Here is a 112,631-nt window from a genome sequence, read left to right on the forward strand (position 1 = left end):
CCTTGCGGTCTTTGAGTGCGTATTCTTCCGCCCAAGCCTTTTGAGCGGCGGAAATCTTGCCATCCTTCAGGGCCGTCATCACGAGCTCATCCGAATCCTTTTTATCCAGTCGCGCCTTCAGAGCATGGAACTCCGAAACAGGCACGAAGCCGGAAGGATTTTTCAATGCCATAATGGCCGCTGCTACGTCTTCCGTTTTCGCATCTTCCGCAACGCCGAGCAGCGTCGTAATCGTTTTGTTGGCAACGATTTCTTCTTCGTCGTCTTTCTTTTCTTTTTCCTTCTCTTCCGTCGAATTAGCTTGTAACGCCTGAAGCTTTTGCAGGACTTGCTCTTCGGTAGCTTCTTCGCCCAGACCAAGCAGGACGGCAAGTTGTTTCAAAAAATCCATGTCATTTCCTCCCTCGTATTGGGTAATGTCAAGCGAATTGATAATCGGGAACATTCCATCAATTGCTGGCGTGTTGGTTAGGGCAACCGAGTGTAGCACGACAGCTTTTTGATCCGATTTACGCACCAGCACAACCGGGGATAGGTAGCGGTATTCCTTGTTCTTCAGGTACTCTTCCGCCTTGGGTGTCCATTCCACCTTCCCAGCGATGGCATTATCCTGGATGATGAGTTCCTTAATCCAACCGCCAGCGGGGGCCTGCACATCCTCCAGCGTCTGATGCTCATAGTCGATGACGATATCAAGCGCCCGGCGGTGGAACGTTTCCTTCATAGCCCGAAAGGACTCCTCATCGACCACAAAGTTTCCTTTCTGGGACTTCACATGCCCAAGCGGCAGCAGCTTAATTACGGTCGGCACGCCTTGAACTTCGGTTACCGTACCTGAACATACAATCCATTTTTTCAGCGTGATCACCTCCTCGCCGATTCATGTCGACTGCAACGCCGTTATAACGCGTTATAACGCGGGTATATAAATCATCAGCATGATTCGGTCATCCAAATTCACAAACGCCTTAGAGGGCGTTCCAGGCCTTATTCCTTTGACTTGCGTTTTTCTCTGTTCTCAAAGGCTTTTTTCAAACTCTTTGGGTAGCTGCTAACGTCCGGATCAAAAGCGTGCTTTGCTGGATTGTTCGAGAAGCTTGGATCGGGCATTATGTTCACATGCTGACCATTTAATTGGGCAGATACTGGCGGTTCTGTTTCCACCTTGAGGCCGCGTTCCCGAACTTGACGCTCGGAGAGTGTTCGGACGGTACAGCGGCAGCGGAACCCATTCGGGGGATACCAGGTATTCCATATCGGGTCATCGGCCCGAAATACCCTGCCGTGCATCGCCAGATGCGATGGCCGCGTGCGCTTGTCCTGGACTGCATCATACTGCCAGTACGGACGTAAGCGCAGCGTCTCCGGTGCCGTCATCTGCTTCCAGTGCCCCACCTGATAGGCCGTCTGCACGTTCGTCCGGAAGATATTATCCGCCTGATAGTTTGTCACGCCTTCATATCCACGCTGCTCCAGCCAATCGTTCATCCGTTCACGGAACTTGCCCAGTGTCGTTCCTTCATCAATGGCCTTCAGCAATTCCCCGTGAAACTTGCGAAGGAGCTGAATCTTGCTGTATCCGGAAATCGTGAACGCCTGTGCCCGGTACTCCTCGGCAAGTTGGTAGAATTCACTTTCCTTCATTGGTAGTTTGTCGCCGAAGAAGGCAACCGCCTCCTCAAAGACGAATCCAGGCGTGGTAAGGAGCTCAATCCATTCTCGCATGCTCTTCGACTCTCCCCATTAGGTCAGCGTAAAACATAGCCTTGTGCAGCAGCTCGTCCAGGTCTTCGATATCCATCTGTTGATACAGCTCTCCCGCGAATCTTTCGTCTTCGAGCTTGGCTTTGACTTCTTCCAGGCTATTCGCCGTGTCAAGTATTTTGAGAACAGGAGCAAATATCTTGCCGAATATCCCCTTGGAATTCTGGATAGCTGCGTCGGCCAATTGATCCACGCTTCCCTGTGTAACTCCAGGCCGATTACCCTTGTTAGCTACAGCCACCAAAGTTTTGTCTTTAAAAGGCATTGGCGCCGAATGTGATAACGGGGCAGCTACCTCTTCGCCGTTCTCCGGCTTTGGCACGGAAAACTTCTTGTACAAGTGCGATGTTGGGATTTTCAATCCCATATCAATCAGCTTCCCGTAGATATCCGCCGTTTCTTTCAGGTCTCCGGCTTCTTCACAGTCGAAACGCAGATGGGGGATACGCCGGGATTCCCCATAGTTAAAGTAGACAAGTGGTCGAATTAGATCCCGGCGCAATGTGGCAGCTAGGGCCTTGCAATCCGCGACCGTCAGATCGTGGCGGACTTCGTTATGTGTCTTCGACTGGGCGAAACTTCCGCCCCCAGAATCGCTCGTAAGCGTCTGGCCGAGCACCGCCTTCGATATCTGTTCATCGCAGTACCTGGCGAGCGACTCATACACGTTAATTGATGTGGTCTTCGCAGCCTCTTTGAATTCAATCTCTGTTCCGTCCGGAATAATGCCCGCTGCATCTGTTCCTATCTGAACGAGAGCACGCATGAGAGCAGCCTTGTCATCATCCGAGGCGGATGGGTCATATTTGCCCAGCCGGAGCGGCATTCCGAACACTTCACAAAAACTGACCCAATCCTTTAGATCGTAATTTTTAAACAAATACATCCAGGCGACCACGCGCAGGACGCCTGCCCGTGATGGGTGCCCTGAACGCGCCTTGTAACGATGTATGACGAACTTATTCTCCGGAAGAGGTATTCCGGATGGATTATCGCGGGTGACCACTTTCAGAGTGTCTTGATTGTCCCAGAGGAGACGCTTGGGATGCCGCCACTTGATATCCTCTACGACCGTAAATCCATCGTCGTAGCCCCAAATAATTTCAGATACGGAGATACCCTTACCGATAGCATCAAGCAGATCCATCATGATGTCCTCGAAGTTCTCCAGCCCGTCGATCTGCTCTTTCACAAACTCGGCTATCTGTTTATCCCATTCGTCATCCGAAAACGGGATGACTTCGAAGTCCAGTCCGGTGACCGCGTTCTTGCGTGTCTGGAGCTGTGAAAATAGATGCGGATCTTTCTCTTCCATCTCCTCAAAGAGCTCCATCTGTCGCAGCACGTCGCCCGCGTCTGCCTCGCGAAAGATTTGCGCCAGTCGCACCGGAGTCAAGCCGTTCGATGGGTACGTGGAGTATTTATCCCATACCGGGGCGACTGCAATCTCGTTCAGCTCCGGGCGGCGGGGGCTTACCGTTTTGTTCTTCTGCTTGTTTTTCTTCGACATAGATTCACCACCTAATAACCGCCTCGCCGGAATTTCATCGCCCGGCTGATTACTGATTTATAGTCCGTCTTGTTTGATGTCTTGATGCCCAGGGCAAGTCGGACGGCCATCTCCAATCCATCCGGTCCATCGTCATTTTTGCCCATCGGGTATTCCCGCATTTGTTGTAACAGTGTCTTGTGGCGGCGACTGAACTTCAGATACCCATTCTTAACAAATGGCTGAAGCGACTCGATCCGCAGTTCCTTGCGCTGGAGACTTTGGATCTCCTCTATCGGCAGGTATTCGCCAGCCTCTGCGCTCTTCTGTGCCAGTACATCCTTGAAGAAGTGCTGGAATTGTACCGTCTCGACGCCAAATTTGCGGAATGGCCGCTTATAGTCGCGCCGGAATCGCTTGGACATCTCTATGGCGTCATCGATGATGACATCAGGGACGCGCCGCTCGATGGATGCCTCCACCACGTACATATAGCCGCTCTTGGTATCCTTGGCTATGGCAATGATGGAACTGGTATCGCTTTTCTTGTTTTTCCCAAGGGAAGGGTCGTTCGCGGCGACAAACACGAATCGCTTATCCCGGAAATCAATCGTCGGGTCGTCATCCCAGAAGTCGAACCATTCATCATTAAATGTGCAGGAATCCGGGTCAATCGGATCGTTTTGAATCTCGGAATTGAACGATGCTTCGCCTTCAGAAATCTTGATTACCATCAAGTCGTAGTAGGAGAGCTTTTCTTCCCACAAGACTTCTGTGCCTTCGAGCATGTCGGCCTTGTTGTCTTCGTAGAAGGCCCGCGCATCTTCTTGCCGATGCACGTTTTCCAGGTCGGTATAGATTGCTTCCCAAGCGTCCCAGAGCTCTTGATTCGTCGCGAAGCTGATAACCCCCCGATACTTTACAGAATGATATTCCGGGTTCTTCAACACCTTGGAAAGCAGAGAATCGTAATGCAGGATCGTTCCGATATAGACGATGTCAGTGTACGTGTCGCCTGCTTTACTAACCGCCTTGTAGAACCAGCTTTCCAGTTTCTTGCGTTGCTCCGGCGTGTAAACATTTTCGTCATTCTCGATGTCGTCCAGGACAATCAAGTCAGGACGCCAGTTGCGATGACGGCGGCCCCGAATCTTCTTGCCGCTGCCAATGGCCTCAACCTTGATATCTGTCGAGGTCACAAGGACGCTGCCTTTCCAGACTCTACCCTTGAGGCTCCCGAAGTCCTCAATGATGGCCGGGTTATCCTCTAGCTCGGTTTTAATATCCGTGAGGAATCCTTCTGCCTGGTCGGAACTATCAGAGAGGATGATCGGGTAATGTTTGTACTCATATACCACCGAGTGCAAAGTGTCCTTAAAGGTGAAGTTTGTCGACTTCGCATGCCCACGTGAGGCGGCTGTAGCACGGCGGCAGCCTTTCGCCCTTGATATCTTCTTCCCATCCGGCAAAGGGTTCAGGCCCTTCATGACTCCTTGAGTCCATATACTATCCAGCTCTTCGTGAAATTGCGGCGATTCCCTGACGAAGTAGTGGGGCAGATAAGCCCGCCCGAAATACCCCAGGTCAATGGCTCCTAGCTTCTTGCGCAAGCCATCCGGGCCTGTCAGTTCTGCGCCGCTTTGGTACTCCCTTAGCAACGTTTCCCGGTATTCGCGGTGCTGCTCATTACGCATGACGTAGTTTTCAAAGAGCTGCTTCTGATACTCCAGACTGAGTAGTTCTTCTTTGTCTGCCTCATCCTCCAGTTGCCGGAGGTACTCGTCCAGGTTAATCATCGGCCATCATCTTTTCCTTCGCTTTTTGCAGTACCGCCTTCAGTTCTCCGGCAAGTTGAGGATCGGCCTTGATGGCTGCCATGAGTTCTGCCTCCATCCCTTGGAATGCTAGTTCGATCTTCTTCTGCATGTCCTGGCGGACGCGGTCTTTATAGACCTTTGTTCTGGAGAGCGCGACCATAACGCGGGCCGCCTTATCCAGCGGCATGTAGTCCCATTCTTCCTGTGCTTGCGCCATCTTCTTCGTCAGCTCTCCGGCCATAATTTGTAGGCCGCCTTCGGTGTAATCGACGTCCGGATTTTTCCGGATCATCTCGACTAGCGCCTTTGTCTGTTCTTGCGCCTCCATAAGCCGCTGCGTCGCGTTCCCGACTCGGAGCGCATAGCGACCAATGGAACTCTTGGATACCTCGAATCCCTGGGCCTCCAGATACTCTGATATCTCCCAGTAGGTGTACCGTGTATCAAGAAGCATCGCGTCGACCTGATCCTTGATATGCAAAGGCAGGTCGTCAACTTTAGAGCGCGTGCGGTTTCTTCGTTTGCCGCTCATTAGATGGCGACTCCCGGATCATCCGGAGTTGAGCCCTCCAGTAAATCGATGCCCTTTACCGTTAGCCGGATTACGGCATCATTGGCATAAGCATTGTACGAATTCACACGCTCATTCGAATATTCGATGTAGCCCTTCTTGAATAAGTAATCCAGATGCTTGGAGATATCCGGGCTGATGATTACGCCATCGTTGACCATGACATTGACCAATTGCCTGCATAGGAGCGAATTGTTATGTCCTTTTGCGAGCGAGCGCATGATATAGCCCCGAACCGCTTTATTATGTTGCACACCGTGATAGGTTTGTTCATCCATCTACCTCTGTCCTCCAGCATGCTATCGTGTATTTTGTCGAGCTTCTTGTCGACGTTGTTCATCGTTCTAATGAAATCCTCCCGGGTCGTGTAGATGAACGGGAGATCGGAACGTAAGTCATCCAATTCTTTTTTCAATTCATCCACATCTTGAGCGTTTTTATTGATTTGCGTTTTGAGTTCTGCCATCGTCGTTTTTAAAAAGTAACCAATTGCTCCGATGCCTAGCATCGTCGCCGTCTGTATGATCCAATTCCACTCCACTAGCCAGCACGCTCCTTGAGCTCCAGCACCTTGGATTCAATCGTGCTCATGATGTACCCCTCTGCGTCGCCCAGGGTGTCATGTAGGGCCCGCATGTATTCGGGCTTGAGCTGGCGGACAATTTCCGAATACGCTTGAGGGGCAAGTTCCATTAATTCTTCTCTGGGTGACCATCCTTCCTTGACAGACTCCCGTAAATGACTGGCGACGGTCTGTTCAATTTGGTGGACGGTCTTGGTCGCAACATCATCCAATCGTTCAATAGCTGCCTGAACCAGCGCACGTTGCGCATCCGCATCAATTTTCGCCGTCTCTGCCGACAGCTTGGCGCTAGCCCGGCGTATGTAGTAAATCGCAAATGAAGACAGTAGAGTCAGGCCCGCCAGCGCCACATTCAATAACATCTCGTTAATTGCATCTTGCATCATGTAAGAGCCTCCTTTTTAGGCAATAAAAAAACCAGTAGGGCATAAGCCTCTACTGGTAGATTACCAAGTGTTTTCTTGCATGTCTGGAAGGGATTCCCCGATTTTTCGCCCCTCATTTTAGCTCGTCATCATCGAAAAGTTGGAGTTGATTCTCATCCCTCCGTGGAGAAACTGGAAGGATGCCGTCACAAATTTCTCTCACTCTACGTTCACTCAGTTCATACTTCTGTGCGATCTCTCGATGGTTATATCCATCATACTCTTGAATGATCCGCCTGTCACGTACCCGCGGAAGAAGAAATCCAATGTGGGGATGTACACATGATCCCCTCCGGCCTTGCTGGCCAGCGTAATTAGGTTATCTAATCCTATCCATTCAGCATACTTACGGTATGGCATGGGCAGCATATCTGGCGTTAGCTCATCGAGCCATTCCATCCGGCGGATCACCTCCTCATATTATAGCAGGAGCTGAAAAAATCAATTTCTGCTCGTTGCGGCCTCCTTACGATACTGAATGGTCAGCATACGCCAGAAATCATAACTCCCGGTTTTCGTTTTCAGTTCATTCGCGTAATAGGCTGCCGCCTCTTTGGCCCATGAAGGAGGCTCGATGTCGCGCTTCTCCTCCAGCTCCTTCAGCCTCTTATCCTGCTTCTCTACGGTCTTGAGCAATTTGTCAAAGGCTTCTCTTTCTTCTTTGTTCATTCCTTGTTCATCCTTTCTGAGAAATGAGTTCACAAGTTCTTTAAACTGATGCCATCCAGTCCACTTGCCATTGTCATACATCAATCTGGGACATATTTTTCCGCTCCAATCGTAATGACGTCGCAGCCGTTCAACTCCCCAGCCCCTTTCAAGGAGCATCTTAGCGACAAGTTCAGCAGCATTCCGTAATGTTTGCTGATAGTTCCCAGATTCGCATATTTCAATTGCGATAGATGTACGATTGCCGCTTGCAGCGTTGCTGCCATCACCAGCATGCCATGCATTCTCAACGAGTGGGATACATTCTATAGCTTCGTGCTCGTCCACCACAATATGGTAGGATGCCGTTCGATCATTGTCTGGATTCGTCAGCCAACCACGTTCGTTCTTGGCGCTGCTCCCAGAATTACCTGTGTTATGAATAGTGATGGTGGTCGCATTCATCGGGTAACCAGGGCGACGATTCTTCATTGTATTTTTTCGGGATATGATCTTGACGATAAATCACGTTTAACTCTCCCTTCCTTTGCCAACTATTTTGATAATGGATTGAAGCGAATCTCCATTTTTCCGGACTATTTATCCAAGTTGATAGACGAGACGGGACGCTCCCCCGGTTGTTTTTGTAATTGGTGGAGAAGGCTCTCCAGGCTGACCGCTGCTGATCTGGCCGTCAGGGCAGCGGTCGAGAAAAGTACAAAACATCGATCCGGATCGGGCGGTACGGCGACAAGGCTCGGCTTCTGGACGGGCTTTCTTGCCATCAGTTTACCGCCCGTTGCACAATCGATTTAATCATGTGGCCGTTCCCGATCTGGATTTCGTTATCGAGTAGTCGGCGAACGCGATAACGCAAGGTTGAAGACAGGCGATGCTTCTCAATTACTTCGGCCTCCACGAGCTTCCGTCCGTCCCGCTGGTACCCGCCGAATCGATTGGGCACAAGTTTTGGAACGCGCACAATGTCGCCAACATTTGCCGAATCTCGCATAATGTTGATTTCTTTGACCCGTATCATAACATCCCGTTTGAGGGCTGCCAGTTGTTTGTTCGTGATTTTTGATGCATATAAACTATAGTCACGAAGCCGGACAACGCGAAGCGCATAATCAAATTTTGTGCCCTCGGCACATTCTAGGGCCAAGGCTTCCACACAAGCGAGACGATTTGTCCACTCAAACTTTTTAGGCTGCTGCACGGTCATTCCTCCCATTAAAATTTTTAGCAGTACCATTCGCCGCCTTTTCGCAGGTATTTACCGTTATGGCCCAGTTGTGGGGCAAGGATAGCCGTTTTTCCTTTGTAATCCCTGGCCCTGGGCTTCAGCGCATCGAGCCGTTTACGCTCCGCTTCAAGTTGCTGCGGCGTCAGTGTGTAAGTCGTTATTTTCTTATAGTCGTATTCGGTCATTGTACAGGCCTCCTACATCTTAAATCAGTCCATTAAATCGATAGTTCAAGGCCAGTGGGTCTTCGCCCACATCCAACAGCATTTTTCCGAGATACTTTTTCCCTTTCGGGCTCTTGGTTCGCTCGAACAAGCGGCCCGCCGTGGCTACGGATAAGAAACCAATCAATTCGGAAAAATACTCGCTTGTGTACACGATCGGCAATTGCTTTCGATACCGATAATCAACAATGCCGTAAAACTCCTTGATCCAAGTGTCTTTTTGGCTTTCTTTGCAAATATCATCGACGATAAGCAACTCGCAGTTGTAAATACGCTTTCGAATTTCCTCCACCTTATACGCCTCATCCGGGCTGTTGTAGTAGGAAAACCATTCCGTGAAGCTTTGTACCCAGTTGAAAAACAGAGGGTACACACCGTATTCAATCAACGGGGCGACAGCAGCCGTGACCAGATGCGTCTTGCCACTGCCGGATGTGCCCAAAAGCCCGAACCAAGGAACGCCTTTCAAGCTTTGGCCCTTCTTAATCCGGTAGACCAGTCCATCCGAATATTCCCGTGCCAACTCGTAGGCATCTATGACGCGTTGATCCAGGCCATCCAAGTTGAAATTGTCAAACGTCTTTAATTGCGCATCCTCGCTCATGTTGGTGGTTTGCATGATCCGCTTCAGCTTCTTGCGTTCCATGCAGGCGCATTGATAGGCCACGTTTCGAGCAGGGTCGTGGATGACGCCCTCGTCCCGGCATTTCGGGCACTCATAAGCCGAGCTTTCGGCGGAAGGCAGCTTCGGCGCTGATATCGCGTTTGCCTGCCTGGCTGCCCGGATACGTTCGAGCAAGTCCGGCATGACCTCTTTCAAACCTTGCATGAGTGGCACCGCCTTTCAAGAGATTGCGAAGGATGCCCCGCGTGTAGTTCTCCTTGATATTAGGGTACTTCTCCATGTGGATGGAGAGAGCCCGAATGACAAGAGTGGGCTCATACTTCGCCCAATACTCATATTCGCGTTGCTTGATTCCCTCAGAAATCTTGCCTGTGCTTCGGGTGAAGCGTATTGTGTCCCAATAGGCTCCGATGACTTGTCTTTGTGCTGGCGAATACCGTTCAAGAGCGTCCTGCATTAGGTTTTACTCCTTCCCGTCGTTTCATTGCTTTTAGAGCTTCGATTACCTTACTGGCCTGGACAGGTGAGAGGTAGCTCGTATGACTAACGCCTTGCTGCTTCTCCAAAAAACGACGCAAACGGCGAGGGTCAGATTTCCAGCCTAATTCCTCGGCCAGCTTGTTAATCTGCCATATTTGATTCGGCGTCGCCCGAGATGGCTTAACCTTGCCCAGCATCTGATTCAATCGGTCGATTACTTTGATGCCCTGGGCCTTGCTTAATGCCTTGATGCTGTCCGACCCGGTCGTAGTTAAGACCAGGTCATGGAGCTCGTCGTTATTCATTCGGGCCTGCCTGGCAAGCCCGAATATGTTCTTGATTTGTGGATAGGTGATTTTGTCCATAAGGGCCCTCCTCACTCAGAAAAAGCTTCTAGGCCGACACTAATGCTGTCCTCGACGTACACCGAATTGCGTATCGTATCGATTTCTTCCGGGGTGAGATGGCCGAAGAAGCGTTCAACCAATTCGCCATGCTTCGCCAGGCGAATGGCGTCGAACTCCTCTTCAAGCTCACCAGTTATGCCTACACTTCCGAGTAGCTGCTTGTCCTTCAGATAGTCGCCCTTTAGCTTCTTTTTTACTGCCTTTACTTTGTTGCTATCGAGCCCAAGGCCGCTCAGCACGTCATCAATAGAAGTGTCAAAGCAGTATTCGCCTTTGTAAAGGGCAATGAGCGCTTCCTTGAAACGTGCTTCTGTCTCGAATTTAACCTCATACTTCCGGCTGACTTTGGCTGCCACCACATCACCAAGCACTTCAACCAAGCGTTCATAATTATCAATTTCAAACTTTTCCTTGTATGTCAGGTTGAATCGGCCCTTGCTTCCAGGGATCTGATAGTGAGATAGGTTCTTATTGTCCATGACAAATATTCCAGCAGATGTAAAGGTGGCCTTCAGTTCATCCAGCCGCTTCTTGCTTCGCTTCATATCCTGTTCCAATCGGAGTGCTTCATCAACAAGGGGAACCAGTTCCGAATTCATCGCCCGTCCCCCCCTTCAAATGCATTGGCCGCTCTCCGTTCCGTAACATTGGCCTCCAGATTCTGAATGCACTGGGAGCACACAAACCGACCGGAATACACAACTAGCTCTTTATCGCTCCGGCAAAATAGGCAACTTCCTTGCGTCCGCTGTAACAGGATTGTGCCGTCTTCGCTATCGACGATAATATTGAACTTTTCGCCGCCTGATAGGCCATACTCCCGGCGTATTACGGCCGGGAGTGTTACGGAACCACTCTTGCTTAATTTTTTGTTATACGACTTCATTCAAGCATCCTCCTCAATAATTGCTTCTACTGGTATTCCGTCCTCACACGGGAATGCAATTCGGAGCAGGTCATACAACCTATCTGCCTGCTCTGCCGTCAGCCTATCAATATTGCGTGATGTGCTAGACCGATTCTCCATGCTGCTCCTCCTTATCAAGGAATGTATTTACAAGCTTTCCAGCAGCCACAAAAAACGCATAGCGCCGTTCCGTATAGAGCCTGAAAGCTTCCAGCGCTGTCAGCTCCTGCCCCATCCGCTGCCGCATATCCAACAACGTCTTTTCATAAGGAGTCCTGCCACGGATGCCCTCATCGTCAACGATGTAATCAGGTGAATCCCTCAAGGCAATACGGACTTCGTCCTCTGTTAACCCCGACACGATAGCGGCTGGACGTACCGGGACGGGAAGCATCACATGCTGTAAGAAACGGAACAAGCGTGCCACTGAATGATTCGAGTATTCATATCTCCACATCGTCATCCCCCCTACAGCATCATCATGTTGCTGGCCTTAGCGATAATGTCGACGGTAATTAGGGGAGCCCCTTCAGCGGAGCCGTGCATGTTTAATATGCGCAAGATGTTGTTCAGCGTCCGGTCGAGTAAGCGGAAGCATCCGTTTTTGTTGTTAGTTGCACGGACAATCATCTCCTGAATGGCATTTTCTTCGAAGTTGAAGTTTTGTAGGTAGCTACGAACCTCGTTAGCGGATAGTCCCTTCAGTGACACATAGAAATCTACCCGGTTCGCAAAACGGCTGATATAGCCCTTGATTTGCGCTTCAAGCTTCGGTTCCCCGGCGATAATCATTCCCACATCTGACTGGTCGAAGATGGCACGCAGGATCTCCATTTTTTTCTGTGAATACTTGCTAACAAGCTTGTCCGCTTCGTCGATAATGAGCAAGTAGCCCGGATTGCAGTTGAAAAATTCACGGATACCGTTCACCCGTTCCCATATCGTGCCATAGCCAACGGGTAGGCCGAGAGCTCTTTCGATGGCCTTAACCAGATCGCGTTGCGCCATCGTATCGTCGCATTCGATATATGCAACCTTGGGAGACCGCGCATAATACTTGAGCGTATGAGTCTTGCCGTATCCCGACTTCCCAACCACAATTCCAAGTCCAGTAAATGACTGGCAGGATTGACAGGCCCCGATGATTGCCGTTGCGTCACGGCTCTCAACGAATGCAGGCTTAGCAAGTCGCATCGTGCCTGTTTGCTCGATGGCTGCCGCCACTTCTTCGCCTTGTGCGGAGATAAAGTTCGTTATTGCCTGCTCGATGTCAGTAGGATCGGAAGAATATTTACCACTCAGATATTGTGAGAGGGCCGAGCGAGAATAATTGATTTCTCGCGCCAGCTCCGTAATTGTCATGCCGTTTTTGTCCATCATATTTTTAACCTGTGCTGCAAGGGCTGTTGGTGTGCCACCTTGAACCGGATAAAATGCCACTGCTTCCATGTTCGTTCCCTCCAATTATCCAAGTTTACGGAGCGCCGCGAGGGCTTTCTCCGCTTGCCGTTGGTAAAAGTCATCTGCATCGTCTTTTCCTGCTTTGGCTGTTTTTCTGGATCGCAGCTCTTCCCGGAATTGCTGATCGTCCGGCAATGCGACCAGCTTCGTGTTCTGCTTCGGTGCAGCCTCATTTTTGAAAATGAACCCGGCCACGTCGTTTCCATATCCTTGATACTGAGGATCGCGATCTTCTAATGGCGTCGTATAATACGCCAGGTCATCCATCGTCTGGCGGAGCTGGCGCTTCTGCATTTTGAGGTGATCTTCCAGCGCCTTTTGCGGCATCTTCGGGGCGATGAGTAGCAGTTCTTGACTGTACGCCTCGCATATTTTTTGCCCGCCAACTGTATACACATAGAGCTTTGTCACATCATTCGGGTCCCATTTGATGTCAACTTTGTCCCCGATATAATGGCAGAGTTCATCGGCGCGGTACTCATATCCAAACTTTTTGATCCCGATGTTCCGGACAAGGACGCGCTCCGCCTTCATCATCAATATCGTTGCGTAGGACTTTGGCGGCGGCGCTTTGACATAGCGGTCGGCGTTCCGGAACACTTCCAGAGGCGTATGCCACTTATCGCCTTGTCCCTTGAGTCCACTATGGAATGAACGATGGTACTCGTCTCGCCACTCGCACCATAGCGCATAAAATTCATCCAGTGTCAGCAATTCGTCACGTTGGAGCATCTTCTTGATGTCCTTGTCCACTTTCGCCGCTGTCTTCGAACCTGTTAGCGTACCCGTGTAGCTTCCCAACCATTTTTCAAATTTGCTAATTAGCGTGCCGAAGAACCGCTCGACTTGTGCCTTCGACCAGGGTTGGTATGGGAGGCTGCGCATGTCATCCTTGATGCCGATGCTGCGATAAAAGCCTTTGGTCTCGCTGTCGAAGCTGACGCGTTCATTTCTCTTACGCCCGGTCATCGTCTCGGCGGTGTAGTCTTTCCCGTTGTCGATCAGCAGCCATTCTGGCACGCCGCCAATGTCGGCGTATATCATGTTGAGCAGCGACTGCTTCAGCACTTGCGAATTTGCCTTGACACAAATTACATCGCCAACGATGCAGCGGCTGCGTGTATCTAGCCATGCGACGAGCTGCGGGCGGATGGCCTTGGTCTTGCCATTCGGGTATGTATATTTCACCCAAACATCGAATGTATGCTCGTCGCCTTGTACAAGCCCCATAACTGGCAACGCTTTTGTATTCCGAGACGCTTTGACCATTCGCTGATTCTTAAATTCACGCATGCCTTTTTCGGCAAGTAGACGCGCATTTTTGCCACGCTTTACATTCATCAGATATCCGATATAGCGGGCCACCGTTGGATATGATGGGATGTCCCAGCTATGCATTGATCCAATCTTCATAAGTTTGCTGTAGAGCATTTCAATCGTTCCGTTATTGCTCGCAAACGCGGGTTCAAACCATAAATTTTCGATGAAAGCTCTGACCTCCGGCGTAAGTGACGGAAATGTGTTTTTCTGCTTAGGCTTACGGCAGAGTGCCAGCACCTTGAAAAAGTCATAATTTTTCCCGTCCTGTTTGCTCATCTTCAGCGCCCAGGCACTTGCTTCCAAATAGCTTTGTGCATACCGATAGAGCGTGCGCTGACTCATTCCGTTTGCTTCCGCGATACTGACCGCAAATTCAGTCCGGTCACGGTCTCCATAGTTGAGAAACTCGCGGATGACCTTTGCCAACTCGACCGCTTCGTAATATGACTTACCGTGCTTCTCGATGTATTCAGCAGGATCAACATCGATGTACCACGGTATTTCCTTTTCATTGACATGTTCCTTGATAATGACATCTGCGCCTTCAATGCCTGTAACATGCTTATAAGCCTGTCTGGCCTTCTTGCTCAGCGTGGACATTGCAATAAGGACACGTTCCTTTCCACCACTTGCGGCAGCCTCTTTCTTTGCCTTGAAAGCCTCCGGGTTCCTTTGCACTTTCTTCTTTACTGACTCGTAGCTCACGCCCTCAAGCCCGGCGGCCACTTCCAGGGTAATGTATATTTCCGACAAGCTTGTTCCTCCTTTCCAAGTGAATCCGTTCATGCTACAATGGAGGAGATAAGTTTTTTGATGGGTTGCTTGGAGAGCGTCGACCTTGGAGGGGGGACGCTCTCTTCATTTATTGCACCCATCGATTTTAGCCTCCTGATGACCATGTTCCTCCACTTGTCCTTCTCTGTGATGTTCTAAGCCGTTCTGCTAAGCTCATGTAATTCTATGCCAAGGACTTGAGCTAGCTTAGGGATGAAGCTTTTTCCAGAACGTTCCCCAATCATAATCAGGTAGATATAGTTACTGTTCGTTCCTACCTGGGCCGCTAGTTCATATTGCGTCATATTCATTTCTGCGAGGCGCTTTTTGATGGTTACACCGATAGGTGATAGTTTGCGTTTTTTCATATATGCTCACCTGCTTTAATTCGTTCTTTGATGATTTCCCGTCTTTCAGCCTCTCGCCCTATCGCCCGTTGTAACTGGCGGTTTGCAGCGATTTTGGCGCTATACTCCAGCACCAGCCGTCGCAGTTCCTCAACGAGTTCACGCTCATGGGCTGCCAACATATCGCCATATGCATCAAGGGCGCTCCCTTGTGCAGTAGCTATTACTACCTCATTTCCAGCCGACGAAACATCTACACTTCCCACTAATTCACGAATAATCGTGTCAGTGGATTCGATTTGTTCCTTTAGTGTTTTACTCAAACTGGAACTCACATTTCATTCCTCCTTTCCAATTGAAGTGATTAATCTGTGAATCCCTTGCTTATTTAGTTTTCAAAGAGCAGGTAATTCGTCTGTTTTCGACTCAAGTTGTGTGCTAAGATTTTGATATGATTTACTATCTATCATCAGAATACACGTATATACGTGCAATGTCAATACAAAAAGCAATGTTTTTCGTGCATTTTGCTCAAATAATAGTGCAAAGGGTGAGCCAATAATGAGTATTGGGAGAAGAATTAAAGAACTGAGAAAGGAAAAAGGCGTGAGCCAAAAGGATCTAGCTGAAACGATAGGCGTTTCGCGTGGTAATGTGGGGGACTGGGAGCTCGATAAGGTGAAACCAGGGGCAGATGCTTTATTAGCCCTCTCAGAGTATTTTGAGGTAACAACGGATTGGCTGCTAAGTGGAAATGAGCCTAGTAATGCACGTAAATTAGTGCAAGGTTCGGCGTTAGGAATTTCTCCTTCTGACCTAGAATTGCTGGCAAAGTACCACCAATTAGAAGATAGGGATAAAATTAAAATCGAGGAACGCATCGAAGTATTACTGGAGCTGGCAGGCAAGGAGTCTGACAGTTCAAGTAAACATGCGAAATCGCATATCTCGACGAATGGAGGAAACGGAAAAGAAGAAGCAGCTACTAGACCGGCATAATTTTTTTGCCCAAAATGATAGGATTTCACATCATTTTTTGTCCCATTGCTGATGGTATATTTTTAATGCGCAAAATGAAGCGAAAAACCGCGCCACAAGTGCAATGGGACACACTTTCACAGTTTTGTCCGAAATGTCCCTTTGATTCAAAGGTGTTTTCATTATTTTTAGAGGTCTACTATGAATATCTTTAACGCGGTTTGAACGGAACCGTTAATCCGCTGAAGCCTTGATGTGGCCCGGTTTTTTTCGTTTTTTTATTCTCCTATAACGCACGGTAACGTTGAAATTGACACTCGTTACAACGAGATGCTTCTTTCTGACGTACTTCATCCATGGTACAATCGCAGTGAAGCACAAAAAAACGCCGATATCCCTGATACATCAAGGCCTCCGCGCATTTTTTTGAATTTTTATCCTTTGTCAACACGTTTGTTTTTTCTTTCATCATTTGTGTCTCAACTTTTTTTCTCTTAATCCCGCATAATCCCCGGTAGTATCGGTGTTTCCCTCGTTTTCCCGGTTCTTTTTTGTCCCTTTGTCTTTGTCATTTATTCTGAGAGAGTACATCTTCTTCCGGCGGGAGATCCTTGGTGAAGCGCGCTTCAATCTTCTTGCTGACCCAGAGCGAGGCGGCAAGGAATAACACCACGTACACAAGCTGAATCGGATGATGAACGAACCTCATCAAGTCGTGCCCGATGTACGAGACCGCGAACACCATAATCGCCTTGCCAAGCGTAACCGCAATGAAGAAGGAGCGGATGCGCATCCGGGCGATCGCGGCCGCCATATTGATAATGACGAACGGGCCTACCGGAAAAATACTGAGCAGAAAGACATAGCTGAACGCATTGCGCCGCACCCACAGCAAGCTTTTCTTCACCTTGGGCTTCTGCGCGTAGCGCTGAAAATATCGATGTCCGGCGATGGTACGGACGATGAGGAACGTGACCATGCATCCGGCAATCATGCCGAGCCAGGAATAGAAAAACCCGGGCCACAGCCCGTATACGGCGGCATTGACGCCGACGATCACAATCGTTGGCAGCGGGGGAATGAACGATTTCATGAAGGTCAGCAAAATGCCGGGCAGCGGGCCGAACGACCGGAACTGCTCCAGCAGATTCCTAAGGTTCTCCTCCGTCACGTAAGACATCATATTCGATAGCTCCATATCGTGTATGCACCAACTTTTTATTCAGCGTGATGGGACAGACCCAAGCTGCTCGCTTCGGCACTTATCCTCCGCCTTAGCATAGCATAAATATCGGGCCAGGAGATGACCGATCCGCGCTGCCATCAATTGTTCAAATAAAGGAAACAAAGCGGCTCGCCGTCATGCCGCAACAATCTCTCTTAGCCGGCCATCAGATTTTTGGCCCCTTGCGGATAGAACACCGAGATATGATCGACATGCGGATTCGGGTTCTTGTCGGTTGGCTTCGGCACAATGAATTTGAGCTCGTAATCCGCGCTGGCCTCGTATACATAGATCGCATCGCCGCCGTTCTCGCGCACATCCTTCGCTTTGCCCAGCGCCTTCTCCACATCCTCCAGCGTCAGCTTCCGCACTTCCGGATCGTCCGATCGGACGTCGAAAATCTGCATGCCCTTGTTATAGCCGAAGACGATATGCCTCGTCTCATAGGCGGCATACATGCCCTGTCCCGCGAACTCGTCCTTGTCCGGCTCGCCCCATTCCTTCTCCACGTCATCCATCAAGCCATGCTCGACGGCGAAGTCGCTGTGCGCCACCCGCCCTTCGGCAGCGAGCTTCATCATCTCTTCCACCTCTTGCTCCGCAGTCGGCTCGCCCTTCTCCGGCTCCGGCTTCGTCACGCCGGAACTCTCGGAGTCGCCGGAAGGCGCCGATGCGGGCGGCTTCTCCGAAGATGACGCATCCGGTGAAGGGGACGGTGTCCGGGACGCGGTATCGGTGGCAGTGGCGGGGGTATTGGCCGGCGCCTGCGCTGCCGGCTGCGTGCTGCAAGCGCTGAGCAGCAGTGCCAGCGACAGACTTAACGCCATCGTTATCATCGTATTGCGTTGCATGGCTGTCACTCCCTCGTATAGTATTTCCTAAAGGCAGTTTTGAGTCTTTTTCCAGTCCTTTATAGGAACATAGAATGCCTTCAAAATTTCCAGCTTGCACATTGAAAATTAATATGGGGACTGGACTTTCCGGAATGTCTCTGGACAATGGAACTTAGGGTTCCATTCGGGGAAATTCGTCTCCCTCCTGTAGTCCAATCTACTTTTTAAGTCTGTTTCTCCGGTACTCGCTTGCACTTCTTACCCGCTGGCTGTTCCCTTCGGCAACTCATGCCCGACTGTAGCAGCGTCGGGGCAGCTCGTGAACCGAAGCGTGTTCTCATATGCGAGGGTGATTGATCGGCGAGTGCGCCGGAGACAGTCCGGAGAGTCCGTTCCCTGAATCCCTTATAGAAAGGAGGAATTCTCTTGAAGCTTTTTGTCGGTATTGACGTCAGTTCCGAAGAACTGGAAGCCTGTTTGATGAAATCGGATGGCGACACCCTGGAGACCTTCAAGACCACCAACAATCTGCACGGCGCCTCTTACTTGCGGGATCGCATCATTTCTGCTGCGGTCAAGACAGCCTGCTCTGAGGTTCATATCGGGCTTGAAGCCACATCCGTCTACAGCTGGCATCCAGCCATGTACTTGCATGAGGATGAGGCCCTTCAACAATTGAATGCCAAGGTGTTCACCATTAATCCGAAGCTGATTAACAAATTCAAAGACGCTTATGCCGACCTGGACAAAACCGATCGCATCGATGCCTGGATCATTGCAGACCGCCTGCGTTTTGGCAGACTCACGACGACTATCGTGATGCAGGAACAGTACATCGCCTTGCAGCGGCTCACTCGCATGCGATTCCATCTCGTACACAACCTTACCCGCGAGAAGCAATACTTTTTGCAAAATCTGTTCTACAAGTGCAATGCTTTTCGCGCGGAGGTGGACAGTTCCGTGTTCGTCCATGCCATCATGGAAATGCTCTCGGAAAAGTATAGTCTGGATGAGATGGCGAATATGGATGTCGCCCGTTTGGCTGACTATCTCAAGGACAAGGGGAGAAATCGTTTCCCCGATCCCGAACACGTCGCCCGCTGTATTCAAAAGGCGGCTCGGGCCTCGTACCGTCTCTCGAAGGTTGTCGAGGATTCCATTGATTTGGTGCTGGGCACCTCAATTCAGTCGATCCGGAGCATCCAGAGTCAGCTTAAAGAGCTCGACAAGGCGATTGAGCGCATTTTAGACGGCATTTCCAGCAGCCAGTGCCTCCGTTCCATTCCGGGCATTGATCGGGTCTATGCCGCAGGCATCCTGGCCGAGATCGGCGACATCGACCGCTTCACGGATCAAGCCGCCTTGGCCAAGTATGCGGGTCTGACGTGGCGCAAGCACCAATCCGGCTCCTTCGAGGCGGAAGATACAAAGCGCATTCGTTCCGGCAACCGATTCCTTCGCTATTACCTTGTTGAAGCTGCCAACTCGGTAAAAAACCGCGACCCGGAATTCGGGGAGTATTACCGGAAGAAATTCAATGAAGTCCCTAAGCATCAACACAAACGTGCCCTCGTCTTAACGGCAAGAAAACTTGTGCGTCTGGTCGATGTGCTGCTACGCAACGACCAACTCTATACGCCCAGAAGGAAGGTGAAGCCGACAGAGCAATAATGCCCTGGCTCATGAATGTTCTTCTCTAATTACCAGTTAAATTATGGTATTTTACTTAATTTTCGACTGGGTCTAGTTTGGTGATGCCTTTTTTGGATTGATTCTGCTGCACGCCAAGGAAATTTTCCAATTCTCATCAATCAGGGACTTGACATCATACCGCTGGACTTAGGTTCGGAATATTTGCATTGCTGATATGTTAACATTGACGTATTCATTCCGCAAATAGACAACAAGCTTTCCTGCGCCGTTTTCCCTTTTCCGACACATAAAAGCGCTTCACCAAGGAATCGGACTCCATGGTCAACCTCCAATTCCGCCTCATCATCACCATCCGGTCACCTGGATAGGATTGCGCCCGTATACGGCAAAACAGCAGATAGCCGAAGCCATCTGCTGTAAGCTGCCATGCCGCCCGACCTCGGGCGAATGGCATATATATCAGGATTGAACTTGCAGAATGAGATGAATCCCGTTCGGATCCACCGTTCGTACCGTGCCCGCTTCCTCCTCAACCGGCGCATGAAGCTGGCGCAGCCGTTCCACGGTCTGCTTCCGCGCCTCCTCGTCGGGCAGCATGAGCGTGAACCATTTCAAGCCTGCGCTATGCTTGCCGGGTGCGGACGCCCCCGCGCTGTGCCATGTATTTAAGCCAATATGATGATGGTAGTTGCCCGTCGAGATGAACAACGCTTGCCGGCCATAACGGGCGACGGTCTCGAAGCCCAGCCCCCGTCCGTAAAATTCCTCCGTCTTCTCCAGCTCGGATACCTGCAAATGAATGTGGCCGATGATGGTGCCGTTTGGCATCGCCGTCCACGGGCGTCCGGTCGCTTCATGCAGCAGGCTGTCGGCCTGCAGCGCCACGGTCGCCATGCCGACCTGGCCGTCATTCCAGCTCCATGTATCCGGCGAGCGATCGGCATAAATCTCGATCCCGTTGCCTTCCGGATCGGCCAGATAGAGCGCTTCGCTCACATAGTGATCCGATGCTCCCTCGAGAGGGTATCCGATCTGGACGAAATATTGAAGAATATCGGCCAGATCGGATCGGCTCGGGAGCAGGAACGCAATATGGTACAGCCCGGTCTTGCGCGGGTTCCTAGGCTCGATCGTATCCGGCTGGTCCAGCGTGACGAGAGGCGTTACGCCATCCGCCGTCAGTACGGCGCTGGCGCCGGATTGTTCGAGCACCTTGAATCCGAGTATATCGCGGTAGAACAAGAGCGAGCGTTCCAAACTCTCGACGGCCAGTTGAACATGCCCGACATAAGTAGACGGGTAACGATGAAAATTCATAGGCTGGTTCCTCCTTCAGGCGCTAGGCCTGTTCATGCGCTCGGCTTGCTGCCGAAGAAAAGACGATCGAGCGACCACGTATTGCTTGGCGCCAGGACCAAATATACCGCCATAACAAGGTAGGCCAAATCCAGTTCATAGCCCGCCATTTCCGGACTGCCGGTAAAGCCTGCCGCGAACTTCACCTTCACCATCGCCCCAGCCATGATAATAATGAACAGGGCGGAGAAAAGGCGCGTTCCCAGGCCAAGAATAAGAGCGACGCCCCCGATAATCTCAATCAGGGCAACGGCATAAGCCGCAAATCCAGGCAGCCCCAGACTCTCGAAGAATCCCATCGTATTGCCAATGCCGCCCTGGAACTTCTGAAAGCCGTGAATAAGAAAAGCCGCTCCCAAAAAGATTCTTAACAACAGAGCACCTATTTCGTAAAGTTTTGTCATTTCCGAACACACATCCTTTAATTTTAGAATAGCTGCAACCTGGCGCTGCCATCACCTCGGTTACTAATTACAAGTAAATATAAATTAGTCAATTAATATTGTCAAGTAATTATATTTTTTTGAGAAAGGTGCTTATTTCCCGTCACCAGTGCTATAATAGTATAGTAGAGGTGATGGAACATGAACGGAACATCCAGTGAACGATGTCCCCGCTTCGACAAAGCGATGAGCATCTTGAGCCAGCGGTGGACAGGGCTTATCATCCATCAATTGCTGGCAGGCCCGCAGCGCTTCTGCACGATGGAATCGGCCATCGCGATTAGCGGCCGGGTCCTGTCCGAGCGATTGAAGGATCTCGAGCGCGAAGGCATCGTGCGCCGAGAAGTATATCCCGACACGCCGGTGCGCATCGAATATTCTTTGACGGAGAAGGGACACGCTCTCGAACCGATCATTCGAGACATTGAAGCTTGGGCCGCGCAATGGATCGAGCTATAACCCGCCGCTGCGCAGCGCCTCGCCGCCGATAACATCAAAGCCGGATCTCCTTCGCGGGAGACTCCGGCTTTGTTCGCTTTCCTTCACCTATAAATAGCTACTGCGTCGGCTTCTTCGTGAGCTGCTCCTGCGCGAGACGAATCATCTCCCGGACCATCGTGCCGCCAATCCGGCCCCCGACGCGCCCCGCCGACTCCGTCGACAGTTCTCCGTTGTCTCCCGGCTGCAGCGGCACGCCCAATGTCTTGGCGACCTCATACTTGACGTCGTCCGGCCGGTTCGGATCTACGGCGAAGCCTTCCTGCCGCATCACTTCCGCCTTGAACGCATTAACGCCCTGCTCTGCTCCGTTCACGAGCAGCCTTCTTCGGTTCCTGCGGGCCATCATCCTGCCTCCTTGCCAGCATAAAGTATGAATCCTTCATACAATGGCCCGGAAGCGGTCAAATTATGTGCCTCGCGCGTGATCGCCTTCTTCAGTGCATATCTTTTCCGTTTCCGTACGTTTTTAATTGTGCAAAAACAGGCCTGAGTTTCGGCGCGCCGTTCCTATCCTTCACAAAATTTCCGGATGCCGAGGAGACGAATATGAGTTACGCTCTCAAGAAATGATAAGTCCGACAGATCCCTTTGATTCAAACAACGGATTCAACTTAAATTTGTAATCTGAAGCCAGATTCAAGCATTCACAATATGGATTTATATGGGTGAGGATGTGTCCTGCGTTCATCTGTGTGGTAGTATGGGAAAAGGGAGTACATACCATTGTTTGAGGTGAAATATCGTGAAAAATGAAATTATTCAACGATTTACTGCCTACGCCAAAGTAAATACCCAATCGAATGATGACAGCCAGACCTGCCCGTCGACACCAGGACAATTGGACCTGGCCCGCTTGCTCGTGGAAGAGCTGCAAGCGATCGGCATGCAGGAGGTGACCCTGGATGAGAACGGCTATGTCATGGCCACACTGCCGGCCAATACGGACAAGGATGTCCCGACGATCGGGTTCCTCTCCCATCTGGATACGGCGACGGATTTCACCGGAGCCAACGTCAATCCGCAGATCGTCGACAATTACGACGGGAATGCAATCGTCTTGAACGAAGCGCTCCATGTCGTCCTGTCGCCGGCCGAATTCCCGGAACTGGCGAATTATAAGGGCCATACGCTGATTACGACGGACGGGACGACGCTGCTCGGCGCGGATGACAAGGCAGGCATTGCCGAGATTATGACCGCGATGGCCTATCTTCTCCAGCACCCGGAGATCAAGCATGGCAAGGTGCGTGTCGCCTTCACCCCGGACGAGGAGATCGGGCGGGGGCCCCACCGCTTCGATGTCGCCGCGTTCGGCGCGAAATACGCCTATACCGTTGACGGCGGCCCGCTCGGGGAACTCGAATATGAGAGCTTCAATGCGGCGCAGGCCAAGATTACGGTCAAGGGGACGAATGTCCACCCCGGTTCGGCGAAGGGCAAAATGATCAATTCGGCCAAAATCGCCATGGAGCTGCACAGCAAACTTCCTGCCGAGGAAGCTCCTGAATTCACCGAGGGCTATGACGGCTTCTATCATCTCATCTCTATCCAAGGCGATGTGGAGCGGACCGATCTGCGCTATATCATCCGCGACTTCGACAAGGCCAACTTCGAGGCCCGCAAAGCGAAGCTCGAGGCGATCGTGAAGGAGCTTCAGGGCACCTACGGAGAAAACAGCATTATCCTCGATATGAACGACCAATATTACAACATGAAAGACAAGATCGAGCCGGTCAAGCATATTGTCGATATCGCCTATCAAGCGATGAAGAACGTCGGCATCGAGCCGATCATTACCCCGATCCGGGGCGGCACGGACGGCTCGCAGCTATCCTATATGGGGCTGCCGACACCGAATATTTTCACCGGGGGAGAGAATTATCACGGCAAGTTCGAATACGTCTCCGCTGATAATATGGTGAAGGCGACGGAGGTTATTATCGAGATGATTAAGCTGTACGAGCAGCAAGCTGCGCAATAAAGCATGAAGGGGCTATCCCGTATTTGTCACGGTTCGTGACGATGGGATAGCCCCTTGCTATGACTGCCGGCCTCTCAGGCCGGTCAGGCTGCTGAACTGCCGTGCCTCAACAGTGCATATGACGCGCCGCCTCCTCCCAGGGCACGCTGTATCCCTGCCCCTTGGCGCAGAAGATGGAGGCCGAGGTGTAGAGCGGGTCCGCGTCTTTATTGTACGCCTTGGCCTTAATAATCTCCTCCGCGTTATGGCAGCGCTCATACCCGCCGAAGCGCAGCTGCAGCATCCCCTTGCCCTGGGTATAGGCCGCCAGCTCGGCGCTGTAGTTCATAAAGGTGGCCACCGGCGCCTTGCCCGTTATCACGACCTGATCTCCGGCGAACTGGGGCGGATCGAACCGGCCTGCCGCCTTCTGGATATCGGTCATGACGCGTCCCATATGCTCGGACGCGACCTTCACCTTCACCTCATAATACGGCTCCAGCAGCACATTGTCCGCTTGCTCCAGCCCTTGCCGAAGCGCCCGGCAGGCCGCCTCGCGGAAGTCGCCGCCGCTCGTGTGCTTATTGTGGGCCCGGCCCTTCGTCAGCGTCATGTTGACATCGGTGACGGGGGATCCGGTCAGCAGCCCGTGGTGATCCCGCTCCAGCAAGTACTGCTCAATGACATGCTGATAGTTGACCGTCAGCACGTCGGGATGGCACTCGTTCCGGAATACCATTCCGCTGCCTCTGGCGCCGGGCTCCAGCCGAAGATGCACCTCCGCGTAATGCCCGAGCGGTTCGAAATGCCCGCATCCCGTCACTGCCGAAGCAATCGTCTCCTTGTACAGAATGTCCGGTGTCCCGAAGGAGACATCCATGCCGAACCGCTCCTTGACCAGCCGCTCCAGCACCTCCAGTTGAATGACGCCCATCACATGGATATGAATCTCCTGCAGCGCCTCATCCCACTGAACCCGAAGCGACGGATCTTCGGCATCGAGCAGGCGGAAGCGCTGGAGCACCTCCTTCACATGGAGCGAAGGCGGAAAGATGACCTTCGACGTCAGCATCGGCACCATTTCGTATTCGGCCCGATCGTTCAGCGCGCCCAAGCCTTCCCCGGCCGCGGCCGCCGATAGTCCGGTAACGGCACAGAGCTGGCCTGCCTCCGCCTGTTCGGCATGGTCATATTTGCGGCCGTTGTATATCCGAATCGAGGTCACCTTCTCGGCGATCCGGTCCGGTCCGGGGCCATAGCGGACCTCGTCCCTGACATGCAGGGATCCGCCCAGCACCTTCAGATGGGTAACGCGGGCGCCGTTCGCGTCATGGCGGATCTTGTATACCCGGGCCGCGAACGGCTGATCCTTCAGCCAGCTCCCCGGCGTGAAGTCATCCACCAATTGCAGCAGCTCGGTTACGCCCACATCCTGCAGGGCGGATCCTGCGGCGCAGGGGAACAGACGATGCGTCCGAATCAAGCCGGCCGCCGCGTTCCGCCACACCTCCCGATCGTATTCGTCCTCCATATAACGGACGAGCAATTCCTCATCGCGTTCGGCCAGAAAAGTGATCAGCCCGTCCTCCCATTCCGCTTCGCCGCAGGCGGAGCTCATATCGACCGCGTCCGGCGTCAGTTGGACGCGAATATCGTCCAACACCCGCTCTGCATCCGCCCCGGTCCGATCCGTCTTGTTGATGAAAAAGAAGACCGGCACCCGGTGGCTGTTCAGCAGCTGCCAGACCGTCTCCGTATGGCCCTGCACGCCCTCCGCCGCGCTGACGACGACAATGGCGGCATCCATCACCTGGATGGCCCGCTCCATCTCGGCGGAGAAATCGACGTGCCCCGGCGTGTCGATCAACGTGTAGGTAGTGCCATTGTATGTCATCACCGCCTGATCGGCGAAGATCGTAATGCCCCGTTCCTTCTCGATCTCGTGACTGTCCATGCAGGCATCCCGGTTATCGACCCGCCCCCGGCTCCGAATGCTGCGGGTATGGTACAGCAGCTGCTCGGCCAGCGTCGTCTTCCCTGCGTCTACATGAGCGAATATGCCGATTGTTCTATGCATTCTGACACCTCTCGTAGCGGTTTCCATTGATTGTTATGATTTCAGTGCACGCATGTTCCATCGGTAAAGAGCTGTTCCCATCATAGCACAGAGATCGCGGAGGCATCACGGGCCGATATGGTAATGCTGTCATCCGCCCGTTCTTCCTTCAGCTGGATCAACAGCCGGACCGCAGCCTCCGGATCAAAGACAGGGAACTGGTGTCCGTATGGCACGCGGAATACGTGCCCATCGCCCGAAATGCTTCCGGCAGCGAATACATCCTGTCCCGCTCCCCCCATAGAAGCGTAACCGGCACATCCGGCAAGGCTGCCGGAGCCATATTGGGCAGAGCATGCTGCACCAGGCGCAGCATATCCGCATTCGCTGCCGCGATCCGGGGCGAGGATAACCCCCGTATCACCGATTCGACATATCCGTCCGGAATCTCCTCGTGCCGCTCGATGCCTTCTTCCCGCAGCAGCATTCGCCGGAGCATAGACGCGCTTAGCCGCTGCAGGCGATTCTGACCGATATCGGCAGCAGCAGCCCCAGCGCCTTCATTACCGTGCCGGGCGCCGAGCACAAAAGCAATGCCGCCATCGTTACCGCGCTCTCGCAGAGACTGACGGTCGAGATTCGCCGCGGCGGCAGCATATTCCGGCAGGACTTCAAGCATGGCATTCCCCAGACCGGATTATTGACGGTAGGGGCGACGCGGGAGACCGGCACAAGCATCACCTTCCTGCCGGATCGGGAGCTGTTCCGCCTTCCGCTCTCGGCGGAATCACTAAGCCGGTACACCCGGTCCGTCTCCGAGGCGAACCCCGGGCTGAGCATTCAATTGCATCGAAGCGACACACGTCCAGATTGATGGCCTCCCAGCCCCCTCTTTCCCGGAGGGGGCTTTCAGCGAGAAGGCACGTCCAACCGGAACAAATACTATACCGTTATCCTCCCCTGCAAATGGGACAATCTTGGGGTCCGGCCGGCAAGCCGGCACGCTTAAAGTTTCTGCAGAAGGATAGCTTCAAGGAGATCTCCCACACTGATATTATTGAGTTCCTCGGCAATCCGGTCCGCCCTTGTTTTTTTGCGAATCGAGCCTTCAAGCACAATTTCGATTCTTTGATTTTTGTCAATCAAGACAGAAGTAACCTCAAGCGCATTGGCTAATAGACCGACGACCACTGCAATCTGCTGCGGCGTCAGCTTCGATGGAGAGGATTTTTTCTTTCCGTTTTTCTTGTTGCCGCCGCCCGTTCCATTCCCGTTCCGTGCCATGGCCGTCACCATCCGATCAGACTATAATGATATCCAAGTCCCCCCCGCCTTCATTGGCTCCGATTCCGATGATGAAGGAAGTAGCGATCACGATGACTACGATTAAAGTAATAATTCTTGCGTTGTCCTCTTCGCTCATACTAACCCACCTATTCCCTAAATGCGTTTTACTTCATCATATGAAGCTAACGCTCCCGCGTACCGGATATCGAGCAATTTAGCGAGTTCGTCCGATAGCGCATCGCCCGCTCCTTGCAGGTACGCCAGGATCATCGTACAATTTCGGTAAAGAGGATACGAAAGGAAGGTTCGAGCGCCATGCCGAAGCTCAAAGTGCCCCGTTAATCCCGAGGCCCGCCGTCCAGCTTGTTCATACTCGCCTTGACCGCCAATAACAAAAAGGGAGATGCTGCCTATGAACAAGCTTGGACCTGTGCCGATATCGAAGGAAGCGCGGATGGAGACATGCCGCAAGATTGCGGACCGGCTGCATGAGAAATACGGAAAGCGAATCAAAGCGATTGGCGTATACGGATCGATCGCCCGCGGCATGGACGGCCCGTATTCTGACATCGAAATGTTCTGCGTGCTGCGGAAATCGAGCGAAGCCGCAGACGACTGCTATGAATGGTCTGCAGGGCCATGGAAGGCCGAGGTAGACGTGATGAGCGAGCATGTTCTGCTGTGCGAAGCGGCAGAGATCGAAGGACGATGGCCGCTTACGCATGGCCCGTTCTTCACGGCGCTGGCCTTGTATGATCCGGAAGAGTTCTTCCCGAAGCTCAAGGCCGCAGCCGAATCCCCGCCTGCGTCGGAATTCCGCCGGGCTATCTGCGAGGTGCTGGTCGGCGAAATGTATGAGTTCGCGGGTAAGCTTCGCAACGCGAGCCTGCACGGTCCAGACTCCTACCTGCCTTATCTGGCTATGCAGTTCGCCCACAACGGCGCGATGATACTGGGCCTGCATCATCGGACCTTGTTCACCACCGGCGCCCGCGTGCTGCCGGAGGCCCTGGCGCTGCCGGATCGCCCGCAAGGCTATGATGAGCTGGCAGGGCTGATCATGTCCGGGGAGCTGGCCGACCCGGAACGGATCGTCACCGCCTGCGAAGCGTACTGGCAAGGGCTGACCGCCTGGGCCGCCAAGCATCATTACGCGATTGTCTCGCCGCCGATTCCATTCTAGAAGAAGAGAGACCCGCGTTCCGCTGCGGGTCTCTCTGTCTGTCCGGCTCCCGCCGGGTTATCGGCCTTCGTTTCGGTTAACGGTTCAGCACAATGCCGTAATTCCGTTCCAGATACTTATGGATCCGTTGAAAATCGGCCTGGGTTAATTGCTTCAGCCGCTTATTCTTGAGCTCTTTCCCTAAAATAATCCCGATCGTCTCGGCGGCCAGCGCGGTGTTCGGCATAATTCGGGCCGTGCCGTACGCTTTGATCGTGGCCCCGACATTTTTGCCGGCGACGAGCACGTTCTCATAGTTTTTCAATTCGAAGGAGCGCAGCGGCATGCCGTACCGGTTCGGCTTGCCGAAGCCGATTCCTTTTGGAATGGCCCGCACAGCCTGCAGATCGACCGAGTAGCCGCCGATGCTGACATTATCCCAGAACATTTTGCCTGACATCACGTCCGGGTAGTCCAAAATATAGTCGGTCTCGAAGCGGTTGTAATCCCGAATATATAAATAATCGGGAAACCCGTCCAATTCGGCGTTTTTATATCCGGGAATATGCTTCTGCAAAAATTTTAGAATATGCGGCGCCTCGGCCTTCCCCTTCTCGACGGCGGATCGGACCGATTCCGGATTCGCCGGATCGACGTTGAAGATGAGCAGCGCATTCATAATCACTTGGCCATTCCGCTGAGAGGTGGAATTGATGCCGCGAAAAACGAGCTGATCATCCTTCGGCTTGTATTGGAAGGTCAGATTGCTGAAGCCCGTCGCCGTGTTCCAATCGACATATGTATTCGGACCATACTTCTTCTGCACATTGGTCAGCGGATAATCGAGCAGCACCTGCTCGTGCAGTTCATTCCAATCCACATTTTTGAACCTCAGCATGAGGGTGGCGGCCATATGATCCGGCTTTTTGCCGTTATAGATGCTTTCCATGCCGGGAATCCGCTTGACTTCCAGCTTGCTCGTCAAAGCGTTAAAATCGGTATTTTCCACGAAGTATTCCGCTTCCGCCCGATACGGCTTGCCGTCCTTCGTCCGGTACGTCAGCGACTGGATCGCCTTCTCTTTCCCCCGGGGAACGACCTCTACCTTTTCGATGCGGATGCTGTTTTGGATCGGGATATTTTTGATGATCGATTGGAAATAGCGGTTGAATTCTTCTTCCTTGCGAATGGTGCCTGCGTTATAGCCATTGAATAACCTCCGAATCTCGCCCTGCACGAGGCTCCGCTTCTGATTGTCATTCGGCTGGTCGAGCACAAGCATCTGACCTTGAATCAGTTCGCCTCCCGGCTTGCTTCGCGGATCGAGGATCATCACCTTCAGCCCGAGATCGCGGGCGGCCTTGGCCAGGAGCACCCCCTGAATCTCGCTGCCGATGACGACAACGTCGTAATGGGTGCAGCCGGTTCCGCAGGATGACTTCGCCGCGGCGGCAGCCATTCCCTCAGGAAGGATGGATGCGGCGACGAGGACGGCAGCGAACCACAGCATGATGCGCCGGATGATGATGGAACGGTTCTGTGACGGTTTCATTCTTGTGTACGTTACTCCTCCTGCTAAAATTTTTCCTAGTTCTATAACAACATATCTTTCCCTGGTAAAGGTTACAAAGAAACAAGTTCCGCTTGCAGCGAGATCAAGGCTTGACTTCCCGCTCCGCCCGGCCCGGCTCAATAGGGAGCCGATCGCCGCCAGCGATTCGCTGAAGCGGCTGCCTGCGCGGGGCATGCTCTATTCTTCATCGGCATCGATGAGCCTGCGTACGATATCGAGCACCGGGTCATCTATGCGGCATCCGCCGATGGCCTGGAACGGCGAGCGCGGCGGATCTACCGCGCTCGGCGAGGAATTCGGCTCCTTCGAGGCGCTTGTCCGCCCCACGCTGGAGTTCCCCAACTATGCATATGAAGATATGGTGTCCTTCGACGACGATTCATATGAACGGTATCTTGATTTCGTGATGGAGATGTCCTCAGAGGTGACGCCGAGCGGGCCCGGAACGAGGTGGATGATATCGTCATGCTGCTGGAGATCGGCAGCTCGGATGCCGTCGGCTTCCAATGGTGGGATTGCGGGGTTATTCATTTCTTCATCCGCGGGGAAGACTTGCGGAACGGCCGGTTCGACCGCACCTATTGCTCGTTGTATTCGAGCTGACGTTAACCTGACGGCAACGCTCAAGAAGCGGGCCGCGCGCAGGCCGGCGGCATGATCCGCCGGCTTGGCCTGTCTTTGAGCATGCCGCTCTTCTGTTCGCTCATTCCGCCGCCAGCGCGGCCTGCAGCCGATCGGCATGAAGCCACAGCCGCTTGCGGGGGCCTTCCTTGCGCACAATCCCCTCGGCCGCCAGTTCATTCATCATGGCCGTGACCGTCTCGCGGATGGATCCCGCCATACTGGCCAGCTCCTGATGCGTCAGCTCGACCTCCAGCCGCACCCAGGACGGGCCGGCATCTTCCTCCTGAACCGGGGTATTGCGTTTGAACTTCTCCGACAACTTGTAGAGCAGATAAAGCAGCCGCTGCCGCACGCTTCCATAGGTCATCCGCTCCAGCAGCTCCTCCACTTCCTTCAGGCGGGCGGAAATGATCTCAATGAACCGGAGAGCCAGTTCCGGCCGCTCCGTCATAACCTGCCGGAACTGGACATGATCAATCGAGCAGATGACCGCGTCCTCCACCGTGACCGCGTACGTATGCGGATCGCCGGCCGCAAAAGAAGCAATCTCCCCGAACAGATGCCCGGCACCCATCAGATCGATCGTCAGCTCCTTCCCTTCCCCGGTGATTTGATAGAGGCGGACAATGCCGGACTTGACTAAATAGAGCCTCTTCCGCTCGGCATGCGGGGTCGTAATGAGCGTTCCTTTTTTGACGAACTCGACCGGGGTGACCGACTCGATTCGCTTCAATTCTTCGCTGTCGAGGCCGTCGAACAGATTGATTCTCGATAAATACTTTGCCTTGTCCACAAGACTCCCTCCATTATTTTGCGGTGGCTGTAGGCTGGACTACATCCGATAACCACACGCTCCCCTATACTGAACGCACGAGCCATTGCTCGACATCCCATTCACAATGGAGTGTGAGATCTGTGACGATTGTCGTTATCATCATCCAATGCATTCTCATCGCCATGTTCACGGTGTCCGTCCTGCTCAAGTTCGGGCGCCCGCCCTCGATGGTCCGGCATTGGCAGGAATACCGGTATCCAAGCTGGTTCATGGATGTGACCGCGACGCTTGAGGCGGCGGGCATCGCCGGCCTGATTGCCGCCTTCTGGCTCCCCGCGGCGTTGAAGTACGCCGCCGTCCTGTACATCCTCCTGATGCTGGGCGCCATCCATGCGCATCTGTTCCGGGCCAAGCATCCGCCGAAGATGGCCATCAACGCGGCAGCGATGCTCCTGCTCTCGCTTATCCTGCTTGCCATCTAGCGCTGCCGGAACAGCAAGCCCCGGATCGATTCTCGATTCCATCCGGGGCCACGGTCCGCTTACGGCTTCGCTGCGGGAGCCGCTTCCTTCATCCGCTCATACTCGCTCTTCAGCATACCGTAGATAAGTTCATCATGGTGCCGGCCCTGGGCGAATATCATATGCCGCACCCGCCCCTCCAGCTTGAATCCCAACCGTTCATGGAGCCGGGCCGAGGCTTCATTGAACGAATATACCTGGACTGTCGCCTTCTCATAGCGCAGCTCCTCGAAAAAGTAGCGCAGCAGAATCCGCACCGCATCCGAAGCGTAGCCTCGGCGCCAATGCTGCCGGAAGATGGCGACTCCATACTTGAACGTACCGTTCCGCGGACCGCAGCTCTGGGAGATGATGGTGCCAACCAACTGCCCGTCCAGCGTCTCAATCGCCAGCCTCATGTTGTCGCCGTCGGGATGTCTGGCCGCCTCCCTTTCCGTCCATCCCCGGGTCCCTTCCTCGGAACGCGGCATTTAGATCGCGTCGCACAGCCGGGCCGCTTCCGAGTTCTGATCGTTGCGATGGAAGCATTCCCAATCGCCAGGGACGATGGCGCGCAGCCGCACGAACCGGCCTTCCCATACATTATGCGGGGATGTCATCGAAAACCCTCCTCATCGAATAGGTGAAAGTCCTGGTAGATCGACTTCCAGACTTGCCGACGGCAGCCTTGAGCGAGTCTATTTCTCTCCCCTGCCGCACCTGCCGCTCCGCCCCTTCCCGTTGCCGTCGTGTGCGGGCTCCCGGGAGATTACGATTATTTTACCATGGCTATTGAATCATTGGGATCGGTTACATGCATTCACTCCGGTTGAAGGCCCCCCATGGATTGACAATGGTAGTACAATAAAGATTGTTATCATGATTAATCTATTTCATAGACCGTAGATCAGAGATTTTATAAGTTTGAAGGGGTAGTACAGATGAAATCCAAGCTAGACAAAGTGTTCAACCAGTATTGGAGCCCTTATGCCGCCATGGGCATTGCCGGCATCCTCAGCGCGGCGTACTTCGGGATCACCGGAACCGTATGGGCGGTCACCGGCGAATTCACCCGTCTGGGCGGCCACATCTTGGAGATGTTCGGCGTCGATATTTCCGATTGGGCTTACTTTAATCTGATTCATATGGACGGTACGACATGGAGCCGGACGGACGGCTGGATTGTATGGGGCATGTTCATCGGCGCGCTGATGATGATTTTGTTCAGCAACAATTTCAAAATTCGCGCTCCGCGGCAGAAGCGCCGCTTCGTTCAAGGGCTGATCGGCGGCATCATCGCAGGGGCGGGGGCGCGGCTGGCGCTCGGCTGCAACCTGGCCGCCTTCTTCACCGGCGTTCCCCAATTCTCGCTCCATTCCTGGATCTTTATCGTGGCGACGGGAGCGGGGACGTATCTTGGCACGAAGGTCGTCAACACCGCCTGGTGGAAGGGCAAGCCTGCCCTGCAGCGCGGCGGAGCGGCGGCGCGTCCCGCGAAGGCCCGCAAGATTCAGCCGTATGTCGGCGGTCTGCTTGCGCTGCTGTATGCGGGATTGATCGTCTATTTCTTCCTCTCCGGCCGCACGATGCTGGGCGTGGCCGCCATATTCGGCGCCGCCTTCGGCATTCTGATTGAGAGAGGGCAGATCTGCTTCACGTCCGCCTTCCGCGATCTCTGGATTAGCGGCCGCGCGACGATGACGAAGGCGATCACGGCCGGGATGGCCGTCAGCTCCGCGGCGACCCTCATCATCATTCTCGTGTACGGCATGGAGCCGATCACGAAGATTGCGGCGCCGAGCACCTTCATCGGCGGTGTCCTGTTCGGCCTCGGCATCGTCATGGCCGGCGGCTGCGAGACCGGCATGATGTACCGCCTCATGGAAGGACAGGTCGTCTTCCTTCCGGTATTCATCGGCAACATTATCGGGGCGACCGGACTGGCCTATGCATGGGATCATCTCGGCGTATACAACTTGCTCGTGAAGAGCGGTTCGCCAATCAATCTAATTGACGTCATGGGGCCAGCCGGCGCGCTTATCGCGACGCTGCTTCTGCTGGGCATCGGCTTCCTTATCGCCGTGTATTGGCAGAAAAACTACCGCTTCGGCGTCGGATTCAATTACAAGAAAGGAGCATGACTTATGACTGTCGATTTCACGTTGGATCTGCGAGGAGAACCATGCCCGTATCCGGTGATTTACACGTTGGAGACGCTGCAAGGGATGAAGAAAGGCCAACTGCTGCAAGTCATCGCCGACTGTCCTGCCGCCTTCCGGAACGTGCCGGAGGAAGTCGTCAAGCACGGCTACACGATGGCGCAGGAGCCTGTGCGGAACGGTCAGGAGTTCACGTTCTATATTACCGCTTAATTGGCATCGGGAGAGCGCGGCCTGCAGAGAGTGCGATGACAGAAAGGGAATGTCTCACAGGCACTGCAAAATGATGGAGATGACGAGTGAACAGAGAGTGCGGATGCGGGAAAAACGGCGGCGCGCAAACCGGTCGAAGATGGATGAAGCAGTGAAATGCTGCGTGCATGCATCAATTTCTGCTCTTTAAGCCGCGATTTGATGAAATTCCTGCAAAAGTACATGATGTTCATCGATTTTTGTCTTTTATCGATTGGATAGTCAGAAATTGATGCCGTTTTGCAGGATTCCCTGTAACGGAGTACACGTCATAAAGGAAAAGTGTAATTTTGCAGTTTTCGGCGAGTCGAGCTTTGAGAATCAAGGGGGGCTGTCTCACTATAGTGAAATACTACTTTTGGGACACCCCCCTTTTTCACATTCCCGTATGGGTCTAGTTATTGATCATCTGCTTCACGAGCTCGCGATTGCGCTGCTTGAACAAGTCGTTGTGCGAAGAGACCATCCCATAGCTGTTCGCATCCGGCTGAATGAACTGCTTCGCCTTGTTCACCGCGTTGGCCGCATCCTGGAAGGCGCCCGCGATCAGATGCAGCTTCCCTTCATGGTGCAATATATCGCCTGCCGCATACAGGCCGGGAATGGAGGACTCGCTGTTCGCATTGCCTTTGACATAGAAATCGTCCACCATCTCAATCTTCAGTTCGCTGTTGCCGAGCAGGGAGCTGTCCCGCTCATAGCCATGGTTGATGATCACCTCATCGATAGCCAGGCTTGTCGTCTCTCCGGCCGCATGGTTGGTCAGCTCCACGCGCTCAATCACTTCATGATTGGCGCTCGCAATCAGCTTCGTAATCGTCATATTGAAGTAGCATTCGACGGAGCTGTTCTTCAGTTGGGTCACCTGCGCTTCATGGCCCGACAGCTCTTCCTTGCGGTAGGTCAAGTACACCTTCTTCGCGATAGGCTCCAATTCATTGGCCCAATCGATCGCCGCGTTCCCGCCGCCCGAGATGATGACCGTCTTATCCTTGAAATGCCGGAGCGACTTGACCGTATAGTTCAGATTCGATACCTCGAACCGTTCGGCGCCTTCGATCTCCAGCTTCTGCGGAGTGAGGATCCCGCCGCCGATCGCGGCGATGACCGTCTTGGAATAATGCTTCCTGCCGGAAGCCGCATCAAGCACGAAGAGGCCGTCTTCATTTTTGGAAATGGACACGATTTTCTCATTCAGCACCACTTCCGGATCGAAGGTTAAGCCCTGCTTCACCATCTGCTCAATTAATTGCGCCCCGGGAACCGGCGTTACCCCGCCGACATCCCAGATCATTTTCTCCGGGTAGACATGGACCTTGCCGCCCAGACGGGGCTGATACTCGATCAGCTTCGTCTTCATCTCCCGCAAGCCGCTATAGAAAGCCGAGAACAGCCCTGCCGGGCCTCCGCCAATTATCGTCACATCAAAGCATTCGTGCTGCGTCAATCCGATCACTCCCGCATCGTATTCTAATTGTAATTGATTATCATTATCAATTAGTATATATATCTTGCCTACCCTATACAAGCGAAAAACTATTGACAGTTGAAAAGGAGGCAAACTATAGTAAGATCATATTCGATACTGATAATCATTATCAATAATTATTCTATTTTACTCTATGGAGGTTGCATCATGGCTCGCCTATATACCGAAGCCTTAAATATTGGCTATGGTGAACGTCTCATCGTCAAGGATCTGAGCGTCACGATTCCCGACAAAAAAATCACCACGATTATCGGCTCGAATGGCTGCGGGAAATCGACCTTGCTGAAAGCGATCACCCGCATCATTTCCCATCAATCGGGCTCCGTCATTCTGGACGGCAAAAATATCGCAAGCGAGAATACGAAGCTGCTGGCGAAGAAGATGGCGATACTTCCCCAATCCCCGGAGAGCGCGAGCGGACTGACGGTCGGAGAGCTGGTCTCCTATGGCCGCTTCCCGTATCAGAAAGGGTTCGGGCGCCTGACCAAAAAGGATCTCGACGTCATCGACTGGGCGCTGGAGGTCACCGGCACGAAGGAGTTCAAGCACCGCACGGTCGACGCGCTCTCCGGCGGCCAGCGCCAACGCGTCTGGATTGCGATGGCCCTGGCGCAGGAGACCGATATCATTTTCCTTGATGAACCGACTACGTATCTCGATATGGCGCACCAGCTGGAGGTCCTGGAGCTGCTGCAAAAATTGAACCGCGAGCAAGAGCGCACCATCGTCATGGTGCTTCATGACTTGAACCAGGCGGCCCGCTTCGCCGACTATATGATAGCGATGAAGGACGGCCGCATCATCAAGGCTGGAGACTGCGAAGAGGTTATGCACCACGACGTGCTGAAGCAAGTGTTCCATATCGATGCCGAGATCGGCCGCGATCCGCGAACAGACAAGCCGATGTGCGTCACCTATAACCTGGCCACCGTGTAGAAGAAGGAGAACATTACGATGAAAAAAGCAATTATCCCGTTTATTCTGCTCTGCCTGCTGCTCGCAACGGCCTGCAGCAACGGCTCAAATAAGAGCGGCAGCCCCGCCCCTACGGACGCTCAACCGGAGACAAGCGGCTCAGGCACGATCACGTATCAATCGGAGAACGGACCCGTCGAGGTGCCGGCTCATCCGGAGCGCGTCGTCGTTCTGTCCTCCTTCGCGGGCAATCTGATGGCCCTGGACGTCAATCTCGTCGGCGTGGACTCCTGGTCGAAGATGAATCCGCGCTTCGAAGCGAAGCTGAAGGACGTCCAGGAAGTATCCGATGAAACTCTGGAGAAAATCATCGAGCTGCAGCCCGATCTCATCATCGGCCTGTCCACGATCAAAAATGTCGATAAGCTGAAGCAAATTGCCCCTACCGTCACCTTTACCTATGGCAAAGTGGATTATTTGACTCAGCATATCGAGATCGGCAAGCTGCTGAACAAGGAGAAGGAAGCCCAGGACTGGGTGGACGATTTCAAGAAGCGGACGCAGCAGGCGGGCGAAGAGATTCAGGCGAAGATCGGCAAGGATGCTACGGTCTCTGTCCTGGAGAAGTTCGACAAGCAGATCTACGTCTTCGGCGATAACTGGGGGCGCGGCACCGAGATCCTGTACCAGGCGATGCATCTGAATATGCCGGACAAGGTCAAGGAAATGGCGCTCAAGGACGGTTATTATGCCGTATCGCTGGAAGTGCTGCCCGAATTTGCGGGCGACTATGTCATTCTGAGCAAGAACAGCGATGCCGACAATTCGTTCCAGAACACGGACACGTATAAAAATATTCCTGCGGTGAAGAACAACCGGCTGTTCGAGGTCAATGCGAAGGAATTCTACTTCAACGACCCGTTGACGCTTGATTTCCAATTGGACTTCTTCCGCAAGAGCTTCCTTGGACAATAATGCGGAGAAGAGGGCTCTGCTCCGTGATCTCTTGCCATGAATCTACTACAGAAAAGATGAGAAACGATGATGAAGGAAACGAAACGCTCCCTCCCCTTTACGCACAAATGGCTGGCCGGATTGCTGTTCTTCGCCGCAATGTTCCTCGTCGCGATGCGGTTCGGCGCAGCCGACACGACACTTCAGGATGTCTGGCTGGCCTTGACGTCCCGCGCCGCGAATGAGCATATTGCGCTGATCCAGGAGATCCGGCTGCCGCGGGAGATCGCCGCGATCGCCGTCGGCGCGGCCCTGGCCGTGGCCGGCGCCATCATGCAGGGCATGACGAGGAATCCGCTGGCCGATCCCGGCCTGCTCGGGCTGACGGCCGGCGCCAATGCCGCCCTGGCCATCGCCATCGCGCTCCTCCCGGGAGCCGGATACTTGACAATGGTAGGGGCTTGCTTCCTCGGAGCGGCGGCAGGAGCCGGCCTGGTGTTCGGGATCGGCGCCCTGCGCCGGGGCGGCTTCTCCCCTCTGCGGATGGTGCTGGCCGGAGCGGCCGTCTCTGCGCTGCTGTACGCGATCGCCGAAGGCGTGGCTCTTTATTTTAAAATATCGAAGGATGTGTCGATGTGGACCGCCGGCGGCTTGAACGGCATGTCCTGGGTACAGCTGCAAGCGGTGGGGCCGTTCATTGTCCTCGGCCTTGTCATTGCGCTGCTATTGGCGAGACAGCTTACCATTCTCAGCCTGAATGAGGAGGTGGCGGTCGGACTCGGACAGAAGACGAACCGCATCAAGGCGCTTCTGTTCGCCGTCATCGTACTGCTCGCCGGGGCCTCCGTCGCTCTGGTCGGCAATCTGACCTTCATCGGCCTGATGATTCCTCATATCGTCCGCGCCATCGTCGGGACCGATTACCGCTATGTGCTGCCGATGTCGGCCATTCTAGGCGCATCCTTCATGCTGCTGGCCGACACGTTGGGACGAACCATCCATGCGCCGTATGAGACGCCGGTCGCGGCGATTGTCGCCATCATCGGCCTGCCGTTCTTCCTACTCATCGTGCATAAGGGAGGGAAGGCATTCTCATGATCGAACCCGCTCTGCGCCTTAGACAGCGCCTTATCGTCTCGAGCCTGCTGGCTCTTATCGTCATCACGATCGTGATCGGCATGGGGATGGGCTATGCCTCGCTGTCCTACGACAGATTGATCCCGACGATTCTCGGGCAGGGCAGCTTCAAGGAGGAGTTTGTCTTATTTTCCGTTCGTCTGCCGCGCATTCTCATCACGCTGCTGGCCGGGATGGGTCTGGCGCTGTCCGGGGCGATACTGCAAGGCATCACGCGCAATGATCTGGCCGATCCCGGCATCGTCGGCATCAACTCGGGAGCCGGCGTCGGTGTGGCGGCGTTCTTTTTGTTCTTTCCGGTGAATGCCGGATCGTTCGTATACATGCTCCCGCTGGTCGCCTTCGCGGGCGCGCTGCTTACCGCCTGCTGCATCTATCTGTTCTCATACAAGAGACAGCTAGGCTTGCAGCCGATTCGGCTCGTGCTGACCGGCGTCGGCTTCTCCATGGCGCTGTCCGGGGTCATGATCGTCCTGATCTCCTCGGCGGAGCGCGCCAAGGTCGACTTTATCGCCAAATGGCTCGCGGGAAACATCTGGGGAACGGACTGGCCGTTCATCGGGGCGCTTCTCCCCTGGCTGATCGTCCTGATTCCGTTCACGCTGTATAAGGCCAACCGCCTGAATGTGCTCGCCCTTAGCGAGCCTGTCGCCATCGGGCTCGGGATGCCGCTGAACAAGGAGCGGCTCGTCCTCCTGTTCGCCGCGGTCGCGCTGGCCGCGTCCGCCGTCTCCGTCACCGGGGGCATCGCCTTCATCGGTCTGATGGCGCCGCATATCGCCAAAGCGATGGTCGGCCCGCGGCATCAGCTCTTCCTCCCCGTCGCCATTCTGATGGGCGGCTGGCTGCTGCTGGTTGCCGACACGATCGGCCGCCAACTGACGGATCCCGACGGCATCGCCGCAGGCATTATGGTCGCCTTCATCGGCGCGCCGTACTTCATCTATTTGCTGCTGAAGAAATAAATGCTTATGCCACAAATCCCTTGAGTCCGTCCGGATGCTCAAGGGATTTGTGACATTGGAGGGCGAGATTATTCGTGCAGCAGCCGGGCCAACTGTATGTCCGTCCAGCGCAGCACCTCGCCAATCGAATCGCGGATGATCAGATTGGCTGCTCCATCCGCAGGGGTCGGCTCCCGGTTCACAATGACGAGCCGGGCGCCGCGCTCCTTGGCGAGCCGCGGGAATTGATTGGCCGGACTGACCTGCAGCGAGGAGCCGAGGACGAGAAGCAGCTCCACGCCGTCCAGCATCGCATCGGCCCGGGCGAGCTCCCGCTCCGGCAGCCATTCCCCGAACAGCACGATATTCGGGCGCACCCGCCCGCCGCAGCCATTCTTTACGCAGCGGGTCAGCCGCTTCGGCTCCACATAATCGGTGCAGGGATACTGCGTCTGGCAAGTCATGCACCGGAGGGTGCCCAGGTCGCCGTGCAGCTTCGCGATGGCCGACGTCCCGGCCTGCTCGTGATAATTTTCCACGTTCTGCGTGATGACGCCGTGGATCACGCCTCTTCGCTCCCAATCGGCCAATATCCGATGCCCGGGGTTCGGCCCATGCTTCCGCATCTCCCCGATTCGCCACCGGTAGAACCGGGCGAATTCGTCATGGTTCTCCTCCATCGCGTCCAGGCTGGCTAATGCCGCCGGGTCCCGATCGTTCCACATCCCTCTGTCCGCAGACCGGAAATCCTGCAGTCCGCTCTCGGTCGACATGCCCGCTCCCGAAAATACGACCGTCGACGCCGATTCGTTCAGCCATTTTGCAAGCATGAGATGCCTCCTTCCGATGATAACGTATTTTTTTACTATACAATACCCTTCAACTTATTGGAATACAATCCATACGATGGAAGCTACCACAAGGAGCCGGGGATTACGGGCAGCAAAAAACGGAGCCGCATCCACGGCCCCGCTTCTTGAAGTCGAAATATGAACCTTATTTGATCTCAGGCTCGGTTGGTTCTCCCCAGCATTCGACATTGCGAAGCGATGGGAAATGCGAGAGATGGAAGACCGGGTTGCGGCCCTGGCGCTTCTGCTCCCGGTAATCCTTCAGCGCGTCGAACGCGATTCGGCCCAGCATCACAATGGCAATCAGGTTCGTAATCGCCATGAACGCCATGAACAGGTCGGCCAAATCCCACACGATCGCGACCTTCGCAACGGACCCGAACAGCACCATGCCCACCACGGCAAGACGATACAGGAACAGCCATGTTTTACTGCTTTTGATAAACTCGATATTCGTCTCCCCGTAGTAATAGTTGCCCACGACCGAGCTGAAAGCGAGAAGGAACACGGCAATCGCGATGAAGCTGACTGCCCAACCGCCGATATGATTGGCCAACGCGGCCTGAACAAGCTCGATTCCCGTCAGATCTTCGGCGCCGTATGCGCTGGAGAACAGCACGATAAAAGCGGTCGCGCTGCACACCAGCAGCGTATCCACAAACACGCCCAAAGCCTGCACCAGGCCCTGCTTCGCCGGATGGGTGACGTCGGCCGCGGCCGCGGCATTCGGAGCGCTTCCCATACCCGCTTCATTGGAGAACAAGCCCCGCTTAATCCCCAACATAATCGCGGCGCCCAATCCGCCGCCGGCCACCTGCTCGAAGCCAAGCGCATTCCGGACAATGAGTCCAATCACCGCAGGAAGCTCCGACAGATTGGTCACTACAATGTAGAGGGCAAGGAGCACATAGCCGCCCGCCATGACGGGCACCAAGTATTCGGAAGCCTTCACGATGCGCTGCACGCCGCCAAAAATGACAAATGCGGTGAGGGCCGCCACAACGACGCCCACCCAGAAGCGATCCATGCCGTAGGCGCTCTCCAAGGCCAGGGAGAGCGTATTCGCTTGCACGGAGTTGAACACAAGCCCGTAGCAAATGGTGATAAGTACGGCGAACAGCACGCCCATCCAGCGTTTGTTCAGCCCTTTCTCCATATAGTAAGCCGGTCCGCCGCGGAAGCCGCGCTTGTCCTTCACCTTATAAATCTGCGCCAGCGTCGATTCAATGAAAGCAGTGGCTGACCCAATCAGGGCGATAAGCCACATCCAGAAGACGGCTCCCGGTCCGCCCGTGGCAATCGCGAGCGCTACCCCCGCCAGGTTCCCCGTGCCTACCCGGGAAGCCGTGCTGATGCAAAAAGCGCCAAACGAGGATACTCCGCCTTGGCCGTTTTTGGATCTGCTTGCGCCCTCTCCCAATAAGCGGACCATCTCGCCCACCATTCTAAATTGGACGAACTTCGTTCTGAACGTGAAGTACAAGCCTGCCGCTATCAAAATTACAATCAGTACATAAGACCAAAACGTATTGTTAAAAGCAATAATATCGTAGATAAACTCCAAAATTCTATCCACCTTCCTTGTATTCGTCATATGTCATCAACCGCTGCAGCTACTGGAAACGTAAAACATGGGCTCCTCAAATCGAGCTGTTCGGGTGGTAGAATCCTAGGGATTATCGGATGAAAATATTTTTACTTATTATACATTCACGAGAATTATATGTAAATAAAATCTATTAATTGGTATTCTATACCCCTTGATTCGTTAACCGAATCACATCCAGCAGCGCTATTTTTTGCTTCGTCTTCTCGTGATACAGCCATCTGTCCTTCACATGATCCACGAACAGCACGCCATTCAAATGATCGATTTCATGCTGAATGCAGCGCGCAAGATATCCTTCCTCCTTCAACGTGAAGGGCTTCCCTTCCCGGTCCAGACTCGTCACGGTGACCGCATTTGCCCTCTTCACATGCCCGTAATAGCCGGGAAAAGACAAACAGGCTTCCACTCCATCCTGCTCCCCGCTTAGCTCCACAATCTCGGGATTGATCAGCTCGATCAATCCTTCGCCGCAATCCATCACGATCACTCTCCGCAGCACCCCGACCTGCGGCGCGGCGAGGCCGGCGCGTCCGTCGCTGGCATACAGCGTCTCCACCATATCATCCAGCAGCTTGATGATTCGCGGCGTCACTTCATCCACCGGCTTGGCAACCTTGCGCAATATAGGGTCCCCAAAAGGCAATATCGCACGTTCTGCCATCATTTCACTCCTTTCTTATTCATTGGTGGCGTATGCACCCACAAATCATTGGGCGTGCAATCCAGCGCCGTGCACAAGGCGTCCAGCGTCTCGGCCTTCATTTGCCGCGGTTGCCCGTTCATCAATGCGCTTATCGATGGCGCGGACAAAATAAAATTCGCTCTCTCGCGCAGCAAGCGGGACAATGCCGCTCCCGACCATATTCCCCTCTCCGCCATCACCTTGCGAAGCATCCATACGAGCATATGAATGATCCTCCTGTTTCCGGAAATTTAGCTGGTGGCTTAAATTTATTAGGTATTACCTAATATATGCGATAGCTTGCAAGATGTCATCACAAATTGTCCTAAATATATGATAAAAATCATTTTTTGCCGTGATAAATCGGTATCTCCCGGCCCATGCGGATCGATGCTCCGCATATTATCATGAGGAATAACTTGACAATCCGGGGCGCGGATTGTTGTCGGGAGGGCGATGACCGAGTATGAAGCCGCTGTATTGCGATTATTTCTTCTGGAATCACCGGATCGATCACAGCTACCTCGATGCCATTGTCCCCAAGCATTATCTCTTGGCAGGCAATGTGCCGCCGAAGGTAACGGAGAAGCCCAACAGCTATGCCGGGGGCTGGAATGTCGGCGTCAGTGTGTACCGGCACCTGAAATGGATGGAAATCGCCGAGGAGCAGCGGAAACGCTTCAAAGAAGCAGCACAGGACGACACGATGATTGAAGTGGGCAGCCAGCCGGTTCGCCGTTCAACGAATGTCGCCGATGACAAGCTGCTGCGAAGCCTCTCCGACGTGTCCGAGCTGGACAAGCTGCCATGTCTGACGCGAATTATCGCCAGCCGTCCCGATGAGCCGCACCAAATACGGAACTTCTAATCCGGTTCGTTGGGGCCGGCCCTCAAGCGGGCCGCTGCCATCCCCATCCTCCCCCTCAGTGGGCGGAGAATGGGGATATTTTCGTGCCGAACGGTTATTTCGAGATATCGACGAACCCTTCCCCGAACACGTCGCGCACATCATGAATCGTAATGAAGGCGTCTTTATCAATCGCCTTTACGATCTTTTTGAGCGTGCTCACTTCCTGCTTGCTGATGACGATATACAGAATCTCCTTCGGCATTTTCGTATAATGCCCATGCCCGTATAAGACGGTAACCCCCCGATCCATGACGACATTGACTTGCTCCGCGATCTTGTCATGCTCCTTGGACACGATGGTCACGGCCTTCTTCGGATTGACGCCTTCAATGATGAAATCCATCACCTTCGTTCCGATATAGAGCATCACAATCGTGAACATGAGACTCTCCGCGCCAATAATGAAGTAAGAGGAAAAGGCGACGATCAGATCGAAGAACAACAGCGCATAGCTCACGTTCCAGTCCAAATACTTGTTCATGATGCGGGCTAAAATGGTCGTTCCCGCGGTCGTGCCGCCGACTCGGATAATCAAGCCGATCCCTACGCCCGTAAAGACTCCCCCGAATATCGTATTAATGATCAGCTCATTCGATTCAATGCGCCAATCCTGGGTCAAATGCAGGAACAACGAGTTAAAAACGACGGCGATGATCGTATAGACAGTCGTATTTTTGTCGAGAAATTTATACCCGACGATTAACAGAATGGAGTTCAGAATGAAGCTGACGAGCCCCGGAGACCACTGGAACAGGTAGTACAGAATGATCGTGATCCCCGTCACCCCGCCTTCGCCGAGCTCGTTCGGAATGACGAACAAATTGATGGCCAGCGCAAAAATCAACGCCCCCGCCATAATGACAAAAATGTCGATGCAACGTTTTTTCATAATCCGATCCTTTCCCATAACGCTTGTTGTGATCATGGCAGCTATTCCGATGTACGCGCGCAAGCCCGTATCCCCGTATATTTTATCAAAAAAAGGGATTCCGGTATGCGATCCGCAGCAAAAAAGCACCTGACTTAGCGCCGGTGCCTCTTGTTGTAACTCTATGCGGCAGTTCCCATCCTCATGATAGGATTCCACGGACTATGTATCCATCGGGATATGATCCCAATCTTCCTCGTCGCAGCCGACCATCCAGAACAATCCTCTGCGTCTTTCCATCACGATGCTTTCGCTCATGCCGGCCGGGGCTTCCTTTCCATGGATCCGGCTATCGACGCATGCCCAATGCAGCCGGTAGATTTTGTCGGCCTCATTCATGATTTCCTCCCGGCTGCGCAGGGCGGTCTTCCCATAGAATGCCTCGAACGAATCGCATCGGGACACCGCCTCAATCGCATACTCGCAGTCGCAAATCTGATCGGGGAAGTCGAGCGAATCCACCAGGCCGAGCGCCCAGATAAGCGGCCAGTACGCTTCGTACTGCCACACAATATTAACCGCCTCTTGCTCCACCGGTTCGGCCTCCTGCAGCAGCTTGCGCTCCTTCTCGGTCAGTTGGTCCTCCACATCGAATTTATGCAGCATGCGCATCACGAATTCCTTCGATTCTTCCAGATCTCCGCCTTGAGTGACATCGCAAGCATACTGGATCACGATTAATAGAGCGACCGCTCTTCTCGCGATGTCTTTTTGCGATTTCCACCCACACGCCGCCGCCGGCGGGAGCTGGGGCAAGGTCTCCAGAACCGGAATGCCGCGCCCCTGGATATAGGCGATGGACGCGCGCTTTCTTCGCTCGCCTTCCTCGGAAGTCATCTCCTGCCCTATCACTTTGTTGGTGCAGGCCCGGGGAGCGTAGTCGGCCGGTCCCGATGTTCCGTCGGGGTAGACAATCACTTGTCCGTCGCTGTCGAGCAGCGTCCCGTCCTGCAGGAACCCGATGCCATCAATGGCGGACATCAGCACCGTGCATAATTGAAGCTGGCCTTCGTTCAGCTCCTTCTCCGCTTGGATCGCAAGCAGCGTATTGAAGACGGAGATCTGCGTAAGGACCAGCTCCTTCCGTTTCTCATCGGCAAAAGAAATGCGATCATAAAAGCCCATCATCCCGGGTATAGTGGCTTCGAAATAATCGGGATTGGTCTCCTCGGTCAACACCCGAATCGTCAGCTTGTGCTTTTTGAACAGCGAGTTGGATTGGATGATATAGTCATTGCCCGCTTGTTCGATCTTGTGGCCTGTCGCGAACACGTCCGCTATCTTGCCCCCGATATCATCGATATCGTTCTTGGAAGCAAATATGCTGAAATATTTCAAGCTCCATGACCTCCCCGGAATGGATATATTGCTAGCCTACTTGACTTCCGAAGCGGCTGTCAAATGCACGAATGCATTTACCGTCCTTGGAGCGGTCCAGCACGGCGTATACAATTCGATCGAAAAACCTGCCGTAGCCTTCCTTCACGAGCAATTCCTGCCACCAGCCGGCGACCAGCTCCGGATCATTGCGGAACACGCCGCACCCGTAGGCGCCCAATATAAGATTGCGGTCCCCCCGGCCGGCGAAGATCGCCAGCGCGAGCCGCATGCGGTCTCGCATGACCCGCTGCGCCTGTTCCGGCTCCTCGCCCTTCAGCAGCACCTGCCCGTAATTAACGGCCGGCAGCGTCAACACGGAGGCGGTGACCGGCTGCTCCAGCAGCTCGAACCGCTTGTCGCGGAAAAACACCACATCCGGCGAGTAGATGGCATGGTCGGTATACATCATCGATTTGCAGGCGCGGTTGGCCCGATAATAGCCTTCATGGCGCAGCTGCGTGGCGTACAGGCCGCTTGATGCCGCGAGGCTCTCCTCCTGCGCCATCGCCCCGTTCAGGAAGCCGCCGCCCGGATTTTTGGCGCTGGCGAAGTTGAGCACGCCGACCCGTTCGGTGCCGGCCCGGGCGAAATCAAGAATCGCCTGTACCGTCGCCTCGTTGATCACCGTTTGCTCCGCCGGCTTCCCCGCGGAAGGCGGCGTACCGTTCCGCACCAGCTCGGCCCCCTATTTGAATTTCTGGCCGGCATTATGCGCCTTCCGCAGCGCCTCTATGTTGTAAATCATCATATCCTCTCCCAGTTTCTCCGGTACAGCCGCGACGGGCGGTGACCGGCCTTCTCCGTATAGTGATCCGTCTCCTCGACGAGATGGGCCACCTTCCGCCGGAATGCGGCCTTCAGAAGCTCGCGGTCGAGAATGACCTCGTATACTTGCTGCAATTCCGTCAACGTGAACAGCTTCGGCATCAGATGCAGCGCTATGTCCGTATACTCGACCTTGCCCCGCAGCCGCTCGATGGCGCAGGCGATAATCTTCGCGTGGTCGAAGGCCAGCCCCTCATTGGAGACGATAGCATAATCGGTGGCATAGGCCGTATCCGTCGACGTGATCTTCCGTTCCACGACGGCGGTCAATGCGCCGTCTCCGTTCACCAGCCTCAGCACGTACTGCCGCGTCTTGATGTATCCATCCTCCAGCAGCTCCTTCGACTCCCGAAGCAGCCGGTAAGAGACCTGGAACCAGGCGGCGTTATCAGCGTCGTCCCCCGCCTCGACCTGCACCTGGCTGCTGTCGATGAGCGCCATATACGAGCAGCTCATCACCCACGTCCGCGGGTCGCGGCCGGGCTCGCTGAACGTATACAACTGCTCCAGGTAGACGTTGTCCACGCCCGTCTCCTCCCGCAGCTCCCGCTGCGCCGCCTGCTCTGTCGTCTCCACGGGGCGGACGAACCCGCCCGGCAGCGCCCACTGCCCCAGATAAGGATGCCCGCCGCGCTGAATCAGCAGGATGCGCAGCTCCTTCTCCGGCAGCTTGCGGTAATTATCCTCCGCGGTATCCGTCACCGTGAAGATGACCATGTCCGTAGCGACCGACGGACGCTCATAATCTCCTGCGCGGTATTGCTCCAGGAACTCCCGTTCCGTCAGCCCATTGCGATCCCGCAGCTCCATTGTTCATCACCTGTTCTTAACTTTTTGATATTATCTAATTGATACTAACAACATACGCGATGGGGCGCGCTTTGTCAAGGTTGTCGTGGTCAGGGTTGAAAAAACAAACCGTCTTCCTGACAACAGTGAACAATGCGGGCATTCATATGAGCCTCAGGTAAGAAGGAAGGATTGCGTAAGCTATGATCTAGTGAAAGCATTCACTGCGCTTTCGAATCCAACGTTTCCAAAACATCTTTAATAATGCGATAGATCAGTTTCTTTTCTTCCAAAGTTCGGTTATAAAGTAATGAATTTACGATTTCGAGCAATTGCGCATCTTCCAAATTGGCAGATAACACATCAATCTCGTGCAATTGAAACATTTCCGTAGGCGTTACATTGAGACCATGGATCAGCTTCTCCAGCGTTTCTATGGAAATATTGCGATCTCCCCGCTCAACAGAGCCTATATAAGATGAATTGAGACCTGCTTTTTCCGCTAATTCTTCTTGCGTAAGGTTATTTCGCTTTCTCAAATATCGTAATCTCTCACCAATCAACTTCAACAACAACGGTTTACCACCTCTCTTTCAGGTTAGAGAAGCATCATACCTGAAAACAGAGTAATAAAGAAGTGATTTGTTTGATATCTGTTCATATATACACTAATATTAGGGATCAGTAATGTCTGTGCATACGAACCCATGATGACGAAGAAGGGTGAAAGGGAATGCATTATTTTAATGTCGTTTTATGCCCCGAAAAAAATAAGCTGCCTTATTTGCAAGGCAACTTTGTTCAACCGCATTTTTATTTATTTGATGAATGCCCGACAGGGAATGAGGATGATGCTTACGCTCTCTCCTATCATAAAATGCAGCAATTGATTGCCGCTACACCTTATCAGGCTCATATTAATCTATATGCTGCCCGCATGGACATGTTACTCAGAGGAGCGGTTGACGGCTTTATTCAATATCGCTCCCGTTCCAGCAGGAGATTGCTCGTATGGAAGATAGATTCCATACAAAAGGACAGCAGGGCCTGGAGTTATTATCAGCATGCCATCGAATAAAATATATCGGCCGCCTATCGTCTAGGAGATCAGGCCAGGCTCGCGAAACTCCTTCACGAAGCCGTTCAGCCAGTCATCCGTGAAATCGGGCGCGCGCTTGAGCCAAGTCATAGGACCGCCGCAACTGCGGTTCGCTCCTTCAACACGACGGCAAATTGACGGAGAAACGGTGCTCCTTCTAGGGCGTGTATGCAAACCTTAAGCCAACCAGATCATGGAAGAGGCCAGCTTTAAGAAGGCAACAAAAGTACAGGCCAATTTATCGTACCGAGTTGCCAGCCGACGATTATGTTTGAGTTTGTTGAACAGGCATTCGACCAGATGACGCTCTTTATACAACCACCAGTCGGTTGTACGTTGGATCGTGCGATTCTTCTTACTGGGAATGACGGAATGGGCCAGTTTCTCTTCCAAAAGCGCAATGATTTTATCGGTATCGTATCCGCGATCCGCCAAAACATGTTTACCTTGTATGTCTTGGGTTTGCAGGATCTCATAACCCGTTACACAATCATTGATGTTGCCTGCGGTTACTTCGAAGCGTAGCGGATTGCCAAGGCCGTCTACAACGGCATGAATCTTGCTGGTTAAGCCTCCGCGTGATCGTCCGATGGCTTGGAATTGCTGCCCCCTTTTGCCCCCGCGCCGTGTTGGTGAACACGAACGATGGAAGCATCGAGCATAACACTTTCGTCATCGGGATTGGCAGCCAGAACCTCTAGCATTCGATCAAAGATGCCTGCTTTCTCCCAGCGGCGGAAACGACTGTAGACACTGCTCCAGGAGCCATAATGCTCTGGCAAGTCTCGCCAAGGCGCACCAGAACGAATCACCCAAAGCATGGCATTGAACATTTTTCGGTTATCGATTGCCGGACGTCCACCCTGTGGTTTCCGTTCCGGTGGCAAGAGGTCTTTGAGTCGTTCCCATTGGTCATCTCGTATCTCATATCGTCTTCTCATAGGATAAGTTTACCAGATATTTGGCTATTTCGATAGTTTGCGTACACGCCCTAGATCTTTTTCACAAATTCAGATTTTAATTTCATCGCTCCAAAGCCATCGATTTTGCATTCGATGTCATGGTCCCCATCGACCAAGCGTATATTTTTGACTTTTGTTCCGATTTTCACAACGGATGAGCTTCCTTTGACTTTCAAGTCTTTAACCACGGTTACGGAATCCCCATCGTTAAGGACATTTCCATTGGCATCTCGGATGACTCGTCCATCCTCGTCAGCTTGCGCTTCTGCCCCTGGCGTCCACTCATGCGCACATTCCGGACATATCAACAGATGTCCATCCTCATAGGTATATTCAGAATTGCATTGCGGGCAGTTCGGCAAATTAGACATAATTACATTAGCTCCAATCGTTATGAATATGTTTATATACTGGCATAGATTTCTCATAATGGCAACTTGACTAGACCCGGCGATTAAGCAAGGAAAATAAAAAAGAGCGGGATAATCCGCCCTAACGTAAAGTGCTGCGGACATAAAGCGCTTGCTTAATGACATAAAAACATAGTAAAAAGATCTTTTGCTACATTGTTAGATTCACGGTGATTACCGTGTTCATCGAACTGATCCTCTTTTTTGTGCGTATGAAAAGGATCAAACCGGGCAATCTCCCCGCCAGAAGCAAGCCGAAATCGTGTATCTTCCGGAACACGAAGCTACTTACCAGGATGATACGTAATTCCTTCAAACCGGCCTTCTTTATGCCAATTGGTTATGGTGGTTTGACTTACTCTCCGCTGCCAGGCTGAAGGTGTGGAACTGTTCGGCATGGAGCATGAGCTGAAGCATCTTGACCTCGTCACCTCTTCTTTGTATTAACAATCGTAACATCGTGCTGCTGCAGGCCCCTAGTTCAAGCACGGCCGGCTGTATAGATGGCTGCGGTGCGCTCGTCCTGCCCGATCGTTCTGAGGCTGGAGGCAATCAGGAACTGGGCCGTGTAATACGTTATCATAATCAACGGTCCTGCGAAGACGACATCGGATACAAATCTATCCCACGCCAAAATGGAGTCCGATACCGCAAACAGCAAGCTGCCGGCCATCGCCAGCTTGTTCCCGGTCATGATCGCGGACCAAGCCATGAAGGAAATGACGATAATATAGAGCAGCACGGATGCAGCCAAGACGTAATTATCGGCGCGAAGCAGCGCTTGGATCAGATGCCAGCTCATGAACGAGGCATAGGCTAGGATGGGAATGAGCATGAAGAAGCGAATGGCGGAGAAGCGCCATCTGCTTATAAAGGCAGTGACATAGAACAAATGTCCGATGAGGAACGCAAACAGGCCAACCGTAAACCAGACCAACAGTCCGTCGCCCAGCATGCAGAAAAACAGCCCGATCCCTGTCATCCAATGGCAGCTCTGTCGATTGGAGGGCATGTGAAGATAGCCGTAAGCGATAATCAGCCACATCGGAATTAATTTGAACAGAATCTTGACGGCTTGCGGCTCGTCTGGAATCACGAAAATATAAAGGATACCCATGACGACGATAAGTGCGGGCAGTCCATATTTCACCAAAAGAACCTCTCCCTTCATGCCATATTCCATGGAAAAGCGATTCCGTATATCCTATTCTGCATGCCCGCGGCAAATGTCTTCATGGCAATCTTTATGGTAACCCTTGCTCCAAAGCCCCTCCGGGAACCATCTGCCCGTATCTTGGTACGCCAAAGCCCGAGGCCGGCCGCTCCATCCCCGCTATGTGCACAAAAAAACGGAGTGCCTCAACAAAGACACTCCGCAATTCGCTAACTATTCGATTAATCCCGGTTGGCCAGCTTGGCCAGGAGACGGACAATCTCCACGTACAGCCATACGAGGGTCACGAGCAATCCGAATGCCCCATACCACTCCATATATTTCGGCGCGCCCTGGTGCGCTCCCTCTTCGATGAAGTTGAAGTCCAGCACGAAGTTCAGGGCCGCGATTATGATGATGACGACCGAGATCCCGATGCCGATCGGGGTGCTATCATGCAAATAAGGCACCGACACGCCAAACATCCGAAGCACAAAGCTGAGCAGATAGACAATCGCGATTCCGGCCGTAGCGGCGAATACGCCGCGCTTGAAGCCTGCCGACGCCTTGATCATGCCCGTCTTGTAGGCAAGCAGCATGCCCATGAACACGCACATCGTCAGCAAAGCCGCCTGCAGGGTAATTCCGTAGTACAATGATTCATAATTGGCTGACAAAGCGCCAAGGAACAACCCTTCCGCAATGGCATAGACAGGCGTCAAATACGGCGCCGTCGAAGGCTTGAAGCTGATGATCAGCGCCAGAATCAAGCCGCCAATCGCTCCGCCTACCATATAAGGCAACATTTCGTACCCATTGAAGAACATAGTCCAAGAGATCACGGCCGCCGCCACGAGCAGCGCCAGCGTCATGAACGATTTGTTCACCGTCCCGCCGATCGTCATCGTCTCTTGTCCATTGTAATGTCCGCTATTCTCAAACGTATTTTCGTTGAGCGTCGGATTTCCGCTGCGACCAATCAAATGAAAGAACCTCCCACTATATATTTAGGGCTTGCTGAACAATCATTTTTCTAAGGTTTTACAAGGATTTCTGGACTCTAACTCGAAATAAAATGCAAGGAAAATGCGAATTTCTTGCAAAAAATCGTGCACGTGGAGTGAACCAACATGTATCGTAGAACCGAAAGCCAGCTTCAGTTGTTCGAAGATTTCTACTTGCCGTTTGGCGGTAAATTAAATAAGGAGAACCGTTGGGTTCAACTGGCCGCTATCATCCCGTGGTGGCGGGCAGAAGAATTCTACGCGAAGTCGTTCAAGAAATCAATGCGCGGCCAGATCCCCTTGTCTGTTCGTATGGCTTTGGGAGCGCTGTACATTCAGGAACGTATGCAGCTCGATGATCGAGAGACGGTCCAGCAGATCACCGAAAATCCGTACTACCAGTACTTCCTTGGGCTGCCGGCGTTCCAAGATAAGCCTCCGTTCCATCACTCGCTGTTGACCCATTTCCGCAAGCGATTGGGTGCGGATGTCATTGAACGAATCAACGATTGGATTTTGGAAGAGGACGCAGAGCGAAAGAAGCAGGAACAAAACAAGAGCGATCCTCAAGATCCTCCAGGCAGCGGCCATGGCTCTGATGGAACATCCGTTAATGAAGACGGCAAAAGCAAAGAGAAACCATGCAACAAAGGCACCTTGATGCTCGACGCGACCTGCGCACCGGCCGACATCTCGTATCCGACCGATTTGAAATTATTGAACGAGGCGCGGGAAAAACTCGAAGCGATCATCGATGTTCTGCACGAGCCTTTCGTCGGGAAGGCCAAGAAACCGAGAACGTATCGTCAAACCGCCCGCAAACGCTACCTCGAGATCGCCAAGAAACGGCGAACGGGTGCCAAAGCCATCCGGAAAGCGGTTGGCAAACAGCTTCGTTATGTTTCGCGTAATCTTGGCATCATCGAAATGCTGGCAGCGAAAAGCAGCTTGAATCAACTGGGTTCGCAGCAGTATCGGCAATTGCTCGTCATTTCCGAGCTGTATCGTCAACAGCAAGAGATGTACGACAAACGGACACACTCGGTGGAAGATCGAATCGTCAGTCTTTCCCAACCGCATGTACGGCCGATTGTCCGCGGGAAAGTGAATGCTCCCGTCGAGTTTGGAGCAAAGCTGGCGATCAGTCTGGTGGATGGTTACGCTCGGATGGAGAAGCTGTCCTGGGATAACTTCAACGAAAGCATGACACTGAAAGCTTCCGTGGAGTCGTTCGTCCAGCGATATGGGTGTTATCCGGAAGCCATTCTAGCCGACCAAATCTACCGAAACCGGGAGAACCTTCGCTATTGTAAGGAGCACGGCATCCGTCTGAGTGGTCCAAACTTAGGACGTCCGAAGAAAGAAGCGGAACCAGAACGGAACCAGGCCAGACAGGATGCTTCAACGCGTAACGCGATCGAAGGAAAATTCGGAGAAGGCAAACGCTCCTACGGACTGGGGCGTATTCGAGCACGCCTTCGAGAGACAAGCGAAACGGTCATTGCTCTGCAACTGCTTGTTATGAATCTCGAACGCAAGCTGCGCGTTCTCTTTTTGCCGATTTTCAGACTGTTGCTGAATCTGTGCCGTCAGCCTCTGTGGCCTAAAAGGCAATATGTTCAGCAAGCCCTATTTATACCTATATTAGCATATGTTAATATATTCCTCCACCTTTGATTGTGAAATAGGATGCAATGAATCCAGTGAAATTAACCCCCTCATTCGCGCAGAAATGACACCTGTCATAAAAATCTCTTTACAGTTGTGAATGTTTTGTCACCCTGTTCAGAACTACAATAAAGCCACACGAATGAATATGAGAAAAGGGGGAGTAATGTGGAGCAGCGCAAAGGGCGAATTCGCCTGCTTGATATTCTGCGAGGGTTCGCCATCCTGGGAACACTTGGGACGAACATCTGGATTTTCGCGCACTTAGGGGATTTATCTTATATTATGACGTACAATTATACCGGCTGGTGGAAGCCCGATGATCTGCTCAGGATGATCGTGTTATTCCTCGTGAACGGGAAGCTGCTTGGCTTATTGACGATTATGTTCGGCGTAGGAATGGAATTAAAGTATCAGCAAGCGAGGCGCACAGGAAAAGCCTGGCCAGGAGTTTATATGTGGGTCCTCATCATCCTGTTCATGGAAGGTCTGCTTCATTTCACCCTGGTCATGGAGTTTGACATCCTAATGAGCTTCGGCATCACCGGCATGATTGCAGCCTTCATCGTGCGAGGCGGTGACCGCCTCATCTCGATTGTGATGAAAGGGATTGGCAGCGTCCATGCGGTCATCATCTTGGCCATCCTGCTTCTTTCCTTGACGGCTCCCAAGATGCCGCTGGGCAGCTTCGATCAGATAGTCGCTCTCTATCAAGACGGTTCTTGGCTTCAGCAAATCCAATATCGGCTGGCTTATTTCCTCCCGCTTCGCTTGGAAGCCATTTTCGTTATTCCGATGAATGTCTTTTTGTTTTTGCTTGGCGTTCGTCTTATGCGCTCAGGGGTCTTTGCCCAGGATGAGAACGGCGAAAGACAGCGTAAAAAACTTTTGAAACTGGGGATCTTTCCCGGTATGCCGCTGAACCTGTTGATTTTTATCCCTGGAGGCGCCTTGGATCTGCCTGTGCGCTATTTATTTGCCCCCTTACTGTCACTTGGGTATATAGCACTCATTGGAAAAATGATACAATATACGAAGTGGAACTGGCTGTGGCGCCTGCTTGAACATGCCGGGAAAATGTCTTTAAGCTGTTATGTGATGCAAAATATAATCGCTTCCGTTCTTTTTTATGGTTGGGGCTTTGCTCTAGGCGGAAAGCTGAATTCCCTGGCAATTATAGCGGTCTGGATCGGCATTTCCATATTCCAGCTATGGTTTGCATCAACATGGCTTCGTGTGTTTAAGCTAGGGCCGATGGAATCGGTCCGCAGACGCGCAGTGGGCATCTTCGAATCCAGATAACCCGATAACCGAACTGGAGGTCATCCATGATATTCAAGATTTACCCGAGAGAACAAATCAAGAATTATTTGCTTATCGATGTGATCGCGATCGTGTATTTATTTTACATGGTTCTCAGCTCCAGTTCGAATCCGGGTCTCTTGGGAAGTCTCCTTCTTCTGCTTTCCTTTCTTGTTTCCTTTTATATCGGACTGTGGCATCGGAATGGGTATCTTCTGGCGGCAGTTCTGGCCGGTCTTGCCACGACGGCGCTGATCGGGATTTATATCGACCCGAATCTCTTAATCTTTGGTTTTATATTTGCCGACCTGATCGGAAGGTCGAGGTCCAAGTGGCATATTGGCATCGGGGTTGCAGCCATTGGCCTCATGTTTATCCTCGTGTATTGGAAGAGGACGGATGACAATTTTCTATTCCTGCCTATCATTATTGTTCAAATGGTTTTCCCTATCGTCATTTATATAATGGAAAAAGCCAAGCGCCTGCAGAGCAAGCTGGATGCGGCAAATCAACAGCTTGAAAAGTACATTCAACAGGAGGAAAGGCAGCGGATTGCGAGGGATCTCCATGATACGCTAGGGCAAACTCTAATGATGATCAAACTGAAATGCGAGCTGGCCTCCAAGTGGGTAGATAAGAACCCATTACAGGCCAAGGAAGAACTAAAGGATATCCTGTATACATCAAGAATTGCCTTAAAGCAGGTGAGAGAACTGGTATCCGATCTGAAGTTCATCTCTCTGGCGCATGAAATCGAGCATTCCCGCAAGCTCCTGCATACCGCAGGGATCGAACTAGAAATCGTGGAAGATGGAATGCCTCCCCTGTTAGCAAGCGTAGAAGAAACGATGATTGCGCTCGCTGTTCGGGAAGCGGCGACCAATATTATAAAACACAGTCAAGCAAAGCAATGTACAATCCGGCTGGAAACAGTGGATAATCTGTATTGTGTATCGATCACGGATGACGGAGTCGGCCTGTTGCCTTCAGCAACCGGAAATGGAATTCAGTCGATGAAGGAGCGGATGCAAGCCCTTCATGGAACCTTCACGGTGGACAGCTCGCCTGGCGGGGGAACGGCTATTTCTATGCAGCTTCCGCTTCGTCAGCACGGAAAGGAGAGTCCTGCCACATGATTCGAGTCGTCATTGCCGAAGATCCACTAGCGTTGCATCAATCTTTTTACGAAAATTTCTATCCCATAAGTCTCTATATTTGTAACTTATTGAACTATATTCATGGACAAAAATAAAGAAATCTCCTATTGTTGAGTTACCCTAACGTTATCCATAAAACGCCTCAACAAAGGAGATTTCTTATGGATAACGTACCGAATCATAACGTCATTTGTCAATGCCTAAAATGGTTACATGTCCATTCTACTCGACACGAGTCATTGGATTACCGGGCCCAAAAGCTGTTTGTCGGCTCTTCGACACTCTTATTTGTAGAGGCACAGCTTCAGCAACGAGACTCATACAAAGTCATGTCAGAGCATGTAGCGGCTAATCCTGAATTTCAAGATCTTCTGGGTCTCAAGAGCATAAGCGCTTCTCAACTATCGCGGAAGCTGAAACGGCTGCCTATGGAGTATCTTCAGACGCTCTTTTTCTCGCTCATTGATCGAATCAAGCAACTTACAAAAGGGAAACGCGGCATTACGCCTGGTATTGGGAAACTCAAGCTAATCGATTCATCGGGAATTACACTACCTCCCATTCTCGCGAAATGGTCCTATTGTTCCAAAAGTAGCCATGGCGTGAAGATGCACACCTCCTTGGTCGTTGCGGACTCCAAAACGATGTATCCAGACAAGATCGTCGCTTCAACCAAAGATGTAGCCGATCATGAAGTCGTGTTGGAATTTACAGTGGATAAAGATGCGACCTACGTGATGGACCGAGGATACCAGGTATACGACCATTTTCAGAAATGGGTAGAGGATAAGATTAAATTTGTTTGCCGCGTCAAGCAAAAGAGCCGGTTAACGATCATCAGAAAAAGAGACCTCCCCAAAAGGCAGAATGGGTTTATCCTTGATGCTGATGTGACGATGCCGGAGCTGCCAGCGGTTCTGCGTTTGATTGAGTTTAAGGATGACCAAGGGCGTACCTATCGAATTGTAACGAATCGATTTGACTTATCCGCACATCAAATTGCCGAGATTTATCGAAATCGCTGGCATATTGAGTTGTTTTTTAAATGGGTCAAGCAGCATATTCGATTGGTAAAACCCCACGGTTATACGGCCGAAGCGATTTGGAACCAAATGTATATTGCTTTAATCGCGTATGCTCTCTGTTTGCTGATTAAATTAACACTGGACTGTAAAAAGTCGACATGGGACCTCCTCCAGTTGATTCGCATCTATGCGGAAAAACCATGGGAAAATTTGATCGCTGCACTCAACCGCAAGCCGACTCGAACATCTAGAGGTCGACCAAAGCGAAATGGGAGACGTCCGAAAAAGGCAACAAAGTCGATGAAACCGAGACTGATTGTGACGTAATGACAAACGAAAACGATTTTTACATATAATGGATAACGCGTAGGGTCTGTTTCCAGCTCGACTTTTTTAGACTTAGCGCGGACATCGCAAATGTAAATATATATCATATATTGATGTTAATTGAAATTAGATTATGAACTAACCGCTCGATGCAACGCTAGTGCCGAAGATCAGCAGATGCTGCGCGGCGCCTTCGCTTCATTGCTGAAATTCGAACCCGATATTGAAGTGCTGGCTGAAGTGCCGGACGGGAAACAAGCCTGGGAGGCGATACAGCGGCATCAGCCTGATGTGTGCGTGCTGGACATTGAAATCCCTCTCATCAACGGCCTTGCATTGGCTGAGAAAATCAGAAATGCCGGCTTTCCCTGCAAAATCATGATCGTTACTACGTTTGCCCGTCCCGGCTATTTACAAAAAGCGATCGAGGCTCAGGTGACGGCTACTTGTTAAAAGATGAACCGATTGAATATCTGATTGAGTCGATTCGCCGCGTCATGGCGGGAGAACGGGTGATCAGCACCGATTTGGCGGCCGCGCTCTTTATGAAAGAAGAGAATCCGTTAAGCGACAGGGAGGCAGAGATGCTTCGCCTCACCAAGGCAGGCATGACAACAAGCGATATCAGCAAGGCCCTCTTCTTAACGAAGGGTACCGTGCGGAACTATTTGTCCTCGGCGATTCAGAAGCTGGAAACCGAATCGAGGCAGCAGGCGGTGAATATTGCCGATGAAAAAGGCTGGCTCTAATTATATGCGGCAAGGGCCAGACGGGACAACGGCGGATGCGGGAAGCGGGAAAGAAGAAGGGTAACGCGGAGGAAATTAGATGAGAAAGCGAAATCCTGCGTACACGCAGGAATTTTCGCTATTTTTACTGCCATTTGATGAAATTCCTGCAAAAGTACACCAATTTTGCCGATTTTTGATTCCGATCTATTAGCATGGCTGAAATTCCTGCAGTTTTGCAGGAATGCCTGTAATGGAATAAGCGTCATAAGGAAAAACTGCATTTTCACAGTTTTTTTGGCAAGCCGAGTTGAAGAAGCAAGGCGTGCCGAAGATCGGATCGGGATAGACCACTCAAGGACGAACACTCTTGCATGAACGAGGAAACCTGCAGCGCCTGCTCGACGGCTTCCTCGTCCTGTACCGACCATGTATGGTATGATAATCAATTATTCGGATTAAGGAACTTGTCCATGCCTGGCACTGCTCCAAGCTGATATTACTCGAACGCATATAATGGACAGAAAAGGATCATCGCAACTCCGTAATGCAAATAACGGATGGTTCCAGTAAGCTCCTGATAATTAACAGAGGCGGAAGAGTGCTGGTTGGCGGCGGGGGAGTCAGCCATTACAGCAAGCCGTACCGGGTTATCTCGAAATAGCCGACAATAAACGAAAGCCCTCTTGCCAGAGGAGATTTTCGCCGCGATCCTGCTACTGAATACCAGCGCCATCGATTATAATGAAAGAAGAGCAGCTCATCTTCTGCCCAGAACTGGAAAACATATAATCCAAGCCATAGACAACAGAGGAGAAGACAGACATGACAGAGACAGCAGATTGGAAAAACGGCGCCCGCGGACATAAATTTGTCGCTTCCTTCAGCGGGGGGAAAGACAGCACACTGGCGTTATATAAAGCGATGCAGGTTGGAGAAGCCACCGGCCTTATCGTCATGCTGGAGGAAGAAGGGCAGCGCTCACGCTCCCATGGCATGCCGCCGGAGCTGATACAAGCCCAAGCGGAATCTATCGGCTTGCCTGTATATACAGCCGCCACGAGTTGGACGGATTATGAGAAGAACTTTATGATCCTGTTGGCTAAAGCGAAGAGCGAAGGCGCAGAAGTGTTGGTCACCGGCGACCTGGATATGCCCGCGCATGGCTGCTGGCATGATAGAGTGACGCAAAATGCCGGCTTACAGCTGGGCATGCCTCTCTGGGAGATGGATCATCTGGAGGCGGTCCGGCAGTTCATCGATCTCGGCTTCGTTACGATGCTGGTAACCGTGAATTTGTCGTTAGGCATGCGGGAAGATGACTTGGGCCGAGTGCTGACCCACGAGTATGTAGAGGAGCTTCTCGCCCGCGGCATCGACCCCTGCGGTGAAGGCGGCGAGTTCCATACGACCGTCATTGACGGGCCAATATTCAGACACCCCATCCCCGTCCGTAAAGGTGAGATTGTTAGAAACGGAGAATATGCGTTTTTGCCTTTGGAGCTGGATAAGCCTTGAGACAGAAGTGACGAATGTGCCGGCAAGGCAAGCGGCTGCCCCTTGGAACCTACCGCGAGGCAGCCGCTTATTATACGCATGTGCGTGAGCTGGTTTTCCCTATTTGAGGCGATGGAAGCCGCCATACCATTCATCGGCCCCTATCATGTCTTCCTAGTTCGCTTCCCCGGTCAGAACTTGCTGCCCCAGATCGGTAAGGCGAGCCGCGTATTGGCGAAAGGACGGGACGGAATCATGATAGTCCGGAAATGCGGTCAGCCCTTCTATTTGCGGCAACGGAGAAGGCTCTTCTGACATTTTCTTCAATCGGTAACAGTACTCCAGCTCACCCATTCCGAGCACATGCAATCGGTCCCCAACCTGCATGAACAGCTCGTACGGTTGATGAGTCCCCGCAGACACAGATTCTAACGTGAACTGCTCAATGATCCCGATTCCATTACGCTCGGAAGGAATTCGGGCCAGATGAGCCTCGAATGCGTTCCGCACGAAGGGCAAGGCGGAAATACGATATACTCGCATGCGCTTTGCTCGCCCCGCTTCGCAGCCTCTATCCATTGAAGCACTTTGGTTGTCCCCTTTCATCCGTCTTCTCTTCATCTAAGTGCCTGTATCGACGAAAAAGGTTACCTGTGCATGCCGACTAACTTGTACCTACATCAGTCTGAGTTCAATTGGATAATATAATCCGCTCTTTCGTCAGCAGAAATGAAAAGCTCCAGACCAAGACCCACAGGAGGAATGCCACTCCTGCATAGAGAATAAGGAATTGCCAGGCCGCCAGATCGATTACCCCCATTCCAGAGCCGATGGGAACACTAAGCAGCAAGGCAAAGCCAAGCAAATACGATGGCAATATCGCCAGCTCGGGAGAGGTAATCATGGATAGCTGAATCGTGAGCGTCGTTAAGCTATAACAAAATACCGGCGTTACCACAAAAATAGCCAACAAGAGAGGCACAGGCAAGTAAAACGAACCTCCCTCCGGCACGATGCGTGCGAAATTGACCGCCAGCGCCACGAAGAGAGGCGAAATAACGGAAATCAGGTAACCGGGCAAAAACACGGCCCGGCTTTTCCCCTGTACAATTTCTCGCGGATGAAGCGGAGTGACCAACAGATTCGCAACGGTTCTGTTTTCTTTGTCCCTGGCCAAAGGCGCCGTTGTAAAAATGGGGATGTTCACGATAGGCGGAACCAAAGCAAGCAGAAAGAGGGTATTGCTTAATGTCAATTGAAGGGCCTGCCCCTCCTTACCGGACAACAACATGATTCCGCATACGGCCATCGTGGCGAGAATAAACAGAATCATGACGAGCTTGAACGGCTTCCAGCTTTGATATTCCGAAAAATCCCGACGGAACACGACATTCGCTCTGCTGCTTCCTATTTTCGGCATGATAAGACCACCCTTTCTGTCTGGAGCATGCCTCGACATATCTGGCTCACAACAAGAAGGACTCCGGCCAATGCCAGATTGACAACAAGAAACGGCCAGGAGCGCCCATCCGTTATATTGCGGGCCAACAGGTTGATCATCAGGATCGGCACGCCGGACACAAAAATGATGCCGATAACACCGCCGTCCATCGCTCGGCCGATAAGCCCGACAAGGTTCATCAACAAACTTAGGGCGAAAAAGACGATCGGCAATACAAGAAAGGTGCACGCGATAATCCATGGACTGAACATAAATTCATACTTAGGGCTTGCTGAACAATCATTTTTCAAAGGTTTTACAAGGATTTCTGGACTCTAACTCGAAATAAAATGCAAGGAGAATGCGAATTTCTTGCAAAAAATCGTGCACGTGGAGTGAGCCGACATGTATCGTAGAACCGAAAGCCAGCTTCAGTTGTTCGAAGATTTCTACTTGCCGTTTGGCGGTAAATTAAATAAGGAGAACCGTTGGGTTCAACTGGCCGCTATCATCCCGTGGTGGCGGGCAGAAGAACTCTACGCGAAGTCGTTCAAGAAATCAATGCGCGGTCAGATCCCTTTGTCTGTTCGTATGGCTTTGGGAGCGCTGTACATTCAGGAACGTATGCAGCTCGATGATCGAGAGACGGTCCAGCAGATCGCCGAAAATCCGTACTACCAGTACTTCCTTGGGCTGCCGGCGTTCCAAGATAAGCCTCCGTTCCATCACTCGCTGTTGACCCATTTCCGCAAGCGATTGGGTGCGGATGTCATTGAACGAATCAACGATTGGATTTTGGAAGAGGACGCAGAGCGAAAGAAGCAGGAACAAAACAAGAGCGATCCTCAAGATCCTCCAGGCAGCGGCCATGGCTCTGATGGAACATCCGTTAATGAAGACGGCAAAAGCAAAGAGAAACCATGCAACAAAGGCACCTTGATGCTCGACGCGACCTGCGCACCGGCCGACATCTCGTATCCGACCGATTTGAAATTATTGAACGAGGCGCGGGAAAAACTCGAAGCGATCATCGATGTTCTGCACGAGCCTTTCGTCGGGAAGGCCAAGAAACCGAGAACGTATCGTCAAACCGCCCGCAAACGCTACCTCGAGATCGCCAAGAAACGGCGAACGGGTGCCAAAGCCATCCGGAAAGCGGTTGGCAAACAGCTTCGTTATGTTTCGCGTAATCTTGGCATCATCGAAATGCTGGCAGCGAAAAGCAGCTTGAATCAACTGGGTTCGCAGCAGTATCGGCAATTGCTCGTCATTTCCGAGCTGTATCGTCAACAGCAAGAGATGTACGACAAACGGACACACTCGGTGGAAGATCGAATCGTCAGTCTTTCCCAACCGCATGTACGGCCGATTGTCCGCGGGAAAGTGAATGCTCCCGTCGAGTTTGGAGCAAAGCTGGCGATCAGTCTGGTGGATGGTTACGCTCGGATGGAGAAGCTGTCCTGGGATAACTTCAACGAAAGCATGACACTGAAAGCTTCCGTGGAGTCGTTCGTCCAGCGATATGGGTGTTATCCGGAAGCCATTCTAGCCGACCAAATCTACCGAAACCGGGAGAACCTTCGCTATTGTAAGGAGCACGGCATTCGTCTGAGTGGTCCAAACTTAGGACGTCCGAAGAAAGAAGCGGAACCCGATCGGAACCAGGCCAGACAGGATGCTTCAACGCGTAACGCGATCGAAGGAAAATTCGGAGAAGGCAAACGCTCCTACGGACTGGGGCGTATTCGAGCACGCCTTCGAGAGACAAGCGAAACGGTCATTGCTCTGCAACTGCTTGTTATGAATCTCGAACGCAAGCTGCGCGTTCTCTTTTTGCCGATTTTCAGACTGCTGCTGAATCTGTGCCGTCAGCCTCTGTGGCCTAAAAGGCAATATGTTCAGCAAGCCCTACTTAGGTGAAAGATATAGCACGTTGATGATCGTCATGAGTCCTAAGGAAAACGCAATCCCCATAACGAATCCCGGGATGAACAGGGCAACCGTTTTGGCGAGCCAAATCAATTTTACACTGGTGGGCGTTGCCAAGAGGGATTGAATGTTCCCGTGAATTTTGTCCCGCATCAATGGAGTAGAAAATAAAGTGCTATAGCAAATTCCCGTCCCAATAAAAGCCGTGCAGTACCCGATGACTCCAAGCGTATAGCTAAGCATTTCCGACGTCGCATAACCCGATTCGATCGCAGGCTGAATCACCGAGAAATATCCAATCAAGCCGATGACTATCGTCGAAAGCAGTGCGGTGCCGAAATAAACAATGACCAACGCCGGGGACTGAAGAAGGTTCTTCAGGTTGGCTCTGATCATCCAGCGCAGTTTTGTCATGACTATTATTCCTCACTTGGCCCGATCGGTTAAGCGAAAAGCCGCAAGCATTTCATCCGCTTTTTTCGCGGCTTCCCGCGCATTGTCCCCGTATATTCTCGCAATCAGCTCCAGATTTTCTTTTACCGATAATTTGGGGGCCACCGCCGTCTCCTGTGGAGACACATTAATGATTCGTTTGACCGCACTTGGGTTCTTGACCAGACTGTTCCCCATCATCAGCGCATCTCTCTTGTCGGCTCGAGCAGACAAGATAACATTTTGATCGTTGTCGTTTTTCCGGCGCCGTTGGTTCCCAGCAGCGCAAAAAATTCACCTTGCTGAATCGTCAGATTCAGCGAATCGACCGCTGTCCTTTCTTTAAATCGTTTCGTCAAGCCGGTTACGCGACTCCGCTCACTCCCCTTCCCCCTTCCCCTGGGCGCCGAAAATTTTGTTGGCCAGCTCCGTAAACTTGTCGCCCTTCACAATGGCTATGCCTTGTTCCTCATCACCAAGAAGCAGCAGCGTGTCGCCGGGTTGAATGCCAAAAATATCCCGCGCTTCCTTCGGAATGACGATTTGCCCTTTTTCTCCGACTTTTGCTGTCCAAGCATATTTGCCTTTTGGTCTTTTCATTGTTCCATTCCTCCAAAAAGTAATATTAGTTAGTTAAGTAGGTTTAGTTATACTTGGTATAATAAATCATACCACAATAAAAAATGGAAAGTCAATCGGGGGTTTTCAAAATCCAGGTCCTGTTTGGTTCGCGATCGGCCGATCCCCCGAGGACAAGTTTTTGGGCAATATTGTTAACATCCGCATAAAGACTTATAATCAAATGAATCAAGCCTGACGTTGGACTTTATCATATTGAACACTCGTATTTACATATATTGTCAATACGCACTTAACGGTTGGTCTGCAACAACTTTGGTAGAGGGCAGCAAATATCCGTTTTGCAGGTACCTTTATATGCAACCATCCAATAGACCATTTTCGTAAAGGAATAAGTGCTATATGCTCCCATTCATTGAGAATGTGCCCAAAATAAACATTCATGAACTCTCGTTCGCAAACCTAGCATGAAAATAGCGAGGGTTTAGTGGTCGGACCTATTTCCCATACTGCTACTACATGACGCGAAACACGTTCTTTTTAATGGTGGTGTAACCCCGACAAATAAACTGTTGAGGATGAGTTCTGTGTACAAACCTGTGCTGGCTCTGTATGCCCAATCAGAGAACCGCGAACAGAAAAATGCTCAAGCTCGAATTCATCCGCCGTCATGCATTTCAGTTATGGAGGGAAGCCAAGATGGAAGTATTGCTTGAACGCTGTGCTGGAATGGACGTTCACCAAGAGACAATCGTCGTTTGTGTGATGACCACAGATGCTGCGGGGGAGGCCCACAGCGAGATCCGAAGCTTTGGAACGATGACCAAACATCTTTTCGAACTGCTTAAGTACCTGGAGTCCCAAGGCGTTACACACATCGCAATGGAGAGCACGGGAATCTACTGGAAACCTGTCTACAACATACTTGAAGGCTACTTCACCGTCGTACTGGCGAATGCGCAGCGCATTAAGAATGTTCCTGGCCGCAAGACGGATGTTTGTGATGCCGAATGGATCGCGAAGCTGCTTCGAGTCGGTCTAATTGAGCCCAGCTTTGTGCCATCCGAGGACTTAAGGGAGCTACGGGACCTCTGCCGACTTCGAAAAAAACGAATCGGCTCCCTAACAGCGGAGAAAAACCGAATCCAGAAGTATCTTGAAGCAGGTAACGTCAAGCTAGGCAGTGTCATCTCAGACGTATTCGGTGTATCCGGGCGCAGTTTGCTGCAACGCTTAATCGAAAAAGGTTACGTTGACGCGGAAGATGTTGAAGCGAGCGTCAAGGGTTCGATCAAGAACAAAAAAAGTGAAGTTACTGACTCTCTTTTTGGCACGATGACCCCGCATCAAATTCGATTGATTAAAGATTGTTGGGAGCATATCGAATACTTAGAGAAGTCCATTGCTCGGTTGGAAGCCGAAATTAACGATCACTTGGAGCCCTATCGGACGGAGTACGAACTGCTTCAGACCATTCCAGGTGTTAGCGAACGAACAGCTGCAGCACTCCTTGCAGAAATCGGGGCCAATATGGAGCAATTTCCATCCGCAGATCACCTTGCCTCTTGGGCTGGCGTAGCACCCGGCAACCACGAGAGTGCAGGCAAAAAAAAAGTACAAAAAGCGTAAAAGGCAATCCTCATGCAAAAGTGACACTATGCGAAGCGTCTTGGGCAATCGCTCGCTCACGAAACACGGTCTTGGCAACAAAGTTCTGGAAGATTGCTTCACGACGAGGAAAGAAAAAAGCTTGCATTGCCATTTCACGTAAGATACTTATCATTGCTTACCACATGCTGAAGAACAAACAAATTTACATCGAAGGTGGACCACAAGCACCACTCATGCAGATCAACTAACCTTACAGCATTGACGAAACATAGCGATTTTAAACAAGGCCCCTTCAAAGAAGGTGGACCGGGCATCTTATGGTCATTTCTCAGAAAACTGCAGCTTTTTAAAGACGATAATCGTTCATGAGTGCGTTTGGATTTTCACAGAAAAAAAGTTTCCCCTACCTATCGAAATATAGCCTTGCTGATACTGATCTTCGGCGGTCTCCTCTGCCTGCGATGGGCGTGGTCCGAGCTCTTTCCTACATTGGGAGACCCTCGTGCAGTCAATGGCGTAATGGACTTGCGCGGTATTGATTTGGAGGCATCGTCCCCCTTCTATTTGGACGGTGAATGGCATTTCTACCCGAATCAATTCATCTATTTTCAGGATCTGCAATCGAAGGACAATCCCTATTCAGGTTCCGGGAGATTGGGGGAGCGCGGTGAACCCGGATTCCGGTTCTTCGTACGGGTACGGAACGTACCGGCCTCGCATTCTGATCGATCCGCTGGAGCAGCCTGTCGCGCTCTGGCTCCAAGGGATTCAGGCTTCATCGCAAGTGGAAATAAACGGAGTGGACAAATACGGCGGCGGCCGAGAAAGAATACTGGCCCAAAATCGTCTCGTACACCGCTTCCCACTCTGAGAAAGGGGCAAGGGAGCTTGAAGTGCTTATTCACGCGGCCAACTTCGACGAACCTTTTAACGGCGGTCTTGTCCGCTCGATTCGCTTCGGCTCTCAGGCCGCGCTCGTGAAAGAGGTTGCCACCGTCTACTATCTCATCGATATCCTGGTGGCCATTATCGGGTTTTCGACTTATTGGTTCAAAAAGTATATTCACAATGCCAAGGAGAACGCCAAGCTGAACGAACAGCTCAAGGAAGCCGATCAGCTGAGAGGCCAATTCCTTGCCAATACATCGCATGAACTGAGAATGCCCCTGCACGGGATTATGAATGTCATCGCCATGCTGAACTTTCTGCCCGAAGGCAAGCCCGTTCAACTGCAGATGGATATCGCCGATCGATGCCTCCCGTAATGGGGGATGAGAAAAGGCTTGTGCAAATTTTGTACAACTTATTGCATAACCCCCCTCAAATATACGACGGAGGGAACGATCACCGTTCCGACCGGACGAGGGGCAAGAATGCCATCAAGCACGGTCTCCTCAGCCGCAATGAAGGCGGCACGATTCAGCTTCGGATTACTCGCCAGGAAGGCTTCACGCGGATTGAAGTTACAGACAATGGCCATGGCATGGAACCAGATAGGGTGGCCCATCTGTTGAATCCGACCCTGAAGGGAAAGGGCGGAATCGGGCTCGCCAATACGAACCGAAGATTGCTTCAATTATACGGCCGCGGCTTGTCGATTGACAGTCAGCCGAATGAGGGAACAACCGTATCCTTTGTCATTCCGGATCAACATCATTAATAATCTATAAAGAGCCAGTTATGAACCGTCCCCGGCCTGCTGCAGGCCGGGGACTTCAAGGCGGGTTACTTGCGCGGCAAGATATGATAACGTAGGAGGTACTAGCGATCTGATGATCAAAAAAATGTTAAAATGGCTGGCCTGGGTCGTGCTCACCCCCATTGCTGCGCTTGCCATTTTTCTTATCTATATGACAGCGGTTGATTATAAGCCCCCTGCTCAAGTAGAACTTCACACCAACAATAACAACAGTGCTAAGCTTAAGCAGGGCCAGCCGTTCACCGTCACGACATTCAATCTCGGCTATGCCGGCCTCGACCAAGGGCAGGACTTCTTCATGGACGGCGGAACGGGATCCCGCTCCAGCAGCAAGGAACAGACGGAAGCGAACCTGAGGGCGATTGCCGATTTTCTAAAGGACACCCGATCCGATCTGTATATCCTGCAGGAAGTTGACGTTGATTCTTCGCGCAGCCATCATCTGAACCAGGTTCAGATGATTAGCGGCAGTCTGGCCGAATACAGCAGCACATTTGCCTATAACTATAAGGTGGGGTGGGTTCCCGTGCCGCTAACCCATCCGATGGGCGCAGTGCAGAGCGGCTTGCTGACGTTATCCACGTTCAACAGCACCTCTCATATCCGCTTCGATTTGCCGGGCAAAGAGAACTGGCCTGTGCAGCTATTTGAGCTGGATCGCGCATTTATCGAGAGCCGATTTCCCGTCGATAACGGGAAAGAACTTGTATTGGTTAACCTGCATTTATCGGCCTTCAACAAGGGCGGCACCATCCGCAAACAACAGCTTGATTTTCTGGGAGACTATATTCAACAAGAAATGGAGAAGGACAACTATCTCATCCTTGGCGGCGATTGGAACCACTCCTTGCCGGGAACCGACCATAACCGCTTTCCGTCGCAGCAGGAATGGCCGCAGTGGCTGCAGCCCTTCCCCGGCACCTTCGCTCCGGCTGGCTTCCAATGGGCGGTGGACCCGAGCACGCCCTCCGTCCGTACGCTGGACAGCGCGTATCGGCCAGGGATTAACTTCCTCGCGGTCATCGACGGCTTCCTCGTCTCTACGAATGTCAAAATCGCCGCTGTGACCGGACACGATCTGAACTTCGAGAACAGTGACCATAATCCGGTGACCGGGAAATTTATATTGAAATAAGCCGGACGCAAAGAAAGCCAGCACCGATCGGTTAGGGGCTTCCAGAACAAAATTCGTTTCAGCCGGAACGGGCGCCAGCCTCCTGCCCGAAATGATGCGAAAATACAGGAATTCCTTTGGGGCCGATCATTTGAAAAAGGAATCCTGCAACAATACAGGAATTTCACTCGGTTTCGCCTGAATATATCGCAGTTTGAGGAAATTGATGTAGGTGCGCAGCAATTTCGTGTAAGTCCCGCTGACTTAGCTTAAAATGCTGCACTTTTGCAGGAACTGGGAGGCTGGCGCTTGGTGCTACGCTGCTGCCTTGGCAACGTTATGCCGTTGCCCTGTTTAGCGCCGCTTCGTGGGGCTATGCTGCGATAGTGCGGCCAATCGAGCGTGTTTACGGTGCTGTTTCGATTCCCTTTGAGCTCGTTTATGCCTTGCATTCGCGCGGCAGCAATATTTTAGCCCGCCCCAAACCGCTGAATACAGTCCTGCAAGAACTGCGCGAGTACCGTGGATAAAAAGCGAGGCCACCGCTTCTCTTTCCAAGCAGTGGCCTTCATAACTGCCGAGGAACAAAAAACCGCATTCCCGCGGTCTTTTGTTCCTTCACTTATGTAAAGATAATTCGCTACTATATTCTTACCGTCTGAGCCATAATGCCTTTTGCCTGCAACGCAGCTTCCGTTTCCGCATTGGCTGGGCGATAGCCTTTCTCCATCAGTTCTCTAATGTACATCTTGTTGTAAATGAACGAAAAAATAATGCCCGGAATCCATGCTCCCAAACCAAGGGTAAAGAGACCAAAAAGAACTGCACAAATGAACATAATAGCAGCCCATTTCAGATCTCCACGGAATAACGCAGGAAAAAATCCGAAAAAGAACGTTGTCCAACTAAATCCCAGTTTCACATTCTTGGCAGCGCCTTGCGCATTAACTAACTGTACATGCATCGATTATCCCCCCACATTGAACATATCTGACAATCGCCACAATTATAGCTGTGAGCGCTAACTTTGTCGAGGAATTATTTCCCTTGTCACAAAATTATAAATGTTCTTATATTCTTCAACTCTATACGCGCGGAGATTGGAACCACTCCAGGCCGGGAGTCGATTATACCCGATTCCCCTTTCAGGAGAAGCCATGATCTGGCTTCTCCTGCGTGGGAACCTTGGCCGAATAATCTATATCCCCGCCCAGACATCTTTCGCATACCTTCCGGACGCCTGCAGATTTCCCAACCAATTTTCCGCTTCTTGTTCTTCCACCCCATGGATAACCTGATAAGCCTTCTTCAATTCGTTCTCTACATCTGGGGCCATTTTGCTGCCGTCTCCACATACGTAAAGCCGCCCTCCGCCGTCGAGAATGCGGATGACTTCTGGGGCATTCTTCGCCATAAGATGCTGCACATAGGTTTTGGGCACACCCTCCATGCGGGAAAAAGCCGTATGAAGCGTAACGACTCCGTCCCTTTCATATTGTTCAAGCTCGTCACGGTAAAGATAATCGGCTTCGTTCCTGCAGCCAAAGTAAAGATGGGCTTCGCCCAGTGCTTGTCCTTCCCGCTTCATCATAGTGCGGGCTTGCAGAAAACCGCGGAATGGCGCTACGCCCGTCCCCGGACCTACCATGATAATCGGAGTCTGCGGATCTTCGGGGAGTTGGAATCCGGAATCCGGCGTTCGGACGAACATGACAATATCGTCTCCCGGTCTGCGCTCCGCCAAGTAATTCGAGGCCACGCCAAGATATTCGCCTCGGCCGCTCCAAGCCTGGCCTCGGACGACCCCAACCGTAATGCTGGCGCGTTCCTGATCCATCCGCGGGGAGCTGGATATCGAATAATATCTCGGTTTAAGCGGAGGCAGGAGCTCCACGAACTTCTCGAACGGGATCTCGCACGCTTCATATTTTTCAACAAGATCCAGCATCATAACCTGCTTCTTCAAGATTTGCTCTTCATATGTTCCCTCCTCTAACAAAGCTTCCAATTCACGCTTATGAGGAGGACACACCGTGAAAGCGGCCACTTCGCGGATTTGGGCCCGAGTTGCGGCTTCTTGCACCTCTACGCTATGGCTAAGCAGGTCAAGGAGAGAGATTGGCCGATCTAAAGGCAGATGGGATGCACTGGCTCCGCTTGCTGTCAAAATCACTTGATCTTTTTCACGCAAACCAAACCGCCGCAAAATGCGATCGATATGGTCTTTGCGGTTGGTCGGAAAGACTCCAAGGTGATCGCCCTCCTGATAGGTCATCCCATCCGGCAATTCAATCTCGATATGGCGTGTGCTTCGTTCGCTGCCAGGCTGCTGCAGTTCCCGATTGGCCGCGATTGTCGCATGAACCGCTTCGTACGCTTGGGCGAGCGGAGTTTCCGTCAAGCCGCTTACATATTGAATGCTGAGTGTGCTCCGTTCTTTTTCTGCATTTTCATTCAATTTTAAATCGAATGTTTTCATCGCATCGGCCCACATTTGACTTTTCCATGCTTCCAGTTGCTTTTCAAAGTCACCGCTTGCATCGGCCTCCCCGCGAAGGGAAAATCTCGTCGCTCCTTTCTCGGCTAGCTGTTCGTCAATGAACCTCGGTACCGCTTGATACGTGGCCGCCCAATTGTGATCCCCGCAACCAAATACGGCATAGCGAACCCCGCGAAGCTCACCCGGCTCGACCTGTTCCAACCATTGCACAAACTGTTTTGCATTGTTGGGCGGCTTCCCGTTATACGAAGAGGTGATGATGATCAGGGCACCTTCCTCCGGCAGTTTGCCTAACCGGTCATCAAGGGGTGCCGCTTCGCTTCGGATTCCGTGCAACCGGGCAAGATCCGCCAGTTCTTTGGCAATCCGCTCGGCTGTTCCCATATCGGAACCGTAAAGAACGAGCAAGGGCCGATTATGGACGCCGATGATGGAGGCCGCCTCTCTTTTATTTTCCGGCCCAGGATCATCGTCAAGATTGTTCTCCGGTTGGATGGGATACGGATTGGCGAGTTTTTTATCCCGTAATTGCACACGGATTTTGAAGTCGGCCGGCTTCAGCGTCAGGGTTTGCTTTACTTTCAACTGATAGTTCAAATGATCCGTCAGTTCAAAGTGCCGAAGGATCAATCCGAGAACTAACGTCGCTTCGTGAAGCGCAAATTGCATCCCGATGCAAGCCCGTTGGCCATTCCCGAACGGTTTATAGGCATGGTTGGGAACTGTGGCGGGGTCTTCAAACCGTTCCGGCCGGAAGATCTCCGCATCCTCCCCCCATGCTCCCTTATCCCGATGAAGCTTGGGCAAAATAATGGAAACGGCTTCCCCCTTTTTGATGGGATATTTCCCTCCAATCACGGTGTCTTCCTTGGCGAAAAGACTAAATTGGGGGGCGGTCGGCCATAAGCGCAAAGATTCATTTAAAATCATTCGCACATATTTCAGCTTCAGAACCTGCTCATACGTAGGCAACGGGCCGGTTAATACTTCATCCACTTCTCTGCAGGCCTTTTTGAGAACCTCCGGGTTCTTCAATAAAAAGTAAATCGCGAACGACAGCAACCCGCTTGTCGTTTCATGACCCGCGATCAGGAACGTAATAATTTGAAACCGAATATTTTGATCATCCAGTGGTTGTCCCGTCTCGGGATCCTTGGCGGTCAGCATTCTGGCTAGTAAATCCGTTCCTCCCTGATCCCCGCTTGCTTTCCGCTCGGCGATGATTTTGTCGACTAAGGAGAACATCGACTGAATATCGCGCTCGTACTGACGTCTGGTTATTAACATCAGCTTGTTTTGAAGCGGCAAACGGCTGCTATAATGCATGGCCTCATCCAGAGCCCGAACCATACTGACGATAAAAGGATTAGGGGTTTCTCTATAGAAACTATTGAAACGATAGTCAAATCCGCATAAGCCAATGGTGTCCAGCGTGAGCCGCGTCATATCGTCCGGAACGTCGATACTTTCATCCGGATTCAAGCGCGCCCATTTTTGGACAAGCTGCAAAGCGATGTCCAGCATCCTGTCATGATACCCCTTCATGGCTTGCAGGCTGAAGGAAGGCACCAGAATGTTATGGGCTTTTTGCCAATTGGGTTCATCCGTCAGACTGGTGAATAGTCCGTCTCCCGCAAAATCACGTACTTTGAGCAAATGACCTATCGCTTTGTCAAAACGGGATTGATCACATACTTCGGCGACTAATTCAGGGCCGGAGACGATAATTACGGATCTTCCCATTAACTCGAATCTAAAAATCGGGCCGTATTCGTCAGCAAGTTTGCCGAAAGATAACGTCGGTGAATCTTTATCAATTAAGGGTAAATTTCCGAGAACCCCATAGGTTCTGGGCTGCGGTATCGGCATTAGTTGGTCCATATAGAAAGCTCCTCTGCAATAACGTTAACCAATGTAACGGCAGGCTAATACCGTTAGGGAAGAAAATCGGCGAATTGGCGATTTCCTCCCCCTAATCTCCCCAAAATTGGCGAATTAAATTATCGAAGCCCGGACGCGGGGGGATCCCAGCTTCGAATATGAAAGGCAGCTTGACATGTACTTGAATAATATTTGGACAGTTCGAGAATAATTCAACGTAAACGTCCAGCAAAACCCTTTATAACTATAAAAATAAATGAAGATATACAACGAAACTTTAAAAAAAACAAAAAAAATCATTTCATTGCAGTCCAATTTCGATTACACTATAAATGTCTTCATAAAATGGAATTGGGGTGTTTGAGATGGATCAATACAAGTTTAGTCCTGAACACAATAAAATGATTGTTGATGCAATTGTTGATGGTTATCGTGACTATATTGAACATCGGAAAGATCGCAAATCAAAAATGAAGATTAGCTCGGCTTTTTCCTGGACGAAAGGTAATTTCATTGAAAGCAAGCTCGCCGAAGAGTGCATTAGTCACGGCTTCACATATAAGAAATCAAAAGCGGGATTAACATGGGATTACCTGCAATTCATACATGGAGACTCCAAGATTCTTTTTCTTATAAAAAATGCGGCTTATTTCAATGAAGAATGCTTTTCACAAGCAAAACTGCCTGACAATAGTGGAAAGAAAGGACCGCGACGCACCTATCTCCATGAACTCTCGAAAATCAATAAGGACTTAGCATTCCCCTCAACACGGCAATCATCCAAAAGAGGGAAAGAAACGGAAGCGGTTGAACAGCTTTCCTTATTCATTCTGGAGAGCCGGGTGAGAGATGAGCTAGAAGATTTCACATCGTCCTATAATCAGTTCCATATCCTTACATACGCACTCGATGAGGCATATCAAATTTCTGAAATCAAACACTACTTGCCTAATCCAAATGATAACGTCGCTTACCTCGTAGAGGATCTCTCCGACTTTATTTCCGGAGCTGAGTTAACTGAAGAGGATCGCGATGTAGTGGCACCTGAAATGAACGATGATGTTCTGGATCCAGCCGCATTTGATATCGGGATTTATGAAGAGGAACAACAAAATTCATAAACAAACAGAATGGTGTTAGGTAAATAAGTCCAGCGGTATGATGTCAAGTCCCTGATTGATGAGAATTGGAAAATTTCCTTGGCGTGCAGCAGGATCAATCCCAAAAAAGGCATCACCAAACTAGACCCAGTCGAAAATTAAGTAAAATACCATAATTTAACTGGGAATTAGAGAAGAAAATTCATGAGCCAAGGCATTATTGCTCTGTCGGCTTCACCTTCCTTCTGGGCGTATAGAGTTGGTCGTTGCGTAGCAGCACATCGACCAGACGCACAAGTTTTCTTGCCGTTAAGACGAGGGCACGTTTGTGTTGATGCTTAGGGACTTCATTGAATTTCTTCCGGTAGTACTCCCCGAATTCCGGGTCGCGGTTTTTTACCGAGTTGGCAGCTTCAACAAGGTAGTAGCGAAGGAATCGGTTGCCGGAACGAATGCGCTTTGTATCTTCCGCCTCGAAGGAGCCGGATTGGTGCTTGCGCCACGTCAGACCCGCATACTTGGCCAAGGCGGCTTGATCCGTGAAGCGGTCGATGTCGCCGATCTCGGCCAGGATGCCTGCGGCATAGACCCGATCAATGCCCGGAATGGAACGGAGGCACTGGCTGCTGGAAATGCCGTCTAAAATGCGCTCAATCGCCTTGTCGAGCTCTTTAAGCTGACTCTGGATGCTCCGGATCGACTGAATTGAGGTGCCCAGCACCAAATCAATGGAATCCTCGACAACCTTCGAGAGACGGTACGAGGCCCGAGCCGCCTTTTGAATACAGCGGGCGACGTGTTCGGGATCGGGGAAACGATTTCTCCCCTTGTCCTTGAGATAGTCAGCCAAACGGGCGACATCCATATTCGCCATCTCATCCAGACTATACTTTTCCGAGAGCATTTCCATGATGGCATGGCCGAACACGGAACTGTCCACCTCCGCGCGAAAAGCATTGCACTTGTAGAACAGATTTTGCAAAAAGTATTGCTTCTCGCGGGTAAGGTTGTGTACGAGATGGAATCGCATGCGAGTGAGCCGCTGCAAGGCGATGTACTGTTCCTGCATCACGATAGTCGTCGTGAGTCTGCCAAAACGCAGGCGGTCTGCAATGATCCAGGCATCGATGCGATCGGTTTTGTCCAGGTCGGCATAAGCGTCTTTGAATTTGTTAATCAGCTTCGGATTAATGGTGAACACCTTGGCATTCAATTGTTGAAGGGCCTCATCCTCATGCAAGTACATGGCTGGATGCCAACTGTAGACGGATGTGGCTTCAAGCCCGATATGAACCTCAGAGCAGGCTGTCTTGACCGCAGCAGAAATGATGCGATCCCGCAAGTAAGAAGCGCCGTGCAGATTGTTGGTGGTCTTGAAGGTCTCCAGGGTGTCGCCATCCGATTTCATCAAACAGGCTTCCAGTTCTTCGGAACTGACGTCAATACCGACAAAAAGCTTCAAGAGAATTCCTCCTTTCTATAAGGGATTCAGGGAACGGACTCTCCGGACTGTCTCCGGCGCACTCGCCGATCAATCACCCTCGCATATGAGAACACGCTTCGGTTCACGAGCTGCCCCGACGCTGCTACAGTCGGGCATGAGTTGCCGAAGGGAACAGCCAGCGGGTAAGAAGTGCAAGCGAGTACCGGAGAAACAGACTTAAAAAGTAGATTGGACTACAGGAGGGAGACGAATTTCCCCGAATGGAACCCTAAGTTCCATTGTCCAGAGACATTCCGGAAAGTCCAGTCCCCATATTAATTTTCAATGTGCAAGCTGGAAATTTTGAAGGCATTCTATGTTTCTATAAAGGACTGGAAAAAGACTCAAAACTGCCTTCAGGAAATACTATACGAGGAGGGAGCAGGCATGTTCATTGGTAAAAATCTAGCCAATTTACGGATCATGCATGGATATTCGCGAAAGCAGCTCTCCGAAATGTTAGGTGTTACAGAACAAGCCGTCTGGCAGTACGAGAACGCTTATACATCTCCGAAAATGCAGATCGTGAACGAATTGAAACGAATTTTTAGCGTAAAAAGTAAATACTTTTATACGGAAGACATGCTTGCACGGTACATGACGCCTGCCAATGTCGACGTAATGAACATCGCATATCGTTCAAAAGTACTGAATGTCATTTCGAAGACGCAAGCAGAAGCGAAGCATATTGAATATTTAGATGCTTTTGTTAACTATGTAACGGCCAAAGTCAGCCTTCCTACCTTAAAAATCATTAAGTTAAGGAACGAGGTTATTGAGTATTTAAACCATACAGGTGACGACAGATCTACTCAAATATATCATGTCGCTCATTTGGCGCGAAAAAGGCTCGACTTACCGAATTCTAATAATGATGATCTCATGTTCCTGATCGAAAAGAGCGGAGTGTTCGTTTTTGAGAAGGCGATTGGCAAGGAGATTGATGCTTATAGCCTCTGGACCCAAAACGATCGACCCTATATCATTTTGGGTAATATGAAACGATCGGCTGTTCGGAGGAACTTCGATATCGCACATGAATTGGGTCATTTGTTGCTTCATTATCGCCTTGAATTCGCTAACTTAGACCGGAAAGAGCACAAAATGATTGAGAATGAAGCGAATCTATTTGCCGGAGCATTATTACTGCCGGAAGACGAATTCGCAATTGACATGAAGGATGTATCCCATATCACGAATCCAGATGATTATTTAGATTTGAAAAAGAAATGGAAAACTTCGTTGCAAGTGTTGGGATATAGGGCAGCTAATCTTGGGATTATCGAACCCAAAGATCATCGGAACTTTTACGCGGCAATGCACCGGAAAGGTTATTTAAAAGTTGAACCGCTTGATGATATCATTCCAATCCAGAAACCAATGAAAATCAAAACAATCATTGATCTGGTTTCAAAAAGGGGTCTCTTGGATATTGGTCATATGATTGAAAACGATTGGAAAGTAGAAGTATCCTTCTTTCATCATATGACAGGAATTGATCCAAGCTTTTTTAATAAGTACATGACGAGAAACTTGGATTTCGGCTTCGACAATGTTACCAAAATACCTGAACGTATTTCTGCAGATAAAATATAAGTGATCATCCCCTTCAAGCAGTCACTCAAAAGAGACCTCAATTCATCATGAGGAAACACGTGAAGGGGATATTTTTATTGATGGATTATATTATGAAGTCGCCATCATTTTGATCTTTTGCACGGTCTACATGACAGGCTGCAGTTCACTGTGCAGACCAAGCGTCCGCGCTTTTTCCGTACGAATATCATGGATAAGCTCCGGGTTTTCCACTAGGGACAAGCCATAAGAAGGAATCATTTCTTTGATTTTCGGCTCCCACTCTTTCAGATGCTGCGGGAAGCATTTCTCGATGACCTCCAGCATGACGGAGACGGCGGTTGAAGCCCCCGGAGAAGCGCCGAGCAAGGCGGCTATCGATCCATCGGCGGCACTGACGACTTCCGTACCGAATTGAAGCGTTCCTTTACCGCCGGCAACCGTATCTTTGATGACTTGCACGCGCTGGCCCGCCACCAATAGATCCCAATCCTCGCTTTTGGCATTCGGAATAAACTCTCGCAACTCTTCCATGCGCTTTTCCTTGGATAACAAAACTTGCTGGATTAAGTATTTTGTCAACGACAGGTTTTTTGCGCCAGCCGCCAACATCGTCAATACATTATTCGGTTTTACCGAACCTATCAAATCGAACATGGAACCGGTTTTTAAGAACTTTGGCGAGAAGCCGGCAAACGGTCCAAAGAGCAGCGATTTTTTATTGTCGATAAATCTGGTGTCAAGATGCGGAACCGACATTGGAGGCGCGCCAACCTTCGCTTTTCCGTATACTTTGGCATGATGCTGCGCTACCACTTCCGGATTATTGCACACCATAAATAACCCGCTTATCGGGAATCCCCCAATATGCTTTCCTTCAGGAATGCCGCACTTTTGAAGCAAAGGAAGACTTCCTCCCCCGCCGCCGATAAAGACAAATTTGGCGGTATGGCGATCAATTTCGCCTTTATCATTCCGTACTTTCAATTCCCACAAGCCATCGCTCGTACGCTTAATATCCTCAACCCGATACTTGTAATGGATATCGACGTTTTTATTCTGTAAGTGATCGAACAATATGCGCGTTAAAGCGCCAAAGTTGACATCTGTGCCGGATTCGATTCTTGTTGCCGCTATCGGTTCATTCAAGGCCCGGTCTTTCATAATAAGAGGAATCCATTCCATCAATTTTTCCGGGTCATCGGAGAATTCCATCCCTTGAAACAGAGGATTGTTTGATAGCGCTTCAAAACGTTTTTTCAAAAACGCTACATTTTGCTCCCCTTGCACTAAACTCATATGTGGCAATGGCATGATGAAGTCTTGCGGATTCCGAATCAGATTGCTGTTGACAAGATAAGACCAAAATTGCAGTGAAACTTGAAACTGTTCATTCACTTTGATCGCTTTGCTAATATCGATGGTCCCGTCCGGCTTTTCGGTTGTGTAGTTCAGTTCTCACAGCGCAGCATGCCCCGTTCCCGCGTTATTCCATTCGTTAGAGCTTTCCTCTCCTGCGCTTGCCAGCTTCTCAAACACTGTAACTTCCCAGTACGGCACTAGTTCCTTCAACAATGTCCCCAAAGTCGCACTCATGATTCCAGCACCAATTAAGATAACGTCTGTTTCGGTTTGTCTGCTGCTCATTTTTACCGCCCTTATACTCTGATATTTGAAGAAAAGATGTAATCGCTCCTGCCTGCTCCCCCTAACACAGCAAGCCGGAACGTGATCGGAATCATATACCTTTTCTATTATTGCCTGATCATAGTATACCACTATCATTGAAAGATTAAGTTAATTACTATTATATGACAGTTAGAAAGTAAATAAAAGCCAGGAAATTCTCTAACGCTGGCCCTCAAGAGATAACTTATCTAAAGTTTCCTCTTGCGGATGATTAATCTTGAGAGGTTAATCGATGAAATTCTAACAGATATTATCCGCACCAATATGTTGAAATTTTTCGCTTTCCCTTATGATAGCTTATCGGGTCTCTCAGCAAAAAAAGGCCGCCGAAGTAATCGGTGGCCTGATTGTCGTGATTAAACGTGTCTTCTTGATTGAATATATGTATGCGTTTATATGGCCGGCGTTGATCTTTCCTTCAACTTCTCCTTCAATGCTTTCAAATCCTCTACGAAGAACCTCAGTAAATTGGGTCTTCTTCTTACGGCAAGCGGGTGATAGGTAAAGCTGATCGGGATACCCTGAAACTCGTGCCAGTTCCCTCGCAATTCCTTGACACTCGCATTCTCCTTCTGTGGAAATATTGCTTCCGCCACGACATTCCCAAAGCCAAATAATACCGACGGCTGCTTCTGCAGGAGCTGTAACTGTAGATGAGGAAAACATGCTGCTCTGGCCTCAGGCTTATTATAAGCACGCATCGGTCGGCATTTAAGCAAATAAGTGACATAAACCGCGTTTGTCTCGATACCCGCTTCCCTCATGCCGAGTTGGAGTGTTTCCCGGGTGCCGCACAAAAACGAATTTCCTTGCCGATTCTCACGGGCTCCCGGATTATCCAGGATCAACATGATCTTGGCTTTCGGATTTCCTTCACCCCAGATAACACGAGTCCGTTGCTTGGATAGCTCGCAACATTCACAATGCTGAAGACCTTCGGGCGCTTGTTCTTCAGGCAAGATGACAAAGGGATGATCCATTTCCGTGTCATGCAACTCGTTCCTTTGTCTCGCACGCAATGTATTCATTATCCCCCACCCAAAGCAAAAACTTGCCTTTCTTTAGGATACGGTTCCCCTGACTTATCCTGAGCGACGGCAATTTACTTGAATCAGCATTCCTAGTGATCAACCGGCAACACTCCCGTATTTCCTGCATATTCATAAATTAGCGCAGTAAAAAGTCGCTTCACAAGAAACACGGAAACGTTGGCCCTAAGTAATGGCACGAAGGAGGCGTTTTGAATGATGACTAAATATATAAAAGAGTTTTTCCTTTTTCCCGATATATGCATCATGTGCGGAATCTTATTGGTCAGTTTTAGCCTGCTCATTCCAGGCCTGACAACCATCGGCCCATGGATTGCATTCGCCATAGGCATGGCCGCTTATGCAGCCGCCGAGTATTTTACGCACCGGTTCCTGTTTCACCTAAAAACTCCGAAGAACCCCTTCTTTTTAAAATTGCTTAAGCGTTTGCATTATGATCATCACTCCAATCCGAATGACCTGCATTTGTTGTTTCTGCCCTTCTGGTATACTCTGCCGAATCTCGCCATCGCGGGAACCATCGCCTACTTTTTTTCAGCAAGCCTCGTGATTGCGAATGCTTTTATCGCTGGCGTGATCCTGTTTCTCTTGTTCTATGAGTGGAAGCACTATATCGCCCATCGTCCGATTACCCCCGTCTCCCCCTGGGGCCGATGGATGAAAAAAGTCCATTTATGGCATCACTATAAAAATGAAAATTACTGGTACGGCGTGACAAACCCGGTTTTTGATCTCGCATTGGGAACCTTTGAGGATCAAAAAAATGTCGAGCTAAGCCAGACGGCCCGCAACCTTGAACAACGCGATAGTAAAAAGCTTGATCTGTAAAGAAAAACAACCCGTCAAACGCCAAAGTTTGCGGGTTGCTTTTATAACCACCGACTTGCGACCCGGACAGTACCGCTCCAAGCGGAGCTAGAACACGTTAGAAGCCAATTAGAACAGGCTGAGTCCAAAAAGCGCCTCTATCTCGATCTCATTGAGCAAAATAAACTCGATAACTCAACCGTCGCTGAGCGAATACAGGAGATACAGGCCAAATTAAATGAACTCCAAGCGAAGAAATCACGGCTGGAGCTTGAACTAACCGAAGGCAATACGTCTCCTGTCGCTTTCGAGCAGGTGCGCGAGTTGATTCATGAATTCCATCAGGTGATCACCGCCGCGCAGTTCGAACAGCGAAAAACGTTGCTTCACCTGTTCATCAAGCGAATCACGATGGACACAAGCAAGAAGATCGACACGATTGAACTGAGCTTCGATGAAAACGTGGTTTCCTACGTCTCCGATTCTCCTGTTGCAATAGCGGCGGGGGATTCCCTCCAGCGAAAACAAGCACGGAAGCGGGAGAAAATCGAAATCGCCATCTGAATTTATGAAAACACTTTCAACTGATCACCTTAACGATTATGGGGTGAGCAGTTGTTTTATGGAAGCAAGACCGTCCGTCCACAGCCTGTATGACGCATGCAGAGTTAAAGTTCAGTCACCTTTAATTCGTAGCCAAATCGTTATACTACGTTTATATAGGTTAACGATACGGGGTGAGCATGATGAGCAAAAAGCAAGATCGACTCAAAAACGGAACGAACAAATTCATGCCCGGCAAGGTAGCGGCACTGGTCAAATGGAATAACAAGCCATTCCTGGACAAGTGATTGATGACAGTACACCTGTGAAGGAGTTGGTGGCGTGGTGTAATGATAAAGGCTTCCCGATCAGCATTCCTACCATGTACTCATACATCAGTCAGCGCCGGGAAGCGCTTGTAAACGCGCTCACTATGGAGCTTCTACACGCGAAGGAAGACCCACTCAAGAAGGCGTTGGAAGATTCAGCGCGGGATAAGGCAAGAGAAAAGGGCAATACACAGTATAAGGAAAACCGCGCCGAAGAACGTGCCAAGGTCAAAGCCGCGCTGGAAAAGGAATTGGCAAACCAAGACAGCCCGAAACGCATCCGACACGATCTGGAGCTACTGGACGAAGTAATTCAAAAGGGCTTCGACACGTTGAGCAAAATGGAAGTGATCAGTCCATTCACCGATATCAAGGCGATGGAGATGAAGCACAAGCTCACCAATGGCTCAACCGGGGGCTATACGCACTGGGGACTGGAGGAAATCAAGCTACGTGAGGCTGCACGGGAACAGGCCATCACAGCGGCAATTCTACAGTTCGTCCCGGTAGAGCAGCATGTCGCTGTGATCTCGCTTATGGAAACTGTGACGCGGGAGTATTACGAATCCATCGGCTTGGGTGAAGCATATGCCCAGCAAGTAGCAAGAGGAAATGGAAGATCATGCGTGACGAAAAGGAGAACGTCCATCACAGGCGTTCTCCTTTTGGTTTTTACGAGGGGGTGCTTTACAGCCTAATCTCGGTTAATCAAGAAACTTTAATATGATCTTCCAACACTTTATGAGCTATGCTATTTAACCACTCTTTAATTGGAGAGATAAAATCATCCCAGTTCTCGTGATTTGAAACCAATTCAACCACCTTACTTAATCCAACCGCGCGATTTATGAACCCAATTCTATCCAATATTTCATCTACATACTTATGTTTATTATCCACCTTTTGTATTTCTATTGCACACCCAATAATTTGATTCTGAGCATAAATGTCTCTTAGCTCTTTTAATAAGGAATGTATATAACGTTCTGGAGAAAAACCTTCTGGTAGATTAAATTGGGTGATGCGAGACAATACTTCGCGTCTCATTTTATCACTATGCTCTGTATTACCAGTTAACACTGCCTTTATCCTATCTTTCTTACTATCATCAGTGTTATACTCATCTCCATCTAAAACAAATAAACAGTCAGCATTCAGCCTGTTAGAGAGAGCTAGACCTGCTGCAACAGAAAAGCAATTAATTGCTGCTCCATATCGAGTAGTATTAACATATTTTGATAAATTCAAGCTATCAGCAACATGTTCTACAATTGTTTGAGCCAAATCATCTTCTACAAAAATCTCCAAGGGTTTCTCTTGCTCACCTGTCATTCGATATATCGTATCTGGCTTTGTATCAGAGAAACATAGTGTCTTTTCAGGAGTATTGTATAGATGACGGATATTAATCATCTCGTGTTCAGATAAAATATTAGGCGAATGTGTCGTAAATACTATTTGTAAGTGTTTTTCTTTTGCACGTTCATATAGAACTTTGATCATTCTTTTTAATGCAAAGGAATGTAACAACAAATCAATTTCATCAATTAAGATTAGAGAATACTTTGGCGCATTATATACTTCTGTTAAGATTTTAAATATACGTTGTTCACCAGCGGACATACTTAGAGAAGAATAGCGTATGTCCCCTAATTCGACTCCAAGGTAATTTGTTATAGTAGACGTATGTAGGTTATAGTATGTAGGTTATAAGAACTATAATCGCGATTCATTATAACTCCGGCTTTTTCTTTAATTAACTGTGATAGATCATCTGAAAAAGGAGTTGTAGTATATCTTATAAAGCTGTTTTGGGACTCCTCTTCAATTTTAGGCACACATGACCTAATTCCTATGTATACAACATTTCTTTGTGGTCTGCGATCATACTTTGGAGCCCATCTATCAGAATTCTTTGAGAAAGTTGTTTGTTCGTTTTCAATAAAATTTTTGTCATAACGATATTCATGAGTTATCATCAGCGAGCTACCTTGCCAAATCGAATCAGATGTAGGGGTAAAAAAATAGCTAAATTTATAGTTAAAGAATTTACTTTCATCCTCTGGCTTAAAGCAACAAGCCAGTGCATGTAATACTGTTGATTTACCTGATCCATTAATCCCAACTATTGCTGTCAATGGAGAACCAGAAAAATCAATTTCAAGATTGTTTAAATTTTTTAACTGCACCACATGCAACTTTTTTAGCCTTTGCTGCGATACATTAGCCACAAACTTAACCTCCAGATTTTTTCTTTTATTTTCAAGTATATCATAAACCATGTATCAAAAAGGTTAGTTGTCGAATCTACCAATACCTTGTCTAGATAAAGCTTCGAAGTGTACAACCAACAACATTATTTTTCGCCGTCACTTATGGTACGGTTCCCCCCGATTAATCTTCACCGCCCGGTAAATCTGCTCCACGAGCACCAGGCGCATTAGTTGATGCGGCAGCGTCATGCGGCCGAAGGACAGCTTCGTCTGCGCGCGGCGCAGGACGGCGTCGGACAGGCCATTGGAGCCGCCGATGATAAAGACGACGTGGCTTGTTCCGTAGGTCGCCAGGCGATCGATGTGGAAGGCCAGGTCCTCGCTCGACCAGAGCTGTCCGTCGATGGCCAGCGCCACCACATGAGCGTCCGGCTTGATGTGGCCAAGGATGCGGTCGCCTTCCCGCTCCTTCACCTGCTCCACCTCGGCGTCGCTCATTTTCTCGGGCGCTTGCTCGTCAGGGACCTCGACCACCTGGAATTTCGCATAGGGCGCCAGCCGCTTGCTATATTCGGCAATCCCCTGCACCAAGTATTTCTCCTTCAGCTTCCCAACGCATACCAATTGAATGAACATTCGTCTCGCTTACCCCGTTTCGTTTTGTTTACTTTATCCAAAAGAGAACCATCGCCTCTTAAAGTACCATCATTGCTTCTAGTGTACCCGACATTTCCTCGATGCGTCTATTCAACGCCGCCAGATATCCCATCTTGCTCGCGTTGTGCTATCAGCAGCCCCCCATGAGCAGCTATAACTTTCACGTCGCTTCCGCAAAAACCACGCTCGTCTATGACCTAACCTCAAGCTCCATTCCCGTTATCCTGACCGAATGGGATACTGACGATAAGACCTTGAGCATACCCACGAACCCCCGACCTTCATTTATTCTGCATAAAAATACCACGCATTAAAAAGGCGCCCTCACATAGAGAGCGCCCATCCCAACAAATTCACTATCCTATTCTGCTGCTTAATAGCTCATTCCTGTTTCTGAACCAGCGCCAATACCCGGTTCAAGAAGACCGCGACTTCGGCCCGGGTCGCGTAACCGTCCGGACGCAGCTTGCTGCCGCTGCCTTGAATAAGCCCTTCGTCCAGCAAGGCGGCAAGCGCCTCCTTCGCATAGCCGGATATCTTCTCATGATCGGCGAATTGGGTCAACACGGCCGGATCGCTCGTCAGCTTCAGCTTGCCGACGTGCTCCAGTGCGCGGGCTGTCATCGTGAAGAAATCTTGGCGGGTAACCGCATATTGCGGCCCAAAGAAGCCATCCCGCTTGCCCCGTACCAATCCCAATTTCTTTGCGACCGCAATCGCGTCCGCATAGTAGACCCCGGCGCCCACATCAGCGAAGCCAGAGCCGCTCGCCCCTTCGCGGCCAGCCGCTTGAAGCTCCAGTGCCCGCACGAGCATCACCGTGTAGTCTGCCCGGGATATCTCCGACTGCGGCGCGAACCGTTTGCCGCCGATGCCGCTAATGATGCCTCTAGCCGCCAAGGCGTCTATCGATGTCTTCGCCCAGCCAAGCTGTCCGATATCGTTGAACTCATCCGCATAGAAGCTCACTGCCGCAACACCAAAGGTGTTCACCGTAAAAAACACCATACCGGACTTCGCATCATACCGCGCATTCGGAACCGTGATAACCCGGCCGTCCGCATCTACCGTCCGGACGACGATGCGATGCGGCTGCGCCAGCTCCCGCGCAGCCGGTTCATATGGAACGGCGACAAGCACGCGTTCCCCAAGCTTTCCGGCGGACAGCGGCTTCCCGTCCGCCAGCAGCGACAGCTCCACCGCAGGGCGGCCGCCTGCCTGCGCAGCCAGCCCCGCCGGCCATGCGCTGCGGTCGGCCTGGGCGATGACGATGCTCACCGTCTTCGCATCGTCCGCCAATGCCCCTTCCGGCACCAGTCCCGACGGTGCCGTCACGGTCGCCTGCGGCCTCACGATCTCGTATTCTTGCCGCAGGCTCGAATCCGACACCGCCGCCGCAGGCAGCGACAGCGCGACGCCGGTCGCGTCCTTGTCCGCATCCGTCTCAATGCGGACCCTCTTCACGCCAATCCGGCCCGGCTCCACCTTCGCGGCCGGCTCCGGCGGCTTCGGCGTCACGCTCGGCTCCGTCCGGGACCCGCCAGAGTCACTCGGCCGTTCCGGCTCTGGCTCTGGCTTCGGCGGCTCCACGGCCAGCGTCACCGTCAGCCAGAAGTCGGCGTACTTCGGCGCATCCGCCTGGCTCAGCGCGCGGATGACCGCCGTCCCCGGCTTCACAGCCGTAATCAGGCCGTGGTCGCTTACCGTCGCCACGCCCTCCGGCGCAGAGCGGTATACCGACCAGATGACCGACGGATCGGCCGTCTCCGGCAGCACGGACACGTTCAACTGCAAGGTCTCGCCCGCCTTCAAGGTGCCCTCCGTCCGGTCGAGCCGGACCTCGTCGACGATAACCTCGGGCAGACGGTCGACGGTAATGACGCTGTCGGCATAAACCGCTTCGACGACGCTTGTCGCCCGAACGACGGCCGTGCCGAGCGCATGGGCGGTTACGACGCCGTCCGCCGTGACCGAAGCGACGCCATCGGCGGAAGAGCGGTAGACGGACCACGTCACCGTCTTATCGCTCGCCTCGGCCGGCAGCACCGTCGCCTTCAGCTTCACGCTCTCCCCGACCGCCAGCTTCGCCTGCGGCGGATCCAGCACGACCTCGGCCGGAGGCACCGGCTCCGTCGTGCCCTTCCGCAGCGTGAACTGATCGACTAGCCGGTCGCCGAGCGTCTTCACCGTAAACGTCAGCTCGCCGCCGCGAATATCGACGGCGCCGTAGATCTGCGTCTGCTCGCCGTCCACCTTATACTGCCATTCGCGCGGCGTCACGGCATAGAACTTCGGCCCGGTCGAGCCGCCGACGACATACGTCGTGCCCTCGCCTTCACCGACCGGCTTCCCCCCGCGCATCGGATACGAACGGACATAGACATGGTCATGCCCGTTCATCGCCAGATCGACATGGAACTCGTCGAACGTCGACGTCCACGCCTCGCGGATATGGGCAGAGTCATAGACGCTGCCGTACGGACCGCGATGGAAGGTGACAATCTTCCAGGTCTTGTCCGTGGCGGCCAGGTCGCGGCGCAGCCATTCCTTTTGCTCCTGGAAATCATATTCGCTGTTCAGCACCACGATGTGGGCATTGTGATAATCGAAGGAATAATTGCTGCCTTTGAGACTGTCGATTCCATTTTGCGGGTTATTGAAATGCGCCAGGAAATCGTCATTTTTCCGGGTGCCCGTCACCTCGTGGTTGCCGACCACCGAGACGATCGTCGTCTTTGTCAAGATGTCCTGCGCTTCCTTGAACCACAGATTCCATTCATTTTCCTTGAAGCCGTCCTCCACCATATCCCCGGCCTGCAGGATGAAATCAAAGTCCGGATGATCGGCCGCGGCTTTGCGAAGAATATTGCCCCACAGCTTGAAGCCGGCGGCATTGGAGGCCTGCGAGTCGCCGAAGAACAAAAACTTGGTCGGCTCTTCCGGCATTCCCGCCGTCCGGAACGAGCCCTCGCTCACATGGCTGCCGCCATCGCCGACACGATAGACATAAGCGGTGCCAGGCTCCAGCCCGTCCACGACCGCTTTGTGCACGCGCACGGTACCGATATCCCAGGTATGATACAGGCTGCTCGTGCCGTTCACCTTGAGGACGCCGGCTCCGTCAAAGCCGGAAAATCCGTCCCGCTTCGCCACCTCGACCACCGTCGCTTCCACGTTCGCATGCGTATGCCAGGCGAATCCGCGCGACACGGCCGGTTCTGCTCCCATGGCCACACTGATATTGTACGGCTCGCTGCTGCCCGCAAGCGGCGATACCTTGAACTTCACGATCGGACTGTAGCGATCCTCCTTCATCGCCTGCAGCGCATACTCCTTGACCGTCCCGGTCAAGGTGCGGGTCGCAAGCTTGCCCTCTTCATCGGTAACGCCAATCTCCTGCCCGTCCGCCGTCATCAGCCGCACGCCTTCTACCGGCTGGCCCTGCTCATCGACGACGCCGAACACCGTCTCATTCCCCTGGGCGATGCCGTCCGGGTTCCAGGTCAGCCGCAGATGGTACTGCACGGCCGCCACCAGCGGCAGCCCGAAGAAATCGAAGTCGGCGTCATCCTGATCGGCGAACGCGATCAAACCCGATCGGAAATTGACCCGCAGCTCGCCCTCGGTGTTCGTCTTTACCCGGTACCGGATCTGCGCCAGCACATCGTCGTCGGACAGAATCAAATCGGACAGGCCCGTGAACTTAAGCTCCACCGCGCCGCTGGCCGGATCGACCGTTGACGCAAGATGGCTATCCTGGAGCTTAGCCCCAGGCATGACCTCCAGCCCTTCCGCCTGGGCCGGGTCGAAATCAAAAGCGATGCTTGCCCGGCGGATATCGGAAGCACGGAGAGCGGTAACATCGACCGTATACGTGCCGCCGGCATACACATTATCAGGGCCGGTATACATCAATTTCGGAGCCCCCGTATCGACCTCGAACCTCCACTCCTTCTCCGTCCGGGTTGCCGGACAAGTCCTTGACCCGCACCTTCACCGTATGCACGCCGTCCGCGAGCGGCACCGGCGGAATATACGTGATTTTGCCCTTGGGCGGGTACAGACTGTGCGACACGAGCTTCCCGTCGACCATCATGCGGATCGATTCGGGATCGATAAGCGTCGTGCCCGGATGGGCCAACGGATCATACCCGGCATCCTCGGCGTACACATGAATCTCCGGCGTCGCCGTATCTGCCGTCCTGCCATCAGCCGGAGTGAAATCCTTCAAGATCGGCGGCTCCAAATCATCCTCAGCCGGCCCGTACAGCGCCCGAATCTGATCGATAAAAATAACTCCCGCCGTCTTGTTGTCATTCTTCGTCTCCATATACCGGATCGGCCGATCCATCGTTAACGGCAGCGGTCTGCCCTTCGGCACTTCCGCCTCCAGGTAGCGCCATCCGGTGAAATCAACGCCAACCTTCTCCTCGGTGAAATCCAGGGCCACCGCCGCGTTATTGCCGTCGCGGATCTGGCCGCGCAGCCAGTGCGCCTTGCCGTCGCCATAGACCCAGACGCTGATCTTCTCCGGGTACCCTGGAATCTGGATGCGCGACGCATCATCCTTCGCAGCCAGGTAGGCGCCGGATATGCCGACCGTATCGGTGAAATCATATTCCAGCTTGGCCGAGGAAGAACCGAAACGGACGAACTCCTCATTCGTCTCTGCACTGACACGGACACTTCTATACCGATCCCCGCTTGTCGCCAAATACCGGTCCATGCCCGATTCGAAATCCTCCAAAATGACGGGAGGCAATCCGACATTGACCTCCATCGAGGCTTCAATGCCTCCGTAAGCGGCGACAATGCGCCCGCTCTTCTCCGTCTCCTCCGTCGCCGTGAAAACGCCGTTCTCGTCGATTGTCCCAATCGGCCCCTCCACCCGCCAAGTGAAGCGGCGGTTGTCGGCCACGATATCCTGCCCGTCCCGCAGAGCGCTCACCTGAAGGGTAACCTTCTCGCCGGATGCGAAGGTGCGGACGGTATCCGGGAAGCGCAGCTCGGTCAACTCCTTCACCACCTCGACCTCCCCTTGGCCAGTCAAGCCGCCGAGAGAGACCTTCACCTCGGCGAGTCCGGCGGAATCGCCTGCCGTGAACAAGCCGTTCTCATCGATGGTTCCCATAGCCGGATCAACGCTCCATTGCGGCGTGCCCGCAACTTGAGCCGGGTGACCGTTCGCATCGATGCCCGCCGTCTTGAACGTGTAAGAAGACCCGGCCAGCACCCGCTCCAGATTCGGCTGCACCACCAGCCGCGCCGCTTCGCCCTCCGGCGCCTTGTTCACGAGCAGCAGCCCGTTGGCCGTCTTCCGCTCCCCGCCGTCGGACGGGCGGTTCAAGATGCGGCGCTCCGGCATGCCCGGCAGCCGCGCCACGAACGTGGAGGAGCCGCCGCCATCGAGACAGAGCGCGTTGACGACGCCGATGTCCTTCATCACCTTCGCCAGGTCGTCATACGACACGCCCTCGCTGAAGCCCGGCGCCCTGCCGTCAATCTCGATCATGACCATCGAGCCGTCGGCCTTCGTGCCGATCGCGACGCGCGGATAGAGCGCCTTGTCGCTCTGCGGCTGCACCTCGCCGTCCTTCAACAGTTGGGCCACGCCGCCGACAAGACGACCTTGCCCTCGGCGAGCGGCGTATCGCCCGCATGCAGCCTTAGCTCGGACACTTTCAGCTTCAGCGTCTGCCCGCTCTTTACCTCGCCGGACATCACGTCCAGCACCACCTCGTCTCCAAGCTGATTCGTCATCGTCGATGTATGGAAGGCGTACGTATACAGCATCAGCTTGTCTCCCGTGCCGCGCATGCGGTTGATGTCCGATAGTTCCACATCCTTGCCGCCGATATGAAGCGTCCGCTTAAGGACCGGACTCAACTCGTAGACGGTCGTGCCGTCTTCCTTCAAGCCGAAGGCATACCAACTGGCAGGCTCAGGCGGGCTGACCAGGATCTCGCCGTCCCCCATAAAGAGGCCGAGCGGCACGCCAGTGGACATGTCATAGAAATCGCCGTTGATGGCCGCGATAACCCGGTTCCCCGGCTTGTCCGCATCGCTTGCCATCTTGGTCACCCCCTGCATGCCGTACACTTTGCCGTCCGTCATGCCCGGCTCCAGATCGAGCGCCTCATTTTTCGGATCGAATTCGATGAAATGCACCTTCTCCAAGCCTTGCGGAAGCTTCATGTCGTACCAGGTGTATGTGGCTCCCGGGCCGATCTCCATCTGCCTCCGATCAAGCACCTGCCCGAACTCGGTCTGCGGCAGCCCGGCAGCCAGAGCTTGTCCGGCGGGAGCGAGCAGCGACCAGAGCAGGCACAGGCTCAGAAGCAAGGCCGGCCTCTTTCGTTTCCATTTCATCCCTCATCCATTCCTCCTAAAATAAAATTTCAGAGAGCTCCCTTAAGAACCTATATGTATGCCGCCGGGAGCGCCAATATGTGTTTCATTCGGCGTTTATGACTTTCTAAATTGTCAGAATTAGCAGAATACCTCCAGCCGCCTTTCGCCCAGCAATCTGAATTCAAATTAGCATAAAAATCCGCTTACGGGCCGTCCGAAGCCCATTCTTATCAAAATCTTATCAATTCGCTGTGCTCGGTTCGCATGCCTTAAAATTAAAATAACAAAAATAATGTTAATTTTATTATAATATGTACCTACTTTTAATAAGTAAAGGTGGTAAAATAGGACCATCAATGATTTTCGAGGAGGACGGTTTACCATGACACAGGATTTTGAAGCTATCATCAAGGAAAGACGATCCGCCAATAAATTTATAGAGAACATCGCTATCTCCGAGCCGGAGCTGGAAGAAATTTTTTCGCTGGTGAAGTTCGCCCCGTCCGCATTCAATTTGCAGCATGCGCATTACGTAACCGTAACGGATGGAGAGCTTAAGGAGCAGCTATACGAGGCAGCGAACAAGCAGTACAAGGTCAAGACGGCTTCGGGCGTCATCGCCGTATTGGGAAGCACGGAATCCCATCTGAAGGCACGGGAGCTGAACGAATGGTTGGTCCACCTCGGCGTGCTGAGCCGGCAGGAGGCGGACATGATGGCGGAGGATACGATTCGCTTCTATGAAGAGCGCGGAGAGACATTCAAGCGGGATGAGGCGATTCGCAATGCCAGCCTGTCCGCTATGCAGTTCATGCTCGCGGCCAAGGCCAAGGGGTGGGACACCTGCCCGATGATCGGCTTCGATCCGGACAAGGTGCGGGCGATTCTGAATATTCCCGACAAATACATCCCGGTCATGCTGATCGCGATTGGCAAGCAAGACGCGTCCAGCCTGCGGCCGCGCGGTTACCGCAAGCCGGTGCGCGAATTTGTGACTCAGCAGCGCTTTTAATCGGATGACTATCCGATCACGAGTCACAGACGAGAAGCTTTATTTCAATACATAGCACGCCAAAAAGGGACTTTCCCATAGGCATTGAATCATGACGCAGGGCAAGACGGGACAATAGAGACTGTAGAGGTGGAAAAGGCGGCGGCGGGACTGGCGGCGGAAGATCGTCGTGAATCCTGCATTTGTGCAGGAATTTCCACTGTTTCAGCCGCTATCTGATACAATTCCTGCAAATGTCAAGCAGGTGGAAAACCTGTATTACGAAGGGGTGGAGATGTCCATTGACCTAATCAAAACTTGGCACTCAGAGCGTTTTAAGTCGATTTTTTCTACTGAGAGACGAGATCCACCATATAAAAAATGAAGTAGCGAAAATTCCCATGGACTTCTCAACGGCCTGATTTTACGGGATCCAAGAGACCGCGTCGGATCCTGGAGGCATCATCGCCTTCAGGAGGCAACATTGCATTCAGGAGGCAACATTGCCTCCTGGGGCTTGAACGTGTGAAGGGAATTGCTGCTATTTTACAGGAATTTCGGCTCAATGAGTTCACATCCCGAGGAATTGCTGCAAATCTACATCATTTTAGGCCCTTTTGCTTCAAGTCGAAGAGCAACGGGTGAAATTCCTGCAGTTTTGCAGGATTCCCTTTCTGGGAAAGTCGTCCATATCGAATTGCTGTAGTTGCGCAGGATTTCGCTTACCGAATAAGCGTGTCTGGAGAAATCGTGCCTTTTTGCGGATTTCGCACCATAGCGTTTTAAATCGATTTTTTCTACTGAGAAACGAGATCCACCACATAGGGAAAACTGTATTTCCGCAGCTTTTTCGGAAAGTCGCGCTGTGGAGCAGGGCGGGGCTGTCTCACTATAGGTAAAACCTACTTAGGGGACAGCCCTTTCTCTGGCCTCGTCCGATTCATACTATCCGCCGCCTTCCCGGCTTCCGCCAAGAAGGTTCAAGAGCCGCTGCTGCAGCCTTTGGTCTCCGCCGCCTGATGATACCCGCGATTGTCCCCTTTCCGCAGACGGTGCTGGCGCAGCCATTCCTCAAGGGCGCCCGAGCCGAACAGGACGCCGATCAGGATGAGCACGAACCCTGACATCTGCACGAGCGTGACAGCCTCGCCCAGCAGGAGCGATGAACCGATCAAGGCGAAGAACGGATTCAGATTGATGAAGATCGACGCCTCCGCGGCGCCGACCTGGCCGATCGCGTAATTGTACGTCATATGTCCGACGGCCGTCGCGATCACCGCCGAACCAAGGAAGACCGCCCACAGCCCGATATCGGTCTGCACCATGCTGGCCATCCCCTCCGGCTCCAGCACCCGGCTTAACGCGTACAAGCCGAAAGACCCGAAAAACAGCATATATCCCGTCATCAGCCGCGGATCGAGCGTGGCGGCCATTTTTTTAATCAGAATGAAGCTGATCGCCTGCGCCAGAATGGCCAGGAACACATACACATCCCCGATCGAGACGCCGCTCATCCCCGAGCTGCCATGCGTAACGATGAAGGCGACGCCGGACAAGCCGAGCACGATGCCGGTCATATTGAACCAGGTCATCCGGGTGCCGAGGAACAGAATCGCCATCAGCGTCGTCAATAACGGTCCCAGACCGAGAATCAAGCCGCCGTTGGAAGCCGACGTATTCGCCAGGCCAAGGGACAAAAAATAATGATGCCCCACCACATTGAACAAGGAAGCGACCAGCACATAGCCCCATTCCTTGCCCCGCAGCAGCCGCAACTGACGCATCGGAACGAGCAGCAGGAACACGCTTAGCGCCGCCGTCATAATGCGGAATGCGGTCATCGTGACCGGCATGAAATTCGTCACCAGCACCTTCGTCGCCGTCACGTTCAAGCCCCATGCGACCATTACACCGACCAGCATGACATAGATGGCGTATTTTTTCACGCAAACCCACTTCTTTCTGTCTGACTTCGGAAGAATCATGGATGGTTTTCTTCAGTAACTAATCCATCCTCTCATATCCGCGCCATTTGTCAAGACCGGGGAGTCTCTCCCATTTCCATGAAGACCTTCCTTGCAATGCAGCAAGCGCATACATTTACCGCGATCACGGATCGATCCCTCCGTCCTCGCCAGCCCGTCCGCATGATTGGATTTCCTTTGGCAAATACTGAAAACAGTACATCTGGAAGCGGAGGCCATCATGAACCATATTTTTTCCATTTATGCGAACGACCTGAAGCGAATCGGATCCAATTGGGCCGCCACCGTCATCATTCTCGGCTTGAGCATTCTTCCGTCCCTGTATGCGTGGTTCAATATTGAAGCATCAGTAATACGCGCGGCATCCAAATCGCGGTCGTCAACCTCGATCAAGGGGCAACGATTATGGACCAGCCCGTCAATATCGGCAGCGAGGTCGTTGAGAATCTGAAAACCAATACCCTTATCGGCTGGACCTTCGTCGACAAGGATCAAGCGATGAGAGGCGTAAGCCACGGCGATTACTACGCCAGCATCCTCATTCCGGAGGACTTCTCCGCCCATATCGGATCCGTGTTGTCGAACGAGCCGATCAAGGCCGAGATTCTCTACTTTGTGAATGAAAAAATAAATGCCGTCGCTCCAAAAATTACGTCTAAGGGCGCCACCGGCATCATCGAGGAGGTCAGCGACAACTTCGTCAGAACGGCCAACCGGACGATTTTCAAAATCTTCAATGAGCTCGGGGTTAAGCTGTCCAATGAGTTGCCGACCATTGAGAAGGTGAAGAACCTCGTCTTCAAGCTGGAAAAATCATTCCCCCGCTTCTCGGATGCGGTGAACACCGCGATGAAGGACGTGACTACGGCGGACCGGATCGTGAACGAGGCGTTGAAGAATCTGCCCACCGTCGCCCAACTGGCGAAGGACGCGCAGCAATTCTCGTCCAGGCTCGCCGACTTGCTCCAATACAGCCGGGAAGGCATCGAGACCATCTCCCCGTTCATTAAGCAAGACTTGAGCACCCTGCAGCAGGCGGCCGAATCGGTGAACCAGGTTACGGCGATTCTTCAGGACGTCACCGCCGATCCGTCGCTGGCCAGCAAAGGGCTTGGCCGGCTGTCGGAGAAGCTGGGCGCCGCCGTGAAGATTGCGGACAGCACGGCCGATTGGTTCAATCGGCTCAGCCAAGCCGTCACCGGCGGGCAGCTCCACGGCGTAGCCGACAGACTGCGGCAGCTCTCGGACAATCTTGCCCAGCAGGCCGCGACCGTCAATGAGATCAAGGCGGCCGTCGATCGGGGCGAAGAGGTCGGGGCCGATCTGCTGGATCATCTCCATCGGCTGTCCGAGGATGCGGGAGCCATTGCGGGGGATCTGCTGAACCGGTACGACAGCGAGATTAAGCCTGCCATGCTGCAAGGCGTGGACAAGGCGGCCGGGGACGTCGCCAAGGTGCAGCAGGTGCTCCAGGATGCCATCAAAACTATTCCGGACATCGAGACGTTGTTGAAGGACGCCTCGAAGGTGATCGCCATCGGCACCGAGAAAATTCCGGTAATTCAGAAGAACCTGCCTGCCGTTCAAGCCAAAATTACGGAATTTGCGGATAAAATCCGTGCGTTTGAGGAGCAGGGCGATATTACTGTACTCTCTCAGAATAAATGACAAAGACAAAGGGACAAAAAAGTACCGGGAAAACGAGGGAAATACTGATAATGCAGGGGATTACCCGGGATTCGGATAATAAAAGTTGAGACACAAATGATGAAAGAAAAAATCACCAAGAAGAAATTCAAAAAAATGCGCGAAAGCCTTGATATATCAAGGCTATCGGCGTTTTTTTTGTGCTTCATTTGGAAGTTATCATTGATGGAGTGCCTCAGAAAGAAGCTTCTCGTGATAACGCGCGTCATTTTCGACGTCACCGTGCGTTATAGGAGACTAAAAAAAAACGAAAAAAACCCGGCACATCAAGGCTTCGGCGGATTAACGGCTCCGTTACACACGAGTTAAAGATGTTCGCAAAAGACCGTTAAAAATACAAAAGACGTCGTTGAATAAAAGGGACATTTCGAACAAAGCAGTTAAAGGGTGTCCCATTGCACTTATGGCGCGGGTTACGCTCCATTTTTATAAACAAAAAAATGCGTACTGCAATGGGACAAAAAAATGATGTGAAATCCTATCATTTTATTCAAAAAATTAAGCAGTTCTACTGGCTGCTTCTTCTCTTCCGTCTCCATTCGTTGAGCGAGATTGTTTACTGGAACTGTCAGTTTTAGTCTTACGTTCTGACAGATATATCTCGATGCGTTCTTCTATTCTACCTTGTTCTTTTTCAGTCAATTGGTGAAACTTCGCGAGCAACTCGATATCTGAATATGAAAGCTCGGGTAGTTCTGAATTCAGTCTTTTACTGACTTCATTCTGTGCGAAGATTTCTTTCTCACCCTTCAGAATCCAGTCAGTAGAGACGTTGAAATAATCGGATAAGGTGATTAGATATTTCCCTCCTGGTATGCTCCCCTTCTCCCATTTGTTTACGCTCCCCCTAGACGCACCAATCGAATCTTCTAGTTCGTTCATTGAAAGCCCGGCTTGTTCCCGTAAAAAGCGCAATCTCTCACCGATTGTTTTCATAGCAATAACCTCCTGTTTGGAAATAAGTCTGTATTCAACGGAATATAGTCTTGGTTTTTATGAATTAAGTCTGTAAAAGAGGTTGACATTACTGACTATAGTCTGTAATATGATAGATAGATAGTGAATCATATCATCAAAAGCTTATCACACATCGAGAGTCGAAAACAGATGAATTACCTGCTCCTTGACAATTAAATAGCAAGAAATCGGAGAATTATAATTCCTCAACGGAAGGATGGTGATTGCAAGATAATTTCAATATAGTGTCCAACAACATCATGCAATATACCCATTAAACGCAAAATAGCGGCCGCCTTGCACAGTGACCGCTGCATGCTCCTTGACAACTAAATAAGCAAGGGATTCACAGATTAATCATTTCAATTGGAAAGGAGGAATGAAATGTGAGTTCCAGTTTGAGTAAAACACTAAAGGAACAAATCGAATCCACTGACACGATTATACGTGAATTAGTGGGAAGTGTAGATGTTTCGTCGGCTGGAAATGAGGTAGTAATAGCTACTGCACAAGGGAGCGCCCTTGATGCATATGGCGATATGTTGGCAGTCCATGAGCGTGAACTCGTTGAGGAACTGCGACGGCTGGTGCTGGAGTATAGCGCCAAAATCGCTGCAAACCGCCAGTTACAACGGGCGATAGGGCGAGAGGCTGAAAGACGGGAAATCATCAAAGAACGAATTAAAGCAGGTGAGCATATATGAAAAAACGCAAACTATCACCTATCGGTGTAATCATCAAAAAGCGCCTCGCAGAAATGAATATGACGCAATATGAACTTGCGGCCCTGGTAGGAACGAGCAGTAACTATATCTACCTGATTATGATTGGGGAACGCTCTGGAAAAAGCTTCATCCCTAAGTTAGCTCAAGTCCTTGGCATTGAATCGCATGAGCTTAGCAGAACGGCTTAGAACATCACAGAGAAGGACAAGTGGAGGAACATGGTCATCAGGAGGCTAAAAGAGATGGGTTCAATAAATGAAGAGAGCGTCCCCCCTCCAAGGTCGACGCTCCCCTAGCAACCCATCAAAAAAGTTGTCTCCTCCATTGTAGCATGATCGGATTCACTTGGGAAGGAGGAACAAGCTTGTCGGAAATATACATTACCCTGGAAGAGGCCGCCGGGCTTGAGGGCATGAGTTACGAGACGGTCAAGAAGAAGGTGCAAAGGAACCCGAAGGCTTTCAAGGCAAAGAAAGAAGCTGCTGCAAGTGGCGGAAAGGAACGTGTCCTTATAGCGATGTCCACGCTGAGTAAGAAGGCCAGACAGGCATACAAGCATGTTACTGGTATTGAGGGCGCGGATGTCATTATCAAGGAACATGTCAATGAAAAGGAAATACCGTGGTACATCGGTGTTGACCCTGCTGAATACATCGAGAAGCACAGTAAGTCATATTACGAAGCGGTCGAGTTGGCAAAGGTCATCCGCGAGTTTCTCAACTATGGAGACCGTGACCGGACTGAATTTGCATTCAGTATTGCGGAAGCAAACGGAATGAGTCAGCGCACGCTCTATCGGTATGCACAAAGCTATTTGGAAGCAAGTGCCTGGGCGCTGAAGATGAGCAAACAGGACGGGAGAAATTATGACTTTTTCAAGGTGCTGGCACTCTGCCGTAAGCCTAAGCAGAAAAACACGTTTCCGTCGCTAACGCCGGAGGTCAGAGCTTTCATCGAAAATTTATGGTTTGAACCCGCGTTTGCGAGCAATAACGGAACGATTGAAATGCTCTACAGCAAACTTATGAAGATTGGATCAATGCATAGCTGGGACATCCCATCATATCCAACGGTGGCCCGCTATATCGGATATCTGATGAATGTAAAGCGTGGCAAAAATGCGCGTCTACTTGCCGAAAAAGGCATGCGTGAATTTAAGAATCAGCGAATGGTCAAAGCGTCTCGGAATACAAAAGCGTTGCCAGTTATGGGGCTTGTACAAGGCGACGAGCATACATTCGATGTTTGGGTGAAATATACATACCCGAATGGCAAGACCAAGGCCATCCGCCCGCAGCTCGTCGCATGGCTAGATACACGAAGCCGCTGCATCGTTGGCGATGTAATTTGTGTCAAGGCAAATTCGCAAGTGCTGAAGCAGTCGCTGCTCAACATGATATACGCCGATATTGGCGGCGTGCCAGAATGGCTGCTTATTGACAACGGGAAAGACTACACCGCCGAGACGATGACCGGGCGTAAGAGAAATGAACGCGTCAGCTTCGACAGCGAGACCAAAGGCTTTTATCGCAGCATCGGCATCAAGGATGACATGCGCAGCCTCCCATACCAACCCTGGTCGAAGGCACAAGTCGAGCGGTTCTTCGGCACGCTAATTAGCAAATTTGAAAAATGGTTGGGAAGCTACACGGGTACGCTAACAGGTTCGAAGACAGCGGCGAAAGTGGACAAGGACATCAAGAAGATGCTCCAACGTGACGAATTGCTGACACTGGATGAATTTTATGCGCTATGGTGCGAGTGGCGAGACGAGTACCATCGTTCATTCCATAGTGGACTCAAGGGACAAGGCGATAAGTGGCATACGCCTCTGGAAGTGTTCCGGAACGCCGACCGCTATGTCAAAGCGCCGCCGCCAAAGTCCTACGCAACGATATTGATGATGAAGGCGGAGCGCGTCCTTGTCCGGAACATCGGGATCAAAAAGTTTGGATATGAGTACCGCGCCGATGAACTCTGCCATTATATCGGGGACAAAGTTGACATCAAATGGGACCCGAATGATGTGACAAAGCTCTATGTGTATACAGTTGGCGGGCAAAAAATATGCGAGGCGTACAGTCAAGAACTGCTACTCATCGCCCCGAAGATGCCGCAAAAGGCGCTGGAAGATCACCTCAAAATGCAGAAGCGCCAGCTCCGCCAGACGATGGATGACCTGGCGTATTATACGACGCCATTAGAAGATCGCGATCCTCAGTATCAAGGATATGGAAACGACGTGGCCGGGTTCATTTTCAAAAATGAGGCTGCACCGAAGCAGAACACGAAGCTGGTCGCATTGCCGGACGATCAGCAATTCCGGGAAGAGCTGCGATCCAGAAAAACAGCCAAAGCAGGAAAAGACGATGCAGATGACTTTTACCAACGGCAAGCGGAGAAAGCCCTCGCGGCGCTCCGTAAACTTGGATAATTGGAGGGAACGAACATGGAAGCAGTGGCATTTTATCCGGTTCAAGGTGGCACACCAACAGCCCTTGCAGCACAGGTTAAAAATATGATGGACAAAAACGGCATGACAATTACGGAGCTGGCGCGAGAAATCAATTATTCTCGCTCGGCCCTCTCACAATATCTGAGCGGTAAATATTCTTCCGATCCTACTGACATCGAGCAGGCAATAACGAACTTTATCTCCGCACAAGGCGAAGAAGTGGCGGCAGCCATCGAGCAAACAGGCACGATGCGACTTGCTAAGCCTGCATTCGTTGAGAGCCGTGACGCAACGGCAATCATCGGGGCCTGTCAATCCTGCCAGTCATTTACTGGACTTGGAATTGTGGTTGGGAAGTCGGGATACGGCAAGACTCATACGCTCAAGTATTATGCGCGGTCTCCTAAAGTTGCTTATATCGAATGCGACGATACGATGGCGCAACGCGATCTGGTTAAGGCCATCGAAAGAGCTCTCGGCCTACCCGTTGGCTATGGCACGATATGGGAACGGGTGAACGGTATCCGTGAATTTTTCAACTGCAATCCGGGCTACTTGCTCATTATCGACGAAGCGGACAAGCTTGTTAGCAAGTATTCACAGAAAAAAATGGAGATCCTGCGTGCCATCTTCGACCAGTCAGATGTGGGAATGATTATCGCCGGGGAACCGAAGCTTGAAGCGCAAATCAAGGGCTATATCAGCCGTTTTGCGAACCGGGTAGATTTCTATGTGTCACTGAAGGGACTATCCGCTAACGAGGTTCGCAGCTACCTACAAAACTTCAACTTCGAAGAAAATGCCATTCAGGAGATGATTGTCCGTGCAACTAACAACAAAAACGGATGCTTCCGCTTACTCGACCGGACGCTGAACAACATCTTGCGCATATTAAACATGCACGGCTCCGCTGAAGGGGCTCCCCTAATTACCGTCGACATTATCGCTAAGGCCAGCAACATGATGATGCTGTAGGGGGGATGACGATGTGGAGATATGAATACTCGAATCATTCAGTGGCACGCTTGTTCCGTTTCTTACAGCATGTGATGCTTCCCGTCCCGGTACGTCCAGCCGCTATCGTGTCGGGGTTGACAGAGGACGAAGTCCGTATTGCCTTGAGGGATTCACCTGATTACATCGTTGACGATGAGGGCATCCGTAGCAGAGATCCATATGAAAAGGCGTTGATGGATATGCGGCAGCGGCTAGGTGAGGAATTGACCGTTCTGGAAGCGTGCTGGCTTTATCGTGAACTGCATTATGCATTTCATGTGGCTGCTGGCAGGCTTGTGAATACATTTATGGAGGAGCAGAGGCATGAAGAAGCCGTCAAGACTAGCACTTTTAATCGGTGAGCTAACGCTTGAGCAGGTTGTCACATTGTATGACCTGCACCGGATTGCAATCCCCTGTGAGGATGGTACGCCAGTAGAAGACATGATTGAGGAGGATGCGTTGTATGCAGTCGTATAACAAAAAATTAAGCAAGAGTGGTTCCGTAACACTCCCGGCCGTAATACGCCGGGAGTATGGCCTATCAGGCGGCGAAAAGTTCAATATTATCGTCGATAGCGAAGACGGCACAATCCTGTTACAGCGGACGCAAGGAAGTTGCCTATTCTGCCGGAGCGATAAAGAGCTAGTTGTGTATTCCGGTCGGTTTGTGTGCTCCCAGTGCATTCAGAATCTGGAGGCCAATGTTACGGAACGGAGAGCGGCCAATGCATTTGAAGGGGGGGACGGGCGATGAATTCGGAACTGGTTCCCCTTGTTGATGAAGCACTCCGATTGGAACAGGATATGAAGCGAAGCAAGAAGCGGCTGGATGAACTGAAGGCCACCCTTACATCTGCTGGAATATTTGTCATGGACAATAAGAACCTATCTCACTATCAGATCCCTGGAAGCAAGGGCCGATTCAACCTGACATACAAGGAAAAGTTTGAAATTGATAATTATGAACGCTTGGTTGAAGTGCTTGGTGATGTGGTGGCAGCCAAAGTCAGCCGGAAGTATGAGGTTAAATTCGAGACAGAAGCACGTTTCAAGGAAGCGCTCATTGCCCTTTACAAAGGCGAATACTGCTTTGACACTTCTATTGATGACGTGCTGAGCGGCCTTGGGCTCGATAGCAACAAAGTAAAGGCAGTAAAAAAGAAGCTAAAGGGCGACTATCTGAAGGACAAGCAGCTACTCGGAAGTGTAGGCATAACTGGTGAGCTTGAAGAGGAGCTCGACGCCATTCGCCTGGCGAAGCATGGCGAATTGGTTGAACGCTTCTTCGGCCATCTCACTCCGGAAGAAATCGATACGATACGCAATTCGGTGTACGTCGAGGACAGCATTAGTGTCGGCTTAGAAGCTTTTTCTGAGTGAGGAGGGCCCTTATGGACAAAATCACCTATCCACAAATCAAGAACATATTCGGGCTTGCCAGGCAGGCCCGAATGAATAACGACGAGCTGCATGACCTGGTCTTGACTATGACCGGATCGGAGAGCATTAAGGCGTTAAGCAAGGCCCAGGGCATTAAAGTAATCGAACGATTGAATCAGATGCTGGGTAAAGCCAAGCCATCATCCCGGGCAACGCCGAATCAAATCTGGCAAATTAACAAGCTGGCCGAGGAATTAGGCTGGAAATCTGACCCTCGCCGTTTGCGTCGTTTCCTGGAGAAGCAGCAGGGCGTAAGTCATACGAGCTACCTCTCACCTGCCCAGGCCAGCAAGGTCATCGAAGCTCTGAAAGCAATGAAGCGACGGGGAGGAGTGGAGTCCAATGCCAGACGCTCTTGAACGCTACTCTCCAGCGCAACGGCAAATCATTTTTGCCTATTGGGAGACGATACGCTGGACACGAGGAACAGGGAAAATATCCGAGGGAATCAAGCAGCGTGAATACGAGTATTGGGAGCGTTATGAGCCTAGTCTTGTAATCAGAGCGCTCTCCATCCATATCGAGAAATATCCAAATATCAAAGAGAACTACACCCGGGGCATTCTCCGCAACCTTCTGAAGAAAGGCGGTGCCGCTCATGCAAGGTCTGAAAGAGGTCATGCCGGACTTGCTCGAACGCATCCAGGCAGCCAGGCAGGCAGCCAAGGCAAACGCGATATCGATATCAGCGCCGAAGCTGCCTTCCGCCGAAAACTCGGCTTATGAGTGCCCGAAATGCCGGGACGAGGGCGTCATCCACGACCCTGCTCGCAACGTGGCCTATCAATGTGCCTGCATGGAACGCAAGAAGCTGAAGCGGATCATGCAAACCACCAATATGAGCGAGGATGCGCAATTAAAGACCTTTGACAATTTCAACTTGGACGGCCTGGATCAACGCGTCATAGATGCATACGAGTTGGCGCGGGAATATTCGGATGGATTGGTCGCTCGGATCAAGAAGGGCCAAAGCTTGAAAGGCGTTCCTTGGTTCGGGCTTTTGGGCACATCCGGCAGCGGCAAGACGCACCTGGTTACGGCTACGGTCGCGCCGCTCATCGAACTGGGCATATATCCTCTGTTTTTCAACTGGGTACAAAGCTTCACGGAATGGTTTTCCTACTACAACAGCCCGGACGAGGCGTATAAGGTGGAGGAAATCCGAAAGCGAATTTACAACTGCGAGTTGCTTCTCGTCGATGATATTTGCAAAGAAAGCCAAAAAGACACTTGGATTAAGGAGTTTTATGGCATTGTTGATTATCGGTATCGAAAGCAATTACCGATCGTGTACACAAGCGAGTATTTTTCCGAATTGATTGGTTTTTTATCCGTAGCCACAGCGGGCCGCTTGTTCGAGCGAACCAAGAGCCCGAAAGGGAAAAAGTATCTCGGAAAAATGCTGTTGGATGTGGGCGAAGACCCACTGGCCTTGAACTATCGATTTAATGGACTGATTTAAGATGTAGGAGGCCTGTACAATGACCGAATACGACTATAAGAAAATAACGACTTACACACTGACGCCGCAGCAACTTGAAGCGGAGCGTAAACGGCTCGATGCGCTGAAGCCCAGGGCCAGGGATTACAAAGGAAAAACGGCTATCCTTGCCCCACAACTGGGCCATAACGGTAAATACCTGCGAAAAGGCGGCGAATGGTACTGCTAAAAATTTTAATGGGAGGAATGACCGTGCAGCAGCCTAAAAAGTTTGAATGGACAAATCGTCTCGCTTGTGTGGAAGCCTTGGCCCTAGAATGTGCCGATGGCGCAAAATTTGATTATGCCCTTCGCGTCGTCCGGCTTCGTGACTATAGTTTATATGTATCAAAAATCACGAACAAACAACTGGCAGCCCTCAAACGGGATGTTATGATACGGGTCAAAGAAATCAACATTATGCGAGAATCGGCAAATGTTGGCGACATTGTGCGCGTTCCAAAACTTGTGCCCAATCGATTCGGCGGGTACCAGCGGGACGGACGGAAGCTCGTGGAGGCCGAAGTAATTGAGAAGCATCGCCTGTCTTCAACCTTGCGTTATCGCGTTCGCCGACTACTCGATAACGAAATCCAGATCGGGAACGGCCACATGATTAAATCGATTGTGCAACGGGCGGTAAACTGATGGCAAGAAAGCCCGTCCAGAAGCCGAGCCTTGTCGCCGTACCGCCCGATCCGGATCGATGTTTTGTACTTTTCTCGACCGCTGCCCTGACGGCCAGATCAGCAGCGGTCAGCCTGGAGAGCCTTCTCCACCAATTACAAAAACAACCGGGGGAGCGTCCCGTCTCGTCTATCAACTTGGATAAAGAGTCCGGAAAAATGGAGATTCTTTTCAATCCATTATCAAAATAGTTCGCAAAGGAAGGGAGAGTTAAACGTGATTTATCGTCAAGATCATATCCCGAAAAATACAATGAAGAATCGTCGCCCTGGTTACCCGATGAATGCGACCACCATCACTATTCATAACACAGGTAATTCTGGGAGCAGCGCCAAGAACGAACGTGGTTGGCTGACGAATCCAGACAATGATCGAACGGCATCCTACCATATTGTGGTGGACGAGCACGAAGCTATTGAATGTATCCCACTCGTTGAGAATGCATGGCATGCTGGTGATGGCAGCAACGCTGCAAGCGGCAATCGTACATCTATCGCAATTGAAATATGCGAATCTGGGAACTATCAGCAAACATTACGGAATGCTGCTGAACTTGTCGCTAAGATGCTCCTTGAAAGGGGCTGGGGAGTTGAACGGCTGCGACGTCATTACGATTGGAGCGGAAAAATATGTCCCAGATTGATGTATGACAATGGCAAGTGGACTGGATGGCATCAGTTTAAAGAACTTGTGAACTCATTTCTCAGAAAGGATGAACAAGGAATGAACAAAGAAGAAAGAGAAGCCTTTGACAAATTGCTCAAGACCGTAGAGAAGCAGGATAAGAGGCTGAAGGAGCTGGAGGAGAAGCGCGACATCGAGCTCCTTCATGGGCCAAAGAGGCGGCAGCCTATTACGCGAATGAACTGAAAACGAAAACCGGGAGTTATGATTTCTGGCGTATGCTGACCATTCAGTATCGTAAGGAGGCCGCAACGAGCAGAAATTGATTTTTTCAGCTCCTGCTATAATATGAGGAGGTGATCCGCCGGATGGAATGGCTCGATGAGCTAACGCCAGATATGCTGCCCATGCCATACGTAAGTATGCTGAATGGATAGGATTAGATAACCTAATTACGCTGGCCAGCAAGGCCGGAGGGGATCATGTGTACATCCCCACATTGGATTTCTTCTTCCGCCGGGTACGTGACAGGCGGATCATTCAAGAGTATGATGGATATAACCATCGAGAGATCGCACAGAAGTATGAACTGAGTGAACGTAGAGTGAGAGAAATTTGTGACGGCATCCTTCCAGTTTCTCCACGGAGGGATGAGAATCAACTCCAACTTTTCGATGATGACGAGCTAAAATGAGGGGCGAAAAATCGGGGAATCCCTTCCAGACATGCAAGAAAACACTTGGTAATCTACCAGTAGAGGCTTATGCCCTACTGGTTTTTTTATTGCCTAAAAAGGAGGCTCTTACATGATGCAAGATGCAATTAACGAGATGTTATTGAATGTGGCGCTGGCGGGCCTGACTCTACTGTCTTCATTTGCGATTTACTACATACGCCGGGCTAGCGCCAAGCTGTCGGCAGAGACGGCGAAAATTGATGCGGATGCGCAACGTGCGCTGGTTCAGGCAGCTATTGAACGATTGGATGATGTTGCGACCAAGACCGTCCACCAAATTGAACAGACCGTCGCCAGTCATTTACGGGAGTCTGTCAAGGAAGGATGGTCACCCAGAGAAGAATTAATGGAACTTGCCCCTCAAGCGTATTCGGAAATTGTCCGCCAGCTCAAGCCCGAATACATGCGGGCCCTACATGACACCCTGGGCGACGCAGAGGGGTACATCATGAGCACGATTGAATCCAAGGTGCTGGAGCTCAAGGAGCGTGCTGGCTAGTGGAGTGGAATTGGATCATACAGACGGCGACGATGCTAGGCATCGGAGCAATTGGTTACTTTTTAAAACGACGATGGCAGAACTCAAAACGCAAATCAATAAAAACGCTCAAGATGTGGATGAATTGAAAAAAGAATTGGATGACTTACGTTCCGATCTCCCGTTCATCTACACGACCCGGGAGGATTTCATTAGAACGATGAACAACGTCGACAAGAAGCTCGACAAAATACACGATAGCATGCTGGGAGGACAGAGGTAGATGGATGAACAAACCTATCACGGTGTGCAACATAATAAAGCGGTTCGGGGCTATATCATGCGCTCGCTCGCAAAAGGACATAACAATTCGCTCCTATGCAGGCAATTGGTCAATGTCCATGGTCAACGATGGCGTAATCATCAGCCCGGATATCTCCAAGCATCTGGATTACTTATTCAAGAAGGGCTACATCGAATATTCGAATGAGCGTGTGAATTCGTACAATGCTTATGCCAATGATGCCGTAATCCGGCTAACGGTAAAGGGCATCGATTTACTGGAGGGCTCAACTCCGGATGATCCGGGAGTCGCCATCTAATTGAGCGGCAAACGAAGAAACCGCACGCGCTCTAAAGTTGACGACCTGCCTTTGCATATCAAGGATCAGGTCGACGCGATGCTTCTTGATACACGGTACACCTACTGGGAGATATCAGAGTATCTGGAGGCCCAGGGATTCGAGGTATCCAAGAGTTCCATTGGTCGCTATGCGCTCCGAGTCGGGAACGCGACGCAGCGGCTTATGGAGGCGCCAAGAACAGACAAAGGCGTTAGTCGAGATGATCCGGAAAAATCCGGACGTCGATTACACCGAAGGCGGCCTACAAATTATGGCCGGAGAGCTGACGAAGAAGATGGCGCAAGCACAGGAAGAATGGGACTACATGCCGCTGGATAAGGCCGGCCCGCGTTATGGTCGCGCTCTCCAGAACAAAGGTCTATAAAGACCGCGTCCGCCAGGACATGCAGAAGAAGATCGAACTAGCATTCCAAGGGATGGAGGCAGAACTCATGGCAGCCATCAAGGCCGATCCTCAACTTGCCGGAGAACTGAAGGCGGTACTGCAAAAAGCGAAGGAAAAGATGATGGCCGATGATTAACCTGGACGAGTACCTCCGGCAACTGGAGGATGAGGCAGACAAAGAAGAACTACTCAGTCTGGAGTATCAGAAGCAGCTCTTTGAAAACTACGTCATGCGTAATGAGCAGCACCGCGAATACCGGGAAACGTTGCTAAGGGAGTACCAAAGCGGCGCAGAACTGACAGGCCCGGATGGCTTGCGCAAGAAGCTAGGAGCCATTGACCTGGGGTATTTCGGGCGGGCTTATCTGCCCCACTACTTCGTCAGGGAATCGCCGCAATTTCACGAAGAGCTGGATAGTATATGGACTCAAGGGAGTCATGAAGGGCCTGAACCCTTTGCCGGATGGGAAGAAGATATCAAGGGCGAAAGGCTGCCGCCGTGCTACAGCCGCCTCACGTGGGCATGCGAAGTCGACAAACTTCACCTTTAAGGACACTTTGCACTCGGTGGTATATGAGTACAAACATTACCCGATCATCCTCTCTGATAGTTCCGACCAGGCAGAAGGATTCCTCACGGATATTAAAACCGAGCTAGAGGATAACCCGGCCATCAGTGAGGACTTCGGGAGCCTCAAGGGTAGAGTCTGGAAAGGCAGCGTCCTTGTGACCTCGACAGATATCAAGGTTGAGGCCATTGGGCAGCGGCCAAGAAGATTCGGGGCCGCCGTCATCGCAACTGGCGTCCTGACTTGATTGTCCTGGACGACATCGAGAATGACGAAAATGTTTACACGCCGGAGCAACGCAAGAAACTGGAAAGCTGGTTCTACAAGGCGGTTAGTAAAGCAGGCGACACGTACACTGACATCGTCTATATCGGAACGATCCTGCATTACGATTCTCTGCTTTCAAGGTGTTGAAGAACCCGGAAATATCATTCTGTAAAGTATCGGGGGGTTATCAGCTTCGCGACGAATCAAGAGCTCTGGGACGCTTGGGAAGCAATCTATACCGGACCTGGAAAACGTGCATCGGCAGAAGATGCGCGGGCCTTCTACGAAGACAACAAGGCCGACATGCTCGAAGGCACAGAAGTCTTGTGGAAGAAAGCTCTCCTACTACGACTTGATGGTAATCAAGATTTCTGAAGGCGAAGCATCGTTTCAATTCCGAGATTCAAAACGATCCGATTGACCGGATTCCTGCACATTTAATGATGAATGGTTCGACTTCTGGATGACGACCCGACGATTGATTTCCGGGATAAGCGATTCGTGTTTGTCGCCGCGAACGACCCTTCCCTTGGGAAAAACAAGAAAAGCGATACCAGTTTCCATCATTGCCATAGACAAGGATACCAAGAGCGGGCTATATGTACGTGGTGGAGGCATCCATCGAGCGGCGCGTCCCTGATGTCATCATCGATGACGCCATAGAGATGTCCAAGCGATTCCGGCGCGACTATAAGCGGCCATTCCGCAAATTTGGCGTCGAGACGGTACAATTCCAGGCACTTCTTCAAGGATGTACTGGCACAGAAGAGCGCAGACAAGGCTGGCGAATACCTGCCGATAGAGGAGATCCAAAGTCTCCAGCGCAAGGAACTGCGGATCGAGTCGCTTCAGCCATTTGTTAAGAATGGGTATCTGAAGTGTCAGTCGCCGCCACAAGACACTGTTACAACAAATGCGGGAATACCCGATGGGCAAAAATGACGATGGACCTGGAATGGATTGGAGATGGCCGTCCGACTGCCCTGGGCATCAAGACATCAAACAAGACGGACTATAAATCAGTAATCAGCGGGCGATGAAATTCCGGCGAGGCGGTATTAGGTGGTGAATCTATGTCGAAGAAAAACAAGCAGAAGAACAAAACGGTACAGCCCCCGCCCGCCCGGAGCTGAACGAGATTGCAGTCGCCCCGGTATGGGATAAATACTCCACGTACCCATCGAACGGCTTGACTCCGGTGCGACTGGCGCAAATCTTTCGCGAGGCAGAGCGGGCGACGTGCTTGCGACAGATGGAGCTCTTTGAGGAGATGGAAGAGAAAGATCCGCATCTATTTTTCACAGCTCCAGACACGCAAGAACGCGGTCACCGGACTGGACTTCGAAGTCATCCCGTTTTCGGATGACGAATGGGATAAACAGATAGCCGAGTTTGTGAAAGAGCAGATCGACGGGCTGGAGAACTTCGAGGACATCATGATGGATCTGCTTGATGCTATCGGTAAGGGTATCTCCGTATCTGAAATTATTTGGGGCTACGACGATGGATTTACGGTCGTAGAGGATATCAAGTGGCGGCATCCCAAGCGTCTCCTCTGGGACAATCAAGACACTCTGAAAGTGGTCACCCGCGATAATCCATCCGGAATACCTCTTCCGGAGAATAAGTTCGTCATACATCGTTACAAGGCGCGTTCAGGGCACCCATCACGGGCAGGCGTCCTGCGCGTGGTCGCCTGGATGTATTTGTTTAAAAATTACGATCTAAAGGATTGGGTCAGTTTTTGTGAAGTGTTCGGAATGCCGCTCCGGCTGGGCAAATATGACCCATCCGCCTCGGATGATGACAAGGCTGCTCTCATGCGTGCTCTCGTTCAGATAGGAACAGATGCAGCGGGCATTATTCCGGACGGAACAGAGATTGAATTCAAAGAGGCTGCGAAGACCACATCAATTAACGTGTATGAGTCGCTCGCCAGGTACTGCGATGAACAGATATCGAAGGCGGTGCTCGGCCAGACGCTTACGAGCGATTCTGGGGGCGGAAGTTTCGCCCAGTCGAAGACACATAACGAAGTCCGCCACGATCTGACGGTCGCGGATTGCAAGGCCCTAGCTGCCACATTGCGCCGGGATCTAATTCGACCACTTGTCTACTTTAACTATGGGGAATCCCGGCGTATCCCCCATCTGCGTTTCGACTGTGAAGAAGCCGGAGACCTGAAAGAAACGGCGGATATCTACGGGAAGCTGATTGATATGGGATTGAAAATCCCAACATCGCACTTGTACAAGAAGTTTTCCGTGCCAAAGCCGGAGAACGGCGAAGAGGTAGCTGCCCCGTTATCACATTCGGCGCCAATGCCTTTTAAAGACAAAACTTTGGTGGCTGTAGCTAACAAGGGTAATCGGCCTGGAGTTACACAGGGAAGCGTGGATCAATTGGCCGACGCAGCTATCCAGAATTCCAAGGGGATATTCGGCAAGATATTTGCTCCTGTTCTCAAAATACTTGACACGGCGAATAGCCTGGAAGAAGTCAAAGCCAAGCTCGAAGACGAAAGATTCGCGGGAGAGCTGTATCAACAGATGGATATCGAAGACCTGGACGAGCTGCTGCACAAGGCTATGTTTTACGCTGACCTAATGGGGAGAGTCGAAGAGCATGCGAGAATGGATTGAGCTCCTTACCACGCCTGGATTCGTCTTTGAGGAGGCGGTTGCCTTCTTCGGCGACAAACTACCAATGAAGGAAAGTGAATTCTACCAACTTGCCGAGGAGTACCGGGCACAGGCGTTCACGATTTCCGGATACAGCAAGATTCAGCTCCTTCGCAAGTTTCACGGGGAATTGCTGAAGGCCATTGATGAAGGAACGACACTGGGCAAGTTCCGTGAACGGATGAACGATTGGCTGGAGCAGCGTGGATATGAAGGCGTGACAAACTATCAGGCGGATAATATCTTCCGGACGAACGTGCAGACGGCCTATCAGGTGGGGCACTGGAAGCAGATGACGGCACCGGAGACGCTGCGCTTACGTCCGTACTGGCAGTATGATGCAGTCCAGGACAAGCGCACGCGGCCATCGCATCTGGCGATGCACGGCAGGGTATTTCGGGCCGATGACCCGATATGGAATACCTGGTATCCCCCGAATGGGTTCCGCTGCCGCTGTACCGTCCGAACACTCTCCGAGCGTCAAGTTCGGGAACGCGGCCTCAAGGTGGAAACAGAACCGCCAGTATCTGCCCAATTAAATGGTCAGCATGTGAACATAATGCCCGATCCAAGCTTCTCGAACAATCCAGCAAAGCACGCTTTTGATCCGGACGTTAGCAGCTACCCAAAGAGTTTGAAAAAAGCCTTTGAGAACAGAGAAAAACGCAAGTCAAAGGAATAAGGCCTGGAACGCCCTCTAAGGCGTTTGTGAATTTGGATGACCGAATCATGCTGATGATTTATATACCCGCGTTATAACGCGTTATAACGGCGTTGCAGTCGACATGAATCGGCGAGGAGGTGATCACGCTGAAAAAATGGATTGTATGTTCAGGTACGGTAACCGAAGTTCAAGGCGTGCCGACCGTAATTAAGCTGCTGCCGCTTGGGCATGTGAAGTCCCAGAAAGGAAACTTTGTGGTCGATGAGGAGTCCTTTCGGGCTATGAAGGAAACGTTCCACCGCCGGGCGCTTGATATCGTCATCGACTATGAGCATCAGACGCTGGAGGATGTGCAGGCCCCCGCTGGCGGTTGGATTAAGGAACTCATCATCCAGGATAATGCCATCGCTGGGAAGGTGGAATGGACACCCAAGGCGGAAGAGTACCTGAAGAACAAGGAATACCGCTACCTATCCCCGGTTGTGCTGGTGCGTAAATCGGATCAAAAAGCTGTCGTGCTACACTCGGTTGCCCTAACCAACACGCCAGCAATTGATGGAATGTTCCCGATTATCAATTCGCTTGACATTACCCAATACGAGGGAGGAAATGACATGGATTTTTTGAAACAACTTGCCGTCCTGCTTGGTCTGGGCGAAGAAGCTACCGAAGAGCAAGTCCTGCAAAAGCTTCAGGCGTTACAAGCTAATTCGACGGAAGAGAAGGAAAAAGAAAAGAAAGACGACGAAGAAGAAATCGTTGCCAACAAAACGATTACGACGCTGCTCGGCGTTGCGGAAGATGCGAAAACGGAAGACGTAGCAGCGGCCATTATGGCATTGAAAAATCCTTCCGGCTTCGTGCCTGTTTCGGAGTTCCATGCTCTGAAGGCGCGACTGGATAAAAAGGATTCGGATGAGCTCGTGATGACGGCCCTGAAGGATGGCAAGATTTCCGCCGCTCAAAAGGCTTGGGCGGAAGAATACGCACTCAAAGACCGCAAGG

122 protein-coding genes and 6 pseudogenes are annotated in these 112,631 nt (G+C 51.6%); 58 read left to right on the forward strand and 70 right to left on the reverse strand.

Annotated features, from left to right (window positions below):
• The 22 genes from OCY70_RS33995 to OCY70_RS34095 form a co-directional block, all read right to left on the reverse strand.
• The coding region (locus tag OCY70_RS33995) for a phage protease (protein WP_261948944.1) at positions 1-868 on the reverse strand (868 nt) is incomplete at its 3' end.
• 119 nt (positions 869-987) lie between these two features.
• Positions 988-1,725 (reverse strand): phage head morphogenesis protein, encoded by a 738-nt coding sequence (locus tag OCY70_RS34000; protein WP_261945409.1) that lies wholly within the window; start codon positions 1,723-1,725, stop codon positions 988-990.
• A complete protein-coding gene (locus OCY70_RS34005; protein ID WP_213431409.1) occupies positions 1,709-3,274 on the reverse strand; it encodes a DUF935 domain-containing protein in 1,566 nt (521 codons plus the stop codon). The genes OCY70_RS34000 and OCY70_RS34005 overlap by 17 nt, the downstream gene beginning before the upstream one ends.
• 11 nt (positions 3,275-3,285) lie before the next feature.
• Positions 3,286-5,049 carry a phage terminase large subunit gene (gene terL / locus OCY70_RS34010; RefSeq protein WP_261944922.1) on the reverse strand — a complete coding sequence of 588 codons (1,764 nt, stop codon included), beginning with the start codon at positions 5,047-5,049 and terminating at the stop codon, positions 3,286-3,288.
• Positions 5,042-5,602 carry a DUF3486 family protein gene (locus tag OCY70_RS34015; protein WP_261944921.1) on the reverse strand — a complete coding sequence of 187 codons (561 nt, stop codon included), beginning with the start codon at positions 5,600-5,602 and terminating at the stop codon, positions 5,042-5,044. The genes terL and OCY70_RS34015 overlap by 8 nt, the downstream gene beginning before the upstream one ends.
• Positions 5,602-5,919 (reverse strand): hypothetical protein, encoded by a 318-nt coding sequence (locus OCY70_RS34020; protein ID WP_213431480.1) that lies wholly within the window; start codon positions 5,917-5,919, stop codon positions 5,602-5,604. Before OCY70_RS34020 ends, OCY70_RS34015 begins: the two co-directional genes overlap by 1 nt.
• A gap of 262 nt (positions 5,920-6,181) precedes the next feature.
• Positions 6,182-6,610, reverse strand: a complete 429-nt coding sequence (locus OCY70_RS34025; protein WP_306433995.1) for a guanylate kinase — start codon at positions 6,608-6,610, stop codon at positions 6,182-6,184.
• A gap of 112 nt (positions 6,611-6,722) precedes the next feature.
• Positions 6,723-6,917 (reverse strand): Mor transcription activator family protein, encoded by a 195-nt coding sequence (locus OCY70_RS34030; protein WP_315973957.1) that lies wholly within the window; start codon positions 6,915-6,917, stop codon positions 6,723-6,725.
• The gene (locus OCY70_RS34035) at positions 6,824-7,048 is read right to left on the reverse strand and encodes a hypothetical protein (protein WP_261948945.1); all 225 of its coding nucleotides are present in this window, start codon (positions 7,046-7,048) and stop codon (positions 6,824-6,826) included. Before OCY70_RS34035 ends, OCY70_RS34030 begins: the two co-directional genes overlap by 94 nt.
• A gap of 42 nt (positions 7,049-7,090) precedes the next feature.
• Positions 7,091-7,789: a peptidoglycan recognition protein family protein gene (locus tag OCY70_RS34040; RefSeq protein WP_261948946.1), complete on the reverse strand. Its 699-nt coding sequence runs from the start codon at positions 7,787-7,789 to the stop codon at positions 7,091-7,093.
• A gap of 104 nt (positions 7,790-7,893) precedes the next feature.
• Positions 7,894-8,082 carry a hypothetical protein gene (locus OCY70_RS34045; protein WP_261948947.1) on the reverse strand — a complete coding sequence of 63 codons (189 nt, stop codon included), beginning with the start codon at positions 8,080-8,082 and terminating at the stop codon, positions 7,894-7,896.
• Entirely contained in the window at positions 8,082-8,516 is a 435-nt protein-coding gene (locus OCY70_RS34050; protein ID WP_261945204.1) for a hypothetical protein, read from the reverse strand. The genes OCY70_RS34045 and OCY70_RS34050 overlap by 1 nt, the downstream gene beginning before the upstream one ends.
• A 23-nt stretch (positions 8,517-8,539) precedes the next feature.
• Complete coding sequence (locus OCY70_RS34055) at positions 8,540-8,728, reverse strand: hypothetical protein (protein WP_213431369.1); 189 nt, start codon at positions 8,726-8,728, stop codon at positions 8,540-8,542.
• 19 nt (positions 8,729-8,747) lie between these two features.
• Positions 8,748-9,596 (reverse strand): ATP-binding protein, encoded by an 849-nt coding sequence (locus OCY70_RS34060; protein WP_213431502.1) that lies wholly within the window; start codon positions 9,594-9,596, stop codon positions 8,748-8,750.
• A 236-nt stretch (positions 9,597-9,832) separates the two neighbouring features.
• Positions 9,833-10,237, reverse strand: coding sequence for a phage protein GemA/Gp16 family protein (locus OCY70_RS34065; RefSeq protein WP_213431500.1), 405 nt, complete (start codon positions 10,235-10,237; stop codon positions 9,833-9,835).
• 11 nt (positions 10,238-10,248) lie between these two features.
• Positions 10,249-10,878 carry an ABC transporter permease gene (locus tag OCY70_RS34070; protein ID WP_261945354.1) on the reverse strand — a complete coding sequence of 210 codons (630 nt, stop codon included), beginning with the start codon at positions 10,876-10,878 and terminating at the stop codon, positions 10,249-10,251.
• Positions 10,875-11,165: an AbrB/MazE/SpoVT family DNA-binding domain-containing protein gene (locus OCY70_RS36475; RefSeq protein ID WP_390905354.1), complete on the reverse strand. Its 291-nt coding sequence runs from the start codon at positions 11,163-11,165 to the stop codon at positions 10,875-10,877. The genes OCY70_RS34070 and OCY70_RS36475 overlap by 4 nt, the downstream gene beginning before the upstream one ends.
• Positions 11,166-11,289: 124 nt before the next feature.
• Positions 11,290-11,643: a hypothetical protein gene (locus OCY70_RS34075; RefSeq protein WP_261945355.1), complete on the reverse strand. Its 354-nt coding sequence runs from the start codon at positions 11,641-11,643 to the stop codon at positions 11,290-11,292.
• 11 nt (positions 11,644-11,654) lie between these two features.
• On the reverse strand, positions 11,655-12,635 hold the full coding sequence (locus tag OCY70_RS34080) for an AAA family ATPase (RefSeq protein WP_261945208.1): 981 nt from the start codon (positions 12,633-12,635) through the stop codon (positions 11,655-11,657).
• Positions 12,636-12,650: 15 nt separating this feature from the next.
• Positions 12,651-14,720, reverse strand: a complete 2,070-nt coding sequence (locus OCY70_RS34085) for a Mu transposase C-terminal domain-containing protein (protein WP_261945356.1) — start codon at positions 14,718-14,720, stop codon at positions 12,651-12,653.
• A gap of 176 nt (positions 14,721-14,896) precedes the next feature.
• Positions 14,897-15,109, reverse strand: a complete 213-nt coding sequence (locus tag OCY70_RS34090; protein ID WP_213431526.1) for a helix-turn-helix domain-containing protein — start codon at positions 15,107-15,109, stop codon at positions 14,897-14,899.
• A complete protein-coding gene (locus OCY70_RS34095; protein WP_261945210.1) occupies positions 15,106-15,423 on the reverse strand; it encodes a hypothetical protein in 318 nt (105 codons plus the stop codon). The genes OCY70_RS34090 and OCY70_RS34095 overlap by 4 nt, the downstream gene beginning before the upstream one ends.
• Positions 15,424-15,649: 226 nt before the next feature.
• Between OCY70_RS34095 and OCY70_RS34100 the strand changes: the two genes are divergently transcribed.
• Complete coding sequence (locus OCY70_RS34100) at positions 15,650-16,087, forward strand: helix-turn-helix domain-containing protein (protein WP_213431440.1); 438 nt, start codon at positions 15,650-15,652, stop codon at positions 16,085-16,087.
• A gap of 547 nt (positions 16,088-16,634) precedes the next feature.
• Here the strand turns inward: OCY70_RS34100 and OCY70_RS34105 are convergent.
• On the reverse strand, positions 16,635-17,264 hold the full coding sequence (locus OCY70_RS34105) for a TVP38/TMEM64 family protein (RefSeq protein WP_213431439.1): 630 nt from the start codon (positions 17,262-17,264) through the stop codon (positions 16,635-16,637).
• Positions 17,265-17,446: 182 nt separating this feature from the next.
• Positions 17,447-18,142: a YjgB family protein gene (locus tag OCY70_RS34110; protein WP_213431438.1), complete on the reverse strand. Its 696-nt coding sequence runs from the start codon at positions 18,140-18,142 to the stop codon at positions 17,447-17,449.
• Between the two features lie 408 nt (positions 18,143-18,550).
• Between OCY70_RS34110 and OCY70_RS34115 the strand changes: the two genes are divergently transcribed.
• Positions 18,551-19,795 carry an IS110 family transposase gene (locus OCY70_RS34115; protein WP_261945357.1) on the forward strand — a complete coding sequence of 415 codons (1,245 nt, stop codon included), beginning with the start codon at positions 18,551-18,553 and terminating at the stop codon, positions 19,793-19,795.
• A 441-nt stretch (positions 19,796-20,236) separates the two neighbouring features.
• On the opposite strand, the gene OCY70_RS34120 is transcribed toward OCY70_RS34115, so the two are convergent.
• A complete protein-coding gene (locus OCY70_RS34120; protein WP_213429593.1) occupies positions 20,237-21,094 on the reverse strand; it encodes a VOC family protein in 858 nt (285 codons plus the stop codon).
• Between the two features lie 32 nt (positions 21,095-21,126).
• Entirely contained in the window at positions 21,127-21,537 is a 411-nt protein-coding gene (locus tag OCY70_RS34125; protein WP_213429594.1) for a DoxX family protein, read from the reverse strand.
• 180 nt (positions 21,538-21,717) lie between these two features.
• Between OCY70_RS34125 and OCY70_RS34130 the strand changes: the two genes are divergently transcribed.
• Complete coding sequence (locus OCY70_RS34130; RefSeq protein WP_006678333.1) at positions 21,718-22,035, forward strand: winged helix-turn-helix transcriptional regulator; 318 nt, start codon at positions 21,718-21,720, stop codon at positions 22,033-22,035.
• Between the two features lie 97 nt (positions 22,036-22,132).
• Here the strand turns inward: OCY70_RS34130 and OCY70_RS34135 are convergent, their stop codons facing one another.
• Positions 22,133-22,420 (reverse strand): alpha/beta-type small acid-soluble spore protein, encoded by a 288-nt coding sequence (locus tag OCY70_RS34135; protein ID WP_168181811.1) that lies wholly within the window; start codon positions 22,418-22,420, stop codon positions 22,133-22,135.
• A gap of 399 nt (positions 22,421-22,819) precedes the next feature.
• Here OCY70_RS34135 and pepT point away from each other — a divergent pair, with 399 nt between their 5' ends.
• A complete protein-coding gene (pepT, locus tag OCY70_RS34140; RefSeq protein ID WP_213429595.1) occupies positions 22,820-24,058 on the forward strand; it encodes a peptidase T in 1,239 nt (412 codons plus the stop codon).
• Between the two features lie 106 nt (positions 24,059-24,164).
• Here pepT and OCY70_RS34145 read toward each other — a convergent pair whose 3' ends face one another.
• The 5 genes from OCY70_RS34145 to OCY70_RS34165 form a co-directional block, all read right to left on the reverse strand.
• The gene (locus OCY70_RS34145) at positions 24,165-26,114 is read right to left on the reverse strand and encodes a GTP-binding protein (RefSeq protein WP_213429596.1); all 1,950 of its coding nucleotides are present in this window, start codon (positions 26,112-26,114) and stop codon (positions 24,165-24,167) included.
• A gap of 157 nt (positions 26,115-26,271) precedes the next feature.
• Positions 26,272-26,592: a hypothetical protein gene (locus OCY70_RS34150; RefSeq protein WP_213429597.1), complete on the reverse strand. Its 321-nt coding sequence runs from the start codon at positions 26,590-26,592 to the stop codon at positions 26,272-26,274.
• An 8-nt stretch (positions 26,593-26,600) separates the two neighbouring features.
• A complete protein-coding gene (locus tag OCY70_RS34155) occupies positions 26,601-26,897 on the reverse strand; it encodes a hypothetical protein (protein WP_213429598.1) in 297 nt (98 codons plus the stop codon).
• Between the two features lie 201 nt (positions 26,898-27,098).
• Positions 27,099-27,389, reverse strand: a complete 291-nt coding sequence (locus OCY70_RS34160) for a hypothetical protein (protein WP_261945358.1) — start codon at positions 27,387-27,389, stop codon at positions 27,099-27,101.
• 4 nt (positions 27,390-27,393) lie between these two features.
• Complete coding sequence (locus OCY70_RS34165; protein ID WP_261945359.1) at positions 27,394-27,516, reverse strand: hypothetical protein; 123 nt, start codon at positions 27,514-27,516, stop codon at positions 27,394-27,396.
• Positions 27,517-27,792: 276 nt separating this feature from the next.
• On the opposite strand from OCY70_RS34165, the gene OCY70_RS34170 reads away from it, so the two are divergent.
• A complete protein-coding gene (locus OCY70_RS34170; RefSeq protein WP_213429600.1) occupies positions 27,793-28,563 on the forward strand; it encodes an ANT(4')-I family aminoglycoside nucleotidyltransferase in 771 nt (256 codons plus the stop codon).
• A 76-nt stretch (positions 28,564-28,639) separates the two neighbouring features.
• Here OCY70_RS34170 and OCY70_RS34175 read toward each other — a convergent pair whose 3' ends face one another.
• Positions 28,640-30,094 (reverse strand): FAD-dependent oxidoreductase, encoded by a 1,455-nt coding sequence (locus OCY70_RS34175; protein WP_213429601.1) that lies wholly within the window; start codon positions 30,092-30,094, stop codon positions 28,640-28,642.
• Between the two features lie 198 nt (positions 30,095-30,292).
• Entirely contained in the window at positions 30,293-30,442 is a 150-nt protein-coding gene (locus OCY70_RS34180; protein WP_213429602.1) for a hypothetical protein, read from the reverse strand.
• Between the two features lie 123 nt (positions 30,443-30,565).
• Between OCY70_RS34180 and OCY70_RS34185 the strand changes: the two genes are divergently transcribed.
• The gene (locus OCY70_RS34185) at positions 30,566-30,718 is read left to right on the forward strand and encodes a DUF1963 domain-containing protein (protein WP_213429603.1); all 153 of its coding nucleotides are present in this window, start codon (positions 30,566-30,568) and stop codon (positions 30,716-30,718) included.
• A 100-nt stretch (positions 30,719-30,818) separates the two neighbouring features.
• On the opposite strand, the gene OCY70_RS34190 is transcribed toward OCY70_RS34185, so the two are convergent.
• The gene (locus OCY70_RS34190; protein ID WP_213429604.1) at positions 30,819-31,532 is read right to left on the reverse strand and encodes a Crp/Fnr family transcriptional regulator; all 714 of its coding nucleotides are present in this window, start codon (positions 31,530-31,532) and stop codon (positions 30,819-30,821) included.
• Positions 31,533-31,654: 122 nt separating this feature from the next.
• Between OCY70_RS34190 and OCY70_RS34195 the strand changes: the two genes are divergently transcribed.
• Positions 31,655-31,996 carry a DoxX family protein gene (locus OCY70_RS34195; protein ID WP_213429605.1) on the forward strand — a complete coding sequence of 114 codons (342 nt, stop codon included), beginning with the start codon at positions 31,655-31,657 and terminating at the stop codon, positions 31,994-31,996.
• Positions 31,997-32,055: 59 nt separating this feature from the next.
• Here OCY70_RS34195 and OCY70_RS34200 read toward each other — a convergent pair whose 3' ends face one another.
• Positions 32,056-32,505: a GNAT family N-acetyltransferase gene (locus OCY70_RS34200; RefSeq protein WP_249725403.1), complete on the reverse strand. Its 450-nt coding sequence runs from the start codon at positions 32,503-32,505 to the stop codon at positions 32,056-32,058.
• Positions 32,506-32,634: a hypothetical protein gene (locus OCY70_RS34205; RefSeq protein ID WP_261945360.1), complete on the reverse strand. Its 129-nt coding sequence runs from the start codon at positions 32,632-32,634 to the stop codon at positions 32,506-32,508.
• A gap of 321 nt (positions 32,635-32,955) precedes the next feature.
• Here OCY70_RS34205 and yedE point away from each other — a divergent pair, with 321 nt between their 5' ends.
• A complete protein-coding gene (gene yedE / locus OCY70_RS34210) occupies positions 32,956-34,155 on the forward strand; it encodes a selenium metabolism membrane protein YedE/FdhT (protein ID WP_213429606.1) in 1,200 nt (399 codons plus the stop codon).
• Between the two features lie 3 nt (positions 34,156-34,158).
• Positions 34,159-34,386 (forward strand): sulfurtransferase-like selenium metabolism protein YedF, encoded by a 228-nt coding sequence (yedF, locus tag OCY70_RS34215; protein ID WP_087440365.1) that lies wholly within the window; start codon positions 34,159-34,161, stop codon positions 34,384-34,386.
• Positions 34,387-34,819: 433 nt separating this feature from the next.
• Here the strand turns inward: yedF and OCY70_RS34220 are convergent, their stop codons facing one another.
• Positions 34,820-35,872 (reverse strand): NAD(P)/FAD-dependent oxidoreductase, encoded by a 1,053-nt coding sequence (locus OCY70_RS34220; protein WP_213429607.1) that lies wholly within the window; start codon positions 35,870-35,872, stop codon positions 34,820-34,822.
• Between the two features lie 189 nt (positions 35,873-36,061).
• Here OCY70_RS34220 and OCY70_RS34225 point away from each other — a divergent pair, with 189 nt between their 5' ends.
• From OCY70_RS34225 to OCY70_RS34240, 4 genes are all read left to right on the forward strand, one after another.
• Positions 36,062-36,850, forward strand: coding sequence for an ABC transporter ATP-binding protein (locus OCY70_RS34225; RefSeq protein ID WP_213429608.1), 789 nt, complete (start codon positions 36,062-36,064; stop codon positions 36,848-36,850).
• 18 nt (positions 36,851-36,868) lie between these two features.
• Positions 36,869-37,804 (forward strand): iron-hydroxamate ABC transporter substrate-binding protein, encoded by a 936-nt coding sequence (locus OCY70_RS34230; RefSeq protein ID WP_213429609.1) that lies wholly within the window; start codon positions 36,869-36,871, stop codon positions 37,802-37,804.
• A gap of 66 nt (positions 37,805-37,870) precedes the next feature.
• On the forward strand, positions 37,871-38,881 hold the full coding sequence (locus OCY70_RS34235; RefSeq protein WP_213429610.1) for a FecCD family ABC transporter permease: 1,011 nt from the start codon (positions 37,871-37,873) through the stop codon (positions 38,879-38,881).
• Positions 38,878-39,885, forward strand: coding sequence for a FecCD family ABC transporter permease (locus OCY70_RS34240; RefSeq protein WP_213429611.1), 1,008 nt, complete (start codon positions 38,878-38,880; stop codon positions 39,883-39,885). Before OCY70_RS34235 ends, OCY70_RS34240 begins: the two co-directional genes overlap by 4 nt.
• Before the next feature lie 68 nt (positions 39,886-39,953).
• On the opposite strand, the gene OCY70_RS34245 is transcribed toward OCY70_RS34240, so the two are convergent.
• The 4 genes from OCY70_RS34245 to OCY70_RS34260 form a co-directional block, all read right to left on the reverse strand.
• Entirely contained in the window at positions 39,954-40,694 is a 741-nt protein-coding gene (locus OCY70_RS34245) for an NAD-dependent deacylase (protein ID WP_213429612.1), read from the reverse strand.
• Positions 40,695-40,860: 166 nt separating this feature from the next.
• A complete protein-coding gene (locus OCY70_RS34250) occupies positions 40,861-42,279 on the reverse strand; it encodes an alanine/glycine:cation symporter family protein (RefSeq protein ID WP_213429613.1) in 1,419 nt (472 codons plus the stop codon).
• Between the two features lie 187 nt (positions 42,280-42,466).
• A complete protein-coding gene (gene def / locus OCY70_RS34255; RefSeq protein WP_213429614.1) occupies positions 42,467-42,985 on the reverse strand; it encodes a peptide deformylase in 519 nt (172 codons plus the stop codon).
• Positions 42,985-43,230, reverse strand: a complete 246-nt coding sequence (locus OCY70_RS34260; protein ID WP_213429615.1) for a helix-turn-helix domain-containing protein — start codon at positions 43,228-43,230, stop codon at positions 42,985-42,987. Before OCY70_RS34260 ends, def begins: the two co-directional genes overlap by 1 nt.
• A gap of 242 nt (positions 43,231-43,472) precedes the next feature.
• On the opposite strand from OCY70_RS34260, the gene OCY70_RS34265 reads away from it, so the two are divergent.
• Positions 43,473-43,874 carry a hypothetical protein gene (locus OCY70_RS34265; protein WP_213429616.1) on the forward strand — a complete coding sequence of 134 codons (402 nt, stop codon included), beginning with the start codon at positions 43,473-43,475 and terminating at the stop codon, positions 43,872-43,874.
• 94 nt (positions 43,875-43,968) lie between these two features.
• Here the strand turns inward: OCY70_RS34265 and OCY70_RS34270 are convergent, their stop codons facing one another.
• From OCY70_RS34270 to OCY70_RS34290, 5 genes are all read right to left on the reverse strand, one after another.
• Complete coding sequence (locus OCY70_RS34270) at positions 43,969-44,805, reverse strand: YitT family protein (RefSeq protein ID WP_213429617.1); 837 nt, start codon at positions 44,803-44,805, stop codon at positions 43,969-43,971.
• 201 nt (positions 44,806-45,006) lie between these two features.
• Positions 45,007-46,182, reverse strand: coding sequence for a DUF4272 domain-containing protein (locus OCY70_RS34275; RefSeq protein WP_213429618.1), 1,176 nt, complete (start codon positions 46,180-46,182; stop codon positions 45,007-45,009).
• A 31-nt stretch (positions 46,183-46,213) separates the two neighbouring features.
• Positions 46,214-46,897 carry a TIGR02452 family protein gene (locus tag OCY70_RS34280; protein WP_249725404.1) on the reverse strand — a complete coding sequence of 228 codons (684 nt, stop codon included), beginning with the start codon at positions 46,895-46,897 and terminating at the stop codon, positions 46,214-46,216.
• 71 nt (positions 46,898-46,968) lie between these two features.
• Positions 46,969-47,859 carry an NUDIX hydrolase gene (locus OCY70_RS34285; RefSeq protein WP_213429619.1) on the reverse strand — a complete coding sequence of 297 codons (891 nt, stop codon included), beginning with the start codon at positions 47,857-47,859 and terminating at the stop codon, positions 46,969-46,971.
• 200 nt (positions 47,860-48,059) lie between these two features.
• Positions 48,060-48,410 (reverse strand): helix-turn-helix domain-containing protein, encoded by a 351-nt coding sequence (locus OCY70_RS34290; protein WP_213429620.1) that lies wholly within the window; start codon positions 48,408-48,410, stop codon positions 48,060-48,062.
• Between the two features lie 161 nt (positions 48,411-48,571).
• Between OCY70_RS34290 and OCY70_RS34295 the strand changes: the two genes are divergently transcribed.
• Positions 48,572-48,916 carry a hypothetical protein gene (locus OCY70_RS34295; RefSeq protein ID WP_213429621.1) on the forward strand — a complete coding sequence of 115 codons (345 nt, stop codon included), beginning with the start codon at positions 48,572-48,574 and terminating at the stop codon, positions 48,914-48,916.
• 198 nt (positions 48,917-49,114) lie between these two features.
• On the opposite strand, the gene OCY70_RS34300 is transcribed toward OCY70_RS34295, so the two are convergent.
• The 4 genes from OCY70_RS34300 to OCY70_RS34315 all read right to left on the reverse strand — a co-directional run bounded on the left by OCY70_RS34300 (position 49,115) and on the right by OCY70_RS34315 (position 52,445).
• Positions 49,115-49,878 (reverse strand): IS5 family transposase gene (locus tag OCY70_RS34300; protein WP_249725711.1). Its coding sequence is split into 2 segments (ribosomal slippage): positions 49,115-49,542 and positions 49,542-49,878, totalling 765 coding nucleotides; the frame shifts between segments, so codons are not numbered across the junction.
• Between the two features lie 50 nt (positions 49,879-49,928).
• Positions 49,929-50,270, reverse strand: coding sequence for a zinc ribbon domain-containing protein YjdM (locus OCY70_RS34305; RefSeq protein ID WP_213431447.1), 342 nt, complete (start codon positions 50,268-50,270; stop codon positions 49,929-49,931).
• 520 nt (positions 50,271-50,790) lie between these two features.
• Positions 50,791-51,459 (reverse strand): lysoplasmalogenase, encoded by a 669-nt coding sequence (locus OCY70_RS34310; protein ID WP_306433994.1) that lies wholly within the window; start codon positions 51,457-51,459, stop codon positions 50,791-50,793.
• 245 nt (positions 51,460-51,704) lie between these two features.
• Positions 51,705-52,445 (reverse strand): Bax inhibitor-1/YccA family protein, encoded by a 741-nt coding sequence (locus OCY70_RS34315; RefSeq protein ID WP_213431445.1) that lies wholly within the window; start codon positions 52,443-52,445, stop codon positions 51,705-51,707.
• A gap of 147 nt (positions 52,446-52,592) precedes the next feature.
• Between OCY70_RS34315 and OCY70_RS34320 the strand changes: the two genes are divergently transcribed.
• The 5 genes and pseudogenes from OCY70_RS34320 (at position 52,593) to OCY70_RS34340 (ending at position 58,694) form a co-directional block, all read left to right on the forward strand.
• Entirely contained in the window at positions 52,593-54,143 is a 1,551-nt protein-coding gene (locus OCY70_RS34320) for an IS5 family transposase (protein ID WP_390905347.1), read from the forward strand.
• A gap of 159 nt (positions 54,144-54,302) precedes the next feature.
• Positions 54,303-55,436 carry a DUF418 domain-containing protein gene (locus tag OCY70_RS34325; RefSeq protein WP_213431448.1) on the forward strand — a complete coding sequence of 378 codons (1,134 nt, stop codon included), beginning with the start codon at positions 54,303-54,305 and terminating at the stop codon, positions 55,434-55,436.
• A gap of 26 nt (positions 55,437-55,462) precedes the next feature.
• Positions 55,463-56,572 (forward strand): sensor histidine kinase, encoded by a 1,110-nt coding sequence (locus OCY70_RS34330; protein ID WP_213431449.1) that lies wholly within the window; start codon positions 55,463-55,465, stop codon positions 56,570-56,572.
• Between the two features lie 182 nt (positions 56,573-56,754).
• Positions 56,755-57,945 carry an IS4 family transposase gene (locus tag OCY70_RS34335; RefSeq protein WP_261944552.1) on the forward strand — a complete coding sequence of 397 codons (1,191 nt, stop codon included), beginning with the start codon at positions 56,755-56,757 and terminating at the stop codon, positions 57,943-57,945.
• 177 nt (positions 57,946-58,122) lie between these two features.
• A pseudogene (locus OCY70_RS34340) lies at positions 58,123-58,694 on the forward strand (response regulator transcription factor).
• Here the strand turns inward: OCY70_RS34340 and OCY70_RS34345 are convergent.
• Complete coding sequence (locus OCY70_RS34345; RefSeq protein WP_213431320.1) at positions 58,691-58,942, reverse strand: hypothetical protein; 252 nt, start codon at positions 58,940-58,942, stop codon at positions 58,691-58,693. The pseudogene OCY70_RS34340 and the gene OCY70_RS34345 overlap by 4 nt on opposite strands.
• Positions 58,943-59,498: 556 nt before the next feature.
• Between OCY70_RS34345 and OCY70_RS34350 the strand changes: the two genes are divergently transcribed.
• Entirely contained in the window at positions 59,499-60,191 is a 693-nt protein-coding gene (locus OCY70_RS34350) for a Dph6-related ATP pyrophosphatase (RefSeq protein WP_213431319.1), read from the forward strand.
• A gap of 153 nt (positions 60,192-60,344) precedes the next feature.
• Here the strand turns inward: OCY70_RS34350 and OCY70_RS34355 are convergent, their stop codons facing one another.
• Together OCY70_RS34355 and OCY70_RS34360 are read right to left on the reverse strand one after the other, a co-directional pair.
• Entirely contained in the window at positions 60,345-60,713 is a 369-nt protein-coding gene (locus OCY70_RS34355; RefSeq protein WP_213431318.1) for a hypothetical protein, read from the reverse strand.
• A 148-nt stretch (positions 60,714-60,861) separates the two neighbouring features.
• Positions 60,862-61,872, reverse strand: coding sequence for a hypothetical protein (locus tag OCY70_RS34360; RefSeq protein WP_213431317.1), 1,011 nt, complete (start codon positions 61,870-61,872; stop codon positions 60,862-60,864).
• 144 nt (positions 61,873-62,016) lie between these two features.
• On the opposite strand from OCY70_RS34360, the gene OCY70_RS34365 reads away from it, so the two are divergent.
• Positions 62,017-63,531, forward strand: a complete 1,515-nt coding sequence (locus OCY70_RS34365) for an IS5 family transposase (RefSeq protein WP_261945361.1) — start codon at positions 62,017-62,019, stop codon at positions 63,529-63,531.
• On the opposite strand, the gene OCY70_RS34370 is transcribed toward OCY70_RS34365, so the two are convergent.
• From OCY70_RS34370 to OCY70_RS34380, 3 genes and pseudogenes are all read right to left on the reverse strand, one after another.
• Positions 63,520-63,954 (reverse strand): ABC transporter permease, encoded by a 435-nt coding sequence (locus OCY70_RS34370; protein WP_213431487.1) that lies wholly within the window; start codon positions 63,952-63,954, stop codon positions 63,520-63,522. The genes OCY70_RS34365 and OCY70_RS34370 overlap by 12 nt on opposite strands.
• 15 nt (positions 63,955-63,969) lie before the next feature.
• Positions 63,970-64,331 (reverse strand): annotated as a pseudogene (locus tag OCY70_RS34375) (ATP-binding cassette domain-containing protein); the annotation flags it as partial.
• A 19-nt stretch (positions 64,332-64,350) separates the two neighbouring features.
• Entirely contained in the window at positions 64,351-64,572 is a 222-nt protein-coding gene (locus tag OCY70_RS34380; RefSeq protein WP_213431488.1) for an AbrB/MazE/SpoVT family DNA-binding domain-containing protein, read from the reverse strand.
• A gap of 678 nt (positions 64,573-65,250) precedes the next feature.
• Here OCY70_RS34380 and OCY70_RS34385 point away from each other — a divergent pair.
• The 4 genes and pseudogenes from OCY70_RS34385 to OCY70_RS34405 all read left to right on the forward strand — a co-directional run bounded on the left by OCY70_RS34385 (position 65,251) and on the right by OCY70_RS34405 (position 68,996).
• Positions 65,251-66,410 (forward strand): annotated as a pseudogene (locus OCY70_RS34385) (IS110 family transposase).
• A gap of 419 nt (positions 66,411-66,829) precedes the next feature.
• The gene (locus tag OCY70_RS34390) at positions 66,830-67,033 is read left to right on the forward strand and encodes a hypothetical protein (RefSeq protein WP_213431102.1); all 204 of its coding nucleotides are present in this window, start codon (positions 66,830-66,832) and stop codon (positions 67,031-67,033) included.
• Positions 67,034-67,157: 124 nt separating this feature from the next.
• Positions 67,158-67,813: pseudogene (locus OCY70_RS36645) on the forward strand (sensor histidine kinase); the annotation flags it as partial.
• Positions 67,814-67,934: 121 nt separating this feature from the next.
• Complete coding sequence (locus tag OCY70_RS34405; RefSeq protein WP_261945363.1) at positions 67,935-68,996, forward strand: endonuclease/exonuclease/phosphatase family protein; 1,062 nt, start codon at positions 67,935-67,937, stop codon at positions 68,994-68,996.
• A 622-nt stretch (positions 68,997-69,618) separates the two neighbouring features.
• Here OCY70_RS34405 and OCY70_RS34410 read toward each other — a convergent pair.
• Entirely contained in the window at positions 69,619-69,939 is a 321-nt protein-coding gene (locus OCY70_RS34410) for a DUF2628 domain-containing protein (protein WP_213431106.1), read from the reverse strand.
• A 234-nt stretch (positions 69,940-70,173) separates the two neighbouring features.
• Positions 70,174-73,356 (reverse strand): bifunctional cytochrome P450/NADPH--P450 reductase, encoded by a 3,183-nt coding sequence (locus OCY70_RS34415; RefSeq protein ID WP_213431107.1) that lies wholly within the window; start codon positions 73,354-73,356, stop codon positions 70,174-70,176.
• 365 nt (positions 73,357-73,721) lie between these two features.
• Between OCY70_RS34415 and OCY70_RS34420 the strand changes: the two genes are divergently transcribed.
• Complete coding sequence (locus tag OCY70_RS34420; RefSeq protein ID WP_213431108.1) at positions 73,722-74,477, forward strand: spr1630 family ClpXP-sensitive toxin; 756 nt, start codon at positions 73,722-73,724, stop codon at positions 74,475-74,477.
• Positions 74,478-74,673: 196 nt separating this feature from the next.
• On the opposite strand, the gene OCY70_RS34425 is transcribed toward OCY70_RS34420, so the two are convergent.
• On the reverse strand, positions 74,674-75,918 hold the full coding sequence (locus tag OCY70_RS34425) for an IS110 family transposase (RefSeq protein WP_261944499.1): 1,245 nt from the start codon (positions 75,916-75,918) through the stop codon (positions 74,674-74,676).
• A gap of 408 nt (positions 75,919-76,326) precedes the next feature.
• Here OCY70_RS34425 and OCY70_RS34430 point away from each other — a divergent pair, with 408 nt between their 5' ends.
• Entirely contained in the window at positions 76,327-77,535 is a 1,209-nt protein-coding gene (locus OCY70_RS34430) for a spr1629 family repressor/antitoxin (protein ID WP_213430003.1), read from the forward strand.
• Between the two features lie 126 nt (positions 77,536-77,661).
• Here the strand turns inward: OCY70_RS34430 and mqo are convergent.
• Positions 77,662-79,161, reverse strand: a pseudogene (mqo, locus tag OCY70_RS34435) (malate dehydrogenase (quinone)).
• Between the two features lie 434 nt (positions 79,162-79,595).
• Positions 79,596-80,183 (reverse strand): uracil-DNA glycosylase, encoded by a 588-nt coding sequence (locus tag OCY70_RS34440; RefSeq protein WP_213430017.1) that lies wholly within the window; start codon positions 80,181-80,183, stop codon positions 79,596-79,598.
• A 264-nt stretch (positions 80,184-80,447) separates the two neighbouring features.
• Here OCY70_RS34440 and OCY70_RS34445 point away from each other — a divergent pair, with 264 nt between their 5' ends.
• The 3 genes from OCY70_RS34445 to OCY70_RS34455 all read left to right on the forward strand — a co-directional run bounded on the left by OCY70_RS34445 (position 80,448) and on the right by OCY70_RS34455 (position 82,629).
• Positions 80,448-81,080, forward strand: coding sequence for a sterol desaturase family protein (locus tag OCY70_RS34445; RefSeq protein ID WP_213430004.1), 633 nt, complete (start codon positions 80,448-80,450; stop codon positions 81,078-81,080).
• Between the two features lie 303 nt (positions 81,081-81,383).
• Positions 81,384-81,623: a hypothetical protein gene (locus OCY70_RS34450; protein ID WP_261945364.1), complete on the forward strand. Its 240-nt coding sequence runs from the start codon at positions 81,384-81,386 to the stop codon at positions 81,621-81,623.
• A gap of 304 nt (positions 81,624-81,927) precedes the next feature.
• Positions 81,928-82,629, forward strand: coding sequence for a hypothetical protein (locus OCY70_RS34455; RefSeq protein ID WP_213430006.1), 702 nt, complete (start codon positions 81,928-81,930; stop codon positions 82,627-82,629).
• Positions 82,630-82,639: 10 nt separating this feature from the next.
• Here OCY70_RS34455 and OCY70_RS34460 read toward each other — a convergent pair whose 3' ends face one another.
• From OCY70_RS34460 to OCY70_RS35935, 6 genes are all read right to left on the reverse strand, one after another.
• Positions 82,640-83,554, reverse strand: coding sequence for an AAA family ATPase (locus OCY70_RS34460; RefSeq protein WP_213430007.1), 915 nt, complete (start codon positions 83,552-83,554; stop codon positions 82,640-82,642).
• Positions 83,555-83,604: 50 nt separating this feature from the next.
• The gene (locus OCY70_RS34465; RefSeq protein ID WP_261945365.1) at positions 83,605-84,162 is read right to left on the reverse strand and encodes an AAA family ATPase; all 558 of its coding nucleotides are present in this window, start codon (positions 84,160-84,162) and stop codon (positions 83,605-83,607) included.
• Between the two features lie 138 nt (positions 84,163-84,300).
• Positions 84,301-84,780 (reverse strand): 23S rRNA (pseudouridine(1915)-N(3))-methyltransferase RlmH, encoded by a 480-nt coding sequence (rlmH, locus tag OCY70_RS34470; RefSeq protein ID WP_213430009.1) that lies wholly within the window; start codon positions 84,778-84,780, stop codon positions 84,301-84,303.
• 402 nt (positions 84,781-85,182) lie between these two features.
• Positions 85,183-88,713: an S-layer homology domain-containing protein gene (locus tag OCY70_RS35925; RefSeq protein ID WP_306433966.1), complete on the reverse strand. Its 3,531-nt coding sequence runs from the start codon at positions 88,711-88,713 to the stop codon at positions 85,183-85,185.
• On the reverse strand, positions 88,697-90,412 hold the full coding sequence (locus tag OCY70_RS35930; protein WP_306433964.1) for a phosphodiester glycosidase family protein: 1,716 nt from the start codon (positions 90,410-90,412) through the stop codon (positions 88,697-88,699). The genes OCY70_RS35925 and OCY70_RS35930 overlap by 17 nt, the downstream gene beginning before the upstream one ends.
• Positions 90,397-91,170 (reverse strand): hypothetical protein, encoded by a 774-nt coding sequence (locus OCY70_RS35935; protein ID WP_306433965.1) that lies wholly within the window; start codon positions 91,168-91,170, stop codon positions 90,397-90,399. The genes OCY70_RS35930 and OCY70_RS35935 overlap by 16 nt, the downstream gene beginning before the upstream one ends.
• A gap of 364 nt (positions 91,171-91,534) precedes the next feature.
• On the opposite strand from OCY70_RS35935, the gene OCY70_RS34480 reads away from it, so the two are divergent.
• A complete protein-coding gene (locus OCY70_RS34480; RefSeq protein WP_213430010.1) occupies positions 91,535-92,164 on the forward strand; it encodes a nitroreductase family protein in 630 nt (209 codons plus the stop codon).
• 959 nt (positions 92,165-93,123) lie between these two features.
• Here OCY70_RS34480 and OCY70_RS34485 read toward each other — a convergent pair.
• Positions 93,124-94,089, reverse strand: a complete 966-nt coding sequence (locus OCY70_RS34485) for a DMT family transporter (RefSeq protein ID WP_213430011.1) — start codon at positions 94,087-94,089, stop codon at positions 93,124-93,126.
• Between the two features lie 444 nt (positions 94,090-94,533).
• On the opposite strand from OCY70_RS34485, the gene OCY70_RS34490 reads away from it, so the two are divergent.
• Positions 94,534-95,796 carry a YhgE/Pip domain-containing protein gene (locus OCY70_RS34490; protein ID WP_261945366.1) on the forward strand — a complete coding sequence of 421 codons (1,263 nt, stop codon included), beginning with the start codon at positions 94,534-94,536 and terminating at the stop codon, positions 95,794-95,796.
• A gap of 537 nt (positions 95,797-96,333) precedes the next feature.
• Here the strand turns inward: OCY70_RS34490 and OCY70_RS34495 are convergent.
• Entirely contained in the window at positions 96,334-96,771 is a 438-nt protein-coding gene (locus tag OCY70_RS34495) for a helix-turn-helix domain-containing protein (protein ID WP_213430012.1), read from the reverse strand.
• A gap of 407 nt (positions 96,772-97,178) precedes the next feature.
• On the opposite strand from OCY70_RS34495, the gene OCY70_RS34500 reads away from it, so the two are divergent.
• The 25 genes and pseudogenes from OCY70_RS34500 to OCY70_RS34620 all read left to right on the forward strand — a co-directional run.
• Positions 97,179-97,496, forward strand: a complete 318-nt coding sequence (locus OCY70_RS34500; RefSeq protein ID WP_213430013.1) for a hypothetical protein — start codon at positions 97,179-97,181, stop codon at positions 97,494-97,496.
• Positions 97,493-97,705 carry a helix-turn-helix domain-containing protein gene (locus tag OCY70_RS34505; RefSeq protein WP_213430014.1) on the forward strand — a complete coding sequence of 71 codons (213 nt, stop codon included), beginning with the start codon at positions 97,493-97,495 and terminating at the stop codon, positions 97,703-97,705. Before OCY70_RS34500 ends, OCY70_RS34505 begins: the two co-directional genes overlap by 4 nt.
• A gap of 176 nt (positions 97,706-97,881) precedes the next feature.
• Positions 97,882-99,951 carry a Mu transposase C-terminal domain-containing protein gene (locus OCY70_RS34510; RefSeq protein ID WP_261945367.1) on the forward strand — a complete coding sequence of 690 codons (2,070 nt, stop codon included), beginning with the start codon at positions 97,882-97,884 and terminating at the stop codon, positions 99,949-99,951.
• A gap of 15 nt (positions 99,952-99,966) precedes the next feature.
• Entirely contained in the window at positions 99,967-100,947 is a 981-nt protein-coding gene (locus OCY70_RS34515; RefSeq protein WP_261945208.1) for an AAA family ATPase, read from the forward strand.
• 11 nt (positions 100,948-100,958) lie between these two features.
• A complete protein-coding gene (locus OCY70_RS34520) occupies positions 100,959-101,330 on the forward strand; it encodes a hypothetical protein (protein WP_261945207.1) in 372 nt (123 codons plus the stop codon).
• 104 nt (positions 101,331-101,434) lie between these two features.
• Positions 101,435-101,725, forward strand: coding sequence for an AbrB/MazE/SpoVT family DNA-binding domain-containing protein (locus OCY70_RS36480; RefSeq protein ID WP_390905308.1), 291 nt, complete (start codon positions 101,435-101,437; stop codon positions 101,723-101,725).
• Positions 101,722-102,351 carry an ABC transporter permease gene (locus OCY70_RS34525; RefSeq protein WP_261945070.1) on the forward strand — a complete coding sequence of 210 codons (630 nt, stop codon included), beginning with the start codon at positions 101,722-101,724 and terminating at the stop codon, positions 102,349-102,351. The genes OCY70_RS36480 and OCY70_RS34525 overlap by 4 nt, the downstream gene beginning before the upstream one ends.
• An 11-nt stretch (positions 102,352-102,362) precedes the next feature.
• Positions 102,363-102,770: a regulatory protein GemA gene (locus OCY70_RS34530; protein ID WP_213431367.1), complete on the forward strand. Its 408-nt coding sequence runs from the start codon at positions 102,363-102,365 to the stop codon at positions 102,768-102,770.
• Between the two features lie 239 nt (positions 102,771-103,009).
• Complete coding sequence (locus OCY70_RS34535; RefSeq protein ID WP_213431368.1) at positions 103,010-103,873, forward strand: ATP-binding protein; 864 nt, start codon at positions 103,010-103,012, stop codon at positions 103,871-103,873.
• Positions 103,874-103,892: 19 nt separating this feature from the next.
• Positions 103,893-104,081 (forward strand): hypothetical protein, encoded by a 189-nt coding sequence (locus OCY70_RS34540; protein WP_213431369.1) that lies wholly within the window; start codon positions 103,893-103,895, stop codon positions 104,079-104,081.
• A gap of 23 nt (positions 104,082-104,104) precedes the next feature.
• On the forward strand, positions 104,105-104,539 hold the full coding sequence (locus OCY70_RS34545) for a hypothetical protein (protein ID WP_261945068.1): 435 nt from the start codon (positions 104,105-104,107) through the stop codon (positions 104,537-104,539).
• The gene (locus OCY70_RS34550) at positions 104,539-104,769 is read left to right on the forward strand and encodes a hypothetical protein (RefSeq protein WP_213431371.1); all 231 of its coding nucleotides are present in this window, start codon (positions 104,539-104,541) and stop codon (positions 104,767-104,769) included. The genes OCY70_RS34545 and OCY70_RS34550 overlap by 1 nt, the downstream gene beginning before the upstream one ends.
• 25 nt (positions 104,770-104,794) lie before the next feature.
• The gene (locus OCY70_RS34555; RefSeq protein WP_261948948.1) at positions 104,795-105,448 is read left to right on the forward strand and encodes a peptidoglycan recognition protein family protein; all 654 of its coding nucleotides are present in this window, start codon (positions 104,795-104,797) and stop codon (positions 105,446-105,448) included.
• A 211-nt stretch (positions 105,449-105,659) separates the two neighbouring features.
• The gene (locus OCY70_RS34560; RefSeq protein WP_261948957.1) at positions 105,660-105,896 is read left to right on the forward strand and encodes a Mor transcription activator family protein; all 237 of its coding nucleotides are present in this window, start codon (positions 105,660-105,662) and stop codon (positions 105,894-105,896) included.
• A gap of 112 nt (positions 105,897-106,008) precedes the next feature.
• A complete protein-coding gene (locus tag OCY70_RS34565; protein ID WP_306433995.1) occupies positions 106,009-106,437 on the forward strand; it encodes a guanylate kinase in 429 nt (142 codons plus the stop codon).
• Positions 106,427-106,699, forward strand: coding sequence for a hypothetical protein (locus OCY70_RS34570; RefSeq protein ID WP_261948949.1), 273 nt, complete (start codon positions 106,427-106,429; stop codon positions 106,697-106,699). Before OCY70_RS34565 ends, OCY70_RS34570 begins: the two co-directional genes overlap by 11 nt.
• A gap of 112 nt (positions 106,700-106,811) precedes the next feature.
• Positions 106,812-107,018 (forward strand): hypothetical protein, encoded by a 207-nt coding sequence (locus OCY70_RS36650; RefSeq protein ID WP_261948950.1) that lies wholly within the window; start codon positions 106,812-106,814, stop codon positions 107,016-107,018.
• Positions 107,019-107,581, forward strand: a pseudogene (locus OCY70_RS36490) (DUF3486 family protein).
• The gene (locus OCY70_RS34585) at positions 107,574-107,996 is read left to right on the forward strand and encodes a hypothetical protein (RefSeq protein ID WP_261948951.1); all 423 of its coding nucleotides are present in this window, start codon (positions 107,574-107,576) and stop codon (positions 107,994-107,996) included. Before OCY70_RS36490 ends, OCY70_RS34585 begins: the two are co-directional and overlap by 8 nt.
• A gap of 16 nt (positions 107,997-108,012) precedes the next feature.
• Positions 108,013-108,261, forward strand: coding sequence for a hypothetical protein (locus OCY70_RS34590; protein WP_261948952.1), 249 nt, complete (start codon positions 108,013-108,015; stop codon positions 108,259-108,261).
• Positions 108,258-108,428, forward strand: coding sequence for a hypothetical protein (locus OCY70_RS34595; protein ID WP_261948953.1), 171 nt, complete (start codon positions 108,258-108,260; stop codon positions 108,426-108,428). The genes OCY70_RS34590 and OCY70_RS34595 overlap by 4 nt, the downstream gene beginning before the upstream one ends.
• A gap of 452 nt (positions 108,429-108,880) precedes the next feature.
• Entirely contained in the window at positions 108,881-109,144 is a 264-nt protein-coding gene (locus OCY70_RS34600) for a hypothetical protein (RefSeq protein ID WP_261948954.1), read from the forward strand.
• Between the two features lie 399 nt (positions 109,145-109,543).
• Complete coding sequence (locus OCY70_RS34610; RefSeq protein WP_261948955.1) at positions 109,544-110,923, forward strand: DUF935 domain-containing protein; 1,380 nt, start codon at positions 109,544-109,546, stop codon at positions 110,921-110,923.
• Positions 110,907-111,644 (forward strand): phage head morphogenesis protein, encoded by a 738-nt coding sequence (locus tag OCY70_RS34615; protein WP_261945409.1) that lies wholly within the window; start codon positions 110,907-110,909, stop codon positions 111,642-111,644. Before OCY70_RS34610 ends, OCY70_RS34615 begins: the two co-directional genes overlap by 17 nt.
• Positions 111,645-111,763: 119 nt before the next feature.
• Positions 111,764-112,631 (forward strand): phage protease (locus tag OCY70_RS34620; RefSeq protein ID WP_261948944.1); only part of this gene is annotated, 868 nt, incomplete at its 3' end.

Origin of the sequence: Paenibacillus melissococcoides, from assembly GCA_944800085.1 — a bacterium.
Lineage (GTDB): Bacteria > Bacillota > Bacilli > Paenibacillales > Paenibacillaceae > Paenibacillus_B > Paenibacillus_B melissococcoides.

What these genes read in the sequence shown, in the direction of transcription:
- OCY70_RS34000 (WP_261945409.1), bottom strand. Translation starts at nt 1,725, where the DNA reads ATGCGAGAATGGATTGAGCTCCTTACCACGCCTGGATTCGTCTTTGAG.
- OCY70_RS34005 (WP_213431409.1), bottom strand. Translation starts at nt 3,274, where the DNA reads ATGTCGAAGAAAAACAAGCAGAAGAACAAAACGGTAAGCCCCCGCCGC.
- terL (WP_261944922.1), bottom strand. Translation starts at nt 5,049, where the DNA reads ATGATTAACCTGGACGAGTACCTCCGGCAACTGGAGGATGAGGCAGAC.
- OCY70_RS34015 (WP_261944921.1), bottom strand. Translation starts at nt 5,602, where the DNA reads ATGAGCGGCAAACGAAGAAACCGCACGCGCTCTAAAGTTGACGACCTG.
- OCY70_RS34020 (WP_213431480.1), bottom strand. Translation starts at nt 5,919, where the DNA reads ATGGATGAACAAACCTATCACGGTGTGCAACATAATAAAGCGGTTCGG.
- OCY70_RS34025 (WP_306433995.1), bottom strand. Translation starts at nt 6,610, where the DNA reads ATGATGCAAGATGCAATTAACGAGATGTTATTGAATGTGGCGCTGGCG.
- OCY70_RS34035 (WP_261948945.1), bottom strand. Translation starts at nt 7,048, where the DNA reads ATGGAATGGCTCGATGAGCTAACGCCAGATATGCTGCCCATGCCATAC.
- OCY70_RS34040 (WP_261948946.1), bottom strand. Translation starts at nt 7,789, where the DNA reads ATGAAGAATCGTCGCCCTGGTTACCCGATGAATGCGACCACCATCACT.
- OCY70_RS34045 (WP_261948947.1), bottom strand. Translation starts at nt 8,082, where the DNA reads ATGGCAAGAAAGCCCGTCCAGAAGCCGAGCCTTGTCGCCGTACCGCCC.
- OCY70_RS34055 (WP_213431369.1), bottom strand. Translation starts at nt 8,728, where the DNA reads ATGACCGAATACGACTATAAGAAAATAACGACTTACACACTGACGCCG.
- OCY70_RS34060 (WP_213431502.1), bottom strand. Translation starts at nt 9,596, where the DNA reads ATGCAAGGTTTGAAAGAGGTCATGCCGGACTTGCTCGAACGTATCCGG.
- OCY70_RS34065 (WP_213431500.1), bottom strand. Translation starts at nt 10,237, where the DNA reads ATGGACAAAATCACCTATCCACAAATCAAGAACATATTCGGGCTTGCC.
- OCY70_RS34070 (WP_261945354.1), bottom strand. Translation starts at nt 10,878, where the DNA reads ATGAATTCGGAACTGGTTCCCCTTGTTGATGAAGCACTCCGATTGGAA.
- OCY70_RS36475 (WP_390905354.1), bottom strand. Translation starts at nt 11,165, where the DNA reads ATGAAGTCGTATAACAAAAAATTAAGCAAGAGTGGTTCCGTAACACTC.
- OCY70_RS34075 (WP_261945355.1), bottom strand. Translation starts at nt 11,643, where the DNA reads ATGTGGAGATATGAATACTCGAATCATTCAGTGGCACGCTTGTTCCGT.
- OCY70_RS34080 (WP_261945208.1), bottom strand. Translation starts at nt 12,635, where the DNA reads ATGGAAGCAGTGGCATTTTATCCGGTTCAAGGTGGCACACCAACAGCC.
- OCY70_RS34090 (WP_213431526.1), bottom strand. Translation starts at nt 15,109, where the DNA reads ATGAAAAAACGCAAACTATCACCTATCGGTGTAACCATCAAAAAGCGC.
- OCY70_RS34100 (WP_213431440.1), top strand. Translation starts at nt 15,650, where the DNA reads ATGAGTATTGGGAGAAGAATTAAAGAACTGAGAAAGGAAAAAGGCGTG.
- OCY70_RS34105 (WP_213431439.1), bottom strand. Translation starts at nt 17,264, where the DNA reads ATGGAGCTATCGAATATGATGTCTTACGTGACGGAGGAGAACCTTAGG.
- OCY70_RS34110 (WP_213431438.1), bottom strand. Translation starts at nt 18,142, where the DNA reads ATGCAACGCAATACGATGATAACGATGGCGTTAAGTCTGTCGCTGGCA.
- OCY70_RS34120 (WP_213429593.1), bottom strand. Translation starts at nt 21,094, where the DNA reads ATGAATTTTCATCGTTACCCGTCTACTTATGTCGGGCATGTTCAACTG.
- OCY70_RS34125 (WP_213429594.1), bottom strand. Translation starts at nt 21,537, where the DNA reads ATGACAAAACTTTACGAAATAGGTGCTCTGTTGTTAAGAATCTTTTTG.
- OCY70_RS34130 (WP_006678333.1), top strand. Translation starts at nt 21,718, where the DNA reads ATGAACGGAACATCCAGTGAACGATGTCCCCGCTTCGACAAAGCGATG.
- OCY70_RS34135 (WP_168181811.1), bottom strand. Translation starts at nt 22,420, where the DNA reads ATGGCCCGCAGGAACCGAAGAAGGCTGCTCGTGAACGGAGCAGAGCAG.
- OCY70_RS34145 (WP_213429596.1), bottom strand. Translation starts at nt 26,114, where the DNA reads ATGCATAGAACAATCGGCATATTCGCTCATGTAGACGCAGGGAAGACG.
- OCY70_RS34150 (WP_213429597.1), bottom strand. Translation starts at nt 26,592, where the DNA reads ATGCTCCGGCGAATGCTGCTGCGGGAAGAAGGCATCGAGCGGCACGAG.
- OCY70_RS34160 (WP_261945358.1), bottom strand. Translation starts at nt 27,389, where the DNA reads ATGGTGACGGCCATGGCACGGAACGGGAATGGAACGGGCGGCGGCAAC.
- OCY70_RS34165 (WP_261945359.1), bottom strand. Translation starts at nt 27,516, where the DNA reads ATGAGCGAAGAGGACAACGCAAGAATTATTACTTTAATCGTAGTCATC.
- OCY70_RS34170 (WP_213429600.1), top strand. Translation starts at nt 27,793, where the DNA reads ATGAACAAGCTTGGACCTGTGCCGATATCGAAGGAAGCGCGGATGGAG.
- OCY70_RS34175 (WP_213429601.1), bottom strand. Translation starts at nt 30,094, where the DNA reads ATGAAACCGTCACAGAACCGTTCCATCATCATCCGGCGCATCATGCTG.
- OCY70_RS34200 (WP_249725403.1), bottom strand. Translation starts at nt 32,505, where the DNA reads ATGCCGCGTTCCGAGGAAGGGACCCGGGGATGGACGGAAAGGGAGGCG.
- OCY70_RS34205 (WP_261945360.1), bottom strand. Translation starts at nt 32,634, where the DNA reads ATGACATCCCCGCATAATGTATGGGAAGGCCGGTTCGTGCGGCTGCGC.
- yedE (WP_213429606.1), top strand. Translation starts at nt 32,956, where the DNA reads ATGAAATCCAAGCTAGACAAAGTGTTCAACCAGTATTGGAGCCCTTAT.
- yedF (WP_087440365.1), top strand. Translation starts at nt 34,159, where the DNA reads ATGACTGTCGATTTCACGTTGGATCTGCGAGGAGAACCATGCCCGTAT.
- OCY70_RS34225 (WP_213429608.1), top strand. Translation starts at nt 36,062, where the DNA reads ATGGCTCGCCTATATACCGAAGCCTTAAATATTGGCTATGGTGAACGT.
- OCY70_RS34230 (WP_213429609.1), top strand. Translation starts at nt 36,869, where the DNA reads ATGAAAAAAGCAATTATCCCGTTTATTCTGCTCTGCCTGCTGCTCGCA.
- OCY70_RS34235 (WP_213429610.1), top strand. Translation starts at nt 37,871, where the DNA reads ATGATGAAGGAAACGAAACGCTCCCTCCCCTTTACGCACAAATGGCTG.
- OCY70_RS34240 (WP_213429611.1), top strand. Translation starts at nt 38,878, where the DNA reads ATGATCGAACCCGCTCTGCGCCTTAGACAGCGCCTTATCGTCTCGAGC.
- OCY70_RS34245 (WP_213429612.1), bottom strand. Translation starts at nt 40,694, where the DNA reads ATGCTTGCAAAATGGCTGAACGAATCGGCGTCGACGGTCGTATTTTCG.
- def (WP_213429614.1), bottom strand. Translation starts at nt 42,985, where the DNA reads ATGGCAGAACGTGCGATATTGCCTTTTGGGGACCCTATATTGCGCAAG.
- OCY70_RS34260 (WP_213429615.1), bottom strand. Translation starts at nt 43,230, where the DNA reads ATGCTCGTATGGATGCTTCGCAAGGTGATGGCGGAGAGGGGAATATGG.
- OCY70_RS34265 (WP_213429616.1), top strand. Translation starts at nt 43,473, where the DNA reads ATGAAGCCGCTGTATTGCGATTATTTCTTCTGGAATCACCGGATCGAT.
- OCY70_RS34270 (WP_213429617.1), bottom strand. Translation starts at nt 44,805, where the DNA reads ATGAAAAAACGTTGCATCGACATTTTTGTCATTATGGCGGGGGCGTTG.
- OCY70_RS34285 (WP_213429619.1), bottom strand. Translation starts at nt 47,859, where the DNA reads ATGGAGCTGCGGGATCGCAATGGGCTGACGGAACGGGAGTTCCTGGAG.
- OCY70_RS34295 (WP_213429621.1), top strand. Translation starts at nt 48,572, where the DNA reads ATGCATTATTTTAATGTCGTTTTATGCCCCGAAAAAAATAAGCTGCCT.
- OCY70_RS34305 (WP_213431447.1), bottom strand. Translation starts at nt 50,270, where the DNA reads ATGTCTAATTTGCCGAACTGCCCGCAATGCAATTCTGAATATACCTAT.
- OCY70_RS34320 (WP_390905347.1), top strand. Translation starts at nt 52,593, where the DNA reads ATGTATCGTAGAACCGAAAGCCAGCTTCAGTTGTTCGAAGATTTCTAC.
- OCY70_RS34330 (WP_213431449.1), top strand. Translation starts at nt 55,463, where the DNA reads ATGATATTCAAGATTTACCCGAGAGAACAAATCAAGAATTATTTGCTT.
- OCY70_RS34335 (WP_261944552.1), top strand. Translation starts at nt 56,755, where the DNA reads ATGGATAACGTACCGAATCATAACGTCATTTGTCAATGCCTAAAATGG.
- OCY70_RS34345 (WP_213431320.1), bottom strand. Translation starts at nt 58,942, where the DNA reads ATGACGCTTATTCCATTACAGGCATTCCTGCAAAACTGCAGGAATTTC.
- OCY70_RS34350 (WP_213431319.1), top strand. Translation starts at nt 59,499, where the DNA reads ATGACAGAGACAGCAGATTGGAAAAACGGCGCCCGCGGACATAAATTT.
- OCY70_RS34355 (WP_213431318.1), bottom strand. Translation starts at nt 60,713, where the DNA reads ATGCGAGTATATCGTATTTCCGCCTTGCCCTTCGTGCGGAACGCATTC.
- OCY70_RS34360 (WP_213431317.1), bottom strand. Translation starts at nt 61,872, where the DNA reads ATGGATTATCGCGTGCACCTTTCTTGTATTGCCGATCGTCTTTTTCGC.
- OCY70_RS34365 (WP_261945361.1), top strand. Translation starts at nt 62,017, where the DNA reads ATGTATCGTAGAACCGAAAGCCAGCTTCAGTTGTTCGAAGATTTCTAC.
- OCY70_RS34370 (WP_213431487.1), bottom strand. Translation starts at nt 63,954, where the DNA reads ATGACAAAACTGCGCTGGATGATCAGAGCCAACCTGAAGAACCTTCTT.
- OCY70_RS34380 (WP_213431488.1), bottom strand. Translation starts at nt 64,572, where the DNA reads ATGAAAAGACCAAAAGGCAAATATGCTTGGACAGCAAAAGTCGGAGAA.
- OCY70_RS34405 (WP_261945363.1), top strand. Translation starts at nt 67,935, where the DNA reads ATGATCAAAAAAATGTTAAAATGGCTGGCCTGGGTCGTGCTCACCCCC.
- OCY70_RS34410 (WP_213431106.1), bottom strand. Translation starts at nt 69,939, where the DNA reads ATGCATGTACAGTTAGTTAATGCGCAAGGCGCTGCCAAGAATGTGAAA.
- OCY70_RS34415 (WP_213431107.1), bottom strand. Translation starts at nt 73,356, where the DNA reads ATGGACCAACTAATGCCGATACCGCAGCCCAGAACCTATGGGGTTCTC.
- OCY70_RS34420 (WP_213431108.1), top strand. Translation starts at nt 73,722, where the DNA reads ATGGATCAATACAAGTTTAGTCCTGAACACAATAAAATGATTGTTGAT.
- OCY70_RS34430 (WP_213430003.1), top strand. Translation starts at nt 76,327, where the DNA reads ATGTTCATTGGTAAAAATCTAGCCAATTTACGGATCATGCATGGATAT.
- OCY70_RS34440 (WP_213430017.1), bottom strand. Translation starts at nt 80,183, where the DNA reads ATGGATCATCCCTTTGTCATCTTGCCTGAAGAACAAGCGCCCGAAGGT.
- OCY70_RS34445 (WP_213430004.1), top strand. Translation starts at nt 80,448, where the DNA reads ATGATGACTAAATATATAAAAGAGTTTTTCCTTTTTCCCGATATATGC.
- OCY70_RS34460 (WP_213430007.1), bottom strand. Translation starts at nt 83,554, where the DNA reads ATGTCCGCTGGTGAACAACGTATATTTAAAATCTTAACAGAAGTATAT.
- rlmH (WP_213430009.1), bottom strand. Translation starts at nt 84,780, where the DNA reads ATGTTCATTCAATTGGTATGCGTTGGGAAGCTGAAGGAGAAATACTTG.
- OCY70_RS35925 (WP_306433966.1), bottom strand. Translation starts at nt 88,713, where the DNA reads ATGTATACCGGCCCTGATAATGTGTATGCCGGCGGCACGTATACGGTC.
- OCY70_RS35935 (WP_306433965.1), bottom strand. Translation starts at nt 91,170, where the DNA reads ATGAAATGGAAACGAAAGAGGCCGGCCTTGCTTCTGAGCCTGTGCCTG.
- OCY70_RS34480 (WP_213430010.1), top strand. Translation starts at nt 91,535, where the DNA reads ATGACACAGGATTTTGAAGCTATCATCAAGGAAAGACGATCCGCCAAT.
- OCY70_RS34490 (WP_261945366.1), top strand. Translation starts at nt 94,534, where the DNA reads ATGGACCAGCCCGTCAATATCGGCAGCGAGGTCGTTGAGAATCTGAAA.
- OCY70_RS34495 (WP_213430012.1), bottom strand. Translation starts at nt 96,771, where the DNA reads ATGAAAACAATCGGTGAGAGATTGCGCTTTTTACGGGAACAAGCCGGG.
- OCY70_RS34505 (WP_213430014.1), top strand. Translation starts at nt 97,493, where the DNA reads ATGAAAAAACGCAAACTATCACCTATCGGTGTAATCATCAAAAAGCGC.
- OCY70_RS34515 (WP_261945208.1), top strand. Translation starts at nt 99,967, where the DNA reads ATGGAAGCAGTGGCATTTTATCCGGTTCAAGGTGGCACACCAACAGCC.
- OCY70_RS34520 (WP_261945207.1), top strand. Translation starts at nt 100,959, where the DNA reads ATGTGGAGATATGAATACTCGAATCATTCAGTGGCACGCTTGTTCCGT.
- OCY70_RS36480 (WP_390905308.1), top strand. Translation starts at nt 101,435, where the DNA reads ATGCAGTCGTATAACAAAAAATTAAGCAAGAGTGGTTCCGTAACACTC.
- OCY70_RS34525 (WP_261945070.1), top strand. Translation starts at nt 101,722, where the DNA reads ATGAATTCGGAACTGGTTCCCCTTGTTGATGAAGCACTCCGATTGGAA.
- OCY70_RS34530 (WP_213431367.1), top strand. Translation starts at nt 102,363, where the DNA reads ATGGACAAAATCACCTATCCACAAATCAAGAACATATTCGGGCTTGCC.
- OCY70_RS34535 (WP_213431368.1), top strand. Translation starts at nt 103,010, where the DNA reads ATGCAAGGTCTGAAAGAGGTCATGCCGGACTTGCTCGAACGCATCCAG.
- OCY70_RS34540 (WP_213431369.1), top strand. Translation starts at nt 103,893, where the DNA reads ATGACCGAATACGACTATAAGAAAATAACGACTTACACACTGACGCCG.
- OCY70_RS34550 (WP_213431371.1), top strand. Translation starts at nt 104,539, where the DNA reads ATGGCAAGAAAGCCCGTCCAGAAGCCGAGCCTTGTCGCCGTACCGCCC.
- OCY70_RS34565 (WP_306433995.1), top strand. Translation starts at nt 106,009, where the DNA reads ATGATGCAAGATGCAATTAACGAGATGTTATTGAATGTGGCGCTGGCG.
- OCY70_RS36650 (WP_261948950.1), top strand. Translation starts at nt 106,812, where the DNA reads ATGTCCATGGTCAACGATGGCGTAATCATCAGCCCGGATATCTCCAAG.
- OCY70_RS34585 (WP_261948951.1), top strand. Translation starts at nt 107,574, where the DNA reads ATGATTAACCTGGACGAGTACCTCCGGCAACTGGAGGATGAGGCAGAC.
- OCY70_RS34600 (WP_261948954.1), top strand. Translation starts at nt 108,881, where the DNA reads ATGTACGTGGTGGAGGCATCCATCGAGCGGCGCGTCCCTGATGTCATC.
- OCY70_RS34615 (WP_261945409.1), top strand. Translation starts at nt 110,907, where the DNA reads ATGCGAGAATGGATTGAGCTCCTTACCACGCCTGGATTCGTCTTTGAG.